Here is a 114,361-nt window from a genome sequence, read left to right as displayed (position 1 = left end):
CGCTTGCTGCTGTTGAGCAGCAAGCCTTCGTCGATCACGTCCAACACCACGATCTGCTGAAGGTGACAGTTGAATGCCTTGAGCTGCTTGGCGACCACCGGTGCGCCTTCGAGCCGCCCGAGCTTGCCGTCGGTATACAAGCCGATGATCAGTTCGAGTTCGGCGTCCCTGAGTACACCCTCGGCATGGGCCTTGAAGGCGTCCACCAGCAGGTTTGAGCGGTATTGCGCCTTGAGCAAGGCTTTGCAGCTCTGCATGTCTTTGAGCTCTTTGGCCTCAAGCACTGCTTCAAGATGGCTCTGGTACTGTCCCCCCAAGTCCAGGTCACGGCAGAACGTGGCGAATGCCGGCACCGAGGGTGTCGTGAGCGCGGCCCCCGGCCCATCGACCAGCGTGTTACGCGCATGCTGCCCGCCCTCGGCAGCCTGAGCCTTGCTGAAATTGGACATTGCTGCGCTGAGCAACGACACGTCGAAGTAGTCGCTCGCCGGCGTCGGGTAATGGCTGGTGTAGTAACTGTGCTCGGGGCTCGTGTAGGTGTACCACTGGCGCAGGAAGTGCTGCTTTGCATCCAGACCGGCGTTGAATTTCTCTTGCAGCGCGGTGTTCAGGCGCGTGATGCAGAAGCTGTCGAGGCTTTCAATCTTGCTCCAACACTTGGCCAATTGCCGACGACTCTGCAGGCCGTTGACCAACGCCTCCCGCAGGAGCGTGAAATCAGAAACCCGAACCTTGCCCATCCAATCAGGCAGGCGCTTGGCAATCAGTTGATCCTGGAACTGCTGCGCAATGGCCATCATGTCCATGGCCGTCGATTGCGCGTTGTCACTGACGTTTCCCATACCGCGAATTCCCTCACCGATAAACGAAGCGGTGAGGCTAGAGAGGACGGTACAGGTACACGCGTTAAATAGTTACGTCTGGTGTGTCAACGACTAAAGGCTCACGCCCAACGCCTGCCGCAATCGATCGGCACGTGCATCATCGGCCGCGCCAACCAGGGCAAAATTGTAGGCGCCATGAGACCAGTAGCGCGCTTCGAGCTGCCCCTCAGTCCGTTGCCCGCTGGGCATACGTGCAAAGCGCTCGCTGGGCGAGCGCAGGAACAAGCTGATCCGCTCACCCTTGTTGTCCTGAAACACCAGCAGCGCCGCCGGGCCTTGTTCGTTGCTCAGCAGCCGGGCGCCCACCGGCTGGAACCCGTAGGCGCCAAGGTCCGGCAACTGCCCGACGCGGTCGAAATGGCGCTCGAGCCAGGCCTGCAAGAGCTGTGGGTCGCCGGCCTGGACATCCAGCTTGGTTCCACCTGCGAACAGGCGATGGGCCTGTACGGCGTCGGCCATCGGCAAGATATCGGCCACCAGCGTCGCCTCGCGGGCCTGCCACCCTCCGAAACCTCCCACGCCCAGCGCCAGAAGCAGCAACGCAGCCGATGCCCACTGCCGCTGGCGACGCTGACGCAAGCGCCGCTTTAACTGCCCAAGATCCAGGTCGGTCGTGGTGGTGGCCTGCCCGAATCCGGCCAGGGCCGCGCGCAGGCGCCGGGCGTCGTTGCGCCAGGCCTCCACCTGCGCCGCCTCCTGCGGATTGGCTGCCAGCCAGGCGTGCACCTGGGCTCTGCGCACCGGGTCGAGCCGGTCATCGATGTAGGCATGCAGCTCATGTTCGGTGGGGATCAACGGGGTCATTTCAGTCTCCGCAAGGCTGGGGGCGTCGGGTCGCCCTCGGTCAGGTCGCGCAGGGCGGCTCGGGCGCGTGACAGGCGCGACATGACCGTACCGATGGGGATGCCCAGGGCTTGGGCGGCCTCTTTGTAGCTCAACCCTTCGACGCTCACCAGCAACAGTAAGGCGCGCTGTTCCGTGGACAGCCGGGCGAAGGCCGCAAGGTCGGCATGGGCCATGACGATGCGCTCGGTTTCGCCGCCCAGCGCTTCTTCCTGGCCACGGCCGAACCAGGCCAGCCAGCGGGCATGCAGGCGCTCGCGGCGCTTGCCGTCGAGAAACAGGCGATAAAGGATGGTGAACAGCCAGGCGCGCAGGCTGTCGGCGTCACGCTGCTGCCCGCTGCGGCGCAAGGCGCGCTCGATGGTAGCCTGGACCAGATCGTCGGCGCTGCCAGACTCACGGCACAGCCACAACGCGAAGCGGCGCAGCCGCTGCAGCAGTTCGCGCCATTGTTGTTCATCCAGGTCGTGCATGGTCAGGTCCCGGGCCCTTTGATGGTCAGTCTAAGGGGGCAGACGCACTGGCACGACATTTATTCCCATAGCGGGAATAAATCTCTGGCCGGCCCGTCGTACCGGCTCATTCACTGCGTGGAACCTGACCATGACCACTTCTCTGCACGGCCCGGCCAAGGCCTTGCGCCTGGCGGCCATCGGCGCGGCCCTGCTGGCCGTGGGCGCCGGCTTTGCCTATGCCGCCGGCTGGATCGGTGCCCCGGCGCTGACGCCCCAACGCATCATCGACACCTTCGAAGCCCAGGCCGGCCATTACCCCGGCTATCGCAAGAACCACGCCAAAGGCCTGTGCGTGAGCGGCTACTTCCAGAGCAGCGGACTGGCCGAGCCGTTGTCCAGTGCGCGGGTGTTCAGCCAGCCCCGCGTGCCAGTCGTTGGCCGCTTCGCCATCGGTGGCGCCAACCCGTTCGCCCCGGACACCAGCATTCCGGTACGCAGCCTGGCGCTGCAATTCAGCACCGATGACGGGCAGATCTGGCGGACCGGCATGAACAATCCGCCTGTGCTGGCAATCGGCACGCCGCAAGCGTTCTACGAGCAAGTCCTGGCCATGGCGCCAACCCCTGCCACCGGCAAGCCCGACCCTGCAAAGATGCAGGCCTTCTTCGCGGCCCACCCCGAAAGCGCGGCCTTCCGTCAATGGGCCGCCACCTACAAACCCAGCGACAGCTTCGCCAGCACCCAATACCACAGCATCAATGCCTTCCTGCTCAAGGATCGCGGCGGCATCAGCCATCCGGTGCGCTGGCAGCTGGAACCGCAAACCCCGTTCGTAGCGCTGCCGACGCAAATCGATGACAAGCAGTTCCTGCAGCACGACCTGCAGCGACGCCTGGCGCAAGGCCCGCTGCGCTGGACGCTGCGCCTGGTGCTTGCCGAACCCGGCGACCCAGTGGATGACGCCTCTCGCCCCTGGCCGGCCGAGCGGCGCAGCATCGAGGCCGGCACCCTGGTCGTCGAACAGGTCGATGCGCCCGAACAAGGCGCGTGCCGTGACATCAACTTCGACCCGCTGATCCTGCCCAAGGGCATCGAGCCCTCCGCCGACCCGATCCTGGCCGCTCGTTCGGCCGCGTACTCGGAGTCTTTCAACCGCCGCAGCCGCGAGTCTCTCGCTACCGGAGCACGCCCATGACCGTCACCGTCTTCCATCCCCTCGCCCGACTCGTGCATTGGCTGATGGCCGTGCTGATCCTGGCGATGCTGTTCATCGGCGTGAGCATGGTCGGCGACCTGTCGCCACGCCATCCGCTGCTGGTCGAGTTGCACAAGGCCACGGGGCTGACCTTGCTGGTGTTGGTGGTGCTGCGCATCGCCCTGCGCCTGACCCTACCTCACCCACCGCTGCCCAGGGACATTCCGCCCGTTCAGCGCCTGGCCGCCGGTGCTTCCCACCTGCTGCTGTATGGCCTGATGCTAGCCATGCCGCTGCTTGGCTGGGCCATGCTCTCGGCCGGCGACTACCCGCGCCCACTGCAACTGCCGGCCATCGCCCCCCATGACCTGCAGCTGTACGCGGTGTTGCGCCAGGCTCACGGCTGGGCTGGCTACCTGTTATTCGCCACCATCCTGGTGCACCTGGGCGCTGCGTTGATGCACGCTTGGGTGCGTCGGGACGGCGTATTGCGTAGCATGTGGCCTGGCCCAGTGCGCCGCAGCGAATGAGCGCTGTGGGCCAGTTTGGCCCCTGACCTCCAACCGACTGGACTGCCCATGACCGCTGCAAAGGACCCTGCTGCCCTGATTCCCCCTGCGACCTTGGATCTGCGCCCGCTGCTGCTGATCAGCGGCGCGTGCACCCTGTCGATGATGGCGTTCGTGGCACTGATCGGCCCGATCGCCCGCCAGCTGGGCATGGCTACCTGGCAGGCAGGTGCAGCGGTGACCGTGGCAGGGGTGGTCTGGGTACTGCTGGCCCGGCCTTGGGGGCGCGCCGCCGACCGCTATGGCCGCAGACGCATCCTGTTGCTGGGCAGCGCGGGGTTCACGCTTTCGTATTGGTCGCTGTGCCTGTTCATCGACGGTGCACTGCGCTGGATGCCTGGGGCGACCCTGGCCTTCACCGGCCTGATGCTCACTCGCGGTCTGATCGGTGCGTTCTATGCAGCACTACCGGTAGGGGCCAACGCCCTGATCGCCGACCATGTCGAACCCCAACGCCGGGCGCGGGCCATGGCTTCGCTGGGCGCAGCCAACGCCGTCGGCCTGGTCCTGGGGCCGGCCTTGGCCGCCTTGCTGGCTCGCCACAGCCTGAGCATGCCGTTCTATGTCATGTCGCTGTTGCCGGCGAGCGCTTTCTTCGTGCTGCTGTTCAAACTCAAACCACAACCCTTGGCACATGGCCATGCGCCTAGCCCGGTGCGGCTGCGCGATCCGCGCCTGCGTCGCCCGTTGCTGGTGGCCTTCAGCGCCATGTTCAGCGTGACGGTCTCGCAGATCACCGTGGGCTTCTTTGCCCTCGACCGCCTGCACCTGGCCGCGGTCGAGGCTGCCCAGGCCGCGGGCATCGCCCTCACCTGCGTAGGTGTCGCGCTGATACTGGCCCAGGTACTGCTGCGCAAGCTCGAGTGGCCGCCGCTGAAGATGATCCGCGTGGGCGCCACAGTCTCGGCATTGGGGTTTGCCAGCGCCGCCCTGGCGAACACCGCGCCTTGGCTGTGGGGGGCATTCTTCGTGGCAGCCGCTGGCATGGGGTTTGTCTTCCCGGCGTTTTCGGCACTGGCGGCCAACGCCATGCATGCCACCGAACAAGGCGCCACCGCAGGTTCCATCGGCGCGGCCCAGGGCATGGGCGCAGTGCTCGGTCCGCTGGCCGGCACGCTGGTCTATGCGGTCGATCCAGCCCTGCCCTTCGCGGCGGTCGCTGTGCTGTTGCTGCTGGTCGGGCTATGGCCGACACCCGCCGATAAACGTCACTGACAAGCACAGCGCGTTGCTGTCCAGAGTGTGCTTTAATGCGTCGCCCATTATTTTTGACACCTCTCTATCTAACAAGGCGGCTATGGACACGGGGACACGACTCAAACTGGTGCGTGAACGCAACAACCTCTCCCAGCGGGAGCTGGCCCGCCGTAGCGGCCTGACCAACTCGACGATCTCGCAGATCGAGCAGAATCGCGTCAGCCCGTCGGTCAGCTCCCTTAAAAAGCTGCTCGAAGGCATCCCCATGTCCCTGGCGGAATTCTTCAGCTTCGATGAGCCGGTGCGCGAAGAGCGCTATGTGTTCCGCGGCGGCGAGCAACCCGACCTGGGCCGCAATGGCCTGCGCATGCTGTTGGTCGGCGCCAGCGTCCCCGGCCGGCAAATGCGCATGCTGCGCGAGCTCTACGCACCGGGCGCCGATTCGGGCGAACCGATCGTGCACTCCGAAGGCGAAGAATGTGGCCTGGTCACCCGTGGCACCATCGAGCTGTGGGTCGATGGCCAGGTAAGTGTCCTCAATGCAGGCGATGGCTACTACATCCCCACCACCCTGCCGCACAGTTTCAAGAACATCGGCCCGGACGAGGCCGAGATCATCAGCGCCAACACCCCGGCCAACTTCTGATCCGCCGTGCTGCCGCCCAACAGCCGAGAAGCCTGCCAACGCCTGCGTGACGCCGCTTTGGGTATCCATGCGCTGCAGGTGTTGGCCCGCACACCCGAGGGGCAGGTCGATGTACGCATCGACGGCTGGCAGCTGCGCTTGCTGCTGGACGCCGATGGCCTGGTCCAGTGCAGCCATTGCCGCACACCCGACGGCCATGAAGCCGGCCTGCAAGATTGGCACCGCTATGGCACCAACCCCACCGATCTGCTGAGTATCTGGGAGCGTGGCCGCATCGAGCAGCTCCTGGCCACGGGAATCTCTGAATGAAGCGCATCAGCCTGTTGCTCGGCCTGGCGCTCGCCTTGCCGGCCCTGGCCGAAAACACTTGCCCGCCTGGGCAGTACCAGGTGTGCCTGATGGGCTGTTTCTGCGCACCGATCGACCCAGGCCAGGCCGGCCAGGTACTCAAGGACGTCGAACTCATGGCCTCCGGTAGCCTGGCCTTCGCTCTGCGCCAAGCTCGCGACGAAGCCACCGCCAACGGCACCGAGCCGATTCCCCTGCACATCCGCGCCCAACTCGAGCCCTGGTATGACTTTGCCGTGCTCGATGCAGCGCGTTATCGGGTGGGAGACGAGCAGCAGGTCAGCGCGGCCAATGCCCTGCTGCAAAACCCGGACGTGAACGCGGTGACCCTGATCGACACGATCATCTTCCGCCACGCCCAAGACGCCGAGGACAACGTGGCGCTCTGGGCTCATGAACTCAAGCATGTGCAGCAGTACCAGGACCTGGGGGTGGAGGAATTTGCCCGGCGGTACACCCGCAACTACGAGGACCTGGAAGGGCCGGCCTACAAGATCGAGGCCGAGGTTGCCAAGGCACTGCGACAAAAACAGTCAGGGCAGGCGCGTTGAACATACCTGCCGTCTCAGCAGGTCACTTCATCTGCCAAGAGTGTTCCACGCCGTTAAGCACTTTTTTGTCGAATGCGAGCATTGTCCCACTGGTGCAGCCACCTACCTTGGGCCTCCCCATACCACCATCGGCTTTTTCAAGTTAACTATCCGTAATTTCTTACAGATCAAACGCATAACGCCTTGTATTTTTCGCGCCCTGAAAATACTAAGGGACATTCGATATGCTCGTACTTCTCAATCATTCAAGCGCCTTCAGATAAGTAGAACTCCGCTGCTTTGCTGAAAAGGCCGCTTACTTCATTTCTGTTGCCAACTTCAACTTACCGCCCCCTTTGTGCGGGGTAACCAGGTATTTAGGCACGCCTGAATGAAATATGGGTTCCACGGCCTTTTCGTAGCGAAGTTACGTAACTCTTGCCCACGTGACTTTCATGAAAAACCAACCTATTTATTCCGGTACCTCTTTGGGCATCCGCTGGATGGCCTGGCTCAACATCGGCGTCCAGGCGGTCCTTCCGTTGACCCTGGCATTGGCCACGCCTTCAGCCAGTGCCGCCCCCACCACTGAACCGGCCAAGCGATCACCCGCGCCTTCCCGTCTTCACACCTTCGCCATGGGTGATACCCTGGCCTCGATCGCCACCCAATATGCCACCACCATCGCCACCCTGCGCAGCCTCAACCCCGGCCGCGACCTCGATACCCTCAAGCCCGGCGATCGCTTGGTCGTACCCTCGACCGCCGCGCACCCGCTGCCGAAGCTGAACTCGCCCGACCCGCAGGCCTCCACCGACGCCCAGGACGAACAGGCCCGCGAGCTCGCCGCCATGGCCAGCGGCACCGGCAACTTCCTCAGCAACAACCCTGACAGCGACGCCGCTGCCGCCATGGCGCGCGGTCTGGCCACCCGCGAGGCCAGCAGCCAGGCTCAGCAGTGGCTCAGCCGCTTCGGCACCGCCCGGGTGCAGATCGATGTGGACGACAAGTTCTCGCTGAAAAACTCCCAGGTCGAACTGCTCGCCCCGCTGCACGACACCCCCGAGCAGTTGCTGTTCACCCAGGGCAGCGTCCACCGCAAGGACGACCGTCAGCAGACCACCCTGGGCCTGGGCGTGCGCCGTTTCAACGACGGCTACATGCTCGGCGCCAATAGCTTTTTGGACTACGACCTGTCCCGCCAACACGCCCGTCTGGGCCTGGGGGTCGAGTACTGGCGCGACTTTCTCAAAGTCAACGCCAACAGCTACACCCGTCTGACCGGCTGGAAGGATTCGCCCGACGTCGAGGACTACCAGGAACGCCCGGCCAACGGCTGGGACCTGCGCACCGAGGCCTGGCTGCCGTCGATGCCGCAGCTCGGCGGCAAGCTCAGCTACGAGCAGTATTACGGCGATGAAGTCGGCCTGTTCGGCAAGGACAACCGCAAGAAAGACCCCAGCGCCGTCACCGTCGGTCTCACCTACACGCCCATCCCTTTGCTGACCCTCAGCGCCGACCAGCGCAAGGGCAACGGCGGCAACGAGACCACCGTCGGTGCCGAGTTCAGCTACCAGATCGGCGAGCCCTGGGCCAAGCAGGTCGACCCCGCCGGCGTCGGCGCCCTGCGCACCCTGGCTGGCAGCCGTTACGACCTGGTCGAACGCAACAACCACATCGTCCTCGAGTACCGCAAGAAGCAGGTCATCCAAATGGCCGCCGCCGCCCACGTCAGCGGCCAGGGCGGCGAGACCAAATCCCTGAGCGTGTGGGTCAACAGCAAGTACCCGCTGTCGCACATCGACTGGACAGCCCCGGCGCTGCTGCAGGCCGGCGGCCGGCTCGTGCACGACGGCGGCCCCCACTACAGCGTGCTGCTGCCCGACTACCAAACCCAGCAAACCAACGTCTACACCCTCCACGGCGTGGCCGTGGACAGCAAAGGCAACCGCTCCGGGCGCAGCGAGACCCGCGTGACCGTCAACGCCCCCGCGGTCAGCGCGCGCCACTCGACCTTCACCCCTGCCCATACCGTGCTGCCGGCCGATGGCAAGACTCAGCAAACCCTGACCCTCGCCATCCGCGACGAGCAGCAGCAGCCGGTGGACATCGCCTTGGCGGATATCAAGATCACCAGCGACCACGTACGCGCAGGCAAGCACGGGGACGACATCAAGGTCTCGGATCCAACACGCACCTCGCCTGGCGTATACGAGATCCGGGTCACTGCCAGCAAGACCGAGCAGACAGTCACCCTGACACCGACGGTTCAGGGCACGGCACTGGCGCAAGCCTTGGTTTCCACAACGAGCGTGCTACCGAACCCAGGCAGCTCTCGATTCTCGGCAAGTCGGCGCACCATTGCAGCTGATAACAAGGCCACCACCACCTTGGCCTTTGACGCCAGGGATGCGAATGGCCTGCCACTCGAGGGCATCGGCAAACACTTGGCGTTCGTGGTGAATGGCGCCAGTGGCAATGTCTCGCCACCGGATGTCACCGTTGAAGCCATCGTGGAAAGCGCAGGCACTTATACCGCGAAGCTGCGCGGCCTCCTGGCAGGCCATTACACCGTTTCGCCTCATTTTGACGGTAAGCCCGTCGGTACCCTGAAAGCCAGCGTGGAATTACAGGCACTGCCGCCCGCGGAGCTCAACTCAGCGTTCAAGGTTATGCCACCGTCCATCGACGCAGATGGCTTCGACTCAACAACCTTGACGTTCATAGCAAGGAATGCCGACAACAAGCCCGTGAGCGGCCTGGCCAACCTACTCGTTTTCAACGTGACCGATGACAGCGGCAAACAGCCTGAACCCGGCAAGATCACCGTGACGGCTATTCAAGAAAAAGGCACGACAGGGGAATACAGCGCCACGCTGCGTGGTACTCAAGCTGGGGACTTTACGCTCACACCTGAAGTCGACGGTGACGTCATGGACTCACTGGCAAAATCAGTGGAGCTGAAGGTCTTACCGCCTGCGGCAGGAAGCTCCCGGCTCGTGCTAAGCAAGACCGATATCCTGGCAGATGGCGTGGACGAGGCGAAAGCATCGTTCATTGTCAAGAACTCGCTTGGGCAGCCAATCAGTGGCATTGTCGACCAAGTGTCATTTACCGTGACCGACTCAAAGGGCAATCCTGCGTCGGATGTTGAATTGAGCCGTATCGTCGAAGTTGGAAACACAGGGGTGTACGAGGCTACATTGAGCGGCTCGCAACCCGATCTTTACACCATGACGCCCAAGATCGATAACGAACCTTTGGGAGCGGATGCGCGCCTGTCCCTGATGAGTACTCACATCACCGAACTCCACAGTTACTCGTATCCTGGTAAATATTCACACGCTGTCGATAGCGGGTTCCCCACGACGGCTTACGATCGCGTAGGGTTTTCCGCAACACTTGCAAACGGCGCCCATTCCAAAGATTACAACTGGTCATCCAGTGTCAGCTGGTTGACCCATCGCTCCTCCGGCCTTTTTATATTTTCCACTCCGCCTGATGATGCTTCAGGCGAAATCACCATTACGGGAACCCGCAAGGGCAGCCACGTCTCACACAGCTACACCTTCAGGATAAAAAAATGGTTTTATATCGATAACTCATTATCAAGGAATTGGGCTGCCGCGATGAACAGGTGTTCCGCTCTTGGACTTCAGCCAGTGTCCAAGGCCGACGCCACAAAAGGAGAAGGCGTAATAGGAGTCGGTACCCCAGCTTCAGAGTACGGCTTCGTGGGCTATTCTTTTCTGGCCAACTCTACGTGGCTGTCCGACCCCGCTGGCGCAGGCCACTATCTGCGCCTGCTTCTCATGGACGGGGCAACCGAGGTGGCACCTGAAGGCTCAGTCGATGGCAAAGCAATTTGCTACAGAACCTTAAAGTAACAAACGACCGAGCCCGGTTACATTTCGTACAAAACCTAAACAGCACTACGGCCAACGACTGGTACGTCCGCGAAACACAACCCCAAGAACCGCCGCGCCGCCCTCGACGGCGCGGCGGCATGGGGCATCAGTATCGAGAAATGCCGCGCTAATGGCTGCGGTGCAATGCCCAGCCGGTACAAGGCGTTGTCTTCATGGCGAATGGACATCGCCGACACGAAGCCAATGCCCATCCCCGCCCGTACCGCTTCCTTGACCCCCTCCACTCCGGCAATTTCTAACGCCACGCGCATCGGCACACCCTCCCGGGCAAAGGCGCGCTCCACCAACTGCCGTACCCCCGAGCCACTTTCGCGCAGCACCAACGGATACGCCCCCAGCGCTTGAAGCGTCTGCACCTGAACGCCGTCGGCCAGCGGATGGCCGCTCGGAACGATGGCGACGATCTCGTCCTCGCGCCAGGCGGTGACGCTGGTGCCAAGCGGTAGTTCCTGGCCTGGCGGGCCTTCGATCAAGGCGATGTCCAGCTCACCCAGAGCCGCGACGATTTCCGCCGTGTTGCCATGGGTCGTGGTGATCGCGATATCCGGGTAGCGGGCGTGGAAGTCCGCGATCAGGTAGGGCAACAGGTAACTGGCTGGGGTGGTACTGGCGCCGATGCGCAAGGTGCCGCGCTCCATCCCACGCATGGCGTCGCGCAGGGCCTGGGCCTGGAGAAAGGTCTCGCGCAGGCGTTGGGCGTGGCCTAGCAGTTGCTCGCCGGCGGCCGTCAGGCGCACCCCGCGTCCGGCACGTTGATACAGCGGCTCACCGAACGCTTCCTGCAGCAACTTCAGCTGACCCGACACGGCCGGCTGCGACAAGTGCAGCGCGGCGGCGGCGTGACTGATGTTGCCGTGCTCGGCGACGGTGGCGAAAGTTATCAGTTGTTCAGGGGTCATACGTTCAAAATATCAGCTAAGCGGATACTTGCCATCCTAAATCACGATTTTTTATAAGCTTATAACTGAATTAACGTAGACCTCATCAATACACATCGGAGGTCTTACCATGGCCACGGCCCACCCTACTCCCGCCCTTGCGCCTTCCCACGCGACCCGTGGGCGGCTCAACGGTATTCTGTTCGTCGCCCTGTTCGCCCTCGCCGTCACTCAGGTGGCGGCCCTGCCGGCCATCGCCGGGCTGGGGATCAGCCCGCTGATCGTCGGCATCGTCGCCGGTGCCCTGTATGGCAATGCTCTGCGCTATGGGCTGCCGGAAAGCTGGGCGGCGGGGGTCAACTTCTCGGCGCGCAACCTGCTGCGCCTGGCCGTGGCGTTCTTTGGCCTGCGGGTGAGCTTGCAAGAGATCGCCCAGGTGGGCTGGTCGGGTCTGACAGTCTCGCTGCTGGTGGTGGTCAGCACCCTGCTGGTGGGCCTGTTGGTGGGCATGAAGGTGATGAAGCTTGACCGCGACACGGCGCTGCTGACCGCTGCGGGCAGCGCGATCTGTGGCGCAGCTGCGGTGCTGGCATTCGAATCGGCGCTGCGCTCGCAGCCACACAAGGCGGCCATGGCGGTGGGCAGCGTGGTGCTGTTCGGCACGTTGTCGATGTTCCTTTACCCACTGGCGGTCAGCGCCGGCTGGGTGCAACTCGACAATCTCGGCGTAGGCCTGTTCTTCGGTGGCACCCTGCACGAAGTGGCGCAGGTAGTGGGTGCGGCCAGCAACGTGAGCCCCGAGGCCACCCACATCGCCACCATCGTGAAGATGACCCGTGTGTTGCTGTTGGTGCCGGTGCTGCTGGTGGTGGGCCTGTGGGTCAGCCGCTCGCGCAAGCAAGGCCAGGCCCAGGGCGGCGGGCGTATCGCCGTGCCATGGTTCGCCTTTGGCTTCCTGCTGCTGGTACTGGTCAATTCGTTGCAAGTCCTGCCGGCGGCGGTGGTGAACACCATCAATAGCCTCGACACCTTCGCCCTGACCATGGCCATGACCGCGCTGGGCATGGAAACCCGCGTGAGCCAGATCCGCCAGGCTGGCCCGCGCGCGCTGATCACCGGGGCGATCCTCAACCTGTGGCTGATCGGTGGCGGTCTGGCCATCACCCTGGGAGTACAACGGCTTTTCGGATGAATGGCAGCGGCTGATCCCGGAGCGCCGTGCGCCATCGCAGGCTATGCCGCCGCCCACGATCGTGCAGGGCTGGGGTAACCGCTTGGCAAGCGGCAACGAGGCTTTTTCTGCGCCCCCCTCGTTGCCGTGCGTTTTTGTCGGTATGGTGGTGTCCAAGTAGGAAGTTTCATTGCACAGGAAAGACTTAGATGCCCCAACGCCATGTCATCAACGCATCCGTCAGCCCCAAAGGCAGCCTGGAGACGCTGTCGCAACGTGAAGTCCAGCAACTGAGTGAAGTCGGTACCGGCAGCCTTTACACCCTGTTCCGCCAGTGCGCCCTGGCCATCCTCAACACCGGCGCCCATGTCGACAATGCCAAGACCATCCTCGAGGCCTACAAGGACTTCGAGGTGCGTATCCATCAGCAAGACCGCGGCGTACGCCTGGAGCTGCTCAACGCCCCGGCCGACGCGTTCGTCGATGGCGAGATGATCGCCAGCACCCGCGAAATGCTGTTCAGCGCCCTGCGCGATATCGTCTACACCGAAAGCGAGCTGGCCAGCCAGCGCATCGACCTGGAAAGCTCCCAGGGCATCACCGACTACGTCTTCCACCTGCTGCGCAACGCCCGCACGCTGCGCCCGGGCGTGGAACCGAAGATGGTGGTGTGCTGGGGCGGCCACTCGATCAGCAGCGAGGAATACCAGTACACCAAGAAGGTCGGCCACGAGCTGGGCCTGCGCAAGCTGGACGTATGCACAGGCTGCGGCCCGGGCGTGATGAAAGGCCCGATGAAAGGCGCGACCATCGCCCATGCCAAGCAGCGCATGCACGGCAGCCGTTACCTGGGCCTGACCGAGCCGGGCATCATCGCCGCCGAAGCGCCCAACCCGATCGTCAACGAGCTGGTGATCCTGCCGGACATCGAAAAGCGCCTGGAGGCGTTCGTGCGGGTCGGCCATGGCATCATCATCTTTCCCGGTGGCGCAGGCACGGCCGAAGAGTTCCTGTACCTGCTGGGCATCCTCATGCACCCGGACAACGAAGGCTTGCCCTTCCCCGTCGTGCTCACTGGCCCGCGCAGCGCCGAGGCGTACCTGCAGCAGTTGCATGCCTTCGTCGGCGCGACCCTGGGCGAGACGGCCCAGCAGCATTACCAGATCATCATCGACGACCCGGCCGAAGTGGCCCGGCACATGGTCGAGGGGCTCAAGGCGGTCAAGCAGTTCCGCCGCGAGCGCAACGATGCCTTCCACTTCAACTGGCTGCTGAAGATCGAGGAAGGTTTCCAGCGCCCGTTCGACCCCACCCATGAAAACATGGCCAACCTCGAGCTGCGCCGGGACCTGCCGCCCCATGAGCTGGCCGCCAACCTGCGCCGGGCCTTCTCCGGGGTGGTGGCGGGCAACGTCAAGGACAAGGGCATTCGCCTGATCGAAGAGCACGGGCCGTACCAGATCCGTGGCGACAGCGCGGTGCTCGACCCGCTTGGGCGCTTGCTGCAGGCCTTCGTTGATCAGCACCGGATGAAGTTGCCCGGTGGGGCAGCGTATGTGCCTTGCTATCAGGTAGTGACCTAACCCGTCGCGACCGCTGAGCGGCAGAACTCGCTCCCAACAGGTCCGCACGGCCCTTGTGGGAGCGGGTTTACCCGCAAAGCGGACACTACATAGCTCGCGCCAGCGCCACAGCCCCTTGACCTTCTACTCGCAACATCCTGCAGACATTTCCTACAACAAGCAGTGAACCTGCTTCGATAAAAACGGTCTTTCGCTGACGGTCAACTCACCGACCGGTTCATCGGCCCAGTCATCGGGCCTTCTTTTGTCCAGCTCCAGCGAAGATCACCATGCCTGATTCCCGACCAGCCTCCTTTGCCCTTGCCCCCCTGCTCGCAGCCTCCTTGCTTGCCTTGGCTATCCCCGCGCATGCCGAAGAACCGGCCAACGACGCACGCTGGGTCAGCGACAGCCTGAGCACCTATGTGCGCAGCGGCCCCACCAACGGCCACCGTATAGTGGGTTCGGTCAAGGCCGGGCAGAAGGTCACGCTGGTGGGCACCCAAGGAGAATACAGCCAGGTCCGCGGGCAAAACGGCGATCTGGTATGGATCCTGAGCAGCGACCTGCAATCGGTCCCGGGCCAGGCCGAACGCCTGCCGGCACTCGACGCGCAGGTGACGCAGTTGTCCGAACAGCTCAAGACCATCGACGACAGCTGGAAGAATCGCGTCCAGGGCATGCAGGAAACCCTCGACTCGCGCAAGGCGCTGATCGACGAACTGGAAACGCGCAACAAGTCGCTCAACGAACAACTCGACCAGGTGCAGTCGTCGCTGCGTGACACCCAGGCGCGTCTGGGTGACGAGAACAAGCAAGTGATGATGCGCTACATGGTCTACGGCGGCAGCATCGCCGGGGCCGGTCTGCTCGCGGGGTTGATCCTGCCGGCATTGACCCGCGGTCGTAAACGCAACGACCGCTGGTTCTGACAATAGCCCTCAGGCGCCGTGCAGACGCGGCGCCCAGTCTTCGACCTGGCGTTGCTCCAGGCGCCGTTGCAGGGTCTTGCGCCAGGATGGCACCAGCGGCAATGCCAGGCATTCGCGTAACAGCTCAGGCTCTAGGTGTTTATCGAACAGCACCGTCGACAGGCGCGCCACCGACCATTCGCCGTGCGGGCGCTCGACCAGCTCCAAGCGCTCGCCCGCCTGCACCACGCCCTCCTCCAGCACCCGGTAATACCAACCGGTGCGCCCACTTTGCTGAACGCGCAAGGCCATCTGCGCCACGTCGAAGCGGTCGTTGAGCTTCCAGCAGGGCATGCGCCCCTGGGACACCTCCAGCAGCGCCGACCCCACACGAATCCGGTCGCCCAGGCAGACATCCGACTCGCGCCAACCGGTGGTGCTGAAGTTCTCGCCGAATGCGCCGGGCTCGGCCAGCAATGGATGCTCGCCAAGCTCTGCCGCCCAGGCTGCATAGTGCTCGCGGGGATAGTGGTGGATGGCCTTTTCCACACCACCGTGGACCCGCAGATCCCCCTGTTCATCGCCTTCGAGCCCGAGCCGTCCTACGGCCAGCGGCCCTTGGCGGGGGTGCTTGGCAATGGCACTGCGCGAGCCAGGGCGGGTGAAAGGTTGGGCCAAGCCTGTGAGCAGGTTGTCCAGGATGAGGCTGTTCAGAATCATGCCAGGGTCTCGTTGGGTTGCCGGCGCAAAGCTTACCCCAGAGACACGAACGCCACGATCACATTCGCCTACCCAGGCCCATCGCACCGGTGGCGACCAGGCCCGGGTGGTCGGCGCGCTACTTGCCGCGGGCCTTGTTGTAGATGGTTTTGGCGCGGTCGGCTGAAGCCTGGCATTCAGCCATGTTGCCTGCGGCCTGAGCCTCCTTGGCCTGGTTGAGCAGGTTCTGATAGTCCTTGGCCATGCCGCCATGCAGGGCCTGGCCATCGGTCCGGTGGATATCCTCAAGTTCCTTGATCTTGGCGGCGCAGTTGGTTTCCGGGCTGGTTTCGGCGTGAACGGTGAAGCTCAATGCAGAAGCGATCAGCAGCAGTGTCAGGGATTTCATGGTGTGTTCTCCGTGAGAAAAGCCGGACTTCTGACAGGCACGTCGGCGGGCCCGACGCAGCCAAAAGCATAGCCTTGCTCAAAGATTCAGCCACAGTTCATTGACGCAAGCGCTCCAGCGCCTGCAGCACGTACCCGGTTGCCCGCTCCACCTGCCCCTCCCGGCAGGCGATCCCCAGCTGACGCCAAAGGCCAGGGCGCAAGGGCCGACGGGCAATCCGCGGGTTCAGCCGCTCCGCTTCGCCTTCTTGGGGCAGCAGTGTCGCGCCATAGCCTGCCGCCACCAGGCTCTTGATCGCATCGTTGTAGTTCAGCTCGATGCGCGCCTCGGGGTACAGCCCCGCTGCGGCGAACCATTCCGCCGTCACCCGCGACAGTTGGGTGGTGTTGTCGTTGAGTATCAGCGCTCGCTCGGCCAGCCAGGCCGGCGTGACCTTAGCGGGCGGCTGCCAGTCGGCCGGCAGGTAGGCCATGATCGGATCGCGTCGCCAGGGGGTGAGCTTCACCCCTCTGCCCGCTACCTGGGGCAGCGCCACCAGGCCGATGTCCAGCGTGCCCTCACGCAGGCGCGCCAGGGAAGCCTGGGAGGTCAGCACCTGCACCTGCACGTCGATGCCCGGATGCGCCTCACGCAGATGCGCCAAGGCTTTGGGCAGCAGATGGGCGATGGCCCCGGTGGAGGCCCCCAGGCGCACACGCCCGGTCAGCCCCTGCACCTGTCGACGCACCTCGTCCAGGGCCAGGTCGGCATCGGCCAGCAGGCGACGGGCGCGGCTCAGCAGCGTCTCGCCCACGGTGGTGGGGCGCACCTGGCCTCGGGTGCGGGTGAGCAGCGGCGCCCCCACACGCGCTTCCAGCTCGGCCACGTGCAGGCTGATGGTGGGCGCAGCCAGGTTGAGCTGACGAGCGGCCTCGGCGAAGGAACCGAGGTCGGCGATGACCACCAGCGTGCGCAGGCGGTCGAGGCTGATTTCGCGCATGGGGGTCCTCTGGGGGCTGGCCTGTTCGCGGGTAAACCCGCTCCCACAGGTACGGCGTGGATCCTGGTTCAGCGGTCGGCCTGGGAGCGGATCTACCCGCAAAAAGACTGACACGGTCATTCATTTTTTCTGAATCCAAGCATCATGATATTCAAATTTTCTTTCGTCCAGCCGCAGGCGAGCATAGGCCATCTCTCTCGCACACGGATCCCGACCATGCACACCCCTCTCGTCTTCATCGACGGCGACCAAGGCACCACCGGCCTGCAGATCCATGCCCGCCTGCAAGGCCGCCAGGACGTGCGCCTGCTGACCCTGCCGCACGCCGAGCGCAAAGACCCGCAACGCCGCGCCGAGGCCATCAACGACGCCGACATCGCCCTGCTCTGTCTGCCTGACGACGCAGCCCGTGAAGCGGTGGCGGCCATCCACAACCCGGCAGTACGTGTGATCGACGCCAGTTCCGCCCACCGCACCACGCCCGGCTGGGTCTACGGGCTTCCTGAGCTGGACGCCGAACAAGCCGAGCGCATCGCCCGGGCCAAGCGGGTGAGCAACCCCGGTTGCTACCCGACCGGCGCCATCGCCCTGCTGCGCCCGCTGATCCAGGCTGGGCTGCTGCCGGCGGACTATCCGCTGAGCATCCATGCAATCTCGGGGTATTCCGGGGGTGGCCGGGCGGCGGTGGAACTTCATGAGCAAACTAGCGCCGTCAAGGTGCCTGCCCTTCAACTCTATGGCCTGGAACTGGCCCACAAGCATGTACCGGAGATCGAGCGACACGCCGGGCTCGCTGCACGCCCGGTGTTCCTGCCGGGTTATGGCGACTACCGCCAGGGCATCGCGCTGAGCATCCCCCTGCAACTGCGCCTGCTGGCCGGCGGCATCACCGCTGAACACTTGCAAACCTGCCTTGAGCAGCACTACCACGGTGCACGCCATGTACAGGTGATGCCACTGCATCAGCAGGGTCCGGCCAGCAAACTGGACCCCGAGGCGCTCAACGACACCAACGACCTGCGCCTGGCCCTGTTCGCCAACCCGGCCTACGGCCAAGTGGTGCTCACGGCCGTGTTCGACAACCTCGGCAAAGGCGCCTCGGGCGCCGCCGTGCAGAACCTCGACCTGATGCTCGCCGCCCTGGGTTAGACTGTGCCTCCCGCGCCGCTCGGCGCGGGACGGTTCGACCCTGCTGGAGCTTGCCCGATGTTCATTCTCAGCCACCTCGACGGTGTGCCTCCCGAATCCTTCCAGAATCAGATCCGTCAGTTGGTCATCGACCATGTCGGTGAACTGAGCAGCGTGGCCATCACCCCGGACAACCCGCTGTACCCGCTGTACCAGTACGGCGTCGGCCTGGAGGTGCATCAGTATTTGCAGGCCATGGACGGCACCCGAGGTCTGGCCGTGGAACTGACCCTGGCCTTGGATGCCGAAGCACCGGACCGACTGCTCGGCTTCGCCCTTGCCCTGCCGGCCCAGGATGACGATCAGGCCTGCGTGCTGGCGTTTCTGGCCGTGCACCCAGACCACCGCCGCCAAGGCATCGCCCGAGCGCTGCTGGCCGATGCCCAGTCACGCTATGCCTGTGTCGAGCTCAATGTCTTTGCAGGGCAAGTGCCATGGTTCGAGGCGATGGGTTTGCAGGTGGCCGCCGCCGCCGGGCCGCAGGTGCTGATGAGCAGCACCGGGCACGCCAGTGGCGCACTGGTCGGCCGTCTGGACATCGCCCCGATCTATCGCACCACTGAAGTGCGGCAGATTCACGCCTACCTGCTCAAGCAGCATGGCGACGAGGCCATGCTGGCGGCGGAAAAACAGCGCGACGAACGCCTTGATGCCCTGGCCTTGCAGGCACAGGCCTGTGTGAAGCAGCGCAAGACCGTGCATTGAACGGGACCGCTGGGCGGTCCCGGCGATTTCAGGCGTGTACCCACCGCCGATGCAGCCCACGGGCCAGTGCATCGAGCATGAACCCCAGCGCACCGATCAGCAGCACCATGGCCATCAGCTCCGAATAGGCCAGCCGGTCACGCGTATCGAGGATGAAATAGCCTAGCCCTGCGCTGACCCCAAGCATCTCGCACGGCACCAGCACGATCCACAGGATGCCGATCGCCAGACGCACACCGGTCAGCACATGGCCGATCACCCCAGGGATGATCACCTTGCACAAGGTTTCCCAGCGCGTGGCGCTCAGGCTACGGGACAACTGCAACCAGCGCGGATCGAGCTGGCGCACACCTGCGGCGGTGTTGAGCAGGATCGGCCACAGCGCGGCGAAAGCCAGCAGGAAATAGATCGGCTGGTCGCCCACCCCCATCAACATCACCACCACCGGCATCCACGACAGCGGCGAGATCATTCGCAGGAACTGGAACGCCGGTGTGGTCGCAGCCTCCAGGTGGCGGTAACTGCCCACCAGCAAGCCCAAGGGCACGCCAACCGATAGCGCCAGCAACAGCCCCACCAGGATGCGCTTGAGACTGACCCAGACATGCCCATAGACCTCGCCCTCGCCCAGCAATTGCACCAGGCTGGCCAGCGTGGCCTGGGGCGAAAAACGCGCCGAAAGGCCGTCGGCCTCGCCAAACACCTGCACCCCCGCCCACCACAGCAGCAACAGCCCCAACAGCCCCGCCAGGCCCAGGAGGCCATGCATGACAGACTTGCCCATCAGACGGCGAACTCCTCATGGCGCTCGAAACTGTCGGGCTGGCCGAACGCCGCCAAACCACCGGCCGCCTCGATGGCTGTACGCACGAAGCGATCATCGACCAGGTCGCGCGCCACCTGGGCCGGGTCCAGCCCGGCCAGGAAGCCACTGTCGCCCTCGATCAGCGTGCCTTTGAGGTGCTTGACCAGCGCTTCGGTGTAGCTGGGGAATGGATACGGCTGGAAGTCGATGCGTTTCTCATCCCATTGCTGATGCGCGATCGCACCGCTGGCGATGTAACCGGCGTGGTCCTCGGCGGCCGGTGCCAACACCTTGGCGAGCACCTGCGGGGTATGTGGTGTGTACTTGTTGGGGCCGGCCTTCGACAGCAGCGCGGCTGCCTCGGCCCGATGGTCGCGGGTCCACAGCTGGGCCTTGACGATGGCATTGACCACCTTCTGCGACCACTCGGGGCGGTTGTTCAGGTCGTGCTCGTGCATGAACACCACGCAGCAGGCATGGTTACGCCACACATCGCCGGTAAAGCGCTGCACGCGTCCGACCTTCAGGTCCTCGGCCAGGGCATTGAAGGGCTCGGCGACGATGTAGCCGGCGATACGCTTGCTGGCCAGGGCCGGCGGCATGTCCGACGGCGGCAGCACCAAAAGATTGACCTCGTTGGCCGCCAGCGACGCGTTGGCCGGCTTGGAAACCGGTGTAAGGCCATTGGCTTGCAGCAGTTGCTGCACCACCACGTTATGGATCGAATACCAGAACGGGATCGCCACGGTCTTGCCACCCAGTTGCTTGATGTCGGTGATGTCCGGCGCCACGGTCAGGCCCGAGCCGCCCACGTGGTTCCAGGCCACCACCTTGGCCGGCACTCGGCTGGCGTAGCGAGCCCAGATGGTCATCGGCGAAAGCAGGTGGATCACGTTGACCTGGCCCGAGATAAACGCTTCGATCACCTGGGCCCAGCTACGCAGCAGCACCGGACGCTCGGCCTTGATGCCCTCGGCTTCGAACAGGCCATTGTTGTGCGCCACCAGCAACGGCGTGGCGTCGGTGATCGGCAGATAGCCAATGCGCACCGGGGCGTCCGGTTCGCTGGCGGCACGCGCCTGCAAGCTCGAGAGCAGCGGCAAGGCGCCTGCCGCGGTGAGCATGGCGCTGAGCTTGATGAAGTCGCGACGGGAAGTAGTAGAACAGCAATCATCCATGCACATGGCGAGCCTCCGACGGCAGCGGCAAGGGAGAAGGAACAGGGTCTGGGCAGCGGCTCGCCCGCCGTAGGGTCTTGAGGATCTCGATACGCAACGTGCCCAGCTCCTCGACCCGCTGCGCCCGTGGCTGCGGCAGGTCGACAGCCCATTGCCCGAGGATGTGCGCCGGGTGGTCGCCCAGTAGCAACACGCGATCGGACAACAGCAGGGCTTCGTCGATATCGTGGGTGATCAGCACCGCCGCCGTGCGATGGGTGGCGATCAGCTGCAGCAGCAGTTGCTGCATGTCGGCGCGGGTCACCTCGTCCAACGCGCCGAAGGGCTCATCGAGCAACAGCACCTGGGGCTGACGCGCCAGGCAGCGGGCCAGCGCAGTGCGCTGGGCCATGCCACCGGAGAGCTGCGCGGGGTACTGGTTGCGCGCGTGGTCCAGCCCCACCGCCTCGATGGCATGGTCGATACGGGCGCGTCGCTCGGCTGCATTGAGTTTGGGCTGGCGGGCGAAGTCCAGGCCGAAAGCGACGTTCTTCTCCAGGCTCAGCCAGGGCAGCAGGCTCGGGTCCTGGAACGCCACGGCCAGACGCGGGTGCGGCCCGTGCAACGGCTCGCCGTGCAGGGTCACGCTGCCGCCGCAAGGTTGCTGCAACCCGGCCATCACGCGCAGCAGGCTGGACTTGCCCACTCCGCTGGGCCCCAGGATGCTGACCACTTCTCCCGGCGCCAGGGCCAGGTCGAAGCGCTCCAGTACAGTCTGCCAGCCGCCATCGCGAGGGTAGCCCAGGCTGATGTCGCGGGCTTGGAGTAACGCCTGGGTCATGCTGCAGCCGCCTGACGCTGCAGCTCGGCACGCAATTGCACCAGGCTCGGGGTGACGATGGGCACGAACGCCGACTCGCGCCAGCGCCGGGCGAAACCTTCGCCATACGCGGTGAGGTAAGCCTTGCCGCCGCTGGCCTGCAGTTCCAACTGCACGGCATCGGCTGCGCTTTCAGCTAGGAGGATGCGCAGTTTGAACAACGCCGCCGGCTGCTGAGTGAAGCGCCCTTCCAGCAAGCCCTGCTTGAGCTCGTCCACGGTATTTTCCAAGCGCTCGGCCAGTACCTGCCGGGCCTCGTCGAGGAACGATCCGCGCCCCTGCAGGTGCCCGCTCACTTCCTCCAGTGCACGCCGCGCAAGGCCGATGGCCATGCCGCACTGCAGTGCCAGAAACGCCGGACGCACTTTAGGCAGGAACTCACGGGCATTGTCATGCAGCAGCCACTCGCGCCCCAGTGCTACCTGATGGAATGCCAGCGCGGCGGTGTTGCTCGACTGCAAGCCCATCAACGCCAGGTCGTCGGAGCGCTCAAGGCCCGCCAGGTTCGAAGGCACTGCCACCACGAACGGAGGGCCGCCGGTGGCGTCTTCGATCGCCGCAGCCACGGCAAAGCCGCTTTTGCGCAGGTTAGTCACCCAATGCAGACGGCCGTCGAGGGCCCAGCCGTTTGTCGCGGGCTGGGCGCAGACTTGCAAGGCCTCGATGCCCGACAGGTACTTCATGGCGTTGGATAGGCCGGTGGCACCGGCCAGCTCACCGGCGAGCAGGCTAGGCAGCAGCCGCTCGCGCAGGCCCTGGTTGGGGCTCTGCAGCAGGTACTCGATGAACGAGCGTTGGCCCCAGCAGACAAAGGCCGCGGCCAGGGACCGGCTGGCAATGGCGGCGATGGCTTCGACGGCGTCGGTGACCCGCCCGCCCGAGCCGCCCAGGGCGGGCTCGATACCGACCCGCAGCAGCTGCGATTCGGCGATGTGCGCCAGTACCAGGTGCGGATCGCACTGGCCCTGGTCGATGGCTTCGGCATTGGCATCCAGCCATTGTCGAAATGCGCAATCAAGCATGTCCCTACTCCTTTGTTCGAAACGCCGGCCAGGCCGGCACCAGGCGGATCAGGCCGAAGGCTGCCAGCGGTATTGGCCCAGCTCGTCATTGAGCGGCGTCTGGGCGAACACATTAGCAAAGTTGCACAGGGTCGCGAGGCTCACGCCGAGAATCGCTTCCAGGGCGTTGCCTTCGCTGTAGCCGGCCTCGCGCAGAGCGCCGTAGGTAGCCTCACTGACGTTGCCACGGGTGGCGATCACTTCGCGGGTGAACGCGGCCAGGGCTTCGTACCGGGCATTGGGCAGCTCGCCGCGGGCACGCAGGGCGTCGACCACTTCCTGAGGCAGCTTGGCCTTGTTCAGCGCCACAGCGGTGTGACCGGCGACGCAGAAGTCGCAGCCATGCTCGGTCGCGGCGATCAACTGCACCACTTCGCGCTCAGCCAGGGTCAGCTCGGCCTTGCCATTGAGTGCCGAGACGGTCACGTAGGTTTCCAAGGCCGCCGGCGCATTGGCCAGCACGCCCAGCAAATTGGGGATGAAGCCTGAGTTCTTCAGGGCGTTTTCCAGGAAAGGCCGTGCCGCTTCCGGGGCGCTTTGCAGAGTGTGTAGAGTAATGCGCGATGTCATGGAGTGGTCTCCTTGGGTAGGTGTGCTTATAGTCTGTTGGTTATAAGAATTCCCCTCCATATTCATCAGTCGCCTTTCCTTGCTCCTGAGTCTTTGCATTAGATGATTTCATCCAGCCATCTTGTCGATTGGTTATTAGAGCGCCTGGAGCTCGATGCCAGCCTGTTCCATGTGGGCCGCTACTGTGGCGGCTGGCATGCCAGCACCCAGGGGATGGGCCGAGCCAGTTTCCACCTGGTGGTGCAGGGGCATTGCTGGCTGCATGTCGACGGCCATCCCGAGGCCGTTCGCCTGGAACGTGGCGATGCGGTGTTCCTGCTGCGCGACCTGGGCTACCGGCTTTCTAGCGATGCCGACCCGGCCAGCGCCTGCACTCAGCCGCGACAGCCCATGCAGCCTCTGGACAGCCAGGCCGAGGAAGGCGTCGGGTTGGTGTGTGGGTTCTTTCACTTTCAATCGGGGCTGTCGACGCTGATCGTCGACGGCCTGGCCGACTGGATCCTGCTGCGCGCCGATGACCCGGCCGGGCATGCCGCGCGGGCGTTGTTCGAGTTGATCCTGGCAGAGTGCCGCCGCCCACCCGCGCCCTCGCAGACGTTGCTCGAGCGCCTGACTCATCTGTTGTTCCTGTACGTGTTGCGCCAGCAGGTGCATGCCGGGGAGGCCTTGCACGGGCTGGTCGCCCTCGCCCGCCAGCCAGCCTTCGCCACGCTGCTGGAGCAACTGATCGCCAGCCCAGGCCAGGCATGGACGCTGGAAAGCATGGCCGCCTGCACGGGCCTTTCGCGCTCGGCATTCTTCAAACGCTTCAACGATCTGGCCGGCCAATCGCCAGGCCAGGTGCTGCTGGCGCTGCGCATGCGCCATGCCTGTCAATTGCTCAAGGCCGGCAATACCGTGGAGCAAGTCGGGGCCCAGGTGGGGTATCAATCGGTGGCGGCCTTCACCCGGGCGTTCGCCAAGGCCGTGGGCGTGCAACCCGGCGCCTATCGCCGCCAGCACGAAGACCCGCCAGACCACTGACGCCGCGCAGGGCCTGGGCTTGCGCAGGGGGCTATGCTTGAACTGAGCTCAGCCAGAAATACGCCCCACACCCATGATCCCACCCCGCCTGTTTCCACGCCTTGCCCTGCCCCTGGCCATTGTGGCCCTGGTGGCGGCCTCCGCCCTGCTCGCCTCTCCGTGGATGGGCCAAGGCTTCGAGCTGGCCGACCTTGCCACCGACAGCCAGCACCGCCTGACCCGCAAGCTCGAAGACGGCAGCCTGCTGACCCTCGACGCCAGCTCTTCGGTGGATGTGGAATTCGATGCCCTCCAGCGGCACCTGCAATTGCTCAAGGGCCAGCTATTGATCGAGATCGCCACAGACGATGCGCGCCCCTTTCGGATCAGCACCCCCCAGGGCACCTTGCGCCCCTTGGCGGGGCAATTGATCGTCGAGTGCCTGGGCGATGTCAGCGAGGTCAGTGTGCTGCGAGGCCAGGCCGACCTCGAGGGCGACAGCGGCCATTTGTCATTGCACGAAGGCCAGCACTTGCGCTTGGAGGCCAGCGGCCCCGGCACCCTGGGGAGCGTGGACAGCGGCACCTTGCAGGCGGCCTGGCATCTGCAGCGCCTGCCCGCAGACGGCCAGCCCCTGAGCGAGACCCTGGAGCGCCTGGCCCGTCACCGTCAGGGATTGCTGTGGTTCGACGCCGAGGCGTTACAAGGCCTGCGGGTCTGGCGCGACCTGCCCTTGGACGACAGCGACCAGGCCCTGGCCGAGCTGCGCGCCGAGCTGCCCATCAAAGTAGACACCTACACCCGCTGGCTGACCGTGGTGAGCCGGTCGGACGCGCAAAAATGAAAACGGCCGGGTCCCCGAGGGGAGCCGGCCGCGTCATGCAGCAAGAACGCCTTAGTGGCGGTTGCCGGTACGGATCTGGTGCACCACGCCCATGGCCACCACGATGGCCGCAGCGATACCGGTGGAGATCACCAGGATCTGGTAGTCAGGCATGAACGCCATGGTCACCAGGGCCGCCACGATGAAGGCGATCACCAGGTAGGTCAGCCACGGGAACAGCCACATCTTCAGGCGGATCTCCTTGCCTTCGGCCTGAAGCTTGCGACGCATGCGCAGCTGCGAGAAGGCGATCACCAGGTACACCAGCAGGGCAATCATGCCGGTGGTGTTCATCAGGGTTTCCAGCACGTCCTTCGGACGCAGGGTCTCGCTGAAGTTGATCAGCGCGCAGAAGATCGCCACCACGCACGAGCCCATGATCGCGTACACCGGCACGCCGGTACCGGCGCGGGTGATCTTGAACATCGACGGTGCATCGCCACGCTGGCCCAGGGAGAACAGCATGCGCGAGGCGGTGTAGTGGCCGGAGATCAGGCAGCTGCTCACCGAGGTCAGCACCACGAAGTTCATCAACAGCTCGGCGTACGGCACACCCAGCAGCTCCAGGGTACGACGGTAGGCGCCGTAGCCGGACTCACCCAGGTGCGGGTCGTTCCACGGCACCAGACAGACGATCAGGAAGATCGAACCCACATAGAACAGGCACACACGCCAGACCACCGAGTTGGTCGCCTTGACGATCTGGGTGGACGGATCCTTGGCTTCGGACGCCGCGATGGTCACGATCTCCGCGCCCAGGAAGGCGAACATCACCCCCAGCAGCGCTCCGATCACCGTGGTGATGCCATTGGGCATGAAGCCTTCGGCGGTCAGGTGGCTCATGCCACGCACTTCACCGAACTGCCAGATGTTGAACACCGCCGCGGTGCACACGGTCAGGAAGCAGACGATCGCCACCACCTTGATCAGCGCGAACCAGAACTCGAACTCGCCGTAGTGCTTGACGTTGAAGAAGTTGACCGTGATCAGCACCAAGGTCGTGGCCAGCACGAACACGTTGACACTGACGCCAGGGAACCAGCCATGCAGGATCTTGCCCGCCACGTAGGCTTCCCAGGCCATCAGGATGACCCAGTACCACCAGTACAGCCAGCCGATGGTGAAACCGGCCCAGCGGCCGATGGCGCGATCGGCGTAAGTGGAGAACGAGCCAGTGTCCGGCGAGGAAGTCGCCATCTCGCCGAGCATGCGCATGATCAGCACCACCAGGATGCCGCCGGCCAGGTAGGCCAGGACCGCAGCCGGTCCGGCGCTGTGGATCACGCTGCCGGAACCGACGAACAAGGCGCCGCCGATAACCCCGGCGATCGACATCATCGTCAGGTGGCGCGACTTGAGCGAGGCACTGAGTTTGCTCTCGTGCGCTCCCCTCGCGGTGGTGGATGTGGATGTTGCGTCCATCAGTTGTGTACCCCGTGCTTCTTTTTATCCAAGGAAAAACTGTGAAACCCCGATGGCTATCGGTCTCACCTAACATCAGTACTTATGCGGGCAGGAAGGTGTGCTCTGGGGCACACGCAGGCCTTCCATGGCGGCCTGCTTACGCGTCCGAAGGCTGGCCCCCGGACGAACTGAAACCTGTGCTGGCCGAGCGGCAACGGCTCGGTGCGACGAAATGAAGGTGCGAGGCAAACCTCGACGGCAAAGCAGCGAATTTGTGATTGTGCATGACGCTGACATGTACGCTGGTGGCGATAACTGACACGTAATGTAAAAATGTCTGCCACCCAGAGCCATGCACAGTGGCACGAAATACGCACTGCACTGTACAGGCCGCCAATGCAATACACCCGCAACACCCTGCAGGCGCTTGGCGATACGCACCCCTGAAGGCACCCGAATGCTGCAACTACACCCCGACTCTTCCACGCCGCTGGTCAACCAGATCATCGATGGATTGCGCGAGCTGATCGACAAGCAGACCCTCAAGCCTGGCGCCAAGGTGCCGTCGATCCGCGCCTTCGCCGCCACCTACTCGGTGAGCACGTTCACCGTGGTCGAAGCCTATGACCGCTTGGTGGCCCAAGGCCTGCTGGTCAGTCGCGGCAACGCGGGGTTCTTCGTCAACCGTGCAGCGAGCGAGTTGCTCGACACCCAGCATCAGGAGGCCGACACCACCCGGCCGACGTTCAACTCCGAGTGGTATCTGCAACAGATCTTCGAAACCCGCCAGTTGCCTTACAAACCCGGCTGCGGCTGGCTACCCAACGACTGGATGTACGAAGACGGCCTGCGTCGTGGCCTGCGCCAGGTGGCCGGCAGCCCCCTGGAACTGTCCGGCTATGGCGACCCCATGGGCCTGCCCGAGCTGCGTGTGCTGACCGCGCAGAACCTGCAACAAGAGCTGTCGATCGTCGCCAATCCTGCACAGTTGATGCTCACCCACGGCGCCAGCCAAGCCTTGGACCTGGCCGTGCGCACCCTGGTACGTCCAGGCGATGTGGTGCTGGTGGACGACCCCGGCTACCCCAACCTGATGAGTATCCTGCGCACCCAGGGCGCAACCCTGCTGGGCGTGCCGCGCACCCCGGCCGGCTACGACCTGGACCACCTGGAGCGCCTGCTCGCCCATCACCGACCCACGGCGTTCTTCACCCAGCCGCACCTGCACAGCCCCACCTGTTCGCGTACACCTCTGCCCCAGTTGCATCGCCTGCTGCAACTGGCCACCCGCCATGGCTTGCGTCTGGTGGAGAACAACCTGTACGCCGACATGATCGCCGAGCCGCAACCTTGCCTTGCCAGCCTCGATCACCTGCAACAGGTGGTGTACGTGGGCAGCTACTCCAAGAGCATCTCGCCTAATGTGCGGGTCGGCTACCTGCTGGCCAACCCTGAACTCATGCAACAGCTGCTGCACCTGAAGATGCGCTCTGGGCTCACTACCTCCCAGGTGATGGAGCGCGTGGTGTATGCAGCCATCATCGACGGCCGCTGGCGCAAGCACCTCAAGCGCCTGCGCCAACGCCTGGCCGAAGCCCACCAGGAAGTTGGCCGGCACCTGCATCGGCTGGGCTTCGAGCTGTTCACCGAGTCCGACGAAGGCATGTACATCTGGACCCGCCATCCCGCCATCCCGGACAGCGCCGCGCTGCTGGACGATGCCTTGGAGCAAGGCATCATGCTCGGGCCCGGCCAGTTGTTCATGGTCGACGCCAAGGCCACCGGCTGGATGCGCTTCAACGTGGCCTTCAGCACCGAGCCGGCCATGTGGGAATTGCTGGAGAAGGTGCTGGTCAAGCATGTGCGCCGGGGCGGGCTGTAGCCCCCGGCCCTGCCACGCGCCGCTAAACTCAAGTCTCCCCCGTTGATCATCGAACCCCACCATGCCCAACCGCCCCTTCAACGACCGCCTCGACTGGAACCTGCTGCGCACCTTCCGGGTGATCGGCCAGGAGCTCTCCATCAGCCGCGCCGCAGCGCGCCTGCACCTGACCCAACCGGCGGTGAGCCAGGCGCTCAAGCGCCTGGAAGAGCAGCTCGGTCGCCCGCTGATCGCCCGCCGCGGACCACGCTTCGTGCTCACCGAGGTGGGCGAGCGCTTGTTCGAGCTGTCGGGCGAAGTGTATGGGCAGGTCGCGCAGATCAGCGGGCTGCTGGAGCAGCCGAGCGCGGAGGTGGTCGGCAAGGTACGCCTGCTGATGATCAGCCGCTTGTGCTGTCAGCGCTTCGATGACTTCCTGGCGCGCTTTCACCAGCAGTACCCGCGGGTGGAGATGGAGATCGAGGTGATGCGCAGCACCGACATCGTCGCCGCGCTGCAGGAAAAGACCGCCACCGCCGGCCTGAGCCTGAGCCGTCACCGCCATGCCCGCCTCGAGCAGCGTCTGCTCCAGCGCCAGCGCTATGCATTTTTCTGCGGCAAGCACCATCGCTTGTTCGGGCAGTTGGAGGGCAACCTCAAGCAGGAGAATTTCGTCAGTTTCAGCAGCGACCAGATCGGCGGCATGCTCTCGCCGTTGACGATCTTCCGTGACCAGCAAGGCTTCATCGGCCGCATCGTCGCCTCCTCGCCCAGCTTCGAGGAAGTGCGCCGGTTGGTGATCGCCGGGTTCGGCATCGGCTGCCTGCCCGAACATGGTGTGCAGGAGGACGTGGCCGCCGGACTGCTGTGGAAACTGCCGCCGCTCGACGGCATCGCCGACGTGGATGTGCACCTGCTATGGAACCGCGACCAGCGCATGAGCAGGGCCGAGCAAGCCTTCATCGAGGGGCTGTGCGAAAGCCTGGCGTAAGCACAAGGACGGCGTAGCCTCCCCTAGAAATTGGCGGACGCCTTCGATGGGCCGCACAACGGCCCCAAACCCTCAGCCCATATCGCCCCCGTCGCCCCCGCCGCCATCGCCACAAGTTGGATCCGATCTGCCAGCTTGTGTATGCTTCCCGGCATAGCCAATCGCCACTACCTGAGCGATCAGCCTACTGCCCGACAAGGATGCCGCGTTGCCCAGCCATACCACCCGCCACACCGTCGCTCGCCAATGGCAGCTGCTCAACCTGCTGCCCCATCGTCACCCCGGCATGAGCGCCACCCAATTACAAGCGGCACTGGCCAGGATCGGCCACAAGACCACCAAGCGCACGGTCGAACGCGACCTCAACGAACTGGCGACCCTGTTCCCATTGCAATGCAATGCCAAAGGCATGCCCTATGGCTGGCACTGGAAGCCGGGCCTGACCCTGGGCGAGGTTCGCCCTCTGCAACCGAACGAGCTGGCCAGCGCACCATCGGTGCAATTGCAGGCCTGGGTCGACGATGCCCTGGCCCTGCGCCTGCAACGACAGCCTTTGGCCGCGGACATGCGCCTGAACGCGCTGCCCGATGGCGGCGCCCAACTCACCGCCACAGTGCAGGACAACGCCACGCTGATGGGCTGGCTGCTGTCCCAGGCTGGCGCGATCCGCGTTCAGGCGCCCGAGGCGCTGCGCAGTGCCATGCTCGAGCTGCTGCGCCAGAGCCTGGACCTGCACGAGGAAAACACCTGAAGCGAAGATCCGGGATTCGATGGAATCTTTGCGTTCACGCAACAGTCGGACTTAACAAGAGGCCAACATTGCCGGGCCCCTTCCCATCCACTGACGCAAGGATTCAACCATGGTCACGATCCTCATCATCATCCTGATCCTGCTGTTGATTGGTGGTTTGCCTGTGTTCCCCCACTCTCGCGCCTGGGGCTACGGCCCTTCCGGCATCATCGGCGTGGTGCTGGTCGTGCTGTTGGTGTTGTTGTTGATCGGCTACATATGAGTGTGTGCCGGTAGCGGCCGATTCGCGGGTAACCCCGCTCCCACACGGCTTGCGCTGGTGCCAGTGGGAGTGGGCTCACCCAAGAAGCGGGCTCGGAACAGCCCTTGTGGAAGCGGGTTTACCCGCGAAGCAGGCGCCGCGAATCAGACAGCCTTGCGAAGACGCGCCAGCTTGCGCCGCTGCCTCAGGCACACAGCACACAACCCCAGCACAGCCACCGCCAGCCCCGCCACCAGCACACTGACCTCGCGGCTATAGCGCCCGACCCAGGCCGGGAACCCCACCAGTTCCCGGTACACCTGCACATCCGCCGCCCCGCCGGCATGGCGAATGCTGATCCCGCCCTGGCGAATCAGTGAGTAGTCGGAGTCGAAGTACACCCACACCTTGCACGCCCCTTCCCGCCCGATCGCGTCGATATCGATCGTGCTGGTCGGCGCCTGGAGGATGTTGTCGTTGCCGGCGTCGTCGCGAATCTGTACCAGCCCCTTGGCTGGCAGACGGATGTGCACGTTCTTGAGCGGCGTCTGGCCCTTGTTGCGCAGCTCGATGAGCAGGCCGGTGCGATGGTCCACCAACCCCGCCTCGAAGGGTTTGGCGAACAGTTGCAGGTAAGGCGCCTGGGCCAGGTCGACCAGCTTGTCGACCTGCTGATGGTTCAACGCGCCTTTGCCGATGGCGCTCACCTGGGCGTGCAGGCGCTCGTACTTGAGCAGATCGTTGGTGGTGCTGATGCGTTCGCTGAATTGGCTCGGATAGGTCAGGTAGGCGTAGGTCAGACGCGCCTCAAGACCGCTGTCGTCCTTGAGCGCCACAGACAGCGCAGCAACCGAGGTCGCGACGACCAGCACGCCCACGAGGGCTTTCCCGACTTTTTCCCAGCTCACCTTGGCGGTTCCTTTTGTTGCTGTATTGGCGATACGCAATGGCCGGCAAAGGGTGCCAAGGTTCGGGGACGGGGGCAAGGGCGAGAAACGTGGGGCTGCGGGTGTCCCATCGCTGGCTTCGCCTAATCCCACTGCGGCCTAAGTCGCATTTTGTAGGAGCTGGGGAGGCCTGCGATGGGCTGCAGCGCGGCCCCCAGCCGGATCATGTCGCGAGGCGACGAAGTTCGTTGCCTAAATGACACACATTTATTATTTTGTGCCATTATTCCGACACAAAATAATAAATACGTGACATAGAGAGGACGCACGCCATGCACCACCCTGCTCCGCAAGCCTTCGATCAGCTCGGATTCGTGGTCCAGGACCTGGACCAGAGCATCGACCATTGGCTGCAACTGGGCGTCGGACCTTGGACGGTGTTTCGCGATGTCCAGCTTGAGGGCAGCTATCAAGGCCAGGCCGTGGAGGTTCGCATGAACGTGGGCCTGGCCTATCAGGGCGGCCTGCAGATCGAGCTGATCCACACCACCAGCGACGGCCCCTCCCCTTACCGCGACGCCCGGGGCCTGCACCACATGGCCTGGCTGGTGGACGAGCTGGACAGCGCCGTCGCCAACCTGCGCGAGCGTGGGCTGCAACCGGTATTCGAAGCCGGCAACGCCACCACCCGCGTCTGCTACCTGCAAAACCCCAATGAGCCAGGCGTGCTGTTCGAAGTCATCGAAGGCGCAGGCCTGCGCCAGATGATCGACCACGGCATCGCTCAAGCCCGCGAGTGGAATGGCGAGCAGCCAGTGCGGGTGTTCGCCGGCTGAGCATTCCCCTGCTCCGGTGCGAGCACCGGGGCCCTTTGATAACAACAAAAGGAGCTACACGATGAGTCGATTGGCAGGCAAAGTCGCCCTGATCACCGGTGCCGCACGCGGCCAGGGCGCAGCAGAAGCTCGGCGTTTCGTCGCCGAGGGCGCGAAAGTTGTGATCGCCGATGTACTGGAAGCCGAAGGCCGGGCCTTGGCCGCCGAATTGGGTGATGCCGTGCGCTTCCAACCGCTGGACGTCACCCAGCCCGAGCAGTGGCAGGCGGCGGTCGAGGTGACCCAGGCGCAGTTCGGCAAACTCGATGTGCTGGTCAACAACGCCGCCATCCTGCGCATGGCGCCGCTGGAGCACTGCTCGCTGGAGGACTACCGGCGGGTGATCGAGGTCAACCAGGTTGGCTGCTGGCTAGGCATGAAATCGGTGCTGGCAGCCATGCGCCAGGCCGGCGGCGGCTCGATCGTCAACGTGTCCTCCACCGCCGGCATGGAAGGCGTGGCCTATGGCACGGCCTACTCCTCGAGCAAGTTCGCCGTGCGCGGCATGACCAAGGCAGCCGCCCTGGAGCTGGGCGCCTCGGGGATCCGGGTCAACTCGGTGCACCCGGGCGGCATCGACACAGTCATGTCACGTCCACCGGAAATGGCCGATTTCGACCCGGCGCAGGTCTACAAAGGCCTGCCGATTCCGCGTATCGGCCAGCCCGAGGAAGTGGCCAACCTGGTGCTGTTCCTGGCCAGTGACGAGTCCAGCTATTGCACCGGCTCCGAGTTCATCATCGACGGCGGGATGCTCGCTGGTACTTCCTTTGGCTGAGAGTCCAACCCCTGGGTGCGCGCTGCGCGCCCAGGCACTTACAGTTACCCCGCCCTATGCTGAGTAAGGCAACTTCACCCGCCTATTTCAGCCCCTTCACCGCCACCTATAGCGTTGCCCTACACCTCCACTTCCAAAAGTTATCAAATTCAACAAAAGTGGATCATTCCCACAGTTCCAGCCGGTTCGTCCCGTACTCTTCGAATACTCCAACGCCTAACGTGTCTGCGGTCTTTCGACTAACAGACCTGTAACTCACAAGACACTTCAAGTTCGACGCCGCATCGCTGGATAGCTTGTTTTTTGTGGGTTCCAGATATTTGCCTGCATCGCCATGGCGAATAACAACGCTGGCTCATCAACCCGATAGAAAGTCAGGGGCGAAGTTTCCCCTGCAACTTTCCTTGCCGTTTGTAATTCACGGCGGGTGATGCAGGCGTTCGCCTGTACTCGGCGTTTGGAGAACTTTCGGAACCTCTAATGATTAAACGTGTCCCCTCGCAACTGTCATCTACCACTCGAACATTGACCTGGATGAACATCGCCATCCAGGCCACCTTGCCGTTGACCGTTGCTCTTACCTCCACCCACGCCGGTGCCGACAGTGACCGTCTGGAAGCACTCAGCACACAGCGCATGCCCTTGCCGGAGCTCAATTCCAACGGCGTGACCCGCGAGACGCTGGACAACCAGGACGAAGAACAGGCCCGCAAGGCCGCCAGCCTGGCCAGCGGCACCGCCAACTTCCTCACCTCGGACGTCAACAAGGGTGACGCAGCCGCGTCCATGGCCCGTGGCATGGCGGCCAGCGAAGTCAGCACCCAGACCCAGGAATGGCTGAGCCGCTTCGGCACCGCCCGCGTGCAGATCGACGTCGACGACAAGCTCTCCCTGGCCAGCTCCTCCCTCGACTTGCTGCTGCCGGTCCGGGACGAAGATAAACACCTGCTCTTCACCCAAGGCAGCATCCATCGCACCGACGACCGCAACCAGGCCAACCTGGGTGTGGGCGTGCGTCGTTTCAACGATGGCTACATGCTCGGCGCCAACACCTTCTTCGATCACGACCTCTCGCGCAGCCACTCGCGCCTGGGCGTGGGCGTTGAGTACTGGCGCGACTACCTCAAGCTCAGCGCCAACGGCTACCACCGCCTGAGCAGCTGGCGCACCTCGCCGGACCTGGACGACTACCAAGAGCGTCCAGCCAACGGCTGGGACGTGCGCGCCGAAGGCTGGCTGCCCTCCATGCCGCAGTTGGGCGGCAAGCTGACCTATGAGAAATACTACGGCAGCGAAGTCGGCCTGTTCGGCAAGGACAACCGCAAGAAAAACCCGCACGCCATCACCACCGGCGTCACCTACACCCCGATCCCCCTGCTCACCTTCAGCGCCGAGCAACGTCGGGGCAACGCCGGTGCCAGCGATACCCAGTTCGGCATGCAGTTCAACTGGAGCCTGGGCCAGAGCTGGAGCAAGCAGACCGACCCAAGCAAAGTCGCCGCCATGCGCACCCTGGCCGGCAGCCGCTACGACCTGGTCGAGCGCAACAACAACATCGTGCTCGAATACCGCAAGAAAGAAGTCATTCGTCTGAACGTTGCCCGCCAGCTGGCCGGGGCCAGTGGCGAACGCAAGTCCTTGCAAGTGACGGTGCAGAGCAAGTACGGCCTGGAGCGCATCGACTGGAGCGCCGCCACCTTGCTGCAGGCCGGTGGCAAGATCGAGCATCTGGGCGGCAGCGACTATCAACTGACCCTGCCCCAATACCGCACCGGTGCCCAGGCCGTGAACACCTACACCCTGCATGGCGTGGCCGTGGACAAACAAGGCAACCGCTCCAACCGCAGCGAAACACAAGTCACGGTCAACGCGCCGGTGTTCGATGCCGCGCGCAGCACCTTCCTGCCCACCGACAGCGTCGTGCCGACCAAAGGTGGCGTCCAGGTGGTGACCTTGACCGTGCGCGACGCCCAGGACGGCCTGATCGACGTGCCGCTGAGCGACCTGAGCCTGGCCGTGACCCGTGGCACCGCGAGCACCGGCGCCAAGGTCTCGGACTTCAGCCGTAAATCGGTCGGGGTGTACGAAGTGACCGTCACCGCCGGCACCCTGCCGGAGGCCCTGACCCTCACGCCGTCGGTCCAGAACACCGCCTTGGCTCAAGCCAACATCGCGATCATGGACCGGGTACCCGACGCCGGCACCTCCACTTTCAAGATCGCTCCCGACGAGATCGACACCAGCGGCACCACCGTGGCCACCCTCACCCTGACGGCCAACGATGCCGACGGCAATCCGGTCCCGGACATCGCCGATCAACTGACTTTCGCCATCAAGGATGCCGCAGGCACCTCGCCAGGCACCGGCATCACCCTCGGTCAAGTCACCGAAACCACCGCTGGCAGCTATAGCGCACGCCTCTCCGGCACCAAGGCCGGTGTGTGGACCGTCACCCCGCAGTTCAAAGGCAACGCCCTCGGTACCCTCAAAGGCACCGTGACGCTGACTGCCGGCCCCATCGCGGCAGCACGCTCGACCCTCACCGCCGCGCCAAACAAAATCATCGCCGGCGGCGGCGCCATCTCGGTCCTGACGCTGACCGCCAAGGACGCCGAAGACAACCCGATCTCCGACATCGCCAGCAAACTGTCTTTCAGCGTGAAGAACGACAGCGGCGCGGATGCAGGCTCCGACGTCACCGTCACCGCCTTGACCGAATCCGCGCCAGGCGTCTACCAGGCGAACCTGAGCGGGACCAAAGCCGACACCTGGACAGTAACGCCGCTCTTTGAAAGTGCCGCCCTGGACCTCGAAGAGAAGGTAATCGTGGAGCCGGGCGCAGTGGACGTCGGCAAATCGGTTTTCACTGCCAACCCACTCTCCGTCGTGGTAGGGACTGGCGAATCCGACCTTAAACTGGAGGCCAAAGATGCCCAGGGCAATCCTGTTTCCGGCATCGCGGCAAACCTGAGCTTCGATGTGCGCGACAGCTTCGGCACACCGGCGGGTTCCGAAGTGACCATCACCCGTCTGCAGGAAACCACCCCAGGCATTTACACCGCCAAGCTCAGCGGCACCAAGGCCGAAGTCTGGACCGTGACCCCACAGCTCGAAGGCAGCGCCTTGAGCGGCTTGGCCACCGACGTGACCTTGGTTGCCGGTACCTTGGACACTTCCCTGTCCAAATTCACCGCCGCACCAAACCCTATCGTTGCCAACGGCGGCGACAGCTCGCAGCTCACTCTCAGCGCCAAGGACGCCAAGAACAACCCGATCTCTGGCCTGGCAACCAAGCTCACCTTCACCGTGAAGAACGACCATGGCCAGGAGGCCGGCACAGCCGTCACCATCGAGAACCTGAGCGAGTCCGCGCCAGGCACCTATACCGCGACCCTCAAAGGCAGCAAGGCCGACACTTGGACCGTGGCGCTCATCCTCGACGGCGCCGCCACCGGCATGAGCGAGAAAGTGATGCTGATCGCTGGCGTGGTGGACGCAGGCACCTCGACGATCGCCGCCGCCCCGGACACCATCACAGCGAATGGTTCCACCCCGTCCGAACTGACCTTCACTGCCAAGGACGCCAAAGGCAACCCGGTCACCGGTATCGTTGGCGACCTTGCCTTCAACGTAACTGACAGCGCTGGCGGTGCGGCGGGTAGCGACGTGACCGTGGAACCCCTCAAGGAAACCACCCCGGGTACGTACACCGCGACGCTCAAAGGGAGCAAGGCCGATGTCTGGACCGTCACCCCACAGCTCAAGGGCAGCGCCATCGGTAGCCTCGCAGCCAAGGTGACCCTGACGCCCGATGCACCGGACGCCAGCCGGTCGAGCTTTGCCGCCGCACCGACCCCCATCGAAGCCAGCGGCAGCGCTTACTCGGTTCTGACATTCACCGCCATGGACGCCAAGGACAACCCGGTCACCAAGAGTGCCGACAAAGTGACCTTCAGCGTGAAGGACAGCAGCGGCGGCGATGCTGGCTCTGATATCACTGTCACCGAGGTGAAAGAAACCTCACCGGGCGTGTACGAAGCGAAGCTGAGCGGGACCAAGGTCGATACCTGGACCGTAAGGCCAGTGTTCGAGGGTGCCGCTGTCGGCAGCCTGAGCGAAACCGTGACTCTGATAGCCGGCCCGGTCGCACCGGGTACGTCGAGCTTCACCGCCAATCCACCCCGCGTCCTCGCTGGCAGCGGAAACACCAGCAAACTGACGTTCACTGCCCAGGACGCGCACAACAACCCGGTCACCGGCCTCGCGAGCAAGCTGAAGTTCATTGTCGAAGGCACTGCCGGCACACCAGCGCCAGGAGATGTCGATGTCAGCGCGATCACGGAAATCGGCACCACCGGTGTGTACGAGGCATCGTTGGGTGGCACGCTGGTAGACACCTTTACCGTGACGCCACAGGCTGATTCGGTGGACCTGACTGCTCTGGCGCAGCCTGTCGAATTGTACTCGGCTGCACCGCCAGCAGAGGCTCACTCTGATATCAAGGTAAGCAAGGACAAAATCCTTTCGGATGGTGTCGATCAGAGCAAGATCACCTTCACCGTGGCGGACGATGCCGACCGCCCTGTCAGTGGTATTGCGGATAAAATCACCCTTGTGGCAGTAGATAACGGCGGCACCCCAGAAACCAATATCCAATTCGGTGACATTACTGAAGAAGGAACTTCAGGTGTCTATACCTCTTGGGTGTCGGGTGATGTGGCTGGCAAATTCAAGGGGCAATACAGGGTCGTTCCACGTATCGAGGGTAAACAGTGGCGTATAGCTGCGCCGTTCGAATTGCTCGGTATCGAGTTTGCCAGCGCGACCAATGCCAATGGCACGATTCTTCCGTTCCCGAAAAACATCGGCTTCCCAAGCTCATCTTTCTTAAACGCAGAATTCACTTTGACGCTCTCGGAGAATGTCGACCCTAATGACTACGAATGGACATCTAGTGTGGATTGGCTGGCCCCTCAAGGAGCAGGCCGCTTCAAGTTCATTTCCGAAGCGCCCAAAGGTAGGACGAGTGTGACACTCAAGGCCAAGCGAAAGGGCAGCAACTTCGAGCCAACATATACCTTCGACAAGAAATATTGGTTCTATATAGGCGAAAACAATGTACCAATTACACCTGACGAGGTTCAGTCTCAGTGCGCCGCGAAAGGAATGATATACGTACCAATACTGTTGTATGCAATAGGTGATAGTGCCCTGTCAAGGCAAAACGGCTTGCTCCCAGAATGGGATGAAGTGCGACCCGATGATTACTTCATATTAAAGGACCCCCTATATGATACCTGGAGCCGTGTACCAGGAACAAAATACAACGCCTCGCCTGACGATCCCAAAGATCTGACCAAACCGAGCCGCCTCCTTTGTGTTTACTAAATTGATCCTATAGAACAAGCCCCGGTTTTTACCGGGGCTTTTTATTTGATCAGCAAAAGACCAGGAGTATCCCCGCTATTTAACGCACGATCTTTCTACCCCTCTCCCCTGCTCAATCGGCACCCGCCGAGCCAGATGATCGGCCGCGATGAAACCAAACGTCATCGCCGGCCCGATGGTCGACCCTGGCCCTGGGTAGGTCTTGCCCATCAACGCCGCGCTGGTATTGCCGATGGCATATAACCCTTCGATCACCGCCCCGTCCGCGCGCAACACGCGGGCGTCGGCGTCGGTGCGCAGGCCGCCTTTGGTGCCCAGCTCGCCGGCATCGATGCGCAGGGCATAGAACGGCCCCCGTTCCACCGGTCCCAGGCACGGGTTGGGCCGGCAGTTGCTGTCGCCGTAATAGCGGTCGAACAGGCTGTCGCCCTTGCCGAACTGGGTGTCCACGCCCTGGGCCGCCATCTGGTTGAAACGCTGCACGCTCTGCTCCAGCCCCGCCGCGCTCACGCCGATCTTGCCCGCCAACGCCGCCAGGCTGTCGGCGCGGTAGATGACGTTGTCCAGCCAGCCCTCGGGGATCTTGCTGTCCGGCTGCACCGAGCCAGGCAGCAACACGCCACAGGGGTAGCGCTTGCGGTATTCGGCATCGAAAATCAGCCAGGCCGGCACGTTGGCGCCGGTGCGCGCCTGGTCGGCGTACATGGCGTAGATGATGTCCGGGTACGGCGCGGCCTCGTTGACGAAGCGCTCGCCCCGGCCATTGACCAAGATGCACCGCGGAAACGCCCGCTCGACGAACAGCGCCCGCTGCTTCTCCTCGCCCGGCACCCGCACGGTGGGTGCGCCCCACACGTGGTCCATCAGCGCCACGTCCGCCCCCTGCGCGAGGCCTGCGCGGATGCCGTCGCCCGTGTTGATCGGCGGCGCGGCTGTCCATTCGGCGCGGGTCGGGCTGGGCAGGTACTGCTCGCGCATTGGTTGGTCGGCTTCGAAGCCGCCGCACCCGAGGATCACTCCAAACGCCGCGCGCACGTTCAACGGCTGGCCCTGACGCTCGACCACCAACCCCGTCACCTTGCCCCCGTGGCTCAACAGCCTGCGCATCGGTGCTTGCAGCCACAACTCGATCTGCCGCGCCTGCATCGCCACGCGCAGGCTGGCGACCAGGGCGTTGCCCAGGGTCAAGCGCCGATCACGCCGCGTGCGCCGGCGCCAGGCAAAGTCGGCCATGTATTTGAGGCCCAGGCGCGCGGTGAGCCACAGCCAGCCGGGCTCCTTGGCCAGAATGGTGTGGGCCTCGACCTGAGTCATGGCGATGCGCCCGGCGATCAAGGTCCCAGGCGACGGCGCGCGCAGACGCTGGAATTCATCCCCCAGGCGCGCCGCATCGAAGCTCGCCGGCTCCATGGTGCGGTAGCCGGGCTTGCCGCCCTCGCGTTCGGGGTAGTAGTCCGGGTAGCGCTTCACGGCGCGAAAGTACGTCTGCGCCTGGGCGGCCAGGTAGCCGACCATGCGCGGGCCATGCTCCAGATAAGCCTCGATGCGCGCTGGATCGTAGTCCTCGCCGACCGTGGCACGCAGGTAGGCCCGGGCCTCTTCGCGCGAATCATTGCCACCGAGCCCTTCGATCTGGTCGTTACAGGGGATCCAGATCCCGCCCCCGGAGATGGCGGTGGTGCCGCCGTACTCGGCGGCCTTCTCAACCATCAATACCGACAGCCCCTGGTCGTGGGCCCGTAGCGCCGCAGTCATGGCCCCAGCGCCTGAACCGACCACGACCACGTCGTAGACGGCGTCCCAGTGCACAGCCTGCTGATTGTCATTGTTCATCGATGCACCTCCCCGCTGGCGGCCGCTGGCCGCGATTCCATGGAGATCGCACTATGTCACATATTTTTATTTGTGAGCCATTGCGATGACACAAAAACTTGCAGCCGTGCCATTAAGTGCGACAATCGCCGCCACTTCCAATAATCACAGAAGGTTCCGCCATGACCCGACAACTGCGCTGGGGCGATGCCAGCCGTATGGACAGTGCCGAGCAAGGGCGCCAGCAGATCCTCGAATGCGCCCTGGCGGCGATGAGCGAGATGGGCCCGGAGGGGTTTGCCATCGACGACGTGGCGCGCCGGGCGAATATTTCCCGACGCACGCTCTACCGCTACTTCGCCACCAAGCAGGCACTGGTACAGGCGGTGATCAGCAGCGAGAACGCCGGATTCTTCAGTGCCATGCAGGAGCAGTTGGTCAGCTTCGAGGACGACTTCGAGCGCTACCTGGAGGAATGCCTGTGCTTTGCCGTGCGCTACCGCGACCAGCACCGGGGTGGGTTTCACCAGGGCTACCTGGCCAAGGCGGCCAGCCCCGAGGTGTTCGCCTACATCCTTGAGGACATCGCGCCGTTGTGGCAGCAAGTGCTGGCAGGCCCCTTCGAGCGGCACGTGCAGCGCCACGGCGCCAGCGTCAGCCTGGACGACAGCATCGCCCTGATCAGCCGGCTATGCCTGGCCTACTGCCTGGTGCCCGAGGCGCCCGAGCAGATCCGCAAGCAATTGCGCCTGCTGCACCACATCGGTACCTGAGCCCGTCAGGGCAACAGGCGCATGGAACTGGGCACCGGCATGTAGCACGGCTGGTAATTGGGCTGGCAGTAGTAGGCCATGCTCAGCGGCATGGGCAAGGGGCGTGTGACCGCGGCCACATAGGCGGCGGCGAAGGCACACACGATCAGGGTCAGGCAAAATCTTGTTGTTGTTTTCATGGCCATGCCTCTATGCGCGAGGGAGACGTTGTGAAGCCAGACTAGAAGCGACGTTCTCGGCCCGCCTCGTCCAAACGGACGAGGCGGATCAATTTCACGACAGCGCCCGACGGATGTCCGCCGCAGCCCCCTGCAACGCTCGGGCGGCCGCCTCGACGAACGGCGCCAGGCTGACGAAGCCATGCACCATGCCGTCGCAGCGCTGCAAACGCACCGCCACCCCGGCCGCCTGCAGGCGCTCGGCGAAGGCCTCGCCCTCATCGCGCAGCGGGTCGTACTCGGCGGTCAGCAGCGTGGTGGCCGGCAGGCCCTGCAAATCGTCATCGCGCAGCGGCGAGGCCAAGGGGTCGGCGCCCTGCTCCGGGCGCTCCAGGTACTGCGCCCAGAACCATCCCATCATTGCCCGCGACAACAGGTAGCCCTCGGCGAAGTCGCGATAGGACGCGCTGTCGCACGCCGCGTCCGTCACCGGGTAGAACAGGCATTGGTGACGGATCGCCGGGCCCTGGCGCTCCCGGGCCAGCCGGCTCACGGCAATGGCCAGGTTGCCGCCGGCGCTGTCCCCGGCCACCGCCAGGCGGCGGGCGTCCACCCCCAGCGCATCGGCCTGCTCGACCAACCAGCACGTGGCGGCGTAGCAGTCCTCGGGCGCCGCCGGGAAGCGCGCCTCCGGCGCCAGGCGATAGCCCACCGACACCACCACCGCGCGGGTCTCAAGGGCCAGGGCGCGGCACAGGTTGTCGTGAGTGTCGAGGGTGCCGATGACAAAGCCGCCGCCATGGAAGAACACCAGCAGCGGCAAGTCCTCCCGGGCCACCGGGCGGTACAGGCGCGCCGGCAGCAGGCCCGCCGCCCCGGCCACTTGGAGGTCGCGCACTTCGGCCATGTCCGCCCCCGGCAGCGGCGGCATCAGGTTGTCGGCGTGCAGGCGGTATTGCACGGCATCGAGGGTGGCGTAGTCCGGTTCGCCCTGGGCGGTGAAACCCTGGAGCACGGCGGCCAGCTGGTTATCGAGGGGCATGGCGCTCTCCTTGAACGTTGCGAGGTAGGCATGCACGCCAGTAGATCGGCACCGTCGATAGCGGCCATCGTCCGTTCAGACGATGACCGATGCGTCACGCGCGGCAGAATCACTCGGGTGCATCAGTACCGCCAACCGAGCTGCCAGTGACCAAGGTGGCGTGGTACGGCCGGCGGCCCCAACAAAGACCGGAGAACAACAACATGAGCACGCTGCACCGTATCGAAGCCAAACTGCTGGAGGACCGCTACGCGCGCGGCTGGCATTGCCTGGGCCTGGCGGCGCAATACCGTGATGGCAAGGCGCACCGCCTGGATGTCTTCGGCACCCGCCTGGTGGCCTTCCAGGGCGAGGACGGCCAGCTCAACATCCTCGACGGCTATTGCCCACACATGGGCGCTGACCTGAGCACCGGCTGCATCGAAGGCAACGCCATCCGCTGCCCCTTCCACAGCTGGCGCTGGAACGCCGACGGCGTGTGCGACGACATCCCCTACGCCAAGCGCATTCCTCCACGGGCGAAGATCAAGCGCTGGCCGATCATGGAGCAGAACCATCTGCTGTTCGTGTGGAACGATCCCGAAGGCAACCCGCCGATCGCCGAGCAGGCTATCCCACGCATCGACGCCTGTTTCGACGACGCCTGGGCCCACTGGGAAATCGCCGACTTGAAGATCGACACCAACTGCCGCGAACTGATCGACAACGTCGCCGACATGGCGCACTTCGGCAGCGTGCATGGCGCACCGGTCGATGAATTCAGCAACGTTTTCGAGGGCCACACCGCCGCCCAGATCATGCGGGCGCGCAGCGAGCGGTTGTCCGGTGACAGCGAGCTGACCACCGTGGCCACCTACTATGGCCCGGCCTACCAGATCACGGAAATGACCGGTGCCATGGGCGGGCAGCCGATCCACTCGATCCTGCTCAATTGCCACGTACCGATCGACCTGAACAGTTTCACCCTGCGCTATGGCGTGCTGGTCAAGAAAATCCCAGGACTGTCCGAGGAGGAAAACCAGGCCATCGCCAAGGCCTACGTCAAGCAGGCCCAGGAAGCCTTCTACGAGGATGTGGCCATCTGGCACACCAAGACCCGCGTCGACAACCCGCTGCTGTGCGACGGCGACGGCCCGGTGTATCAGTTGCGTCGCTGGTACGAGCAGTTTTACACCGACGTCGCCTTGCTGGCCGATGAGACCCGCGACTGCAAGCAATTCGTCGTGCGCAGCCGCGAGCGCGCTTGACCGTTACACCGCCTGGCACAACCTGGCAACCGCCCGAACGGGCGGCTGTCGGGCCCCCGCAACAGGACATTGCGCGCGGACAAGGGCTGCCTATATGCTCGCGGCGCCAATGCTAATAATAAGAAGCGGTAACCACCGATGCAGACTCTCAGTTTCGAAGACTTCAGCGAGCTGGTCGGCCAGCTCTACGAGGGCCCGCTGGAATCCATCCCCTGGGTCACCTTTCTCAATCAGCTCAACAGCCTGCTGCACAGCAAGTACGTCACTTTCATCCTGCGCCCGCCCAGCACCCAGGTCGACGGCTTGATGGTCAGCACCACCGGCACCTCCAGCGACGCCACCGCGTCCTACAACAAACACTTCTTCGCCTTGGACCCGTTCGTCGGGCTGCCCAACCGGGAAGTGGTGGCCCTGGCCGACTTCATGCCCGAGGCCGAGCTCAAGCAGTCGGAGTTCTTCCTCAATTTCCTGGAGCCGGTGGATGTGTTTCACATCCTGGGGGTGGACATCAACACCAACGACGGCGCCCAGTGCCGCCTGCGTATCAGCCGCGGGCGTGACGATGCGCCCTTCGTCGAATCGGAAAAACACCTGCTGGCGCGGTTCATCCCGCACCTGGAACGTTCGATCAAGCTGCACATGCAGCTCAACCGCATCGAGACTGAACGCAACCTGTATGCCGGCGCCGTGGACCAGATGGCCGTGGGCACGATCATCCTCGACGACACCGGCAAGGTGCTGCAGACCAACCAGGTGGCCGAGCGCCTGCTGCAGGAAAAGGACGGCATCAAGCAGGTCAATGATGGGTTGCAGGTCGGCAGCGCCCGGGATACCCAGGAGTTTCGTCGCCTGGTGCGCCAGGCCATGCTCTCGCAGAAGGGCAACCTGGCGTCGGTGGTCGAGGCCATGCGCGTCAAGCGCCCCTCCGGGCGTGCCGACCTGGGCATCATCGTGCGTTCAGTACCGCTGTCGGCCTGGAGCGAGGGCAAACAATGCCCGACCGTGGTCATTTTCATCAGCGACCCGGAGCAGCAATCCTCGGCGCCCCAGGAGATCGTCCGCGCCCTGTTCGACTTCACCCCGGCCGAAACCCAGTTGGCGATGCTGCTGGCCAACGGCCTGACCCTCGACGAAGCCTCCGAGGAACTGGGCATCAGCCGCAATACCTCGCGTGCGCACCTGCGCTCGACCTTCTCCAAGACCGGCGTCACACGCCAGACCATGCTCGTGCGGTTGATCCTGCGCAGCGTCGCCACCTTGGGCTGAAGCCCCGCCCTACCCCCCTGCCTGGCCATCGTCCGCTCGGACGATGGCAGGTGCCGGCTGGCAGCGCACAGTAGCCCTGTCGCTTTCCGTCGCCAGAGGCCCCGCCATGCGCCAGAGCCCAACCATCCTCAAGACCGAGCTGCTGGCCCAGAGCAGCCACTTCCAGATCGAAGCCCTGCACCTGCGCTTTAGCAATGGCCAGCATCGCGTCTACGAGCGCCTGCGTGGTACCGGCTACCGCTCGGTGCTGCTGGTGGCCATGCCGGATCCGCAGCATGTGCTGATGGTGCGCGAGTATGCGGTGGGGGTCGAAGGCACCATCCTCGGCTTGCCCAAGGGCGGTGCCGATACCGGTGAGGGCTATTTGGAGGCGGCGCAGCGTGAGTTGGGTGAGGAAGTCGGCCTGCGGGCCGGTCGGCTGACCGAGCTGGGTGAGCTGACCTTGGCGCCGGGGCATCTGTGTCACCGTTGTCGGGTGGTGCTGGCTGAGCAGCTGAGTCCTTGCAGCAATGACGGTGGGGATGAGCCGGAGCCTTTGGAGTGTTTGGCGGTGGCTTTGGCGGACGTTCCTAAGCTGGTGGCCACGGGTGAGCTGCATGAGGCTCGGGCTATTGCAGCGTTGTTCATGGCGATGGGGGTGATTGCGCAGCGGGGGTGAGTTGGGCTTTCAGGTTGTGTGGATATCCGGTTTTAGCGGTGGCGCCACCGGCGCTTTTCGCCTTTACGGCGACCTACTTTTGCTCTTGGGCAAAAGTAGGCAAAAACCGCTGGCTCACACATCCGGCCCGGCGCTTCGCACCGGGTCCCCTCGCTGCGGTGTCTTACGGGGCTTCGCGGCCTCCGGCTGGCTACGCCAGCCTCCATCTCGCGACTTCGGCTACGCCGAAGGGCGCTGCGCGCCTGCCCCTCCAGACACCTCCTCTCGGCCTTCTGAGGTCGCGATCGGTGGTGGCTGAACCGTCGCGCATCAAAAGCAACGGCAAGGGCAAGAGCAAGGGCAACGGCAACGGCAACGGCAACGGCAACGGCAACGGCAACGGCAAACAAGCTGATTATTTGTTCTGGTCTGCGCTGGAGACTGTGGGAGCGGTGGTTCGGCGCTCAGGCGCCGACCTGACGGTCGGCGCAAATGCTTGGGGGTGCTGGCGCAGTTGCGCTGGGCTGCAAAGCAGCCCTTTGGGGTTTCAGGTTGGCAGGAGGTTGCGGGCGCGGGAGAGGGTCAGGGCGAGGTCTTCGATCATGTCTTCTTGTCCTCCCACGGTGCCGCGGCGGCCTAGCTCTACCAGCAGGTCGCGGGCGGGGATGCCGTACTTGAGCTCGGCGCGCTTGGCAAACAGTAGGAAGGAGCTGTACACACCGGCGTAACCGAGTGTCAGGGCGTCGCGGTCCAGGCGGATGGGCTGGTCCATCATCGGCACCACGAGGTCTTCGGCCACGTCCATGATGCGGTACAGGTCCACGCCGCTGTTCACGCCCATACGCTCGAGTACGGCGACGAACACTTCCAGCGGGGTGTTGCCGGCACCGGCACCCAGGCCGGCCACGGAGCCGTCGATACGCACCGCGCCGGCTTCGATCGCGGCCAGGGAGTTGGCAATCGCCATGCCCAGGTTGTGGTGGCCGTGGAAGCCCACCTCGGTTTTCGCCTCCAGCCCTTGGCGCAATACGCCGATCTTCTCGCTGACTTCATCGGGCAGCATGTAGCCGGCCGAGTCGGTGCAGTAGATGCAGTTGGCGCCGTAGCTTTGCATCAGGCGCGCTTGCTCCAGCAGCTTCTCGGCGCTGACCATGTGCGCCATCATCAAGAAGCCCACGGTGTCCAGGCCCATCTTCGCCGCCATGCCGATGTGCTGCCCGGAGACGTCCGCCTCGGTGCAGTGGGTGGCCACGCGGATGGTCGAGACGCCGTGCTCGTGGGCCATCTTCAGATGATCCAGAGTGCCGATGCCTGGCAGCAGCAAGGCCGAGACCTTGGCCTGCTTGAGCTTGGGGATCACCGCGCTGAAGTACTCCTCATCGCTGTGCGCCGGGAAGCCATAGTTCAACGAGGCCCCACCCAGGCCATCGCCGTGGGTGATTTCGATCAGCGGCACGCCGGCGGCGTCCAGGCCGGTGGCCACATCGACCATCTGCTTGAGGCTGATCTGGTGGCGCTTGGCATGCATGCCGTCACGCAGGCTCATGTCGTGCAACAGCACGTTCTTACCTTGAAGGTTCATCACCACCTCTCCTCAGCGGGCTGGCAATTGCAGGGTGCCCTTGTGGGCTTCTTCGGCGAACATCTCGGCGGTGCGCAGGCCGGCGGCGGTCATGATGTCCAGGTTGCCGGCCGACTTGGGCAGAAAGTCCCCCAAGCCTTGCACCTCGATGAAGATCGATACCTTGTTGCCGTCGAACACCGGGCCGTTGACTAGCTTGTAGCCGGGCACGTAACGCTGGACCTCTTCGACCATGCTCAGCACCGACGCGCGGATGGCGTCCTGGTCGGGGGTGTCGTCGGTCAGGCAATGGATGGTGTCGCGCATCATCAGCGGCGGCTCGGCCGGGTTGATGACGATGATCGCCTTGCCGCGACGGGCGCCACCGATACTTTCCACCGCGCCTGCGGTGGTGCGGGTGAACTCGTCGATGTTCTGGCGGGTACCGGGGCCCACGGAGCTGGACGACACGGTGGCGACGATCTCGCCATAGGCCACTGGCTGCACCCGCGACACTGCCGCCACCATCGGGATGGTCGCCTGGCCGCCGCAGGTGACCATGTTGACGTTCATCGCGAGCTTGGCCGCGTGCTCCTTGAGGTTGACCGGCGGTACGCAGAACGGGCCGATGGCCGCCGGGGTCAGGTCGACCATGATCACACCCAGCTCGTTGAGCTTGCTGCTGTTGTGCGCATGCACGTAGGCCGAGGTGGCGTCGAAGGCGATGCGGATGTCATCGTCCAGCACATGGGGCAGCAGGCCGTCGAGGCCGTCGGCGGTGGTCTTCACCCCCATCGCCCGGGCACGCTTGAGGCCTTCGGACTCCGGGTCCACGCCCACCATCCACACCGGCTCGATCCACTGCGAGCGGCACATTTTCATCAGCAGGTCGGTGCCGATGTTTCCCGGGCCGATAATGGCCGCTTTTAGTTTCTGGCTCATGGGCCTTGCTCCTCGATCAGGCTCGGAAGGACACCTGGGCACTGCCCAGGCCGTCGATGGTCAGGGAAAAGCGGTCGCCTGCCCGCACCGGCTCCAGCGGCACCAGCGAGCCGGAGAGGATCACTTCGCCCGCCTTGAAGGGGATGCCGAAGGCGCCGAGGGTGTTGGCCAGCCAGGCGACCGCGGTCAACGGGTTGCCCTGCACCGCCGAGCCCAGGCCCTCGCTCAGCAGCTCGCCGTTCTTGAACACGCGCATGTGCAGCGCCGGCAGGTCGAGTTCGCGCGGGTCGACGCGTTCCTGGCCGAGCACGAACACGCCGCACGAGGCGTTGTCGGCCACGGTGTCCTGAATGCGGATGCGCCAGTCATGGATGCGTGAGTCGACGATCTCGAAGCACGGCGTAACGTAATCGGTGGCCGCCAGCACATCGGCCTCGGTCACTCCCGGGCCGATCAGGTCGTGCTTGAGCACGAAGGCGATCTCGCCCTCGGCGCGCGGCTGGATCAGGCGGTTCCCGGCGAGCGAGATGTCGGCGCCATTGTCGAAGGCCATACCCCGGGTGATGAAGCCGAAGTCCGGCTGGTGCACATCGAGCATGCGCTGCACGGCAGCCGAGGTGACGCCGATCTTCTTGCCGACGATGCGATCGCCCGCCGCCACCCGGCGTTCGATGCAGTGCAGGGAAATGTGGTAGGCGTCTTCGATGCTGATCTGGGGCCAGCGCTCGGTCAGCGGGGCCAGGGTCTGGCCGTCGCACAGGGCCTGGTAGAGTTCGTCGCCGTGCTGGCGGCGCAGTTCGAGGCTCATGCTCGGCCCTCCGCGAGGAACGCCAGGCATTCGCGGTTGAACAGCTCACGGTGCTCGACCATCACCCAATGGCCACACTCGCTCAGCAGCACGAAGCGGATGCGCTGGCAGGCCAGCATCAGGGTGTTGGCCCCGGACACCGGACAGAACTTGTCGTTCATGCCCCAGAAGCCGAGGATTGGGCAAGCTAGCTGCGACAGCTGTTCGGCCATGTTCGGCACCTCCATGGTCGAGAGCACGCACGGGGGCTGCTCAGCGACCACCGCGACGCGCTCGGCGACGGTGTCATCGTCGATCAGCGAGGGGTCGAACAGTTGCAGGCCCAGCAGGCGCCTCATGCCGGCAGCGTCGCGCAGCTCGCCACTGGCAAAGGCCGCGGCCATGCGCTGGATGCCTTCCATCTGTAGGTAGTACTGGGCCTTGTCCATCAACCCGCCGGGGGCCATCAGCACCAGGCGCGCCACCCGCTGCGGCTGGCGCAGGGCGATGGCAATGGCGATGGCGCCGCCCAGGGAGTTGCCGACCAGGGTGCAGCGCTGGATGTCCAGCGCGTCGAGCAGCCCCAGCAACGCCTCGACGAAGAAGTCCAGGGTGTAGGCGGTCTGCGGTTTGTCCGAGGCGCCGTAGCCCGGCAGGTCCGGCACGATGGCGCGGTAGCCGGCGGCGGCGAATTGCGGGTAGTTGCGCTTGAAGTTGCTGTGGCCGCTGGCGCCCGGACCGCTGCCATGGATGAACACCACCGCCTCGCCCGTGCCGACGTCCTGATAGTGCAGTTGCAGGCCATCCGCCAACCTGACCTTGTGCCCTTGCGCTGCTGCGCCCATGGGGAAACCTCCCGGCTTGTTGTTGTACCGGGATTATTCAGAGCGGCCAGGGCATACGGCATCGTCCAACAAGACTACAAGCGGCGCCCCTAGTCCCTTTGGACGTTGGCCGCACGGCAATGGCTGCCTAGCATCGAGGCAACCTTCCGACAGACAAGACAAGGCATTTCCATGCATGACCCATTGGATTTTCGCGGCAAAGTGGTTCTGGTCACAGGTGGTGCCAAGGGCGTGGGCCGCGGTATCACCCGCCGCTTCCTGGAGTGCGGTGCGAACGTGGTGATCTGCGGCCGCCAGGCACCGGAGCGGCTGCCCAGCGGCAGCGGCAAGCAGGCGGTGTTCATGCAGTGCGACGTGCGTGACCTGGAGCAGCTTGAGCAATTGATCGGCAACGTGCTCAAGTTCTTCGGCCGCCTCGATGTGCTGGTCAACAACGCCGGCGGCGCGCCGTTCGCCGAAGCGGCCACGGCCTCGCCACGGTTTTCCGAGTCCATCGTGCGGCTCAACCTGCTGGCCCCGCTGAACCTGTGCCAGTTGGCCAACCGGGTGATGCAGGAGCAGGCCGAGGGCGGCGCCATCGTCAACATCTGCAGCGTCAGCGCCACCCGCCCCTCGCCCGGCACCGCCGCCTACGGCGCCGCCAAGGCCGGCTTGCTCAACCTGACCCGCTCGCTGGCGGTGGAGTGGGCGCCCAAGGTGCGGGTCAATGCGGTCACTGCCGGGTTGATCCTGACCGAACAGGCCGAACTGCATTATGGTGACGCCCAGCAACAGGCCCAGGTGGCCGCGACCGTGCCCTTGGGCCGCTTGGCCGAGCCGGACGACATCGGCGACACCTGCCTGTACCTGGCCTCGCCGCTCGCCCGCTATGTCAGCGGCGCCGACCTGATGGTGCACGGCGGCGGCGAACGCCCGGCTTTCCTCGATGCGGCGAAAAGCCAGTGACCTGGGCACAGCCAATGGCGCCGAGGACTTCCCGGTGTTCGCGGGTAAATCCGCTCTCGTAGACGCAGGCAAAGCCTGCGATGGGCTGCAAAGCAGCCCCATTTGCACCGACTCCACAGACCAGAACGCAGCGTAGCACCTGTGGGAGCGGCGGTTCGGCGCTCCGATTCACCCGCGAACACCGGCGTAGCCGGTGCCATCGCTCTCAACGCGGCTGCAGGTTCACTTCGCTCCAGAAGGCCTTCATGCTGCGGATCAGGCCGTGCTCATCGAACTCCATCACATCGATCACCTGCAGCGAGCATTCGCGCCCGTCCCAGGTGAGGTCCACCCGAAACGGCACGGCGCCGCAGCCGTTGTGGGTAGCGCGCACAGGTCCGGTGAGGGCTGCGGACACATTCATCTGCCCCAACCCTTGCCGATAGAACGCACTGATCGCGTCCATCCCACGCAACGGCGGCTGGCCCACCGGGTCTTCGACGGTGGCATCCTCGGCGTACAACGCCAGGATGCCGTCGATGTCCCCGGCGTCCACCAGCTCGACGTAACGCTGCATGCTCGCCTGCACCTGCTCTGGCGTCGGCAGGCCCATCTCAAGCCACCTCGAACAGCGCAGCAGCGCCCATGCCACCGCCGATGCACATACTCACCACCACATAGCGCACACCCCGGCGTTTACCCTCGATCAACCCATGCCCGACCATCCGCGCCCCCGACATGCCAAACGGGTGGCCAATGGCAATTGCGCCGCCGTTGACATTGAGGCGGTCGTTGTCGATGCCCAGTGTGTCGCGGCAGTACAGCACCTGGCAGGCGAACGCTTCGTTGAGCTCCCACAGGCCGATGTCATCGACCTTCAGGCCATGGCGCTTGAGCAGCTTGGGGATCGCGTACACCGGCCCGATGCCCATCTCGTCGGCCTCGCAACCGGCCACCGCCAGCCCGCGATAGATACCCAGCGGTTGCAACCCGCGCTGCTCGGCCAAGCGCGCGCTCATCAGCACCGAGGCCGAGGCGCCGTCCGAGAGCTGGGAGGCGTTGCCAGCGGTGATGAAACGCCCGGCTTCGGTCCACTGCCCGCCCCCCCACACCGGCTCCAGGGCCGCCAGGCTGGCGGCGGTGGTGTCGGGGCGGTTGCACTCGTCCTGCAACAGGGTCACCGCTTCATGACGGCTCTCGCCGCTGGCCTTGTCGACGATCAGCTTCTGGGTGGTCAACGGCGCCAGTTCAAGGTCGAAGCGCCCGCCCTGTTGCGCGCTGGCGGTGCGCAGTTGGCTCTGTAGGCTGTAGGCATCTTGTTCTTCACGGGTGATGCCGTAGCGCTGGGCGACGATTTCGCCGGTCTCGAGCATCGGGATGTAGGCCCGCGGGTCGCGTTCACGCACCAGGGTGGACTGCCAGCGGTAGAGGTTCTTGTGCTTGTTCTGCACCAGGGAGATCGACTCCAGGCCACCGGCCACGGCAATGTCGAGCTCGTTGCAGAGGATGCCCTTGGCAGCGATGGCGATGCTCATCAGGCCCGAGGCGCACTGGCGCTCCACCGCCATGCCGGACACCTGCACCGGCAGCCCGGCGGCCGTGGCGCACAGGCGCCCAAGGTTGTAGGCCTGGGTGCCCTGCTGGGCGGCGGCGCCGATGATCACATCGTCCACTTCGTCCGGCGCGATGCCTGCGCGGCGTACCGCTTCGGCTACCACGTGGCCACCCAGGGTCGGGGCCTCGGTGTCGTTGAAGGCGCCGCGAAAGGCCTTGCCGATGGGCGTACGCGCCGTGGAAACGATCACTGCTTCGTTCATGCTGGACTCCTTGGATGACTCATGCCGGGTAGTACCGGCTGATGGTGTCGACCACGCAGCCAGGACGCTCCTGGCCTTCGATCTCGACGCTGACGCGGATCACCGCCTGCACCCCGCTGCCGACCGCCTCGGTCGAGACCAGCAAGGCACTGCCGCGCACCCGCGACCCCACACGCACCACCGACGGAAAACGCACACGTTCACAACCATAGTTGACGCCCATGGCGATGCCCTGGACCTCGATGATCTGCGGCAAGAACAGGTTGACCAGCGACAGGCTCAGGTAGCCGTGGGCGATGCAGGCGCCGAACGGCCCCTGGGCCGCACGCTCGGGATCGACGTGGATCCATTGGTGGTCGCCACTGGCCTCGGCGAACAGGTCGATGCGCGCCTGATCGATGCGCAACCAGTCGCTTTTGCCAAGCTCCTGGCCCACCGCTTCGTGCAACGCCTCGGGTGTGCGGAAGATACGCGCCATGTTCAGGCCCTCTGGCTGGAGACCGACAGCACTTCGCCGGTCATGTACGAGCTGTAGTCGCTGGCCAGGAACATCATCACGTTGGCCACTTCCCACACCTCGGCGGCGCGGCCAAAGGCCTCGTTGGCCGCCAGCTGGTCGAGCACCGCCTGGGGCGCGGAGCGGGCGAGAAAATCGTGCATGGCGATGCTCGGGCTCACCGCGTTGATGCGGATGCCATGCTCGGCAGCTTCCACCGCCGCGCAGCGCGTCAGGGCCATGACCCCGGCCTTGGCCGCGGCGTAGTGAGCCTGTTGCTTCTGCGCGCGCCAGCCGAGCACCGAGGCGTTGTTGACGATGACGCCGGCGCGACGCGCCATCATGTACGGCAGCATGGCGCGGGTCATGCGCATGGTGCCGGTGAGGGTCACATCGAGCACCCGGTTCCATTCTTCGTCGGGCATCTCCACCAGTGCCCGCGACCCACCCAGGCCGGCGTTGTTGATCAGCACATCGACGCCGCCCAAGGTACCCTCGGCGGCCTCGACCAGGGCTCGCACCTGATCTTCGTCGGTGACATTGCACAGGCGCCCATGCACCTGGGCAAGGCCGGTGGCCTCGCGGATGCGCGTGACCGCTTCATTGAGCCGGCCTTCGTGGATGTCACTGATCATCAGGGCCCGGCAGCCCTCCTCGGCCGCACGCAAGGCGGCAGAAAAACCGATGCCGGAACCGGCGGCAGCGGTGATCAGCACCGACTTGCCGCGCAGCAGGCCATGGCCGGGAACATAGTGTGGAACGGACATGCGAAGACTCCTCGATCAGGGACGCGGGCGCGGCTCCCGGGGCATGCCCAGGGCGCGTTCGGCGATGATGTTGCGCTGGATCTCGTTGCTGCCGCCGTACAGGGTGTCGGCGCGGCTGAACAGATACAGCGATTGCAGGCGGTTGAGCTGATACGGCGCAGCCTCGAGCAACTCGGCCTGGGGGCCGAGCACGTCCATGGCCAGCTTGCCGAGGCTGGCGTGCCAGCTCGACCAGCCCAGCTTGTAGATGGTCGCCTCGCGGCGCAGCGTGCCGTCCTGAGGCCCGGAGAGCATGCGCAGCGAGTTGTAGCGCAGGATGCGCAGGCCACACCACGCCTCGGCCAGGCGCTGGCGCAGGTGCGGGTCACGGTCGGCGCCGTTGGTACGGGCGATGGCGATGATCTCGTCGAGCTCGTTCTGGAACTGCATCTGCTGGCCCAGGGTGGACACGCCGCGCTCGAAGCCCAGCAACGCCATGGCGATCTTCCAGCCCTCGCCCGGCTGGCCGACGATGTTCGACGCCTCGGTGCGGGCGTCGTCGAAGAACACCTCGTTGAACTCCGAGGTGCCGGTCATCTGCTCGATCGGCCGCACGCTGATGCCCGGCTGGTCCATCGGCACCAGCAAGAACGACAAGCCCTGGTGGCCGACGCTGCCCGGCTCGGTGCGGGCCAGCACGAAACACCAGTCCGATTCGTGGGCCAGCGATGTCCAGACCTTCTGCCCGTTGATCAGCCAGTCGCCGTTGGCATCCTGTGCGGCGCGGGTCTTCACCGCCGCCAGGTCCGAACCTGCCCCCGGCTCCGAATACCCCTGGCACCAGAACGTGGTGCCTTGGACGATGCCCGGCAAGAAACGCCGCTTCTGTTCGTCGCTGCCAAACGCCGCGATGGTCGGCCCGGCCAGGCCCTCGCCGATGTGCCCCATACGACCGGGCCCTCCGGCGCGGGCGTATTCTTCGTGGAAGATCACCTGCTGGCTGATCGACAGCCCTCGCCCGCCATGCTCCGGCGCCCAGCCCACGCAGGTCCAGCCGCCCTCGGCGAGCTTGCGCTCCCAGGCTTTGCGCGCCTCGGGGAACATGTGCTCATCCCCCGGGCCGCCGCGAAAACGCAGGGCTTCGAACTCGCCCTGCAAGTGGGCGGCCATCCATTGGGCGACCTCCTGGCGAAAGCGCTCGTCCTGCTCACTGAAACGGATCTTCATGGCTGCTCCCCGATAATCACGCTGGCGATTTGTTGCAGATGCCAGGCCGGTGCGCCGAGGTAGCTCTCGCTGGCCCGGGCACGCTTGAAATACAGATGCGGGTCGTATTCCCAGGTAAAGCCCACGCCGCCATGCAACTGGATCGACTCGGCAGCGCAGTGGAAGTACGCCTGGGAGCACTGGGACTTGGCCAGGGAAGCGGCCAGTGGCAACTCTGCGGCCACCTGGGCGTCACCGGCGGGGTCCAGCGCCTCCTGGGCGACGCAGGCGGCGTAATAGCTCGCCGAGCGCGCGCATTCGACTTGCAGCATCATGTCGGCGGCGCGGTGCTTGAGGGCTTGGAAGCTGGCCAAGGGGCGGCCGAACTGCTGGCGCTCCTGCAGGTAGGCCACGCTCAGGTCCAACGCCTGTTGGGCGCCGCCGACCTGTTCGGCGGCCAGGCCCACGCAGGCCAGGCGCAGCATGTCCTGCAGTTTTGGCCAGGCCGTACCGGCCTCGCCGAGCACCGCGTCCGGGCCCACGTACAGACGCGTGAGGCGCACGCGGCCCAAACGCCGGGTCTGGTCCATGGTCGGCTGCCACTGACGCGCCAGACCCGTCTGCCCGGCCTCGACCAGGAACAGGCTCACGCCCGCCTCGCCCGTGCTGCCGGCCAGACGCGCGGCGACCACCAGCAGGTCGGCGCTGTGGCCGTCGATCACCTGGGCGTATTCGCCGTCCAGCACGTAGCCTTCGCCTTCGGGCGTTGCCGTCACGCCAATACCTTCGGCGGACCAACCACCCCCATCGCCCCAGGCTGCGGTGCCGCGCACACGGCCTTCGGCGATGGCCGGCAGCCAGCGCTGTTTTTGCGCCTCGGTGCCGGCCAGCAGCAGCGCTGGCGTGGCCAGGCAGGTAGTGGCGAAGAACGGCGAGCACAACAGGCGCCGGCCCATCTGTTCCAGGAGGATGGCCAGTTCGACGAAGCCCAGGCCCAAACCGCCGTAGGCTTCGGGAATGTGAATCGCAGGCCAGTACATTTCGTTGCACAGGCGCTGCCAGAGGTCGGTGTCATAACCGGTTTCGCTGACCATGGCCGCGCGCACGGCGGCACAGTCGGACACATCGGCAAGGAAGCCCTCGGCCGATGCGCGGATCATTTCCTGTTCGTCGCTCAATGCAAAGTCCATCGCGGCGTCTTCTACTCGTCTGGCCCAGGTGCCTGCGAGTGTGGCCAGATGCGCTGGCGGTCGAATCGGCCAAGTGGACTAGGCGCGGTGGTGTCTGCTTCGCGGGTAAATCGGCTCCGCCGGTTATCACAAGACAACCCCGCACCAGCGAAAGGACTACGCATAGATTGTGTGTAGGCAAAAAAAAACCGCACCACCCTGGCATGTGGTGCGGCCCCGCCCTAATGGCGAAAAAACCTCTAATCAGCTGCCGTAGACTTTCTGTGCCGGCACGGCACGCTCCAGCAGCTCACCGACCGCCGCGCCCACCTGGGCCACGGCCCAACGGCCTTGGTTGTCGACCAGCGGGCCGCGCCGCCAGCCGTCGGCGATGGACAATTTGCCGCCTTCGACCTCGAACATCTGCCCGGTGACGCCAGCGGATTCGCGCGAGCCCAACCACACCACCACTGGCGCGACGTTCTCCGGAGCGAAGTAATCAAAGCCTGCTTCGGGCTTTTTCATCACCTCGCCAAACACCCCTTCGGTCATGCCGGTACGGGCCGCCGGGGCCAGGGCGTTGACGGTGATGCCATAACGCGCCAGCTCCGCCGCCTGAACCAGCGTCAAGGACGCGATACCGCCTTTGGCTGCGGCGTAGTTGGACTGCCCGATCGAGCCCTGCAGGCCCGCGCCGGAGCTGGTGTTGATGATGCGCGCATCGACCTTGACGCCATTTTTGGCCTGCTCGCGCCAGTGGCGTACGGCATGGCTGGACAGGCAGAAGTGCCCCTTCAGGTGCACCGCCACCACCGCGTCCCAGTCCGCCTCGGTGAGGCTGGCGAACATGCGGTCGCGGCAGATGCCGGCGTTGTTCACCACCACATCGAGGCCGCCGAAGGCCTCCAGCGCGGCGGCGACGATGCGTCCTGCGTCTTCGTAATGCGTGATGTCGTTGCTGTTGGCGATGGCCTGGCCATCCTGCTCGCGGATCTGCGCGACCACCGCTTCGGCTGCGTAGCGGTTGATGTCGTTGACCACCACCTTGGCGCCTTCGGCCGCGAAGGCCAGGGCATAGGCGCGGCCCAGGCCGCCGCCTGCGCCAGTGATGACCACGACTCGGTTGTTGCAACTGCTCATGGGACTCTCCTGCGCTTACAGGCGCTCGATGATGGTGACGTTGGCCTGGCCGCCGCCTTCGCACATGGTCTGCAGGCCATAACGCCCGCCGCTGCGCTCAAGCTCGTGGAGCAGGCTGCACATCATCCGGGTGCCGGTGGCGCCCAGTGGATGGCCCAGCGCGATGGCGCCGCCGTTGACGTTGGTCTGGGCGTGGGGGTAGCCGGTCTCGTTGATCCAGGCCATGGCCACCGCGGCGAAGGCTTCGTTGATCTCCACCCGGTCGATCTGCTCCAGGCGCATGCCGGCGCGCTTGAGCGCATAGGCGGTGGCCGGGATGGGCGCGGTGAGCATCCACACCGGGTCGGCGGCACGCACGCTCATGTGATGGATGCGCGCCCGGGGTGTGAGGTTGTAGCGCTTGAGCGCCGCCTCCGAAACCACCAGCAGCGCGCTGGCCGCGTCGCAGGTCTGGCTGGAGACGCCCGCGGTGACGCGGTCGCAGCCAAACAGGATGTCGAGCTCGGCCATCTTGTCCAGGCTGGTGTGACGTGGGGTTTCGTCATGCTCGACCCCGGCCAGGGGCACGATCTCACGGGTGAAATAGCCCTGCTCGATGGCCCGCAGCGCACGGCGATGGGACTCCAGCGAATAGGCCTCCAGCGCCTGGCGGCTGAGCTGCCAGTGCTCGGCGATCATCTGCGCGGAGCGGAACTGGGTCGGCGGGGTCGAGCCGTAGCGGCGCACCCAGCCTTCGGAACCGGTGAACGGGTTGGTGAAGCCCAACGGCTCGGCGGCGGTCATGGCCGAGGAAATCGGGATCTGCGTCATGGTCTGCACGCCGCCTGCGACCACCACGTCCTGGGTGCCGCTCATCACCGCCTGGGCGGCGAAGTGCAGCGCCTGCTGCGAAGAGCCGCACTGGCGGTCGACGGTGGTGCCGGGCACCGCGTCGCTGAGGCCGGCCGCCAGCCACGCGGTGCGGGCAATGTCGCCGGCCAACGGGCCGATGGTGTCGACGCAGCCGAAGATCACGTCGTCATAGTCTTCATCGGGGATCGAATTGCGCTCGACCAGGGCGCGCAGCACGTGGCCGCCCAGATCGGCCGCGTGGATATGGGCCAAGCCACCTTTGCGTCGCCCGGTGGGCGTGCGCAGGGCATCGACGATATAAGCTTCAGGCATCTTCTACCTCTGCCGACATGAACGTGGTGCCGGCCCCTATGGCCCGGCGTGAGTCGAACAGCGCCTGGCGGATCCGCGCCTTGTGCAGGGCATGGTCGCCCCAGGCCTTGTCCAGAGCCCAGGCGCGCTTCATGAACAGCTGCAGGTCGACCTCCCAGGTGTACCCCATGGCGCCATGGGTCTGGATGGCGTTGCGGGCGGCCAACAGCGCCGCCTCCGAGGCCGCCAGGCGCGCGTGGGACACCGCCAGCGCCTGCCCGGCCTCACCGTGGGCCACCGCGTGGGCGGCGCGGTACAGCGGGCCTTTGGCGAACTCGATGCGCACCGCAACATTGGCCATCAAGTGCTTGACCGCCTGGAACGAGCCGATCGGCTTGCCGAACTGCTTACGCTCGAAGCTGTAGTCCACGGCCAGGTCCACCATGCGCTTGGCCAGGCCCAGCAATTGCGCCGCGCAGCCCAGCGCGCCGCGCTCGAAGGCGCGCGCCAGCAACCGCGCAGCCTCCTCGCCACGGGCTACGCAGGTGGCCGCGCCGGGGGTCCACAGCACCTGGTACAGCTGGCGGCTCGGGTCCACAGACAGGTTGCGCACCAGCTCGACATCTTCGCGCGGCACGGCGTGCAGCTCATCGGCGTGGCTGAGCAGCAGCAGGTCGGCCACGTGGGCGTCGCTGACCAGCGGATTGCCCGGCTCGCTCACCGCCAGGCGCGCCTGGCCCTCGGCCACGCGCCCCAGCCAGTCCGCCTTCAGGCCCTCGTGCGCCGCGCCCAGTTCGGCCAGCAGCGGCACCGCCACCAGCATGGTCTCCACCAGCGGCTCCGGCAGGCCCGCATAGCCGCATTCCTGGGCCAGCAAGACGAAGTCCAAGGCGCCCAGGCCCATGCCGCCGTACTGCTCCGGCACGGTCAAGGCAGTCAGGCCCAGCTCCACCAGTTGCCCCCAGAGCCGGTCGCAACGGCCGCTGTCGCTCTGCCACAGCTCGCGGATACGCTCGGGCGTCACTTCGTTGATAAAGAAACTGCGTACGTTGTCCTGGAAGAGCAACTGGTCGCTGTTGAAACTAAAGTCCATGGTCTGCTCCTCAGGCACGCGGCATGCCGAGCATGCGTTCGGCAATGATGTTGCGCTGGATCTCGTTGGTGCCGGCGTAGATGGGCCCGGCCTGGGCGAACAGGAAGCCGTCCAGCCATTGACCGACGTCCCCAGCAGCCGGCGCCTCGGGCAGCAGCTCGCCGCGCAGGCCCAGGATGCTCATGGCCGTTTCGTGCATGCGCAGGTCAAGCTCGGACCAGAAGATCTTGTTGGTCGAGGACTCCGGCCCGATGCGCCCGCCTTTGACCAGCTGCGAGGCGGTCATGTAGGTGGACTGGGTGTAGGCCTCGGCATCCAGCCAGGCGCGCATCACCGCCTCGCCGATGGCCGGGTCCCGGTCGGCGCGTTCGCGGTTGGCCTGGTACAGCTGCACCAAGCGCCGGGCGGTTTCCTGGAAGCGCGCCGGCGAGCGCAGCATCAAGCCACGCTCGAAGCCCGCCGTGGACATTGCCACGTGCCAGCCCATGCCCTCCCCGCCGAGTACGTTCTCCACCGGCACGCGCACATCGTCGAAGAAGATCTCGGCAAAGCCTGGCAAGCCGTTGAGCTGCGCAATCGGCCGCACGGTGATGCCGGGGCTGTTGAGCGGCACCAGAATGAACGTCAGGCCGTGGTGACGCTGGGAACCCGGGTCGGTGCGGAAGATGCCGAACACCCAATCGGCCCATACCGCCCGAGTCGACCAGGTCTTCTGGCCATTGATCACATAGTGGTCGCCGTCACGCTCGGCGCGCGAGCGGATCGCTGCCATGTCCGAGCCTGCGCCCGGCTCCGACCAACCCTGGGCCCAGATGTCCTGGCCGGTGGCCATGCGTGGCAGGAAGCGCGCCTTCTGCGCCTCGGTGCCGTACTCCATCAGGGTCGGGCCGAGCAGGAAGATGCCGTTCTGGTTGACCCGCGCCGGTGCACCGGCCCGGTAGTACTCTTCTTCGAAGATCAGCCATTCGATCAGGTCGCAGCCGCGCCCGCCCAGGCGCGTGGGCCAGGTGACCATGCCCCAGCGGCCTTCGTTCAGGCGCGCTTCCCAGGCGCGGTGGGCGGCAAAGCCTTCCTCGGTGTCGAACGAAGGCAGCGGTTGGCTCGGCACATTGGCCTGGAGCCAGGCCCGCACTTCGGCGCGAAAGGCCTGCTGGGCAGGGGTGTAGGTAAGGTCCATGGTCTGCCCTCAGCCGTTGAAGTTCGCGTGGCGCTTCTCGACGAACGAGTCGCGGGCTTCCTGGGAGTCCTGGGTGCGGTAGGCCTCGAGGGTGAAGCCCTGCTCCCAGCGGTACTTGTCTTCCAGGTTGCCGTCCTCGATGCCGGTGAGCGCTTCCTTGGCCAGGCGGATCATCGCCGGGCTCTTGGCCGCGATGGATGCGGCGATGCCCAACGCGGTCTCGCGCAACTGCTCGCGCGGCACCACCCGCTCCAGCGCGCCCAGGCGGTAGGCCTCGGCGGCGTCGATCATCTCGCCGGTGAAGTACATGTGGCGCACCTTCTGCACTGGGAACAGCCGCTGCAGGTGGGCACCGCCGCCCATGGCGCCACGGTCCACCTCGGGCACGCCAAAGCGCGCGCAGTCGGACGCGACGACGATGTCAGCGGCACCGCAGATGCCAATGCCACCGCCCAGGACGAAACCGTGCACGGCGACGATCACCGGCACCTTGTTGCGATGCACGGCCTTGAAGGTGTCGTAGTTGCCCTTGTTGACCGCGACGATCAGGTTGCCGTCAGCAGCCAGCTCCTTGATATCGACCCCGGCGCAGAAGCCACGGCCTTCGGCGCGGATGACGATGGCCCTGACCTGCGCGTCCTCGCCCAGCGCCTGCAGGGTGCTGGCGATGTCGGCCCAGCCCTGGCTGTTGAAGGCATTGACCGGGGGATGGTTGAAGACCATCTCGGCAACGCCGTTATCGATGCTCACGTTGAATGGTTGCACTGGGAGTCCCCCTCACGAAATTCGGCGACACAGCGCGCCCAGGCGCTGCTCGGCGTCCCGGACGATCTGCTCTATCAATTCGGCGCAGCCCGGCAGGCTGTCGATGCCTGCGGCCACCTGCCCGGCCGGCAACACGCCTTCGGCGGGCAGACCTTCGACCATGGCTTTCTGGATGACCATCGGCGCGTTGGCCGCCATCAGGCTCTGGGCGGCGCTCAGGCCGCCGTCGCGGCGCATCTTCAGGGCGCTGCCCAGCAACTGCCCCAGGCCCAGGCCCGTGTGACGGCGGTAGGCCAGGCCACTGCGCACGGCCAGCAGCCAGCGACGCAGGCCGCTGCTGGTTTCCAGCTCATCGAGCAGCTCGTTGCGGATCATGCGTTGCGGCAAGCCATCGATGGCCCGGCTGACGATCACCGCCGCCGGGTCCTTGACCGCCAGGTAGCGCGCCAGGGTGGCCTGGGGCACCGGGCTGTCGGCGGTCATCAGAAAACGCGTGCCCATGGCAATACCATCGGCGCCCTGGGCCAGGGCCGACACCAACCCGCGGCCATCCTTGAAACCACCTGCGGCCACCACCGGCACCTGCACCGCGTCGAGCACCTGGCCCAGCAGCATGGCCGTGGGCACCGCACCGGTGTGGCCACCGCCCTCGCCGCCCTGCACGGTCACCACGTCGGCGCCCATCTCCACGGCCTTCTGCGCGTGCTTCAGCGCGCCCACCGTGGGCATGCAGACCACCCCGGCGTCCTTGAGCCGGGCGATCATCTGCTTGCCTGGCGAGCGGCTGTAGCTGACCGCGCGCACCTGGTGGCGCACCACCAGCTCGACGATCTCTTCGGCGTTGGCCTGGTACATGTGGAAGTTGACCCCGAACGGACGGTCGGTCAGGCGTTTGGTCTCGAGGATCGCTGCCTCCATCTGCCGAGGTTCGATGGTCGCCCCGGCCAGAAAGCCAAAGCCCCCGGCGTTGCAGGTGGCGGCCACCAGGCGCGGGTCGGCGACCCAGCCCATGGCGGTCTGGATGATCGGGTAGCGGCAGCCGAGCAAGGCGGTCAGGCGGGTATCGAGCGACACGGCCATGCTCACGCCCTCCCCGGTTCGCGCTGGGAGCTGGCCATGGCCTTGGCGTCGTAGCCACCCAGGCGATCGCCGGACACCAACTCGTTGTGAGCATGGGCGAAGTGGTGCAGGCCGAACACCATGTCCATGGTCGAGCGCTTGCCCATCAGGTCTTCGGCGTTGTTCACCGCCTGTTTGCTCAGTTGCAGGCCCAGGCGCGGCATCTGGGCGATCTGCCCGGCCATGGCCAAGGTTTCCTGTTCCAGCTGCTCGCGGGGCACCACGCGGTTGAGCATGCCCATCTGGTAGGCACGCGCCGCCGGCATCGGCGCGCCGAGGAAGAGAAACTCCTTGGCGATACGCGGATTGAGCTCATGCACGTGGGCGAAGTACTCCACCCCCGGAATCCCCATGCGCACCACCGGATCGCGGAAGTACGCATCGTCACTGGCCACGATCAAATCGCACACCCAGGCCAGCATCAGGCCGCCGGCGATGCAGGCGCCCTGGACCATGGCGATGGTCGGCTTGGGCATCTCGCGCCAGCGCCGGCACATGCCCAGGTACACCTCCTGCTCACGGGCGTAGAGGAACTCGCCGCCAGGCTTGTCGACATGGTCGTACCACAGGCTCACGCGCTCGAAGCTCTGGTTGACGTCACGCCCTGGGGTGCCGATGTCGTGCCCGGCGGAGAAGTGCTTGCCGGCCCCGCGCAGGACGATGACCTTGACCTGGTCATCGGCGCACGCACGGGCGAAGGCCGCATCCAGGGCATAGGTCATCCGCGAGTTCTGGGCGTTGTGGTACTCGGGGCGGTTCATGGTGACCAGGGCTACCGCGTCCCGCACTTCGTACAGCACCACCTCATCGGCCTCTTTATTGTTTTGCTCGCTCATTACTGCACTCCGGCAAGGCGGTTGGCTGGAACGGGCTGTCAGCGCGCGGAGCGCTGGCCCGGTGGGTTGTCCTTGAGCTGGCTGGCGCGCAGGTTATGCGGGTCCAGTCGCTGGATCAGCTGCAACTGCGCCTCGGTGGGCGCGGTGGTCACCGGGCAGTGCTCAGGCACATGCAGGGCAAAGCCTGTGTTGTCACGCACCTCGTCCAGGCTCACGCCAGGATGCAGAGAGCGCACGCGCACCTGGTGCTCAGGCCCGAGGAAGTCGAGCACGCACAGGTCGGTGACGATCAGGCGGATGTCGATGTCTTCCAGCGACCAGCCACGGGCCAGGCGCGCGGGGTTGTAGCCCACCGAGGCGACCACGTCGCACTCGCCTTCGACGAACACCCGGCGGTTGTGGCTGGGCACATAGAACGAGTTGGCATGGCTGATGGAGTTGCCCGGCAGGCCCCGCACGCCCAGCATCTGCGCCTTGGGCTTGTGGTAGTCGCCGCCGATGCAGGAGATGTTGGCCTGGCCGAAGCGGTCGACCTGGATCGGGCCGATCATGGCGTGGCGCTTGCCGCTCCAGACGTTGTCGAAGATGCGCGAGAAGCCCATCCAGCTGTCGCGCTTGGGCACGTAGCCATTGCGCGCACCGACCGGCACGGGCTCGGCGACCATATAGGCCTCCGAGTCGGTCATCATCAGTCGTGGGTTGTTGTCGAGCATGCTCAGGGACGCCGCCAGGCGTGGGATCACGCCGATGCCGGTGGCCAGGACTTCGCCGTCGTCGCGCCAGGCTTGGGCGGCGGCGCAGATCATCAGTTCGGCGAGGCTGTAGGTGCTTGCGGTGGTCATGACGTTCCTCGCTTAGAAAACCGGCAGGGGCAATCGACGGATGGCCTCAAGGCCCCCGCAACGCTCCAGGTACTGGGAGTGGGAACAGGCCACGTACTGATCGACATAGGCCTGCCAGCCCTCTTCGCTCTGCGCCGAGGCGGCGTAGGCCTTGAAGTGCGGCACGTCGAAGCCATACAGCGGCGCGCAGGACGAGGGGTGCGCGCCACCGGGCACGTGGGCCACGGCGGTGGTCAGGTTGCGCTCCCAGAACACCTGGTGCGCACGCGCAGGCTCCGCGTGGAACCACGCGCTGTCGACCCACTCGTCGCAAGTGACATAGGTGCGCGCCGCAGCCCGCACGAACAGATCGTCCATGTAGTGGTCGGGGCCGGCGATCTGGCACACGCCGCGCGCATCGGCGCGGTCCACGTGCACCAGGGCGGCGTCGAGCTTGAGCGCTGGCATCGCGACCCAGTCACGGCCATCGGCGTAGGGCGAGGCGATCAGCTTGATCTCGGGGTTGTGGCGCAACACGTCGGTGCCCAGGCCCACCGCGGTGGGGATGAACGGCACGTTCATGGCGGCGGCACGCAGGCCCAGCAGCAGCATGCCTTCGTCGATCTCCATCACTTCCAGGGCGCCTTCCTGGCGCGCCTTGCGAAAGTACGGCTCGAGTGGGATGAAGTCGAGGGACACAAAGGCGAACACCAGTTTCTTCACCTTGCCGGCAGCGCACAGCAGGCCGACGTCAACACCGCCGTAGGCGACGATGGTCAGGTCCTTGAGGTCCGAGCGCAGGATCTCGCGCACCAACGCCATGGGCTTGCGGCGCGGGCCCCAGCCGCCGATGCCGAGGGTCATGCCGTCGCGCAACTGGGCGACCATCTCGGCCGTGGTCATCTGTTTATCCATGGGTGTTGTCCTCATTGGCGGCCGACGCTGAAGTCGTGGCCCCACTGGCTGACCACCGTGCTTTCGAACGGGGTGTGCCGGCTCCAGTCGACCACCAGGCCGTCGCAGCCGTACTCCAGGTCGAAACCGGACGGGGTCTTCATGTAGAAGGAGATCATCTGGTCGTTGGTGTGCTGGCCCAGGGTCGCGGAGAGCTTCACGCCGTTGGCGTGCATGCGGTCCAGGGCGCGGCCCACGTCTTCCAGGCCCGCGACCTCGACCATCATGTGCACGCAACCGCTAGGCACCGGGCATTCGAAGATCGCCAGCGAGTGGTGACGGCCGTTGTTGCAGTGCATGAAGTGAATGCGTTTTTCCGGCTCGGCAGGGTCCGGGGTGAAGCGCACTTTCATCAGGTCCGACAGGCCAAAGCCCATTACCTGCTCGTAGAAATCGCGGCAGCGGTCGAAGGTCGGTGCCGGCAGGACCACATGGCCCATGCCCAGCCCGTCGCTGACGAAACCGCGCACGCCCACCGGGGAGACGAAGCGGGCGAAATCCTGGCGCGGGCCCCAGTACAGCTCGTGGCGGTTGCCATCAGGGTCGGCGAACAGCGCCAGCGCCTGGACCTGGCGCAGCGCAGCTTGCTCAGCGCTGCCCTGCTCCACCACCACGCCGGCAGCGTGCAGCTCGGCCACGGCCTGGTCGAAGGCGGCCTGGCCGGCTACTTCCCAGCCACAGGCGCCGAAACCATCCTGGGCGCTGTGCTGCACCAGGATGCGGTACGGGCGCTCGTCCATCTTCAGGAACAGACGCTCGCCGCGCTCGTCCTCGACCACCATCATGCCCAGCACTTGGGATGCGTAGTGACGCCACTGCGCCAGGTCGCTGGAACGTACGGTGACGTAACCCAGGCCACGGATATCCATGCACGATCTCCTCGTTTTTGTACTTGGCGTATTCAAGCCAGTCAGGGGGTTGGCGGCATCGTCCAATAGGACTACCGGCCCGCAGGCCGCGTGATACCGGCAGAGCAACGGCCTTGCTCGGCGGCGAATGCTTCGCGGGCAAGCCCGCTCCCACTGGTTTGGCGCCATGCGCACCAACAGCACAGAACCTGAGGGAGCGAGTTCACCCGAGAACACCGGCAAGGCCGGTGCCATACCCCGCGCTTGCGCAAATGGGGCTGCGTTGCAGCCCCCCGATGGGCTTACTGCTTGTTGCGAAAATGCGGGATGACCTTCTCGCCGATGTTGCGCAAGGTCTCCAGCTGAGCCCACTGCGGCACGGTGCCCATCTGGCAGATGAACAGGATCTCGTCGGCGCCGGCATCGATCAGACGCTGCACATAGCCAATGCAGTCCTCGACGGTGCCGTAGGCATGGTTGGGGTTCATCATCGCCATGGTCGGGTCGGAGAAGTCCACGCTCACTTCCTCGGAGGCAAAGCGCGACTTGATCACCGCCTGGCCATTGCCATCGACGTAGGTGTCGTCTTTCCACTTCTGCGGATCCGGACGCTCGCCGCCGCCGTACCAGTAGCCCAGCGACTCCATGAAGTAACGCTGGCCGCGAATACCGATGCGGCGCGCGGTTTCGTTGTCATCCAGCACGATGGCCGGGCACAGCGCAGCGATGTGGCGGTTCGGGCGGAAGCCCACCTGATTGCGCGCCTCACGGTTGTCGAAGGCCTGGTGGTAGACCTCGACCTTCTTGGCGATTTCCTCGGGCCCACCGAAACCCAGCACCAGCGCGCCCATGCCACGGCCGCCGGCGTTTTTCAGCGAGTCGGTGTTGGTGCAGGCCAGGTACATCGGCGGGTGCGGATCCTGGTAAGGCTTGGGGTGGATCGGGCGCTTGGGGATCTTGACGAAGTCGCCGTGGTGCTCGATCTCATCCTGCACGAACATTTTCGGGATCAGGTACATGGCCTCGTCGATCTGCGGCTGCAGGGTCGCCAGGTCATAGCCGAAGGTGCCGGCCTCCTGCTGGGTGCCGCCCTTGCCCACGCCAAAATGCACACGGCCTTTGGACAGCAGGTCCAGGGTGGCGATGCGCTCGGCCACCTTGACCGGGTGGTTCATCGCCGGCGGCAGGCACACCACGCCGTGGCCGATGCCGATGCGCTCGGTCTTGCCGGCCACGAAGGCGAGCATGGTTTCCGGCGCGGACATGTGCGAGTAGTTGGTCAGCGCGGTGTGCTCCACGCACCAGAAGGTGTCGAAGCCCAGCTTGTCGGCCAGCACCGCCTGCTCGACGGTGTCATCGAAGATCTTGCGGTCACCCTCGCGGCTGGCATCGATCGTCTGGGCTTCGTATATCAGCGAGAATTTCATGTGCGTTCCTTGTTGTTCTGTTGACGTTGGCCGGCAGCGCCGGCCTTGGTCACATCCTCTGGCATCGCGGGTGGGCTCGAATCCCTAAAACGGACTAGCCGGTTTCGGTGAGCGCCCGGCGGTTCAGAGGAAGAAGTCGGTAGTGTCCTGGCCCATGCTCACGCCGCCGAGGTTCCAGGCGTACTTGGCCGGGCTGTTGGCGACGTGGGCGCGCCCTGTGTGGATGTCGCGGAACGCACGGTTGATCGGGTGGCCACGGAAAATGGTCGATGCACCGCTGTTGAACATCAGCTGTGCCGCCGCCTTGGCGCAGCGGTCGGCCACCAGGGCCGAGTCGTAGCGCATCTTCACCCGCGCCTGCATCCCAAGCGCGGTGCCGGCGCGGGCATGGTCGAGCATCACCTCGAAGTTGCGCAGCAGCACGGTGCGGCACTCATCGACGCAGACCATGGCGTCGGCCAGGGCGCTCTGGGCGGCCGGGTCCTGGAGCATCTTGCGGCCATCGTTGACCGCCACCCGCGCCTTGTTGTGGGCGATGAAGTGATCGACCGCGCCCTGCAACGCACCGATCGCCGAGGACGACACCGCGCGCACGAAGATCTGCCCGAACGGCAGGCGGTACAGCGGCGAGGTGTTGACCGCATTGCCCGGGCTGTCTTGCATGAAGCCATCGACGGCGCGGTGGGTGCGGTACTCGGGCACGAAGGCGTCCTCGACCAGCACGTCATGGGAGCCGGTGGCCTCCAGGCCCATCACGTTCCAGTTGTCGAGGATCTGGTAATCGCTGCGCGGCACCAGGAAGGTGCGGTAGTCCGGCGCGCCGCCCGGCTCAGCCGGCGGCACCATGGCCCCAAGGAACGCCCACTGACAATGCTTGCTGCCGGAAGAGAACCCCCAACGCCCACTCAGACGGAAGCCCCCTTCGACCCGCTGGACCTTGCCCACCGGCATGTAGGACGAGGAGATCAGCACGGAGGTGTCCTGCCCCCAGACATCCTGCGCGGCGCGGTCATCGAACAGCGCCAGCTGCCAGTTGTGGATGGCCACCACGCCCAGCACCCAGGCTGACGACATGCACCCCTCGGCCAGGGTCATCTGCACCTCGAAGAAGTCCTTGGGTTCGAGCTCCAGGCCCTGCCAGCGGGCCGGTTGGAGAATGCGGAAGAAGCCTGCCTCGTGGAAGTCAGCGAGGGTCTGTTCCGGCAGGCGGCCCATCTGCGCGGCCTGCTCGGCACGTTCACGCAGCACCGGCACCAGTTCACGGGCGCGCTGGCGCAACTGTTGGCGTACGAGGTCTTGATTCATCTTGTTGTTCTCCTCTGATCGCCCCGATCCCCGGAGCGTGCGAGAGAGGCGTTGGGCCTCCACCGTGGCCATTGCAACAAGGTCAATCGCGCGCGACATCCCTCAAACGGACCATGTGGGGTGCGCATTGACTAGTCCCCTCGGACGATGTTGCCCCTTGCAGTCGTTGGAAGAATTCATCCCACTGAGACAGCCAACCCGAGGGCGTGCGATGAACGACAACAACAATTTGAAAGCCGACATGCTCCAGGCCATGCGCCGCCTGGCCAAGTCCGTGACCATCATCAGCACCAGCGACGGCAGCCAGCGCTTCGCCATGGCCGCCACTGCGGTGGATTCGCTGAGCACCGAGCCGCCATCGCTGCTGATCTGCGTCAACCAGAGCGCCTCACCTCACGCCGCGCTGGCCGCCGGTGCCAGCTTCTGCGTGAACATCCTGGGCCTGGAGCAGCAGCACCTGGCACACCTGTGCAGCGGCAGCATCAAGGGCGAGGCGCGCTTCGGCCAAGGTGAGTGGCTGACCAGCGACGAAGGCATCCCGTACCTGGCCGACGCCCAGTCATCGATCCTCTGCCGCCAGGATGGCCAGTTCGCCTACGGCACCCACACGGTCTTCATCGGTCGCATCCTGCGCATCCACACCACCCCGACCATCACCCCGCTGGTGTACCTGGACGGCCACTACACCACCACTGCCAAGCCTGCGCCCCTCGCGGCCAGTGTCGGCTGAGGCGCGGCCATGGCGAAGCACGCGGTGACAGCACCGCTGCGCGTCGACAACGCCGAGCAACTGCACTGGCAGCAGCGCGCCGACCTGGTGGTGGTCGGCTTCGGCGGCGCCGGTGCCAGTGCCGCCATCGAGGCCGCCAGTCGCGGCCTTTCGGTGTTGGTACTGGAGCGCTTCGCCGGCGGCGGCGCCACGGCCCTGAGCGGTGGCGTGGTCTATGCCGGCGGCGGTACGCCCCAGCAATTGCAAGCGGGCTACCCGGACAGCAGCGAGGCGATGTTCAACTACTTGCGCAAGGAGGTAGGCGATGCGGTCAGCGAACAGACCCTGCGCACTTTTTGCGAAGGCAGCCGGGAGCAACTGGCCTGGCTGGAGCGCCAGGGCGCGGTGTTCGAGGGCAGCATGGCCCCACACAAGACTTCCTATCCCAGCGACCGCTACTACCTCTATTACTCGGGCAACGAGGCGGTGCCAGCCTATGCCGTTGATGCCGCCGCCGCGCCCCGCGGGCACCGCACCAAAGGCACAGGCATGTCCGGTTCGGCGCTGTTCCGTGCCCTGGCCGACAGCGCCCGGCGCCGTGGCGTGCAGGTGCGCACCCAGTGCCAGGTGCGGCGTTTGGTGATCGACCGTGACAACCAGGTGATCGGCGTTGAAGCCTGGCAATTGCCCGCCGGCAGCCGCGCGGCACGCAGCCATGCGCGACTGGCGCGCTGGGCCGCCGCCGTGCACATGTACGTGCCGGCGTTGTCCGCCAGGCTGCGGGCGCGCATGCAGCGCCTCGAGCAACGCTATGCCCGGCCGGTGCGGGTCCGCGCCGATCATGGTGTAGTGCTGGCCAGCGGCGGTTTCGTGTTCAACCGCCAGCTGTTGGGCGAGTATGCGCCGCGCTACCTCGATGGCCTGCCCCTGGGCAGCAGCGGCTGTGACGGCAGCGGCATCGACTTGGGGCGTAGCGTGGGCGCCAGCCTTGGGCGCATGAACAAAGTCAGCGCCTGGCGCTTCATCAATCCACCGCTGGCTTGGGCGCGCGGATTGATCGTCAACGCCCGGGGCGAGCGCTACTGCAACGAAGAACTCTACGGCGCCACCCTGGGCCATGCCATGGTCGAGGAACACGACGGCCGTGCACTTTTGATCCTCGACCGCACCTTGCGCAACCAGGCCCTGGCGCAGGTCGGGCCAGGCAAGGTGTGGTCGTTCCAGCGTTTGCCGGTGCTGCTCAACCTGCTGTTCAACTGCCGCCGAGGCAACACGCTGGAGCAGTTGGCCGACCGCTGCCGGTTGCCCGCCGACACCCTGCGCCGCAGCGTGGAGACCTACAACCTGGCGGCCCGTGGCGAGACCACCGACCCGCTGGGCAAGTCCGCCCCGATGCTGCATGACTTGGGCCAGGGCCCCTGGTATTGCCTGGATCTGTCCTACGACAGCCGCCTTTACCCCTGCCCGACCCTGACCTTGGGCGGACTGCGGGTGTGCGAGCAAAGCGGCCGGGTGCTCGACCAGCAAGGCGCCCCCATCGCCGGGCTGTACGGCGCCGGCCGCTGCGCCGTGGGCGTTGCGTCGAACCTGTATGTCTCGGGCCTGTCCCTGGCCGATTGTGTCTTTTCTGGCCGGCGCGCCGCGGCCCATGTGGCCGAGCTTGCCGCAAGCCAACGTGCCTCTGAAGGAGAACACCCATGCAACGCGCAACTGACCCGTGGCCGCTGACATGAACATCCAGGCCACCCCAGACCAGACCCAGGCCAGCCCGGCGCCTGCCAGCACGCTGCGCCTGCAGGTGAGCGCGGTGATCGACGAGACCGCCGATGCCCGCTCGCTGGTGTTCGACGTCCCGCAGGCACTGCGCGAACGCTTTGCCTACAAACCCGGGCAGTTCCTGAGCTTTCGGGTGACCGTGGACGGCAAGCGCCTGACCCGTTGCTACTCGATGTCCAGCTCGCCGTGGACCGATGCACAGCCCCAGGTGACCATCAAGCGCGTCGAAGGCGGGCGAGTGTCGAACTGGATGAACCAGCACGTGCAGGCCGGCGACTGGCTCGACGTGCTGCCGCCGGCCGGGCACTTCTGTCTCGACCAGCGCCAGGCGGCCGACGCCAGCCGGCCTTTGGTGCTGTTTGGCGGCGGCTCCGGCATCACCCCGGTGTTCTCCTTGCTCAAGGCGGTGCTGCACAGCGGCCAGCGCCCGGTGCTGCTGGTGTATGCCAACCGTGACGAGGCGTCGGTGATCTTCCGCGATCAATTGCGCCTGCTCACCCGGGCCCACCCGGAGCAATTGCAGGTGGTGCACGTGCTGGACTCGGTGCAAGGCTTTCTCGATGCCGCCCAGGTACGCCAGCTGGTGCGCCATTGGCGTGGCGCGGACTACTTCATCTGCGGGCCAGGGCCGTTCATGGACACCGTGGAAACCACCCTGCTGGCCTTGGGCGAAGCACGCGACAGCATCCATGTGGAGCGTTTCGTCTCGCCGCCCGACCCGGACAGCCAAGGCGCCGCACAGGCCCCGGTGCCACTTGACGGCACCAGCTGCGAGCTGCTGCTGGTGGAGCTGGACGGTGTGACCCACCAGATCGTGCCGCGCCCGGGCGAAACCCTGCTGCAGAGCTGTCGTTCGGCGGGGCTGGATGTGCCGTACTCGTGCGAGGAAGGGTTCTGCGGGGCCTGCATGTGCACCGTCGAGGAAGGCCAGTCGCAGCTGACCCGCAACGATGTGCTCAGCCAGGCGGAGCTTGCGGCCGGGTGGACCTTGGCGTGCCAGGGGCATCCGCAGGGCGCGCGGGTGCGATTGAAGTTTCCTGCCTAAGGCTTTCGAGGTCGCCCTGGCCAATTCGCGGGTTTACCCGCGAAAAAGCCAGTCCCCCCTAGTCTCTACAGACGATCCCACCCGCCCCCGCAACAGGTAGACTCGCCACAGCAGCAGCTTCACAACAATAAAAGACAGAGGTTCGAATATGGCTCGTTTGCAAAACAAGGTCGCGGTGGTCACCGGGGGCGCGTCGGGCATTGGCCTGGCCTGCGTGCGTCGCTTCAGCGCCGAGGGCGCCCAGGTGGTCGGGCTGGATGTCGGCCAGGCGCCAGCGGACTTCCCGGGCCTGTTCATGACTCTGGATGTCCGCGACGAAACCCAGGTGCAGCAGGTGATGGCCGAGGTCGTCCAGCGTTTCGGCCATATCGATGTGTTGGTCAACGCCGCCGGCGTCGCCAGCCAAGGCAGCGTCACCAGCGCCAGCACCGCCGACTGGCAGCGGGTCCTGGACATCAACCTGACCGGCAGCATGCTCACCAGCAAGCATGTGCTGGGGCAGATGCAGGCCCAGCGCAGCGGCTCGATCATCAACATCGGTTCGATCTTCGGCCTGCAGGGCTGCGACGGCAACGTCGCCTACAACGTCTCCAAGGGCGGCATCAACCAGCTGACCCGCAGCATGGCCATCGACTATGGCTACGCCAATATCCGCGTCAACGGCCTGTGCCCAGGCCTGATCGAAACGCCGATGACCAGCATGGTCCGCGAGAACCAGGCGTTCCATGATTTCTTCGCCTCGCAGCACATGCTCAGCCGCCCCGGGCAGCCGGAAGAAGTGGCCAATGTCGCGCTGTTTTTGGCCAGCGACGAGGCGTCCTTCGTCAGCGGGCAGATGATCGCCGTGGACGGTGGTTTCTCCGCCGGCCGCCGCTTCGCCCCGCCCAGCGCCTGACCGACCCGGCCGGGCCTGGCGCCCGGCCTTTCCCTTCGTCTATCGATCCTCTGCCTGAGGAGGCCACATGCCGTCCGTGGAAAACGCCCAGACCTTCCCGCAACTGTTCGCCCTGGCCGCCGAGGCCTACGGCGAGCGCCCGGCCATCGAAGACGCCGGCGATCCCATCAGCTACCAGCGCCTGGACCAGTTGCGCCGCCAGGCCGCGCGTGCCTTGCTGGCCCTGGACGTGCCGGTGGCGGCGCGGGTGGCAGTGTGGGCTCCGAACCTTTGGGAGTGGATCGTCGCGGCCGCCGCCCTGCACAGCGTCGGCGCCACCCTGGTGCCGCTGAACACCCGCATGAAAGGCGCCGAGGCCGCGCAGGTGCTGCACGACAGCGGCACCTGTGTGCTGTTCTGCATCAGCCGTTTTCTCGACACCGACTACCCTGCCCTGTTGGCCGACCAGACCTTGCCCGCGCTGCGCCAGGTGATCCACCTGCGCCCTGAGGGCGATGTCGGCCAAGGCCTGGCCTGGGAGGACTTTCTCGCCCTCGCCGAGCAGGTGCCCGACGCCTGTTTGAGCGAACGCGAACGACAGGTCACGGCCGACACCTTGTCGGACCTGCTGTTCACTTCCGGCACCTCGGGCAAGCCCAAGGGCGTGATGAGCTGCCATGGCCAGAACCTGCGCGTGGTGCGTGACTGGAGCGCAATCGTCGGTCTGCAGGCGGGCGATCGCTACCTGATCGTCAACCCGTTCTTCCATTCCTTTGGCTACAAGGCCGGCTGGGTCGCAGCGCTGATGCGCGGCTGCACCCTGCTGCCGCAGCAGGTGTTCGACACCCAGGCGCTGCTTGAATGTATCCAGCGCGAGCGCATCAACGTGCTGCCCGGGCCGCCCACGTTGTACCAGTCATTGCTGGCCCACCCCGAGCGCCAGGCGTATGACCTGGGCAGCCTGCGCATTGCCGTGACGGGCGCGGCGTCGATCCCGGTGCAGATGATCCGGCGCATGGCCAGCGAGCTGGGCTTTGCCACCATCGTCACCGCCTACGGCCTGACCGAGGCCTGTGGCTTCGTCACTATCTGCCGGGCCGGCGACAGCGCCGAGCGGGTCGCCACCACCTGTGGCCGGGCGATGCCTGATGTCGAGGTGCGCTGCGTCGATCCCCAAGGCCAGCCGGTGCCGGCCAATCAGCCGGGCGAGGTGCTGGTGCGCGGCTACAACCTGATGCGCGGCTACCTGGACGATCCGAGGGCCACCGACGAGACGATCGACGCCCAGGGCTGGCTGCATACCGGCGATGTGGGGGTGCTCGATGACGAGGGCTATCTGCGCATTACCGATCGCTTGAAGGACATGTTCATCACCGGTGGTTTCAACGTGTACCCGGCGGAGATCGAACAGACTCTGGTGCGTTATCCCGGTGTGGCCCAGGCGGCGGTGATCGGCATTGCCGACGAGCGTCTGGGCGAGGTCGCCATGGCCTTCCTGCTGCCGGTGCCGGGGCAGCGGATCGACGAAGCAGCGTTCTTGGCCTGGTGCCGGGTTCAGATGGCCAATTACAAGGTGCCACGGCGGGTCCAGGTGCTGGACAACATGCCGCTCAATGCCACCGGCAAGGTGGCCAAGCAGGTGTTGCGCGCTTGGGTCGCGGAGCCTGTTTGAGAACCACGGGGGCGCGTTGCGCCCCATCGCTCCGCTGACGCCCACAGCTACCGTGCTGCTCAGCAGGGCGAGATTCGGTTGCGCTGGCGGAGCCTGCGATGGGCCGCAACGCGGCCCCGGGATTCAGATGACCCGCGCGGGATGCTGCTGGCGGGGCTCGCCCAACATGGCGCGGTGCGACGGAGGCTGGCGGCCGTCAGCTTCGGTGATGCCGTAGCGTGGGGCGACCTCGGCGCTGATGAGGGTTTGGCCGCTGTAGTCGGCCAATTGCGGGTCATTGAGCAAGGCATGGATCAGGCGCCCGTTGAACTGCGGCGTCTCGGCGTTCTCCAGGAACGCACGGTACTGCTCACCATGCTGCTCCCCGGCAATGCGCGTGCGTTCGGTCAGCTGCGGCCCGAGCCACAGCGAGACCGCCGCCACGCCACGGCCTTCGAAGTCGATGGCCATGTCCGCCGCGAACTTGTCGCAACCGGCCTTCTGCGCGCCATACGCCGGCCCGTGCATGTAGCAACCGGCCCCGAAGGACGAGGTGAAGCACACCAACGCACGCCCGCTGCGCAGTAGCAAAGGGGCCGCGTGATAGCTGGCGACATAGGCCGAGCGCAAGCCGACGTCGAGGATGCGCACCAGCGACAGCGGTTTTTCCCAGAACGGGCCCGGCTCGATCAGCTGGTCATGGATATGGGCAACGTTGTTGACCAGCAGATCCAGCTGGCCGCATTCGCGCTCGATGCGTTCGAACAGCGCCCGCACCTGCTCATCGTCGCCATGGTCACAGGCCACGGCGATACCCCGTCCGCCCGCCGCGTCGATGGCATCGGCCGTGCCCTGCAGGTCACCCTCCAGGGCCTGGCCATAGAGCGTCGAGCCGCCCTGCCCGGCCATCCGCCCTGTGACGTACACGGTCATGCCCGCCTCACCCAGTGCCTGGGCAATACCGCGCCCGACACCGCGGCTGGCGCCTGTGACCAACGCTACCTGTGGCCTTTCGTTGTGCATGCTTACCTCCCAGTGGTGGCCAGGGTCGGTTGACCCTGGTTGTGTTCGCTATGGGCATGGATATGGTTGGCCGCCAGGTAACCGAAGGTCATGGCCGGGCCAAGGGTGGCACCGGCGCCGGGATAGGTGCGGCCCATCATCGAAGCGGCGCTGTTGCCGATGGCGTACAGCCCCAGGATCGGCCCGCCATCCTGGTGCAGCACCTGGGCGTGCGTATTGGTGAGCAAACCGCCCTTGGTGCCGATGTCGCCGGCATCCACCCGCACGGCGTAGAACGGCCCCTTGGTCAGCGGTGCAAGGCATGGGTTGGGCTGCACGCCGGGGTCGCCGTAGTAGCGGTCGAACAGCGACTCGCCCTTGCCGAAATCGTCGTCGCGGCCCTGGGCGGCCATGGCGTTGAAGCGCTGTACAGTGCGGCCCAGGCCGGTGGCATCGACGCCGATCTGCGCCGCCAGCGTGCCCAGGTCATCGGCCTTGTGCGGCACCTGGCGCAGATGCGCCGGCAATCGCCAGTCCGGCTGGGCATAGCCGGGCAGCAACGGGCCACAGGGGTACTTGCGCCGGAACTGGGCGTCGAAGACCATCCAGCACGGCACGCTGGTGGCGCCTTCGCGGTTGTTCGCGTACATGGCGTAGACAATGTCGCTGTAGGGCGCACCTTCGTTGACGAAGCGCTCACCGGCCGAGTTGACCAGGATGCAGCCAGGCAGGTTGCGCTCGACGAACAGCGCGCGCTGCTTCTCCTCGCCCGCCACCTGCACGGTCGGCGCCCACCAGCTGTGTTCCATCAGGGCCGTGCGTGCGCCAACGGCCAAGGCCGCGCGAATGCCATCACCGGTGTTGTGCGGCGGTGTGGCGCTCCAACCGGCATTGGACGGTTGCGGGTGATACTGCTCGCGCATCGCCTGGTTCCGCTCGAAACCGCCGGCGGCGATGATCACCCCTTGCCGGGCCTTGATGTTCAGCCATTGCCCGTCGCGCAGCACTCGGGCGCCGCCGATGCGCTCGCCGACGATCAACAACTGATCGAGCCGGCAATCGAGCCACAGTGGCACGCCTCGGTCGAGCAACGAGCAGCGCAAGGCGCCCACCAAGGCGTTGCCCAGGGTCAGGTAGCGGTCGCGGCGCGACAGCCTGCGGCCCTTGCGGTCGCGCCAGTAGCGCCACAGCACCTTGGCGGTCAGGCCCATCCAGCCTTTGCCTCGGCACAGCAAGACCCGCGCTTCCTTCATGGTCATGGCCATGCGCCCCATCATCAACGTACCGGGGGATGGTGCGCGCATCCGCAGGAATTCATCACCCAGCTGCGCGGCGTCGAACGGCAACGGGTCCATGGAACGGTAGCCGGGCTTGCCGCCCGGCACTTCGGGGTAGTAGTCGGTGTAGTGGGCCTGGGCTTCGAAGCGCACGCGGGTGTCGCGCTCCAGATACTGGACCATGGACCGGGCATGCTCGACGTAAGCCTCGATGCGCCCGTCGTCGACCTCGCCTTGCGTCACGGCCTTGAGGTACGCCACCGCCTCGGCGGCCGAGTCCGCCCCACCCAGCGCGGCCACGCGGTGGTTGTCGGGGATCCAGATCCCCCCGCCGGACACCGCCGAGGTGCCGCCGTACTGCTCGCTCTTCTCGATCACCAGGGTATCGAGCCCCAGGTCATGGGCTCGCAACGCGGCGGTCAGGCCGCCCGCACCCGAACCGATCACCAGTACATCGCAACATTCGTCCCACCTGATCATGCACGCACCTCCTCGGGGCAGACGCCTCCAAAGCCCGCGCCGGAAAAGGAAGAACGCGGCCTGGGCCAAGGGCTCGCTCGATTGTCTGGCGCGGTGCATGACCGGACATCGTCCGATGGGACTAGCGGGTCACCACCGATTGCGCGTAGTCCACTTGGACGATGTTGGTCCAAGGGTCCGGTCCCATAGTCGGCCCTGCTTCACCTCCCAAAACCGGAACGTCGGTCGGGCAGGCATGCCCGCGCATGAGGACGACAATGATAAAAACAACAATCGCCCCCCAACCCCTTAACACGTACGTGCGTCTGTCCCTGTTGCTGCTGGCCGGGGGCCTCGGCCAGCAGGCCAGTGCCTTGACCTTCCAGCCCAGCGATGACCTGAGCATTGATTGGGACACGACGTTGTCCTACAGCCTTGCCTGGCGTACCGAGAAGCGTGACCACAAGCTGGTGAACAACGCCGACGGCAACGACGGCGACAACGCCTTCGACCGCGGTAGCCTGATCACCGACCGGGTGGGTTTCCTCACCGAAGCCAACCTGCGCTGGCAGGAAAACTACGGCCTGTTCATGCGCGCCTCGGGCTTCTACGACAAGGCCTACGACCAGAGCAACGACAACGACACCGGTACCTCCAACTGCTTCGCCAGCGGTGTGTGCAGCAAACCGAACCAGTTCCCCAAGGACACCGTCGACCAGCACCGCGACGACCTGCGCCTGCTCGATGCCTATGCCTACGGCACCTGGGACATGGCCGGGCACAACCTCAACCTGCGCGTGGGCGACCAAGTGGTGAGCTGGGGTGAAAGCCTGTTCTACCCAGGCGTCTCGGGCGCCCAGAGCCCGGTGGATGCCACCAAGGCGACCACCCCCGGCGTCGAGGTGAAGGAAGTGCTGCTGCCGGTCGGCCAGGTGTTCGGCCAGTTCAGCCTGACCGACGACCTGGATGTGGAAGCCTACTACCAGTACAAGTGGGAAAAGACACAGTTGTTCGGCGTCGGCAGCTACTTCTCCACCACCGACTTCATCGACCGTGGCGGCTACAGCGACGCCAGCGGCTTCGTCAAGCGCCTGCCCGACGACGAGCCCAGCGACAGCGGCCAGTACGGCCTGGCCCTGCGCTACAGCGCAGCGTCGCTGAACAACACCGAGTTCGGCCTGTACTACGTGCGCTACCACGACAAGACCCCGACGCTGGACTTCCAGAGTGACCTGGGCTTCTACCGTGCGCGCTACTTCGACAACATCGACCTGTACGGCGCAAGCTTCGCCACCGTGCTCGGCGATACCAGCCTGGCCGGCGAAGTCAGCTACCGCGACGGCCAACCGGTGATGGTCGACAACGGTTTCTCCAGCGCGGTACGCGCCGAGACCTTGCAGGCCCAGGTGTCGGCCATCCACGTGTTCGGCCCCAATGCCTTCTCCGATAACACCACCCTGACCGGTGAGCTGGTCTACAACACCGTGCTCAACAACGACAAGTCCGACCCGCTGACCCTGGCCCCTGGCTTCTCGCTGCCGGGCACCGACTCGCTGGTCGGCGATCGCGATGCCTGGGGTTACACGGTGCAAGTCAACTTCGACTACAACGACGTGTTCAGTGGCTGGGACATGTCGGTGCCGATCAACTTCAGCACCGCCGCCCAGCACGACAGCGCCCTGACCGGCTCGATCAACTACGGCCAAGGCGACGACCGCGCCAGCATCGGTACCACCTGGCGCTACCTCGGCAACTTCACTGTCGAGGCCCTCTACAGCGCCTACCTGGGCAATGCCAACAACTCGCCCTGGGCCGACCGCGACAACGTTGCCCTCAACTTCAAATACCGGTTCTGAAGCCCCCGACGGAGGATCATCGACATGTCCAATCTCAAGCATCCCTGGATACGCACCACCCTCGCCGTCGCCCTGCTCGGCAGCAGCCTGGCCCTGCAGGCCAACGTCAGCGGCACCAGTGCCGCATCCCTGGGCAAGGACCTGACGCCCATGGGCGCCGAGCGCGCCGGCAACGCCGACGGCAGCATCCCGGCCTGGACCGGCAAATGGCGCGGCGCACCGCCCCAGGTGAAATTCGCCGGCCCCGGCACCCCCTACCCGGATCCCTATGCCGACGAAAAGCCGCTGTTCGTCATCACCGCGCAGAACGTGGACCAGTACGCGGCCAACCTCTCTGACGGCCAGAAAGCGTTGTTCAAGCGTTATCCCGACACTTTCAAGATGCCGGTCTACCCCAGCCACCGGGATTTTCGCGTCGATCCGGACACCGAGGCGGCCATCAGCCGCAACGCCGCCAGCGCCAAGCTCAGCAGCGACGGCAACGACGCCCTGGACGCCTTCGGTGCCTCGCCGTTCCCGGTGCCGAAGAACGGCAACGAGCTGATTCTCAACCACACCATGCAGGCCCGTGCGATCACCGAGGAGGCCAACTACAACCAGGTGGTGGTCTACGCCGATAACAACCGCGTGCTGGAGAAGGTCAACTACAAGATCTACTCGCTGTGGTCCGACCCCAAGCAGAATGCGCAAAGCACCAACGGTGTGTTCACCGACTTCCTGCTCACCACCCTGGAGCCTGTGCGCAAGAAAGGTGAGATCGTCGTCGGTCACGAGTTCATCAACGCCGCCGCCCAGCCGCGCCAGGCCTGGCAGTACACCCCTGGCCAGCGCCGCGTGCGCCGTGCGCCGACCGTGGGCTATGACTCCCCGACCGGTGCCGGTGGTTTCCGCGTGTACGACGAGGACCGCCTGTTCAACGGTGCCACCGACCGTTACGACTGGAAGATCGTCGGCAAGAAAGAGATCTACATCCCGTACAACAACTACAAGATCGACAGCCCGCAAGTCAGCCAGGCCGATATCATCAACGCCGCCGGTCACATCAACCCTGACCTGATGCGCTACGAGAAGCATCGCGTCTGGGTCTTGCAGGCCACCCTCAAACCGAGCGCGCGTCACATCTATGCCAAGCGTACCTTCTACATCGACGAGGACAGCTGGGCTGCCATCCTGGCCGACAACTACGATGCCCGTGGCCAGCTGTGGCGCACCAACATGCAGACCTCGGTGTATGCCTATGACATCCAGCGCTTCCATGCCCGTCTGGGCCTGTACCACGACCTGATCGCCGGGTCCTACATGGTCGACCGCCTGCTCGACGGCCAGACCCCGGCCAAGCTCAACGCCAGCAACTTCGGCGCTGACGAATTCACGCCAGGCAACCTGCGCAAGCTCGGCACCCGCTAAGCAGCGACCACCTCAAAGCCCCGTGTCGAAAGACCCGGGGCTTTTTGTTTTGCCTTGTGCTTTTGGGGTGGGAGGGATCAGCCGGGGTAGCAGGCGGCCAGGCGCTGGGCGAGTGCTGGCAGTTGTGCGGGGCTCAGGCGATTGATGCCCGCGGCACGCACCCGGCCGCCCCCGCTGGGGAACTGCCGGCAAAAGGCATCGGCGGACCAAAGCGCACCGTCCGGCACGCGCAGGCTGAACATCCAGTCGCCATCAGGCTTGGCGCTGAGCAGCCCCACGGCACGTCCAGGCGCGGCAGCGGCCAGGTCGTTGGCCAGCACACCGCTGACTCGCCGCGCCCAGGCCTGTTCCGGCAAGCGGAACAGGCGCATGCCCGGCCCTTCGCACCACGGCGAAAGCCCCGCGGCGGCGGCCATGTCCGCGGCGTAACCGGCCCGCAGCACGGCAAAGCTTGCGCTGTGCTGCACGAAATCCAGCGGGTCGGCATAGGGCAACAGCTCGGCGGCCAGGGCCAGCGGATCGAAGTGCAAATCAGCCACGCTGTCGCCATAAGCGTTGTAATTGAGCAATTCGCCCAACTGCGCCAGGGCCGTCAGCTCAGGTGCGCCCAGACCATGGCGTTGCGCCAGGGCCCGTGCCGGCCCGGCCATGCCATCGCCAAAGGCCGCCACCACCGCCCAGCGGTGGGCCTTGCCTTGCAGCCAGGTGTCGACCAGCAGGCTGGTACACACGTGCGCCGCCGTGTCGATGTGCGCATCGAAGGCCGGATGCTGGGGCAGTTCCCCGGCAAAGTGATGGTCGAAGTAGCGCACCTGGGCGCCGTCGGCCAGCAAACGCTGGACGTCTTCGCGGTTCTGCTCGTGACCGATGTCCAGCACCGTCACCCGCTCGCCGGGGCGGGCCTTGACCCGGCCCAACAATGCAATGTCGCGCTTGACCCCGCTGACCAGTTGCACGTTTGGGTCGAGTTCGCCCGCCAGGCGCAACTGCTGCAGGGCACACAGGCCATCGGCGTCGCCGTTGAAAGCGCAATGATCGATCATGACCGCCCCCTTCAATACATCACTTCGCCGCCATTGGCGTCGAGCTGCGCGCCGTTGATTGCGCTGGAATAGTCCGAGGCCAGAAACAGCGCCGCCCGGGCGCATTCATCATCGGTGCGCATACGCCCGCCGGGGATGCCCGCGCTGAACTCGGCCTTGACCTGCGCCTCGCTGATCCCGCGGGCCTCGGCACTCTGACGGACCACCGCCTGCACCGGCGCCCCCCACATCCAGCCGCAGGCCAGGGCATTGACGCGGATGCCATACTCGGCCTGCTCGCAGGCCAGGTACCGCACGCTGGCGGCCAGGGCCGCCTTGGACGCCGAGTAAGCCGCGCCGCCCGGGTAAGGCTTGCGCACACCGAGCGTGTTGATCATCACGATCGACCCTGCGCCCTGCTCGCGCATCGCCGGCAGCACGGCCCGGGACATGTTCAGCGAGCCCAGCAGGTTGACCTCCAGCGCCTCGCGCAGCGGCGCGTTGTCGGCCTCTTCCACGGCCTGGAAACCGCCGTGGGAGAACGCGCTGTTGACCAAGGCATCGATGCGCCCGAAGGCCTGCAGGGTGGCTTCGGCAAACCGGGTGCAGGCCTCGGGCTGGGTGATGTCGGTGGGCACGCACAGCACGTCGCAAGCGTGGCCCAGGGCGAGAATGCGGGCGCGGGCGTCGGCCAGCCGCTCGGCGCTGCGAGCCCCGATGGCCAGGGCGCGCGCACCTTCGCGCGCGGCCTCCAGGGCCAGCTTGATACCCAGGCCCGGGCCGATGCCGGAGATCATCACGACTTTGTCGTTCAACAGCATGGAGTGTTCCTTCTTCTGGTTGTGAGGGTGTCAGGCACGGGCGCGCAGGTGGCGGCTGCGGTATTGGGCATAGTCGCGCTGCAAGATGGCCTCGGTAAGGCCGAAGCGCTCGGGGGTGTAGTGGTGGCTGGCGCGCTTCTCGCGGCCGTTGTCGGCCAGCCAACGCACGATGGCTTCGCGCACCGCGTCGCTCAGGTCCAGGCCGGCGAACGCGTAGATACGCTCGACCACCGCCAATGGCTGGCCAAGGGTGTCTTCGAAATGCACATCCAGCACACGCCCTGCGGGCAGCAGCTCGCGCACGGCCATGGCATGACGAAGGGCACGGGCCATGCGGCGGTTCCACTGCTCGCCGACGGCCTCGGCATCGGCCTGGTCGCTGTACAGCTGCCACAGGGTATGGATGAAGCTCGCCAGCGACGGGATGGTGCTGGCAGGCTCGCGGTGGGTGAGGATCACCTGTGCGCCTGGGAAGACCTTGATCAACAGCTCCAGGGTATGCAGGTGCTGGGGGCTCTTGAGCAGCCAGCGACGGCCCGGTGCGATACCGCGCAAGCCCTGCTGCCATTGCAGGAACTGCAAGCAACGCTTGAGGTAGTGGTAGACCTCGGTCTGGTCCTGGCGATCGAGCCAGGCGGTGTAGCTGGGCACATTGACATAGGAGTCCATGGCGCAGAGGAAGCTGTGCTCCATCAACATGAACTCTTCATCGGCCTGCTCGGCATCGAGGGGGTGGATGGCCAGCAACTGCGGCAGGTGCTCGACCATTGCCGCGACCTCTGCGCGGGCGCGCTGGATGCGCGCCTCGGGCTGGGCCGGGTCTTCGCCGGGCAGGGGCGCCGGATAGCGGGTTTCCCACCAATGGGCCTTGCTGAACTGCGGATCGACCGCCAGGGTGCGCTGCAACAAGGTGGTGCCGGTGCGCGGCAGGCCGACGATCACCAGTGGGTCGTCGACAGGTTGCGCCAGGATTTCGGGGAAGCGCTTGCAGTGCTCCTCCACCACCAAGCGGTTGGCCAGTTGCGCCACCAACTTTTCGCGCAGCATGCCGCGCCCGGCGGACGACAACCGGGCCTCCAGCTCCAGCGCCTGGGCCAGTACTGCCAGGGCCTCTCGGTAGTTACCGGGGCCGAAATCCTGCAGGCCGCCGGTCCGGGCGCTGGCCTCGGCCAGCAGGCGGTCTGGGGCGAATTCACTGTTGATCATCAGACGAGCTCCTCAAGGGCATGCAACTTCACGACGCGGGTGCTGGGGTGAACAGGGGATTTCGCGCCGACCCAGCGCAGGCACAGGGTGCCGTGGGGGTGACCGGCGGTGTGCAGCCAGTTGGCCAAGCCCGGGTCACGGGCGCTGAGCACCATGCGCAGGCCACCGTTGTCATCCAACTGGGCCGAGTGTTTGTTCAGGCAGATGCGGTGGTAGCGGTAGTCCAGGGATTCCATCCAGTAGTTGTTGATCTGCAAGTTCCAGAAATCGCACGCCGGTACGTGGTCGACCTCGATCAGCAACGCCTCGTCGTCAGCCAGCGCCCAGTACGAGTGGTAGTAGAAGATGTTCGGGTCGCCCCCCACCGACTGGCACAGCGCCTGGTCGGCCGGCGGCAGCTCATTGGTGTGGGCCTGGTAGCCCTGGGCCCAGTCGGCGAACAGCCGTGCGGTGTTCTCCACGAACGAGGCGGCGCGCTGCAGGCCTTGCTGCAGGAAGGCAGGGTCCAGCGGCGCGGGCACCTGGTCGGCGTCCAGGCGCTCGATGTGCAGCCGTGCAGGCTGCTCGGTGGCGCGGTCGAGGAAGGTCTGGCGCACGATCAGCGCGTTACTCTCCGGCTCCAGGCGCAACCAGTTGCCGCTGGCCTGCGGGTACTGGCTGAGGATGATTTCGAAGTTGCCGTGGGCATCGAGCTCAAGCTGGCTGGCGTCGATGAAGCCGGTCTGGATCATCTTGCCGTCGGTCTCGTAACCGCCTTTTTGTGTGCCGAAGCTCAAGTAGGCGACACTGCCGCGCTGGCCGCTGACGCGGTAGCGCTGGGCGCCATTGAGGCGGGCGTAGCGGTACAGGTTGTCGGGGTTGTCGGCGCCGATCTTGGCGGTTTCATGGGAGGGTGTGATGAAGCCTGGGAAGTCCGGGTCGGCGAACTCCAGGTGCATCTCCAGGGCGATGCGCAGCAGGCGCGTGAGGTAGCGAAAGCCTTCGGCGCGGGTCTGCGCATCGGCCGGCGCCTCGGCGCGCAGGATCTGCTCGCCGCTGCGCCTTAGCTGTTCGCAGAACCGGTTCCAGGTTTCACCGCTGCACACCTGCTGCTCGGTTGGGTCGTTAACCATGAGGGTCTCCTTGGGGGGCGGAATGCCGCGGGTTGGGAGACCATAGGAATTGCGACCCTCGGAGTACTACGTCCGAGCGGACTAACAGCACGTGCGCTTCCGGTGACACAATGCAGTTGCGTTGGCTGATGAATGTGGAAAACGCAGATGTCCTTAACGTAGTGGGATCGTTGCTGTTTTGACAACGGACCGCCCCTCGTAATGCCTAACTTTGGCTTTTAATTGGTCCGCTTTGAAGAAGCCGCCCGGCTTTGTTTGAAGCGATTCAATTGTGGGCGAAAGCAGAAGGCTCTGATACTTAATCCTCCACTCACCTTCCTCGTATTTCATAAAAGCAGTAGCCGTCACGTTCTCGACCACCTTTCCGTCTGCAGTGACGTGGAAACCATAATCTGTAAATTCCATGGCTCCCAGCATTCCTATACCATGCTCAGCCTCATCCAAATCATTATATTGTGCGTCTTCTTTGCTGCCCTCTACATGTCGAACACGTAAGGTCTCTTCGCTCATTTTGTCCACAACAAGCGAACATCCACTGAAACCGGGTGTAAACAGGAGCTCAGGTTCACCCTGTCGAGGATGAGCGGCAATATCGACATATCCGCCTTGCGGCGCCCAATAGGCATAGTGCATTTCTGGGCTTCTCTGGGATGTCATTGTCTTCGTGTGGACTATTTGCAAGGCGTTAACGCTTTTATCTTCAGCGAGCGGCAAATGAAGTGCGTTGAACGCGAGGATCCCTCCTCCGTTTTGGTTCGTTACGATTTCCGCCGTTGCACTGTCAGAACGCACTTTGTTCGGGACGAAAAGATCCGTCAGCAAGGGGACACTTCTCAGCACCGCGTCGTCTATAACCTTATCCGTGCTCACAGGCTCCGCTGTTATATGGACCGTGGCAGGCTGGCTTCTAGTAAACCCCAACACAGAGCCTGGTACTTTCCGTTGCTCCCCTGTTTTTAATCTTGCCGCTTTGCGAGCACTGTCCAAGTGACGTGTTTCGCCGTTGAGCCCCTTTTCATCCACAAGCGTCACCGGGTTGTTCCTGACCATAAGATAGAGGTTCAGTCCATCCACCGTCCCCGCCGGATCAGCGCTGAGCCAGCGGCCCACCCACGGCTGGTAGTAGCGATACCCGTAGTAATACAGCCCCGTCGCGTCGCGTTCCTTGCCCGAATAGCGCACGGTTTTGTAACGCGCCTCCACCGCATTGCGAGCGGCCCAGAGGGCGGTGCCGCCATAGGGGTAATACTCTTCGTGGCTGATCAGTTCCCCTGTGCCATCGACTTCGAGTGCACTGCTGCCCGTCTGGTCGTCGTAGCTATAGCGCAACTGATCGTTGGCGATGTCGGTGGGTTTACCGGCTACCCAGTGCAACACCCGCACCTGCGCGCGGCCCGCTTCGCCCACGGCGATGACCTGCACGTCTTCCGTGACCTTGCCGCTGCTCAGCGTGCGCCTCAGCTCCAGGCCGGGCTGGTAGAGGATGTTCTTGGTCTGTGTGGTGCGGGCCGCCTGCTGGGTGCTGGTTTTCAGCACACGCTGGCTGGCGTTGTCGTAGCGGTAGCGTTCGTGGTCATCCGCGCCGCTGTCGCGCTTGACGGGGGTGACCTGTGCGAGCTCTCCACGCGGTGTCCAGGCCAGGGACTGGCCCGGCAGCAACAGCCGCTGCTGCCCCCCGGCGTTAAACAGCGTCTCCACGTCGGTCGGATCCTTGGCCAGCGAGCTCAGCACCGCCCGGTTGCTGCGTTTGCTCACGGTGATGTCGGTGGTGTAGCTGTTGCCGCTGGCCGGCGCGCTGTGGCGGATCTGGGCCAGGTTGCCTGCCCTGTCGTAGGTGTAGGTACGGGTGTAGCGGGTGTAGGTGGCGTCATCGCATGCGATGAGCGCGGGATGGTCGCGGTCCTGCCCTTTCCGCCGCGCATCGGCCATCTCGCGCCCCGTTGCGCTGACCAGTTGATAGAGGCTGTCGTACGCGTAGGTGTTTTCCGGGACCACCTTCTGGTTGCGCCAGAAGCGCGTGGCTTCGGCGTCGTTACGCACGCTCAACACGTTGCCCACCGGGTCGTAGGCGTAGCGCAGATCCTGCAGCACTTTCGCCCCACTGCCCTGACGCTCGGTCTTGATGGAGGCCAGGCGCTGGGTCTTGGGCTCGTAGGTATAGGTCGTCACCACCCCGTTGCCATGTTCCTCGCGCAGCTTCTGGCCGGCAGCAGAGTAATGGAGGGATTTGACGATCACCTGTTCGGTGCCGCCCTTGAGCGTGAGCCAGCTGCCAGCCAATTGGCCGGCCACGTCATAGCACAGACGTTGCTTATGGCCTGCGGCATCCTGGGTGCTCAGCACTGCCCCAGTGGCATCGGTGGTGGTCTGGGTGGTGTACGCGTCGGGCTCGAGCCCCGCGTCGTCCTCGCCCTGCCAGTCGACGAGGGTGTCAGGGCTGTCGGCATTCTTGAGCAGTTGTCGGGTGACCGACTGAGACACGCCGGTCAGGGCAATGCGCTCGGTCCTCACCAGCCCGGCGGTGTCGTAGTGCCGAATGCACTGGCCGGCGAGGTTATGTGCCTGGGCCTCTGGTGTCGGATCGGCCCAAAGAAGGCGTTCGATGACGCGCGCCGGCGCACCGGCCACCTGCTCCGTCACGTACAGTGGGCGGCCCGGCAGCGAGGCGTCCTCGTACTGCCAGGTGCGGGTCACGGGCGGGTCGTCCTTGTCGGCGCTGATGTTGTGCAGCGTCAGGCACGGCCTACCGGCGACATCGCTCAGGGCCAGTGATGTTCCGGCATCGACGCTTTGCGTGCGCAAGACCTCGCCGGCCAGGCTCGTCAGGTAGGTGAAGTTGGCCAGCCCGGCCTCGTGCAGGCGCGGATCGGTGCTCTGGGTCAGAAAGCCGCGGGCATCGCGGCGATGGTAGGTGATACGCGTATCCGTCACCTGTGGGGTATCGGGGTGGCGATGATAGGCGATGCTGCGTACAGGTAAGCCGCGATTGTCCGACACCGTGACGGTGGGTGTGTTGCTGAATAGGGAAATGTTCAAGACTTGCTCCTTCAGTCATTACGAGATAACCCGCCCCTTTTCAGCATCCTAAGCACCCCCACACGCGGTGAAAGCTCAGCGATCTAACAGCCTTGTGGCTTGCCCCCTTCTCTCCGGGCGCCTGTTCCCTACAGCGGATTCCACCGAGCCTCCGGTGCGCGTGTCGTGTCGCCAGGCTTGGAGATGTTCGCGCCGATAACATACCCATTGGCAGCGACACTGACGGCAACCCGCACCAATCTTCCCCCGTACTGGATCTGGTAGACCGGACGGTTCTGCCCTTGCGTAGCGACGTGCCTGCCCGTTGTCACTGCGCTGATCACCAATTCTCTGATTTGCGCATTGCTGTAGGCCCCGACTTTATGGAAGTCGTCTAGGTGCTTGCCCACAACGTGATACATCCCGCCCTTCATCCCGGTATTCTGGATGTACACGTACAGCCCGGTCTCCTTGTCGCGCCCTACAGCCTCGATTTCATGGATGCTCTTGGCGCCTTGCGCGCGCAACACCCGCTTGAGTTTTTCACCTGGCTCACCGTTGATGATGAGGCCGGCGCCATGGTCGAAACGCTCCTTCCTGGCCTGCCAAGCTGCGGCCGTTCTTGCTTTTTCCACCTCCTTAGCCGTCGCCATGCCAGAAAAATCCTGAGACGGCAATCTTGGCGAAGTTGCCGCTCTTGGCCTTGGTTCCTCAGGCGTGTGTGCTTGCGCAGTGGGAGGCGACGAGAACAATGATCGCCCGTGCGCCCTGCCCCAGGCTGAAGGTGGATTACCGTTGGATGGCATGTGCATCACTCCTTGTTCAGTAGCGTGGGATTGTTCCTAACTTTCGATCAGAGTTCTGCACGCGCACTGCTTCACAGCAGGCGGATTTTGCCGCCACTCATACGGAACAATGCCTAGCTCCAAGTAGGATTACCTCACTCTGCCTCCTCGTCCAAACGGACGAGGAGCTCCCCGTCGCAACGGGCGACGATCCCCCGTTGGGCCATCTGGCTCTCCCGCGCCCAGCCGGGCTTGGGCCATCCAACGAGGACACCTTGATGACAACAGAAAAAAACCTGGTTCGCTCCGTCACCGTGGATATCGCCGCCCCTGCAGAGCTGGTCTGGTCGATCCTAATCGATCTGCCCCGCTATCCCCAGTGGAACCCGTACACGATCAAGGTCGAGTCCACCTTGCGCCTGGGCGAGCCGGTCAATCTGTACCTGCCTGATCCCACGCAGCCCGGTGAGCTGATCCACGTGACCGAGCAGTTGGCCGACTTCGAACCGTACCGCCTGCTGGCCTGGGAGATGCACGCCAGCGCCAGCAACCCCGACGCCGCCCGCCGCGAGCAGGTGATCGAACGTACCGGCCCGGACAGCTGCCGCTACCACACCACCGACCAGTTCCTGGGGCTCACCGCCGACACGGTCATGGCCAACCATGGTCCCTGGGTCAAGCAGGGCTTCGATGCCGTGGCCCTGGCGGTGAAGGCCCGCGCCGAGTCGCTGCGCGCTGCTGCTGGGTGATCTCCATGCCCCCGGCGCACTTCGTCCGAGCAGACGAAGAGGCGCCGGGGGCGCATTGCCTACCTTGGCGTCAACCGGGCTCAAGCCCGGACGATCACGAGGAGGTATCCGATGTTGACTCATCTGCAATGGCTGGAAGCCGAGAGCATCCAGATCATCCGCGAAGTGGTGGCCGAGTGTGAAAACCCGGTGATGCTTTACTCCATCGGCAAGGACAGCGCGGTGATGCTGCACCTGGCGATGAAGGCCTTCGCTCCGGGCAGACCGCCCTTCCCGCTGCTGCACGTGGACACCACCTGGAAGTTTCGCGAAATGATCGCCTTCCGCGACCAGACCGCCAAGCGCCTGGGCCTGGAACTGCTGGTGCACATCAACCCCGAGGGCGTGGAAAAGGCCATTGACCCTTTCACCCACGGCTCGGCGCTGCACACCGATGTGTGGAAGACCCAGGGCCTCAAGCAGGCGCTGGACAAGCACGGTTTCGACGCAGCCTTTGGCGGCGCGCGGCGCGACGAGGAAAAGTCCCGGGCCAAGGAGCGGGTGTTCTCGCTGCGCTCCGAGCAGCACCGCTGGGACCCCAAGCAGCAGCGCCCGGAGCTTTGGCGTCTGTACAACACGCGCAAACGCAAGGGCGAGAGCCTGCGGGTGTTCCCGCTGTCGAACTGGACCGAGCTGGATATCTGGCAATACATCTATCTCGAGCAGATCCCCATCGTGCCGCTGTACTTCGCCAAGGAGCGCCCGGTGGTGGAGCGCGATGGCACCCTGATCATGGTCGACGACCACCGCCTGCCGCTGCGTGACGGCGAGACCCCGCAGATGCGCAAGGTGCGCTTTCGCACCCTGGGGTGCTACCCGCTTACCGGTGCCATCGACAGCGACGCCGACGACCTGCCGGCGATCATCAGCGAGATGCTGGTCAGCCGCACCTCGGAACGCCAAGGCCGCCTGATCGACAGCGATTCGGCCGGCTCCATGGAGAAGAAAAAACAAGAGGGGTACTTCTGATGAACGCCATCACCCAGCACGACGAACTCACCCCGTACCTGCAGGTGCAACAGCATAAGCAACTGCTGCGCTTCATCACCTGTGGCAGTGTCGACGACGGCAAAAGCACCCTGATCGGGCGCCTGCTGTACGAGTCCAAGGTGTTGTTCGAAGACCAGCTCGGCCAGCTCGAAGCCGACTCGAAAAAGCTCGGCACCCAAGGCGAGGAGCTGGACTTCGCCCTGCTGGTGGACGGCCTGGCCGCCGAGCGTGAGCAAGGCATCACCATCGATGTGGCGTACCGCTTCTTCGCTACCGACAAACGCAAGTTCATCGTCGCCGACACCCCCGGCCATGAGCAGTACACCCGCAACATGGTTACCGGCGCGTCCACCGCGGACCTGGCGGTGATCCTGGTGGATGCCCGCCAAGGCTTGCTGACCCAGACCCGCCGCCACAGCTACCTGGTGTCGCTGCTGGGTATCGGCAAAGTGGTGCTGGCGATCAACAAACTCGACCTGATGGATTACGCCCAGGCGGTGTTCGAGCGCATCGAGGCCGAGTACCGCGCCTTCGCCGCGCAGATCGGCCTGCATGATATCCAGTGCATCCCGCTGTCGGCGCTGCGCGGCGACAACATGCTCAGCCCCAGCCCGAATACCCCGTGGTACACAGGCCCGAGCCTGCTGGCGTATCTGGAAGAGGTGCCCCTGGAGCAGGCCCGCGCCAGCGAAGCGGCGTTTCGCCTGCCAGTGCAATGGGTCAACCGGCCGAACCTTGATTTTCGCGGCTACTGCGGCAACGTCGCCGCTGGCAGCGTGAGCGTCGGCGAGCGCATCCGCGTACTGCCTTCAGGCCAGCAGAGCGAGGTCACGCAAATCCTCGGCCCCAACGGCCCGCAACAACAGGCCGAATGCGGCCAAGCTGTGACCTTGGTGCTCAAGGACGAGATCGACATCAGCCGCGGCGACCTGATCGCCCTGGCCGACGCCCCGCCTGCGGTGGCCGACCAGTTCGAGGCCACCCTGGTGTGGATGGACGAAGACGCCCTGCTGCCCGGGCGCCCCTACCTGATGAAGATCGGCTGCCGCACCGTAGGCATGAGCTGCGCCAATCTCAAGCACCGGGTCGATGTGAACAGCCTTGAGCAACTCGCGGCCAAGACCCTGGAGCTCAACGGCATCGGCGTGTGCAACCTGCACTTGGACCGGCCGATCCCGTTCGATGCCTATGCCGACAACCGCGACACCGGCGGCTTCATCGTCATCGACCGCCTGAGCAACCGCACGGTGGGCGCCGGCATGTTGCACTTTGCCCTGCGCCGCGCGCAGAACGTGCATTGGCAAGCCATCGACGTCAACCGCGAGGCCCACGCCGCGCTCAAGGGCCAGAGCCCGCGGGTGCTGTGGTTCACCGGGTTGTCGGGGGCAGGTAAATCGACCATCGCCAACCTGGTGGAACGCAAGCTGCACGCCCTGGGCCGGCACACCTACCTGCTCGACGGCGACAACGTACGCCACGGTCTGAACCGCGACCTGGGCTTCACCGAGGCGGACCGGGTGGAGAACATCCGCCGCGTGGCCGAGGTGGCCAAGCTGATGCTCGATGCCGGGTTGATCACCCTGGTCTCGTTCATCTCGCCGTTTCGCGCCGAGCGCGACATGGCCCGCAGCCTTGCCGGGGATGGCAACTTCCTGGAGATCTACATCGACGCCCCACTGGCCCTGGCCGAACAGCGCGACCCCAAGGGGCTGTACCAGAAAGCCCGGCGGGGCGAGCTGAAGAACTTCACCGGCATCGACTCGCCCTACGAGCCACCGGTGACCCCGGAGCTGCACATCGACACCCAACGCGAATCGGCCGAAGCCGCCGCCGAGCGCATCGTCGAAGCCTTGCTCAGGCTATGAGCGCAGCGGGCGCGGTGCCACGCCGCCGTGCCCGCACCTGACCGCTCAGCGGGTACCGAACTCGAACGAGGGCACGAAACCCGAGCCGAGCAGGTAGGGGCAGTTGGAGTCGACGAAGTCGTCGCTGAGCAGATCCTCGGCACTGTTGTAGCCGTCCGTGTAAACGCCGGTGAGCCCCAGCAGCGTATGCGGCAGGGAGGCAATGCTCACCCGTTGGTCTTGGCGTTGCTTGAGTTTTTCGAGCTTCGCGCTCTGGTGGCGCGACACGTTGTCAGTGGCCCAGACGAACGCCGAGACCGACAAGTCGTATTCATTGCCGATGCCATGCCCCAACAAGCCGCGATCATCATCCATGAGGTTCTGGCCATGATCGGAGCTGTAGACCAGCACTGACGGTTTGTTACTGGCCTCCAGTTGATTCATGAGGGTGTGCAACAGCCAATCGGTGTAGAGCACGGTGTTGTCGTAATGGGCGACGAGTCTGTCCTTGGCGCTGTCGGTGGCGGGCTGGAACTGCCCGAAGCTGTCCGGATACCGGCGCTCGTAATCGAAATGGCTGCCTTTGATGTGGATGAAGATCGCCTGCTTGGCAGCGGCCGAATGCAGGATTTGCTCATGTACAGGCAGCAGCGCGGCGTCATAGCTGCGCTCGAAGTACTGCCGGCTGTGTGCCTCGGCGGCAATCTGCGGAATGATCCCACCAAAGCTGTCGACCTCCTGGACAGACAACCAATGGGTCTTGTAGCCCGCTGCACGGTAGATGCCCACCAGGGATTTGGTCGAGGCGATCTGGTCCCAGTCGGAGATCGGCGACAGGCTCAGCATCGACGGCACGGCAAACGCGGTGTAGGGCGCGGTGGTGCACATGCGGTTGAACTTGAACAGCCCCAGGCGCTTGTCCAGGTTCGGTGTGGTTGGCTTGTGGTAGCCGTAGAGCGACCAGTTGTGTGGCCGTGAGGATTCGCCGATCACGAAAACGAGGGTTTGGATGTTCGAATCGTTCGAGACACGAGTGATGTTGACCTCGGTGTCCTGGCGCTGCTTGATGTATTCGAGGGTTTCGCCGTGCAGGTAGGCGGTCAGGGCGATTTGCGACAGGTAACCCACCGGCGTGCTCTGGTCCTTGGCGACCAGGTCGAGCACGGCGCCCTTGCCCAGCGAATTGACCGTCACGGTCTTGTAGAAGTACGCGCCATACCCCAGCAGCAAGGCGCACAGGCTCAAGGCGAACAGCGACCGGCTCTTGGGCAGCCGACGCCGGTACAGGCCGGCCAGACCGATCCCGTAACAAGCCGCGAATACCGCCAGCACGAACGTAATGGACTTCCAGTAAGTCAGCAGGAAGTCGGTCGTTTCCTTGTAGTTGGTCAGCCCGATGAACAGGTAGGCCGCCGTCAACCGGGAGTTGAAGTTGAGCGTCAGGAACAGGTCGATGGTGGCCAACAAATAGAACGGCAACAACCCAACATGAAGCTTGAATTGATCGGTGGAGGCAAAACGGATCGCCGCCAGCCACAGCAACGAGATGGCGACGGTGTAGAGCGCCAGCAGGTCGATCTTCGCGTACGGGTTGGCGAGGGTGCGGATAATGATGGGCGATAGTAAAAACGCCCAGAGCACCAGGTTCGGCCATTCCTGCTTCAACGTGGGAAGTTTCATTTTCTAATGCTCGTCGGGCGCCCATGGGAGAGGTGCGTCCCTGCGCGATACCCCGTTGCTGGCATACGAACGAGCATAGATCATCGGGCTTCGCCTTGGACGCCGGCGCTGACGGTTGCGGCAGGATCATCCCCGAGCATAGCCAGTTAGTCCAAACAGACGATTTACCCGGCAAGTCCCCCATCAATACTGCCCTTCCCCATACCCCGCGAGGCGCAGCATGACCGCTCATCATCCGGCTCCCATCGCTACCGACGCGCTCAGCGCCTTGCTCGCCTTGGTCTATCAAGGCCCTCTCGAATCCACGCCTTGGGGCAGCTTTCTCGAACAGTTGCGCCAGCGCCTTGACGCCAGCTTCATCACCCTGGTGCTGCGCAACCCCGAGCACGAACGCCCCGGCCTGATCGTCAACGCCTCCAGCCACGGTCCGCTGCTGCCCGGCGAGCCGTCCTACAGCGAGTACTACTATTCCATCTGCCCGTTTCTCGACTGGCCAGCCAATCAAGTGGCTACGGCCGACCAGGTGATGGGCAGCGCGCTGTGGCTGGCCCACGACTTCTACCGCAACTACCTTCAACCGCTGGACCTGCGCCACGTACTGGTGGCCAACATGGTGACCAACGCCGGGATGCACTGCGCCTTGTTCGCCAGCCGCGGGCACACCGGTGCGGACTTCGATGCCGGGGAGGTCGCCCTGGTGCGCCTGCTGCAGCCACACGTGCAGCAGGCGGTGGACCTGCACTCGGCCGTGGACCAGCTGGACTCCGAGCGCCAGCTGTATGCTGCGACCATCGACCGCTTGATGGTCGGTACGGTGATCCTCGATGAGAACGGCCGCAAGCTGCGTTGCAACCGCGCAGCCCAGCGGCTGTTCGACGAAGGCGATGGCCTGGTGTGCCGGCAAGAGAAGCTGTGCGCCTACCTCAACCACGAGAACCGCGCCTTGCAGCAAGCGGTCCAGGCCGTGCTGCGCCAGCGCCAGCGCGGGCTGGATGAGCTGGAGGTGCTCACCCTCTCCCGCCCCAGCGGCCAGATGCCACTCAACCTGCTGCTGCGGCCGATCCCGCTGAACTACCAGGCCGGCAAAGCCACCCGCAGACCGGCGGTGGCCCTGTTCATTCGCGACCCGGCCGACTCGCCCCAGGCCTCGCGCCACCTGCTGCGCAGCCTGTTCCAGCTCACACCCATGGAAACCGAGGTGGCAATGCTGGTGATGGACGGGCAGACCCTGGACGAAACGGCGGACCTGCTGCATGTGTCGCGCAATACCGTGCGCGCGCACCTGCGCGGGGTGTTCGCCAAGACCGGCGCCACGCGCCAGGCGCAGTTGGTGAAGACCTTGCTCAACAGCGTGGCGTCGTTGGGGTAATCTGGCTTGTACAGCAGCCCCAGGAGGCCACATGCCCTACCCCATCGAGCAGAAACTTGTCGTCGGCGTCGCCTCCAGCGCGCTGTTCGACCTGACCGTGTCCGATGACATTTACAAGACCGAGGGGGTCGAGGCGTACCGCCAGCATCAGGAGCAGAACCTCGACGAGCCCTTCCCCAAGGGCGTCGCCTTCCCATTCATCCGGCGCTTTCTGAGCATCAACAAGGCCTTCCCGGCGCAACTGCCGGTAGAAGTGGTGCTGCTCTCACGCAATTCGCCCGAGACCGGCCTGCGGGTGTTCCGCTCGATCGACCACTACGGCCTGGACATCACCCGGGCGGCATTCATGTCCGGCCGCTCGCCCTACGAGTACATCCCGGCCTTCAATGCCTCGCTGTTCTTGAGCGCCCACGAAGAAGACGTCCAGCGCGCCATCGACGCCGACTACCCCGCCGGCCTCGTGCTGCCCACGCGCATCTACGACGATGAAATCGACACCGAGCTGAGGGTGGCTTTCGACTTCGACGGTGTGATCGCCGATGACGAGGCCGAGAGCGTGTACAAGCAGCATCACGACCTCGGCGAGTTCCTGGCCCACGAGCGCGACCGCAAGGCCATCCCCCACCAGCCAGGCCCGCTGGCGGACCTCTACCGCAAGCTCTCGCACATCCGCACCCTGGAGGACCAGAAACTGGCCCAGTGCCCGGACTACCAGCGCATCCTGCGCATCGCCATCGTCACCGCGCGCAATGCGCCGTCCCATGAGCGGGTGGTGACCACCTTGAAGAACTGGGGCGTGTCGCCGGACGAGTCGTTCTTCCTGGGCGGCATGGAAAAAGACCGCGTGCTGTCGATCCTCAAGCCGCACATGTTTTTCGACGACCAACGCAGCCACCTGACGTCCGTGGCTGGGGATCTGCCGATGGTGCATGTGCCGTTTGGGGTGGCGAACAAGCGTCGGGAAGCGGGCAATGCGCTGGCCGAACCTGCAAAGGCGGAAAGCGAATAAGTTATCCGCCAGCGCCGGGATGCCTCATCCGGGCGAGTGCTGATCGAGGCTCACGGACCAACGGTGGGTATCCAAGCACATCAACTTTTCGAGCACATCACTCGCCTTCCATCACCTTGACCACCCTCCCCCCAGCCTCCATGCTCAAACGCTTCCACCACGACTCAAGGATCGATACATGAAGCTGGAAACCCTGGCCATCCACGCGGGCTTCAGCCCCGACCCGACCACCAAGGCTGTGGCCGTCCCGATCTACCAGACCACCTCGTTCGCCTTCGACGACACCCAGCACGGCGCCGACCTGTTCGATCTGAAGGTAGCCGGCAACATCTACTCGCGCATCATGAACCCCACCAACGACGTCCTCGAGCAGCGCATGGCGGCGTTGGAAGGCGGTGTCGGCGCCCTGGCCGTGGCCTCGGGCATGGCCGCCATCACCTATGCCATCCAGACCGTCGCCGAGGCCGGCGACAATATCGTCTCGGTGGCCAAGCTCTACGGCGGCACCTACAACCTGCTGGCCCACACCCTGCCACGCATGGGCATCCAGACCCGCTTCGCGCCGCATGACGATATCGCCGCCCTTGAAGCGCTGATCGACGACCGTACCAAGGCGGTGTTCTGCGAATCCATCGGCAACCCCGCCGGTAACATCGTCGACCTCCAGGCCCTGGCCGACGCCGCGCACCGCCACGGCGTGCCGCTGATCGTCGACAACACTGTCGCCACCCCGATCCTGTGTCGCCCCTTCGAGCACGGTGCCGACATCGTCGTGCACTCGCTGACCAAGTACATCGGCGGCCACGGCACCAGCATCGGCGGCATCGTCATCGATTCCGGCAAATTCCCCTGGGCCGATAACAAAGCACGCTTCGCCCTGCTCAACACCCCCGATCCGTCCTACCACGGCGTGACCTACACCGAAGCCTTCGGCCCTGCCGCCTTCATCGGCCGCTGCCGCGTGGTGCCGCTGCGCAACACGGGCGCGGCGTTGTCGCCGTTCAATGCGTTCTTGATCCTGCAGGGGCTTGAGACCCTGGCCCTGCGCATGGAGCGACACACCGAAAACGCCCTCAAGGTCGCCCACTACCTGCAAGGGCACCAACAGGTCGCCTGGGTGAAGTACGCCGGCTTGCCGGACCATCCGGAGCACGCGCTAGCGCGCCGCTACACCGGCGGCAAACCGGCGTCGATTCTTTCGTTCGGGATCAAAGGCGGGCAAGAAGCCGGCGCACGCTTTATCGATGCGCTGCAGTTGGTGGTGCGCTTGGTGAACATCGGCGATGCCAAGTCACTGGCCTGCCATCCCGCGTCCACCACCCATCGCCAACTCAATGATGAAGAGCTGGAAAAAGCTGGGGTACCAAGGGACATGGTGCGGCTGTCGATCGGGATCGAGCACTGCGATGACATCATCGCGGACCTGGCGCAGGCGCTGGAGGCGAGCCGCGGGTGACGGGTTGCAATCGTTGACAGGCCCTGGCCTATTCGCGGGTAAATGGGAGTGGCGCTCCGGCGCTCCAATTTACCCGCGCAGGCGTCCACAAGGACGACGCCGTCATCAGAAACCTAACGCCTACGCATTCGTTTGAGCTGTCGGATCAGGCGTCGCTGGCGGGTGCGGCGCCTGCGCATGACGCAGAGGCGTTTCCAGAGGCCTCGAAAGCGGCGGGTGTTCAGTAGCCATAAGGCAATCAATGAGGGAAGCAAGACCATCAGAGTTAAGACGGGCTTTGGTGATGTCTTGTAGATGAAGGATGCACATAAGAAACACACCACGAGTAAAACAATTAGGCTTTTCAGTGCGCGAGGATGAGCCCTCGATACAAAAAAGACTAGACAAACAGTAAAAAACGCCAAGCCTAAGCCCACAAAATACATTAAACCAACTTTATCGCGGCTCAATGGAATTACCTGAGTGATGCTAAACAACGCAGCCTCACCTGCCATCAGTGTAAAAAAGTAAATAGCCAAGAAGATCGTAAGACGCCGCCTTATCGCCCAAGGCAACGGTTCGTAATATATCATTCTGGATCAAACTCCATGACGTTTACGGCGATCGCTCGAACACCCTTCCGAAAAAATCGCCTTGTATTGGTGCACTGGCTATTCGTGGCTAAACCCGCTAATACGGCCTTCGATAAGGCGTAGCTATCGGCAGGATCAGAAACTAACGCCTGTCGGTTCGCTTCAGTTGCCTGATCAGGCGCCGCTGGCGGGTGCGGCGCCTGCGCATGACACATAGGCGTTTCCAAAGCCCCCGGTAGCGACGGGTGTTCAGTAGCCATAATGCTGTCAAAGGCAAAATAGCGAACATGACGACGATCTTAGGATTTGGCGTCGCCTTGTAACCTGCCAGAATGCTCACGAGACACATCACCAGTATCACCACGAGCGTTTTGACCGCTCGTGGATGAGCTCTGAGCACTAAGAACGACTGCACCCAGATAAACAGACTCAATACGCTCGTCGCAACAAACATTTCCAGCTCTTTTGGAAATCCAAAAGTCATCCACTTCGTGACAATGACCACTGAAGCCCCACCGGAAAGTACAGTGAGCACCATGCTAATCAAGAAGACCCAGATATAGGGCCTGATCCAAACTAGAGGCTTTCTGAGTCGCATCATTCTGAATCAAACTCGATGAGAGTGCCTTTAATGGACTGAACCCGAGTTCGGTCCACTTCTAAAACCACCTTATTTTTCTGTACTAGCTTATTCGGCGCTCCGACTCACCCACGAATACGTCCGCAAAAACGACGTCGTTATCAAAAGGATCAAAATTTTAACGTCTGTGCGTTCGTTTGAGCTGCCTGATCAGGCGCCGCTGGCGTGTTCGGCGTCTGCGCATGACGCATAGGCGTTTCCAGAGGACTCGGAAGCGGCGGGTGTTCAGCAGCCATAAGGCAATCAATGAGGGAAGCCAAGCCATAAGAGCGAGCATAGGCTTAACTGACATATTGTAGGTCAAAAAAGCGCATCCAAAAAACACTAAAAGTAAAATGATGAGTATTCTTAGCGCCTGAGGATGAGCTCGCAATACAAAAAAACTTTGAATAGATATGTAGAATGCCAAGCCTATCCCGACAACATATTCCACACCTACCGTATCGAGACGAAGCGGAAGTGCGTGAGCGATTCCCGACAACGCAGCAGCACCTGCCATCAATGTAAAAACATAGATAATCGCGAATATCGGAAGATACTGTCTAACCCCCCAAGGCAATGCTTCACCGGGCATCATCTTTTTTCAAACTCCATGACACTTATGGCGATCGCCTGAACACGCGAGCTTCCGACCACAGTTAGTATACTCGTAAAAAATTCCTTTATGAGCACAGAGGTGGCTCGATTCACCTCTGCCGGCACCAAGCGCTTCTCCACTTCACCCGCACGCTGCGCGAGTTTCAACTGTTTTTTTGTGAGACTCGGATGCTTGAGCCGCATCAACTCATAAGTAAGTGCTTTACGTTGCTGTCGACTCAATGGCTGCAGAAGCCGTAACCAACTAAGTCCGGTTTTAGCTTTACGGATTTGCAGAAATCTAATTGTATTGACAGACCATCCCGTCACACCCAGCAGCGATATTGCATCCAATAACTGGGAAACGATCCTATACCACTCTTGACTATCTAGAGCATCCACTCGATCACGATCGTTGTACTCATGGTAACTCCGGATACCACCTATGAGGCACTGTCCGGCAGCCGCCACCGTTCCAGCTGCGCCCAGATAGAAGAGCGGCAACGCGAGGCCGGCTGAAACTGCCGAGAAACCGCCACCACCTATCATGATAACTCCACTCAGAATAGCGCCAACACACGCGAGGCCTGCGTTTGCCACCTCCGCAAACAGCCGAGACTCGCGCGAACCTCGCTGAACCTGCTCCACATACTGCTGCGGCGTAACATGCCGCCTCAGCTCTTGAATCACCACCCGCTTCGGCACCACACTGCACACCGCCTGAAACCTACGCAGGTTGACGATGTTGTACTGCGCATCGATATAAACCACCCCCGCCCCGATCAGCGCCGGGTCGGCATCGATCACCGCAAACAACCGAGGCAGATCGATCAGTTGCTCGATGCGCATCCGCGCCAGGTAGGTCGAGGGGCGTGCTCCGAGTTCGTCCAAGCGTGTAAGTCTCATCAAGCATCCTGTCTGAAGAACCGAGATGGCGGAAAACCAGTCGCCGCGTGCAAAACCCGTAGCGTACGGAGCCCCTGATGGCCTGTATGTCGGTGCCTTCCGAAGAACCTCGTCATCTCCCTGCCCGCCCCTTCGAGGCCTTTTCGCCGGCCCCGAATAGCCGCCTCAGCAACGGCGCGCACAAGGGTTGACCATCAACACTGGAGCACCGCATGCTCGGTCACACCCGCCTGTGCTCAAGGACCGATTGCATGAAGCCGGAAGACCGCGCCATCCCCAGGCCCTCTGCCCCCCCGGCACAATCGACGCGGACGAGCCGCCGGCAATGACGCTCTTCTACCTCAAACTCATCGTCACCCCGCTTCTGATGTGGGCCGTCTCCCTCGCTTCGCGGCGCTGGGGTGGCCTGCTGGGTGGATTGTTGTCCGGCTTGCCCATCACCTCCGCGCTGGTGATGACCTTCCTATGCCTGGAACAAGGCACCGCCTTCACCCTGAACGCAGTACCCGGTGCGCTCGGCGGCCTTGCAGCGGTGCAGGCGACCTACGTCTGCTATCTGTATGCGACCCGCCGTACCGGCACAGGCTGGGCCGTTCTGCTGGCCTTGGCGCTCTACGCCGTGGCCGCCTACGCCTTTACCCACGGCGGCAGCCTGTACCTGTCGATTGCCGTCTCCGTGGCGCTGATCGCCTGGCTGATCCGCGCGACCGACCGCGAACCCAAGCCAGAGCTGTTGGCCAAACCCCGTCATCGCTACTGGGAAATCCCCCTGCGCATGGTGGCCGCCACCACCTTGCTGATGGTCACCACCGGCTTTGCCAGCTGGCTGGGGCCGGCAGCGAGCGGGATGCTGGCGCCGATTCCGGTGATTGCCTGGCCATTGGTGGTGTTCGCCCATGTGCAGGGCGGGCGCGCGGGGATGGCGGCGATGGTGCGGGGCAATGCCATCGGGGCGGTGGGGGTTATCGCGTTTTATCTGGTGGTCGCAGGGTTGCTGGAGCAGTTGGGGATCGCGGCGACCTTTGCCTTGGCCGTGGTGCTGGCGGTGGTGTTGACCGTGGCGCTGGCAGCGGTGTTGCGCCGTAGACGCTGATGCAGCATTAGAAACGCCCTGCAAATCATTAAAGATCTGCAAACCCAGGGCGATCTAACAGGTTGGACCTTCTTTTCGCGACTTCGGACAGATAAGTGCAGTCGAGTATCCAACCGCTCTTCCAGACCCTGCAGCAGCAATACCTTTCCAGGCTCGACAACTGGAATGAGCTGATACAAACCCCTTTCCTGGAGATGCTCGTCGTCTGGGGCATCGTGACGTTTTTCGCCTCCATCATCCCGTTGAAACTGAGCACCGCCCGCGGATTGATGCTGGGTTTTGTCATCGCCATCTGTGGGGCGGTGATCATCACAGCAGATATCGCAGCTGACAGCCTCAGTGCCAAGAAACGCTTGATCGATGTAGAGCAGCAATTATCCGGGCTCGAAACGCCGGCCCCTGGGAGTGGGAGGCTCACGCCTGACAAGACCACCAACCCTGCACCCAATGCCGCCTCATTGAAAAACGAGCGCGAGCGATTGCTCGGCAAGATCGAGCTGGCTGGCGTGCTGACCACCTTCACCGCCATGACACTCGGGGGGCTGGCCGGTGGGTTGCTGACGGCCGCAGTGAGTATGCCGAGAAACCGGCAGGAAGAAGAACGCCAGGAGAAACCAGTACTCGAATGCATTCTGAACGGGTATTTCTACCTGTTCGCCTTCATCCTGACGTCCTCGCTGATCCTCCTGGCCGGCGAGTACTTCTTCCTTGCTCGCAGGCTGACCGACACAGGAAGCGCCCACCCGCTCCTGCTCATCCCAATTATCGGGTTCCTGTTGAGCATCGTGTTCAGCGGCATTGCCTTCGACAGAACACGCAGCCACTTGAAAAAAGACAAGCCGCAGTTGTTCCAGCAATCATTATTTGGGCTGTTTGCGCTGTTCTTCTATCTCAATACGGTTGCCCACGTCTGGTACGACATCGGGGCGATCTCCATGACCTTGCACATCCCCGTGATCCTGGCCTTGTCCCTCCATGCCCTGCATCAATATCGCCAACTCGAGCGCAGATGACACTGTCAACACGCCAGCTTGAGACCCGCCAAGAGAGCGCCATGACCGAATTCACCGTTGTCGATATTTCCTGGTCCGATCGGATCAAGATCCACTATGACCCCAACGAACAGGTGCACGGGCTGCCGGAGGCAGACGGTTTTCAGCGCACCGGTTTTTACTGCCTCTACGGGCGTCATCCGGTCTATGGACCGGATGTGCTTCTGTATATTGGCGAGACGAAAATGTCCGCCACTGGCCGGTCTTTTCGGGCGCGGCTGGGGGAGCATCTGAAGGGCCGGTTCTGGTATCACGCCAATCTCTCGGTCTCCCTGGGCACCCTTGAAGAGGGGCAACAGCTCACCGCGCAAGCAATCCGCGCCGTGGAGTCGGTGTTGATTGCAGCGCACAAACCGGCGCTCAACCGCCGCCATATTGACTGCGCGCTGCCGGGTGCGGAGCAGTACTTGATTCGCAACTGGGAGTTCCCGGGGGCGCTTCAACATGAGTGCTCGGGGTATTACTGGCGCTAGCCCCCAGCACTCCCCTGATGAATCGCAAACACCTGCATCTCCACCAGGTAACCGTCGCCCAGGTCAGCGCCGACGCAGGCACGCACTGGCTTTGGGCAGCCCTCAAGCCAGGCGTCGTACACCTCGTTGACCCGGTCGAAATGGCTGTAGTCCGCTAGCCATAACTGAACCCGGGTCAACTGGTCCTTACCGATGCTTGCCTCGGCCATCAGGCCATCGATGATCGCAAGCACTTGCCGGAGTTGCCCCTGCACATCCTGTTGCAGGTCGTGGGCGGCGATACCCGCCGTTTCGAACAGGCCTCGGTAGCTGACGGCCAGCGACATCCGGTCGCCTGAGGCATGACGTGTGATCATCGATGTGTACTCCCTTGTGCATTAACTCAGTTGATTGATGCAGACCACCTTGGGCTGGGTCATGTCTTCATAGGCGAAGCGCACACCCTCGCGCCCGAGGCTGCCGTACTTGGAACCGCCGAACGGCATGGCGTCGAAGCGGTAGTCCGAGGAGTCGTTGATCATCACGCCACCGGCCTCGATGCGCTTGGCCAGTGCAAGCGCGGCGGACAGATCCTGGGTGAACACGCCGGCATGCAGGCTGTACTCCGGCGCATTGGCCAGGGCGATGGCCTGCTCGCGATCATCGAACGGCGCCAGCATGACCACCGGTGCGAACGCTTCTTCGCGCCACAATTGGCTGGCGTGGGAGACCTGCTCGAGCACGGTAGGTGCATAGGCGGCGCCCTCGCGCTGGTGGCCGCACAGCAGCGTTGCCCCCTCCTCCAGCGCCTGGTCCACCAGGGCCTCGACCCGTCGTGCCGCGGCCTCGGTGATCATCGGCCCCATGTCGGTTTCGCGCCGGGCGGGATCGCCCAACACCATCGAGCGTGTCAGGGCGACGAAGCGCTCGCGGAACGCCTCATAGATCGAGGCGTGCACGAGAATGCGCTGGGTACCGATGCAGTTCTGCCCGGCCGCCCAGAATGCACCCGAGACGCAGGCCTCGACCGTGGCGGCAAGGTCGCAGTCTTCCAGCACCAGCACCGGGGCATTGCCGCCCAGGTCCATGGCTAGCTTCTTCAGGCCCGCGTTACGCGCAATCTGCTCGCCGGTAGCGAAGCCGCCGGTGAAGGAAATCATACGGACTTCACGCACCGCGACCAGGGCCTTGCCCAGCTCGGCGCCGCCGGTGGCGACAGTGACCACGGTGTCGGGCAAACCCGCCAGGCCCAGGTATTGCACCAGCTTGATGGCCGACAGCGGGGTCAATTCCGAAGGCTTGAGAATGACCGCGTTGCCCCCGGCGATGGCCGGGCCAAGCTTGTGGGCCACAAGGTTCAGCGGGTCGTTGTAAGGGGTGATCGCCAGGATCAACCCCAGGGGTTCGCGGGTGAACCAGCCTTGGCGCGATTCCGAGCCTTCATAGGCATCGAAAGGCACCACTTCCCCGGCGTTGCGCCGCGCTTCCTCGGCGGAGAGCCTGAGGGTGTTGATGCAACGCTTCACTTCTTTTTCGGCCTGGCGCAGGGTCTTGCCCGCCTCGTCGACGATCAGGCCGGCGAAGTCCGCCGCATCCCGCTCGATGAGCCGCGCGGTATTTTCCAGGATGCTGGCTCGGCGATGCCGAGGCAGTGCGGCGCTGTCGCTGACGCCCTGGCGAGCGCGGGCCAACAGGCCCGGCACGTCCTGGACACCGAGGTTTTCGACGCTGCCGACGAGGCTGCCATCGAAGGGGCTGTACACGTCGATCAAGGCGGGCTCCTGCAAGGAAACCCGTGGCAGGTAGGACAGATTCATGGGGTTGCTCCTCAGGCCGAGTGCTTGGTGGCGTGGATGGCGACGATGTCCGACAGCAAGGCAAATGCGGTTTCGATCCGCCCGGCGCCAGGGCCCGACACAGTCACGGCGCCCAGCAGTTTGGTATCGAATGCGACCGCGTTGGTGGCGCCGCTGATGCCTGCCAGGGGGTGGTTGCCGGGTAGCGGGCGGGCTTGCACGCTGGCCTGGACCGAGCCGTCCTGGTTACGGCTGGCAGCACCGATCAGCTTCCAGCGCTGGCCCGAGGCCAGGGCCTGCTGGATATCGTCGCAGGTGATCGCGCTGATGCCGCTGCACGCCACATCGCTGACCTGCAGGCAGGCGCCCAGCAGTTCGTTGGCCAGAATGACCACCTTCAGGCGCACGTCGTAACCTTCGACGTCGGCACTCGGGTCCGCTTCGGCGTAGCCCAATTCCTGGGCCTTGGCGACCGCCTCTGCAAAGCCAAGGCCTTCTTCCATGCGCGTCAGCACATAGTTGGAGGTGCCGTTCAGAATGCCCTCGAAACCGACCAGCCCTGCTCCGGGCAATGTCTGGCGTGCCATGCGCAGGACCGGGGTGCCGCTCATCACGGCGCCTTCGTACTCGAACGACACCCCCTTGGCCTTGGCCAGCGCCTTGAGCGACTGGGCATGCAGGGCAACCGGCCCTTTGTTGGTGGTGACCACATGCTTGCCCGCCTCCAGCGCCCAGCGGCAGAAGGTGGCAGCAGGTTCGCCATCCTTGGGATTGGTGAATGTGGCCTCAGCGATGATGTCGGCGCCGGACTGCTTGATCACCGCCTCATTGAAGGCCTCCGCCGAGCCTTGTGCCAACTGCGCCAGCGCCCCCTTGCTGGCCGGTAGCGCGACCAGGGTGGCGGCATCCAGGCCATCGCGGTCGATGGCCGACCCCAGGAACAGGTCGGTGACGCCGACGATCTTCAGGCTGAAACCCAACTCCTGCTGCCAGCGCGCATTGCGCTCGGCGATCAGCTGGGCCAGGGCGCGGTTCACTCCGCCAAAGCCAACGAGTGCGATCTTGTATTCAGTCATGCTGCGTGGTCCTTCTCAGGCGATTGGTCGATGGGGTTAGCCTAAGAGCCGGGCCATGCCAGTTGAATATGGCAATCCGCTGTATTTATTGGCCAATCTGACCAGTGCCTGGCGCCTGCTTTTATGCCGGCCACACGAAAAACGCCGCCCGGGTCGAGCCCGGGCGGCGTGGTTCGGCAGCAGGTGTGCGCAATACGGTGATGGGCTCAGATCACGCTGGACAGCACGAACGAGGTGACGGTGTTCTCGACGCCCGACATGGCGGCGATTTCCTTCCAGACGTGGTGCACCCGCTCGGGGCTGGCGGCCTCCACGCGCAGCAGCAGATCGAACTCGCCGCTGAGCACTTCGCACTGGACCACCTCGGGGATCATCCGCAGCGCATCCAGTACCGCCTCCCCCCGCATGCGGTCGTAGCGGTAGACGAAGATCACCGCGTTGATCAGCGAGGTGGGCCGCCGCCCCTCGCCGATGCGCAAGGTATAGCCCTGGATGGCCCCATCGCGCTCCAGCCGTTCGATACGCTGGCGCACCGCATTGCGCGAGAGATTCACCTTCTGCCCCAGCTCGGCGTGGGCAATGCGTGCGTTGGCGGTGAGCTCGGCGAGAATGCGCTCGTCCAACGGGTCGAGAATGCGCTTCATCGCGCGGCCTGCAACTGGATCAGTGCCTCGTGCAGCCCCGCCAAGTCATCCCTGCCCAGGCGCGGCGCGGCCGTGGTGCCGGTCGGCTGGGCCGGCACCGCACCGTGCCAGGCGCCCAGCTCGGCCAGCAGCGTGGCGGATTTTTCAGGCGCGAACTGGCCCAGCGTGACGATGGGCGCGCCAATGTTGCGCCGGTGCAGGCGCCCGGCGAAGGCGCCGGTCGCGGTGTGAGGGTCCACGGCGCTGCCGGTCTCGTGGAACAGCGTGACGATCTCTTCGCGGATCAGCGCATCGTCCACGGCGTAGGAGTCGAACAGCATGCGCGCCTGCAACCACTGGCGGTTGCCGATGCTCAGTTCGCCGCAGTCTTCGAAGTGCTCCATCAGCGCCCGGGTCGCACCACCATCGCGGTCGTACAGCTCCCAGACAAACCGCTCCAGGTTGGAGAACAGCGAGAAATCCATGGCCGGCGACAAGGTTTGCCGGGTGGCCGAGCGGCTGTAGCGGTTGCTGTGGATGAACCGGTGCAAGGCGTCGTTGCGGTTGGTGGAGACGATGATCTGGTTGATCGGCAGCCCCATCTTCTGCGCGATGAACCCGGCGTAGATCTCGGCGAAACTGGCCGTGGGAATGCTGAACCCCACTGGCCGGATGCCGCCGCCCAACTGCAGCGCCGCATGGAAATAGAACACGATCTGCGCCAGCACACCGACCCAGTTGCTGGAGTTGAAACTGATCGGCATCAGCGCCGGGCACGGCCAGGCCCGCAGCAGGCGTGAGGCCAGGGACTGGCAGTCATCGAAACTGCCATCGACCGCCATGCAACTGACGCTGTCGGAGTCGGCGCTGTTCATGATCGCAGCGCGGTCCGGCGGGGTGCCGGCGGACGGATACAACGCCAGCAGACGCGCCGTCGGGCAATGACGCAAGGCATCGATGGCGGCCACGGCGGTGTCGCCATTGCTAGCGCCGACCCACATCACCCGCTCGCACGCCTGGCCCAGGAAGTGGCGGATCAGCCGCGCCTGCAACTGCGCGGCGAAGTCCTTGGACGAACGTGTCGGCCCGTGGAACAGCTCCAGGATCCACTCGTTGTGGCCGATCTGCTGCAACGGGGCGATGGCCCGGTGCTGGAACCCGCGGTAACTGTCGCTGACCAGCGCGCGCAAGGTCGGCTCATCGAGGGTATCGCCCACGAAGGGCGCGATGACACGCCAGGCCAGCTCATCGAACGGCAGCCACGACCATTTGGCGATTTCCTGTGGGCTGAACACCGGGAGGGACGCCGGCACATACAGCCCGCCGTCCTCGGCCAGCCCGGACAGCAGCGCCGTGCGGAAATCAACTCGTGTCTGGGTACCGCGCGTGGATGTGTACTGCATCGTTGCTCCAGGTGAATACTCGTGATTAGCGGTGCGCCATGGCCACCAGCCAATGGCTGAAAGCCTGGGCATCCGGGGTCAGGGCCTCGCCCAGGCCCCGGACCAGATAAAACGACTCGCTGGCCTCGATCCGCTGGCTGAACGGCGCCACCAGACGCCCCTCGCGCAGCAGGTCTTCGGCCAACGAGGAACGCGCCAGGGCCACCCCCAGCCCGGCCTCGGCCATGCGCAAGGTGGACACCAAGGTGTCGAACTGCATGCCGCTGGAATAGTCGACCCCCTCGGCCCCGACTCGCTCCAGCCAGTACCCCCACCCCTCCTCGTAGCCCAATACATGCAGCAGCGGCAGACGGGCCAGGTCGCGGGGCTCGCGTAGCGGGCAACGGGCGAGCAGCGCCGGCGAGCACACCGGCACCAGCACGTCATGGGTCAGCCGCTGCGCCTCAACCCCCGACCACTGACCGTTGCCCCAGCGAATCTCCAGGTCATCCTCGGCATCGAGCTCCTTGACCCACAGGTTGCTGATGTAGCGCAGATCCACCTGCGGGTAGGCATGGCGAAAGTCAGCCAACCGCGGCGCCAACCAGAAGTGCAGGAACGACAGGCTGCCGCGCACCTTCAACGGCCGGCGCTTGCGTTGGCCAAAAATCTCGTTGGTGCCCACCGCCAGGCGGCTGATGGCGTCCTGCACCACCGGCAGGTACGACTGCCCTTCTTCGGTCAACCCCAGCCCCCGGGGCAGGCGCTTGAACAGCGCCACCCCGAGTTGGCTTTCCAGGTGGCGAATCTGCTGGCTCACGGCGCCCTGGGTGAGGTGCAGCTCCTCTGCCGCGTGGGTGAAGTTCAGGTAGCGGGCCGAGACTTCAAAGGCACGAAGCCAGTTCAAGGGGGGCAAGGTTTTCTGGCTCAAGGGCGGCTCCTGATGACAACGTTCGGCGATGGCCTAGTATCGCTGTGCTCAGGCGGCCTCGGTACCGGGCGCGGCAATTTCCGGCGCCTGGCTGCGCGCCTTGAACTTGCAGGTCAGCCAGTACACGAAGTAGCACCAGGCAATGAACGGCAAACCAAAGTACAGGGCCACGCGCTGGGCCGGGTCGAAAGCGATACCGACGCAGGCCAGCAGACAGCAGAAGATCGCCGCCAGCGGCACGAACGGGTAGCCCCGCACGCGGAACTTGAGGTCTTCGAGCTTGCCGCCGTGGGCCAGGTAATGCCGGCGGAAAGCGATCTGGCTCACGGCGATGCTGATCCACACCACCACCACCGCCAGCCCGGAAATCGACACCAACGCCAGGTAGATGGTGTCAGGGGCGAACACGCTGCTCAGCAAGGACGCCATGCCGCCTGCCATGCTCAGCACGATGGCGTTGACCGGCGTGCCACGACGCGACAGCGAGGCATACCGGCGCGGCATGCTGCCCTGATCGCTCAAGGTCCAGAGCATCCGCGCGGCGGCGTACAGCCCGGAGTTGGCGGCCGACAGCAGCGCGGTGATGATCACGAAGTTCATGATGTCCGCGGCATAGGGGATGCCGATCATCTCGAAGACCATCACGAACGGGCTCTCCACCAGCCCGGCCTGTTCCCGAGGCAACAGCGTGGCCAGCACGAAGATGGTGCCGATGAAGAACAGCGCCAGGCGCAGCACCGTAGTGCGGATGGCCTTGGGTACGTTCTTTTCAGGGTCACGGGTTTCGCCGGCGGCGATACCGATCAGCTCGGTGCCGGAGAAGGCGAACGCCACCGCCAGCAAGGTCATGGCAATCGACCAGAAGCCGGTTGGGAACAGCCCTTCGCGGGTGAAGTTGCCCAGCCCGACGCTGTGCGCCTGCTCGATCTCGAAACCACCGAGAATCGCCCCGCCGCCCACCACCAGGAACGCGACAACGGCAAGCACCTTGATCAACGACAGCCAGAACTCAGTCTCGGCGAACGAACGCACCGAGATGATATTGCTGATGAACACCGCGGCCCCGAACAACGCACTCCAGATCCACACCGGCGTGTCCGGGAACCAGCGCACCATCAAGATACCGGCAGCGGTGAACTCCGAGCCGATGGCCACCGTCCAGGTCAACCAGTACATCCAGGCGACCATGTAGCCGGTGCCCGGGCCGATGTAGCGCGTGGCGTAGCTGCTGAACGAGCCGACTTCCGGCATGTGCACGGCCAGCTCACCGAGGCACATCATCACCAGGTACACCATGATCGCCCCCAGCACGTAGGCGATCACCGCGCCCAATGGGCCGGCCTGGTTGACGGTGTAGCCGGACGTCAGGAACAGGCCGGTGCCGATGACACCGCCCAACGCCAGCATGACGATATGGCGGGTTTGCATGTCCTGTTTGAAGGAGTGCACCGAAGCATTTTTACTTGTCGTTGTTTGCACGGACATTGTGGGTTTCTCATGAATGTTGGCGGGCAAGGGCGTAGCAACGACCTCGTCTTGGCAGAGCGAATCGAATGGCCTTGCATCGTTGTTGTTGTTCTACTTCATGAAGGGGCACCCGCCCTCCCGAGCGAGTGCCGCGCGACAGCTCAGGCGGGCAGCTCAATCGTGCTGCACGCCACATCACCGTGCAGTTCCTTGGCCTCGGCCAGCTCCTGACGGACGGCCGTGCAGGCTTGCGCCAGGTCGGCCAGCAGGTCGTCGGTTTCTTCGATGCCGACCGAAATGCGCACCAGGCCTTCGCAGATGCCCAGCGCCAGGCGCTCCTCCAGCGTGTTCTCCACGTGGCTAGTGGTGCGCGCCGGGCCATAGATCGTCTCCACCGCCCCCAGGTTGCCCGCCCGGTGGGCGTACTTAAGACGCGGCAGCAAGCGCGCCACCGTCGGCATGCCGCCCTTGAGCACGAAGCTCACGATGGCGCCGAAGCCGCGCATCTGCGCCTTGGCAATGGCATGGCCCGGATGCTCGGGCAAGCCTGGGTAGTTCACCGCCTCCACCAGCGGCTCGTGGCTCAGGTACTGGGCCAGGGCCAGGGCGCTGGCCTGTTGCTGGCGCATGCGCAGGGCCAAGGTCTTGATGCCCCGGATGATCAGGTAGGCCGAGAACGGGTCCAGGGCCGCGCCGTTGATCTCCCGGTAGTGACGCACCTGGGCCATCAACGCCTCGGCGCCGCACACCACCCCGCCCAGCACATCACCGTGGCCGGACAGGAACTTGGTGGCGCTGTGCACCACCACGTCCACGCCCAGGGCCAGAGGGTTCTGGTTGAGCGGCGTGGCAAAAGTGTTGTCCGCCACCACGATGGCCCCCACCCGCCGCGCGGCGGCGCTCAGGCGGCGGATGTCCAGCACCTTCAGCGTGGGGTTGGTGGGGGTTTCGAGGTACAGCACGTCGCAGCCGGCTTCGATCTCACGCTCCAGCGCCTCGGTATCGAGCGTGTCGCACAGGCACACCTGCACGCCCATGCGCGGCAGGAACTCTTCGAAGATCTTGTTGGTGCCACCGTAGCTGTCGCGGGTCGACACCACGCGCTTGCCGGTGCAGAGGAAGGTGTGCAGCACCGCGCTGATCGCCGCCATGCCGCTGCTGAACGCCACTGCCGATTCGGCCTGCTCCAGCTGGGCCACTTTCGCCTCCAGCGTGGCAACCGTGGGGTTGCTCATGCGGCTGTAGATATAGCCCGGCAGTTTGCCCAGGGCCACGTCGTACCAGGCGTCGATGTCGTTGTAGCCGTAGGCGGCGCTGACCACGATCGGGGTCTGGGTGGCGTTGTAGGGATGCTGCACTTGCTCGCCGCTCCACACCACCTGTGTGCCGATACCGGCCACGCTGTTGTGCTCGAGGTTTTCGTTCTTGTTCATATCCGCTTCCCGCAGGCTGAGAGTCTTGCACCGATTCAAGATCGGGCCTTGGGGGGACTATAGGGATATGGCCAAAAGCTGAAAAACGATGGAATCCGGGGGTGAGGGGCGTTTTTTTTAATGGCTGTGTTGAGCGGTTTTACAGCACGAAAGCCCTGGAGCTTTCGTGCTGTAACGGTATTGCGGCCGAGTGCCGATCAGAACACCGACCATCCGATCCGTGAGCTGAGCAATTCGAGCGCCGCCATCCCGGCCAGCGAGTTGCCCGCGGCGTTCAACTCCGGCGACCACACGCAGACCGTGAACTGCCCCGGTACGATCGCGACGATCCCGCCGCCCACGCCACTTTTGCCGGGCAAGCCCACGCGGTAGGCGAAATTCCCGGCTTCGTCATACAGCCCGCTGGTGGCCATGATCGAGTTCACCTGCTGAGTCTGGCGCTGGGTCAGAATCTGGTTGCCGCTGTGCTTGCAGAACCCATCGTTGGCCAGGAAACAGAACGCCTTGGCCAAGTCCAGGCAGTTCATTTGCAGCGCGCAATAACTGAAATAACTGCGCAGCACCGTCTCGACCTCGTTATGGAAGTTGCCGAATGACTGCATCAGATAAGCCATGGCCGCGTTGCGCGCGCGGAACTGATACTCCGAGTCAGCGACCCGGGTATCGATCGCAATGTGCGGATTGCCCGACAACCGCCGCACGAAATCGCGCATCGACAACGTGGGCGCGGCGAAACGCGACTGGTTGATATCGCAGATCACCAGCGCCCCGGCATTGATGAATGGGTTACGCGGACGCCCGCGCTCGAACTCCAGCTGCACCAGGGAATTGAACGGCTGGCCCGAAGGCTCATGACCCAGCCGCTCCCAGATCGCCTCACCCGAGTGCTCGATCGCCTGGACCAGGCTGAACACCTTGGAAATACTTTGCACCGAAAACGGCACCAGCGCGTCGCCTGCGCAGTAATAACTGCCATCGTTGCCATAGACCGCGATGCCCAGCTGGTTCGCGGGCACATCGGCCAGCGCAGGAATGTAATCAGCCACTTTGCCCTTGCCGATCAAGGGACGCACTTCGTCGAGAATTTCGTTCAACAGCGTTTGCATGGAAGGCCCAGTCATCAGTCCCCCAGACGACAGCGAGGGGTGGCATTCTTGACGACAATCGAGTGGGAGAAATCACATGTTCGCGAAGAAATGGATGACGGGGCGTTCAGGCGTGTCCGTACTGTCGTAGTCTTGATGCCCATAACCTATGCTGTGCTCGGTTTGACGATGAACAGAAACTGCACCTTGCCAACTCCGGAAGCCGTGAACCAAGGAATGGGAGATTGAACATGCCAGCTTGCCCTTTGCCCGTTGACGAAGCGCTTCGCCAGCGCGCCCTCGATGACATGAACCTGGTCGATACCCCAGCCGAGCACTACCTCGATACCTTGGTACGGCTCACCCAGGATCTGGCCCACGTGGACACGGTGCTTATCAGCCTCATCGACCAGGACAGGCAGTGGTTCAAAGCCCGAATCGGGCTCGAGGTAAGCGAGACGACACGGAGTATTTCCTTCTGCGGCTACGCCATTCTCGGTGAAGATACCTTGATGGTCCCCGACGCCAGGTACGATGAGCGCTTCGTTGACAATCCGCTGGTGCTCAACGCGCCCCATATCCGCTTCTATGCCGGCCACCCGCTACGCGCTGGCAACGGCAAGGCCATCGGCACCCTGTGCATGTTCGACCCCCGCCCCCGCGTGCTCAGCGACGCCCAAAAAGCGAACTTCAAGGACCTGGCCACCCTCGCGGAGGGCTATCTGCAAATGCGCGCCTTGGCCCAGGCCAACCGCGACCTGCGCCTTGAAATGGATCGAGAGCACCGTAAAGCGCTGCTCGACCCTTTGACACAACTGTGGAACCGCGGCGCGTTGACCGCGTTTGAAGAGCACCAACGGCGCATGTCCGCAGCCAGTGGCTTACGACTGGCAGCGATTTACGCAGACCTCGATCATTTCAAATCCATCAACGACACGTACGGCCATGCAAGCGGAGACAAAGTGCTCTGTGAATGCGCCCGCCGCCTGCGAGCCGCCCTTCGCCCCGACGACCTGCTCGTGCGCCACGGCGGAGAAGAATTTGTCGCTATTTTGCAGGTCAACGACAACGAAGAACTGAAGCGGATTGCCGAGCGCATTCGTGAACAGGTCGGCAGCAGCCCGATGCAACTGCCCAGCACTCAGTTGAAGGTTAGCGTGAGCATCGGCTGCACCCTCTTCGCCCCGGGTGAAAAAATCGATGACGCACTGGAGCGCGCCGACAAAGGGCTCTATGCCGCCAAGCAGAATGGGCGTGACCAGGTTGTGTATGTCAGGCCGCCGGTGTGAGGGCGGCAGGCTGACTGAATCGCCTCTGGTTTCGTAGACACCTCCAAGCCTCATAATGAGGCCCAAATAGGAGGTGCCATGAGTCGTCAGCGTTACCCTGAAGAATTCAAGATCGAAGCGGTCAAACAAGTGACCGAGAAAGGCAAG

General features: G+C 64.5%; 103 protein-coding genes (2 of these 103 only partly in view). 44 read left to right on the top strand and 59 right to left on the bottom strand.

The features are described from left to right. From AB1N67_RS10095 to AB1N67_RS10085, 3 genes are all read right to left on the bottom strand, one after another. On the bottom strand, positions 1–842 hold the beginning of the coding sequence (locus tag AB1N67_RS10095; RefSeq protein WP_367863770.1) for an NEL-type E3 ubiquitin ligase domain-containing protein. Its footprint begins 3,655 nt before the window's first position; only the first 842 of its 4,497 coding nucleotides appear in the window; the start codon lies at positions 840–842; its stop codon lies off the left edge, out of view. 93 nt (positions 843–935) lie between these two features. Continuing rightward, entirely contained in the window at positions 936–1,688 is a 753-nt protein-coding gene (locus AB1N67_RS10090) for an anti-sigma factor (RefSeq protein WP_043214757.1), read from the bottom strand. Then, a complete protein-coding gene (locus tag AB1N67_RS10085; protein WP_043214755.1) occupies positions 1,685–2,200 on the bottom strand; it encodes a sigma-70 family RNA polymerase sigma factor in 516 nt (171 codons plus the stop codon). Before AB1N67_RS10085 ends, AB1N67_RS10090 begins: the two co-directional genes overlap by 4 nt. A gap of 124 nt (positions 2,201–2,324) precedes the next feature. On the opposite strand from AB1N67_RS10085, the gene AB1N67_RS10080 reads away from it, so the two are divergent. The 7 genes from AB1N67_RS10080 (at position 2,325) to AB1N67_RS10050 (ending at position 10,554) form a co-directional block, all read left to right on the top strand. Beyond that, positions 2,325–3,377, top strand: a complete 1,053-nt coding sequence (locus AB1N67_RS10080; protein WP_090342137.1) for a catalase family peroxidase — start codon at positions 2,325–2,327, stop codon at positions 3,375–3,377. Then, entirely contained in the window at positions 3,374–3,907 is a 534-nt protein-coding gene (locus AB1N67_RS10075) for a cytochrome b (protein WP_043214752.1), read from the top strand. The genes AB1N67_RS10080 and AB1N67_RS10075 overlap by 4 nt, the downstream gene beginning before the upstream one ends. A gap of 48 nt (positions 3,908–3,955) precedes the next feature. Then, positions 3,956–5,161 carry an MFS transporter gene (locus tag AB1N67_RS10070; RefSeq protein ID WP_182818753.1) on the top strand — a complete coding sequence of 402 codons (1,206 nt, stop codon included), beginning with the start codon at positions 3,956–3,958 and terminating at the stop codon, positions 5,159–5,161. Between the two features lie 82 nt (positions 5,162–5,243). Then, on the top strand, positions 5,244–5,789 hold the full coding sequence (locus AB1N67_RS10065; protein ID WP_043214747.1) for a cupin domain-containing protein: 546 nt from the start codon (positions 5,244–5,246) through the stop codon (positions 5,787–5,789). Positions 5,790–5,795: 6 nt separating this feature from the next. Further along, positions 5,796–6,098, top strand: a complete 303-nt coding sequence (locus AB1N67_RS10060) for a hypothetical protein (protein ID WP_324724601.1) — start codon at positions 5,796–5,798, stop codon at positions 6,096–6,098. Beyond that, positions 6,095–6,688, top strand: a complete 594-nt coding sequence (locus tag AB1N67_RS10055; protein ID WP_090342131.1) for a DUF4157 domain-containing protein — start codon at positions 6,095–6,097, stop codon at positions 6,686–6,688. The genes AB1N67_RS10060 and AB1N67_RS10055 overlap by 4 nt, the downstream gene beginning before the upstream one ends. 434 nt (positions 6,689–7,122) lie before the next feature. After that, positions 7,123–10,554, top strand: a complete 3,432-nt coding sequence (locus AB1N67_RS10050; protein ID WP_367863769.1) for an inverse autotransporter beta domain-containing protein — start codon at positions 7,123–7,125, stop codon at positions 10,552–10,554. 35 nt (positions 10,555–10,589) lie between these two features. Here AB1N67_RS10050 and AB1N67_RS10045 read toward each other — a convergent pair whose 3' ends face one another. Then, positions 10,590–11,495 (bottom strand): LysR family transcriptional regulator, encoded by a 906-nt coding sequence (locus tag AB1N67_RS10045; protein WP_043215366.1) that lies wholly within the window; start codon positions 11,493–11,495, stop codon positions 10,590–10,592. Between the two features lie 109 nt (positions 11,496–11,604). Here AB1N67_RS10045 and AB1N67_RS10040 point away from each other — a divergent pair, with 109 nt between their 5' ends. From AB1N67_RS10040 to AB1N67_RS10030, 3 genes are all read left to right on the top strand, one after another. Further along, a complete protein-coding gene (locus tag AB1N67_RS10040) occupies positions 11,605–12,666 on the top strand; it encodes a YeiH family protein (protein ID WP_090345774.1) in 1,062 nt (353 codons plus the stop codon). Between the two features lie 188 nt (positions 12,667–12,854). Then, positions 12,855–14,228, top strand: coding sequence for a nucleotide 5'-monophosphate nucleosidase PpnN (ppnN, locus tag AB1N67_RS10035; RefSeq protein WP_043215370.1), 1,374 nt, complete (start codon positions 12,855–12,857; stop codon positions 14,226–14,228). Between the two features lie 269 nt (positions 14,229–14,497). Beyond that, complete coding sequence (locus tag AB1N67_RS10030; RefSeq protein WP_090345772.1) at positions 14,498–15,139, top strand: TIGR04211 family SH3 domain-containing protein; 642 nt, start codon at positions 14,498–14,500, stop codon at positions 15,137–15,139. Between the two features lie 9 nt (positions 15,140–15,148). Here AB1N67_RS10030 and AB1N67_RS10025 read toward each other — a convergent pair whose 3' ends face one another. The 3 genes from AB1N67_RS10025 to AB1N67_RS10015 form a co-directional block, all read right to left on the bottom strand. Then, positions 15,149–15,838 (bottom strand): MOSC domain-containing protein, encoded by a 690-nt coding sequence (locus AB1N67_RS10025; protein ID WP_367863768.1) that lies wholly within the window; start codon positions 15,836–15,838, stop codon positions 15,149–15,151. 118 nt (positions 15,839–15,956) lie between these two features. Beyond that, positions 15,957–16,226: a hypothetical protein gene (locus tag AB1N67_RS10020; RefSeq protein WP_090345767.1), complete on the bottom strand. Its 270-nt coding sequence runs from the start codon at positions 16,224–16,226 to the stop codon at positions 15,957–15,959. A gap of 97 nt (positions 16,227–16,323) precedes the next feature. Next, positions 16,324–17,205: a LysR family transcriptional regulator gene (locus AB1N67_RS10015; RefSeq protein ID WP_102082492.1), complete on the bottom strand. Its 882-nt coding sequence runs from the start codon at positions 17,203–17,205 to the stop codon at positions 16,324–16,326. A 216-nt stretch (positions 17,206–17,421) separates the two neighbouring features. On the opposite strand from AB1N67_RS10015, the gene argC reads away from it, so the two are divergent. Continuing rightward, positions 17,422–18,354 (top strand): N-acetyl-gamma-glutamyl-phosphate reductase, encoded by a 933-nt coding sequence (gene argC, locus AB1N67_RS10010; RefSeq protein ID WP_043215383.1) that lies wholly within the window; start codon positions 17,422–17,424, stop codon positions 18,352–18,354. 57 nt (positions 18,355–18,411) lie between these two features. Then, complete coding sequence (locus AB1N67_RS10005) at positions 18,412–19,098, top strand: GNAT family N-acetyltransferase (protein WP_043215385.1); 687 nt, start codon at positions 18,412–18,414, stop codon at positions 19,096–19,098. Positions 19,099–19,126: 28 nt separating this feature from the next. On the opposite strand, the gene AB1N67_RS10000 is transcribed toward AB1N67_RS10005, so the two are convergent. Genes AB1N67_RS10000 through AB1N67_RS09980 form a run of 5 tightly spaced genes read right to left on the bottom strand, consistent with a single transcriptional unit; the run spans position 19,127 to position 23,571 of the window. Next, the gene (locus tag AB1N67_RS10000; RefSeq protein ID WP_043215387.1) at positions 19,127–19,882 is read right to left on the bottom strand and encodes an ABC transporter permease; all 756 of its coding nucleotides are present in this window, start codon (positions 19,880–19,882) and stop codon (positions 19,127–19,129) included. Then, positions 19,882–21,087, bottom strand: coding sequence for an ABC transporter substrate-binding protein (locus AB1N67_RS09995; RefSeq protein WP_043215390.1), 1,206 nt, complete (start codon positions 21,085–21,087; stop codon positions 19,882–19,884). The genes AB1N67_RS10000 and AB1N67_RS09995 overlap by 1 nt, the downstream gene beginning before the upstream one ends. Further along, positions 21,074–21,901 carry an ABC transporter ATP-binding protein gene (locus AB1N67_RS09990; protein WP_182941048.1) on the bottom strand — a complete coding sequence of 276 codons (828 nt, stop codon included), beginning with the start codon at positions 21,899–21,901 and terminating at the stop codon, positions 21,074–21,076. The genes AB1N67_RS09995 and AB1N67_RS09990 overlap by 14 nt, the downstream gene beginning before the upstream one ends. Beyond that, the gene (locus AB1N67_RS09985; protein ID WP_043215394.1) at positions 21,898–22,962 is read right to left on the bottom strand and encodes an acyl-CoA dehydrogenase family protein; all 1,065 of its coding nucleotides are present in this window, start codon (positions 22,960–22,962) and stop codon (positions 21,898–21,900) included. Before AB1N67_RS09985 ends, AB1N67_RS09990 begins: the two co-directional genes overlap by 4 nt. 48 nt (positions 22,963–23,010) lie before the next feature. Beyond that, complete coding sequence (locus AB1N67_RS09980; protein ID WP_043215397.1) at positions 23,011–23,571, bottom strand: carboxymuconolactone decarboxylase family protein; 561 nt, start codon at positions 23,569–23,571, stop codon at positions 23,011–23,013. A 102-nt stretch (positions 23,572–23,673) separates the two neighbouring features. On the opposite strand from AB1N67_RS09980, the gene AB1N67_RS09975 reads away from it, so the two are divergent. Then, positions 23,674–24,594 carry an AraC family transcriptional regulator gene (locus AB1N67_RS09975; RefSeq protein WP_148921493.1) on the top strand — a complete coding sequence of 307 codons (921 nt, stop codon included), beginning with the start codon at positions 23,674–23,676 and terminating at the stop codon, positions 24,592–24,594. A gap of 73 nt (positions 24,595–24,667) precedes the next feature. Then, positions 24,668–25,417 (top strand): FecR domain-containing protein, encoded by a 750-nt coding sequence (locus AB1N67_RS09970; protein WP_090345748.1) that lies wholly within the window; start codon positions 24,668–24,670, stop codon positions 25,415–25,417. A 51-nt stretch (positions 25,418–25,468) separates the two neighbouring features. Here AB1N67_RS09970 and AB1N67_RS09965 read toward each other — a convergent pair whose 3' ends face one another. After that, positions 25,469–26,878 carry an amino acid permease gene (locus AB1N67_RS09965; RefSeq protein ID WP_367863767.1) on the bottom strand — a complete coding sequence of 470 codons (1,410 nt, stop codon included), beginning with the start codon at positions 26,876–26,878 and terminating at the stop codon, positions 25,469–25,471. 439 nt (positions 26,879–27,317) lie between these two features. Between AB1N67_RS09965 and AB1N67_RS09960 the strand changes: the two genes are divergently transcribed. The 4 genes from AB1N67_RS09960 (at position 27,318) to AB1N67_RS09945 (ending at position 30,725) form a co-directional block, all read left to right on the top strand. After that, on the top strand, positions 27,318–28,742 hold the full coding sequence (locus tag AB1N67_RS09960; protein WP_043215409.1) for a PLP-dependent aminotransferase family protein: 1,425 nt from the start codon (positions 27,318–27,320) through the stop codon (positions 28,740–28,742). Between the two features lie 61 nt (positions 28,743–28,803). Continuing rightward, on the top strand, positions 28,804–29,712 hold the full coding sequence (locus AB1N67_RS09955; RefSeq protein WP_367863766.1) for a LysR family transcriptional regulator: 909 nt from the start codon (positions 28,804–28,806) through the stop codon (positions 29,710–29,712). 208 nt (positions 29,713–29,920) lie between these two features. Further along, complete coding sequence (locus tag AB1N67_RS09950; protein WP_043215413.1) at positions 29,921–30,463, top strand: WYL domain-containing protein; 543 nt, start codon at positions 29,921–29,923, stop codon at positions 30,461–30,463. A gap of 109 nt (positions 30,464–30,572) precedes the next feature. After that, the gene (locus AB1N67_RS09945; protein ID WP_043215415.1) at positions 30,573–30,725 is read left to right on the top strand and encodes a DUF3309 family protein; all 153 of its coding nucleotides are present in this window, start codon (positions 30,573–30,575) and stop codon (positions 30,723–30,725) included. Positions 30,726–30,868: 143 nt separating this feature from the next. On the opposite strand, the gene AB1N67_RS09940 is transcribed toward AB1N67_RS09945, so the two are convergent. After that, positions 30,869–31,612, bottom strand: coding sequence for a hypothetical protein (locus AB1N67_RS09940; protein WP_043215418.1), 744 nt, complete (start codon positions 31,610–31,612; stop codon positions 30,869–30,871). 311 nt (positions 31,613–31,923) lie between these two features. Here AB1N67_RS09940 and AB1N67_RS09935 point away from each other — a divergent pair, with 311 nt between their 5' ends. The 3 genes from AB1N67_RS09935 (at position 31,924) to AB1N67_RS09925 (ending at position 38,632) form a co-directional block, all read left to right on the top strand. Then, positions 31,924–32,427, top strand: a complete 504-nt coding sequence (locus tag AB1N67_RS09935) for a VOC family protein (protein ID WP_090345743.1) — start codon at positions 31,924–31,926, stop codon at positions 32,425–32,427. 61 nt (positions 32,428–32,488) lie between these two features. Then, the gene (locus AB1N67_RS09930) at positions 32,489–33,244 is read left to right on the top strand and encodes a glucose 1-dehydrogenase (protein ID WP_043215421.1); all 756 of its coding nucleotides are present in this window, start codon (positions 32,489–32,491) and stop codon (positions 33,242–33,244) included. 534 nt (positions 33,245–33,778) lie between these two features. Continuing rightward, entirely contained in the window at positions 33,779–38,632 is a 4,854-nt protein-coding gene (locus AB1N67_RS09925; protein ID WP_367863765.1) for an inverse autotransporter beta domain-containing protein, read from the top strand. Between the two features lie 75 nt (positions 38,633–38,707). Here AB1N67_RS09925 and AB1N67_RS09920 read toward each other — a convergent pair whose 3' ends face one another. Further along, entirely contained in the window at positions 38,708–40,465 is a 1,758-nt protein-coding gene (locus AB1N67_RS09920) for an FAD-binding protein (protein ID WP_367863764.1), read from the bottom strand. A 161-nt stretch (positions 40,466–40,626) separates the two neighbouring features. Between AB1N67_RS09920 and AB1N67_RS09915 the strand changes: the two genes are divergently transcribed. Further along, a complete protein-coding gene (locus AB1N67_RS09915; protein ID WP_052352527.1) occupies positions 40,627–41,217 on the top strand; it encodes a TetR/AcrR family transcriptional regulator in 591 nt (196 codons plus the stop codon). A 5-nt stretch (positions 41,218–41,222) separates the two neighbouring features. Here AB1N67_RS09915 and AB1N67_RS09910 read toward each other — a convergent pair whose 3' ends face one another. Both AB1N67_RS09910 and AB1N67_RS09905 read right to left on the bottom strand, forming a co-directional pair. Next, positions 41,223–41,396, bottom strand: coding sequence for a hypothetical protein (locus AB1N67_RS09910; protein WP_167358108.1), 174 nt, complete (start codon positions 41,394–41,396; stop codon positions 41,223–41,225). Between the two features lie 94 nt (positions 41,397–41,490). After that, positions 41,491–42,417, bottom strand: coding sequence for an alpha/beta hydrolase (locus tag AB1N67_RS09905; protein ID WP_197853678.1), 927 nt, complete (start codon positions 42,415–42,417; stop codon positions 41,491–41,493). A 203-nt stretch (positions 42,418–42,620) separates the two neighbouring features. Between AB1N67_RS09905 and AB1N67_RS09900 the strand changes: the two genes are divergently transcribed. The 3 genes from AB1N67_RS09900 to nudE all read left to right on the top strand — a co-directional run bounded on the left by AB1N67_RS09900 (position 42,621) and on the right by nudE (position 45,588). Continuing rightward, positions 42,621–43,664, top strand: coding sequence for a Rieske 2Fe-2S domain-containing protein (locus AB1N67_RS09900; protein ID WP_043215875.1), 1,044 nt, complete (start codon positions 42,621–42,623; stop codon positions 43,662–43,664). A gap of 138 nt (positions 43,665–43,802) precedes the next feature. Beyond that, a complete protein-coding gene (locus AB1N67_RS09895; RefSeq protein ID WP_367863763.1) occupies positions 43,803–44,930 on the top strand; it encodes a helix-turn-helix transcriptional regulator in 1,128 nt (375 codons plus the stop codon). Between the two features lie 106 nt (positions 44,931–45,036). After that, positions 45,037–45,588 carry an ADP compounds hydrolase NudE gene (nudE, locus tag AB1N67_RS09890; protein WP_336202186.1) on the top strand — a complete coding sequence of 184 codons (552 nt, stop codon included), beginning with the start codon at positions 45,037–45,039 and terminating at the stop codon, positions 45,586–45,588. 526 nt (positions 45,589–46,114) lie between these two features. Here the strand turns inward: nudE and dmpG are convergent. From dmpG to AB1N67_RS09870, 4 genes are read right to left on the bottom strand one after another with little or no spacing between them, the layout of a single operon-like run. After that, positions 46,115–47,149 (bottom strand): 4-hydroxy-2-oxovalerate aldolase, encoded by a 1,035-nt coding sequence (gene dmpG, locus AB1N67_RS09885; RefSeq protein ID WP_043214688.1) that lies wholly within the window; start codon positions 47,147–47,149, stop codon positions 46,115–46,117. A 12-nt stretch (positions 47,150–47,161) separates the two neighbouring features. Beyond that, on the bottom strand, positions 47,162–48,070 hold the full coding sequence (locus AB1N67_RS09880; protein ID WP_367863762.1) for an acetaldehyde dehydrogenase (acetylating): 909 nt from the start codon (positions 48,068–48,070) through the stop codon (positions 47,162–47,164). Positions 48,071–48,086: 16 nt separating this feature from the next. Beyond that, a complete protein-coding gene (locus AB1N67_RS09875; RefSeq protein ID WP_043214685.1) occupies positions 48,087–48,878 on the bottom strand; it encodes a fumarylacetoacetate hydrolase family protein in 792 nt (263 codons plus the stop codon). After that, the gene (locus tag AB1N67_RS09870) at positions 48,875–49,702 is read right to left on the bottom strand and encodes an alpha/beta fold hydrolase (RefSeq protein ID WP_367863761.1); all 828 of its coding nucleotides are present in this window, start codon (positions 49,700–49,702) and stop codon (positions 48,875–48,877) included. Before AB1N67_RS09870 ends, AB1N67_RS09875 begins: the two co-directional genes overlap by 4 nt. Positions 49,703–49,873: 171 nt before the next feature. Here AB1N67_RS09870 and AB1N67_RS09865 point away from each other — a divergent pair, with 171 nt between their 5' ends. Then, positions 49,874–50,647 carry an SDR family oxidoreductase gene (locus tag AB1N67_RS09865; protein ID WP_367863760.1) on the top strand — a complete coding sequence of 258 codons (774 nt, stop codon included), beginning with the start codon at positions 49,874–49,876 and terminating at the stop codon, positions 50,645–50,647. A gap of 205 nt (positions 50,648–50,852) precedes the next feature. On the opposite strand, the gene AB1N67_RS09860 is transcribed toward AB1N67_RS09865, so the two are convergent. The 18 genes from AB1N67_RS09860 to AB1N67_RS09775 form a co-directional block, all read right to left on the bottom strand. Beyond that, positions 50,853–51,233, bottom strand: a complete 381-nt coding sequence (locus tag AB1N67_RS09860; protein WP_182943327.1) for a steroid Delta-isomerase — start codon at positions 51,231–51,233, stop codon at positions 50,853–50,855. A gap of 7 nt (positions 51,234–51,240) precedes the next feature. Further along, positions 51,241–52,443: an acetyl-CoA C-acyltransferase gene (locus AB1N67_RS09855; protein ID WP_043214677.1), complete on the bottom strand. Its 1,203-nt coding sequence runs from the start codon at positions 52,441–52,443 to the stop codon at positions 51,241–51,243. 19 nt (positions 52,444–52,462) lie between these two features. Further along, on the bottom strand, positions 52,463–52,921 hold the full coding sequence (locus AB1N67_RS09850; protein WP_043214675.1) for a MaoC family dehydratase: 459 nt from the start codon (positions 52,919–52,921) through the stop codon (positions 52,463–52,465). A gap of 2 nt (positions 52,922–52,923) precedes the next feature. Then, positions 52,924–53,706, bottom strand: coding sequence for an SDR family oxidoreductase (locus AB1N67_RS09845; protein WP_367863759.1), 783 nt, complete (start codon positions 53,704–53,706; stop codon positions 52,924–52,926). A gap of 15 nt (positions 53,707–53,721) precedes the next feature. Beyond that, a complete protein-coding gene (locus tag AB1N67_RS09840; protein ID WP_090345724.1) occupies positions 53,722–54,912 on the bottom strand; it encodes an acyl-CoA dehydrogenase family protein in 1,191 nt (396 codons plus the stop codon). Continuing rightward, positions 54,909–56,081: an acyl-CoA dehydrogenase family protein gene (locus tag AB1N67_RS09835; protein ID WP_367863758.1), complete on the bottom strand. Its 1,173-nt coding sequence runs from the start codon at positions 56,079–56,081 to the stop codon at positions 54,909–54,911. Before AB1N67_RS09835 ends, AB1N67_RS09840 begins: the two co-directional genes overlap by 4 nt. A 243-nt stretch (positions 56,082–56,324) precedes the next feature. Beyond that, the gene (locus AB1N67_RS09830; protein WP_367863757.1) at positions 56,325–57,200 is read right to left on the bottom strand and encodes an SDR family oxidoreductase; all 876 of its coding nucleotides are present in this window, start codon (positions 57,198–57,200) and stop codon (positions 56,325–56,327) included. A gap of 15 nt (positions 57,201–57,215) precedes the next feature. Then, complete coding sequence (locus tag AB1N67_RS09825) at positions 57,216–58,364, bottom strand: acetyl-CoA C-acetyltransferase (protein WP_090345716.1); 1,149 nt, start codon at positions 58,362–58,364, stop codon at positions 57,216–57,218. Continuing rightward, positions 58,357–59,436, bottom strand: a complete 1,080-nt coding sequence (locus AB1N67_RS09820) for an acyl-CoA dehydrogenase family protein (RefSeq protein WP_090345713.1) — start codon at positions 59,434–59,436, stop codon at positions 58,357–58,359. The genes AB1N67_RS09825 and AB1N67_RS09820 overlap by 8 nt, the downstream gene beginning before the upstream one ends. Before the next feature lie 10 nt (positions 59,437–59,446). Next, positions 59,447–60,613, bottom strand: coding sequence for an acyl-CoA dehydrogenase family protein (locus tag AB1N67_RS09815; protein ID WP_043214659.1), 1,167 nt, complete (start codon positions 60,611–60,613; stop codon positions 59,447–59,449). 9 nt (positions 60,614–60,622) lie between these two features. After that, positions 60,623–61,378, bottom strand: a complete 756-nt coding sequence (locus tag AB1N67_RS09810) for an enoyl-CoA hydratase family protein (protein ID WP_043214657.1) — start codon at positions 61,376–61,378, stop codon at positions 60,623–60,625. Positions 61,379–61,390: 12 nt separating this feature from the next. Next, positions 61,391–62,458, bottom strand: coding sequence for a nitronate monooxygenase family protein (locus tag AB1N67_RS09805; protein ID WP_043214655.1), 1,068 nt, complete (start codon positions 62,456–62,458; stop codon positions 61,391–61,393). 2 nt (positions 62,459–62,460) lie between these two features. Beyond that, complete coding sequence (locus AB1N67_RS09800) at positions 62,461–63,333, bottom strand: enoyl-CoA hydratase (protein WP_182818645.1); 873 nt, start codon at positions 63,331–63,333, stop codon at positions 62,461–62,463. 38 nt (positions 63,334–63,371) lie between these two features. After that, on the bottom strand, positions 63,372–64,175 hold the full coding sequence (locus AB1N67_RS09795; RefSeq protein WP_090345702.1) for a CoA-transferase subunit beta: 804 nt from the start codon (positions 64,173–64,175) through the stop codon (positions 63,372–63,374). Positions 64,176–64,187: 12 nt separating this feature from the next. After that, a complete protein-coding gene (locus AB1N67_RS09790) occupies positions 64,188–65,069 on the bottom strand; it encodes a CoA transferase subunit A (RefSeq protein WP_367863756.1) in 882 nt (293 codons plus the stop codon). A gap of 11 nt (positions 65,070–65,080) precedes the next feature. Then, positions 65,081–65,977, bottom strand: a complete 897-nt coding sequence (locus AB1N67_RS09785) for a VOC family protein (protein WP_197853665.1) — start codon at positions 65,975–65,977, stop codon at positions 65,081–65,083. A gap of 281 nt (positions 65,978–66,258) precedes the next feature. Continuing rightward, on the bottom strand, positions 66,259–67,383 hold the full coding sequence (locus AB1N67_RS09780; RefSeq protein ID WP_043214646.1) for an LLM class flavin-dependent oxidoreductase: 1,125 nt from the start codon (positions 67,381–67,383) through the stop codon (positions 66,259–66,261). A gap of 123 nt (positions 67,384–67,506) precedes the next feature. After that, positions 67,507–68,688 carry an acyl-CoA dehydrogenase family protein gene (locus AB1N67_RS09775; protein WP_043214643.1) on the bottom strand — a complete coding sequence of 394 codons (1,182 nt, stop codon included), beginning with the start codon at positions 68,686–68,688 and terminating at the stop codon, positions 67,507–67,509. 211 nt (positions 68,689–68,899) lie between these two features. Between AB1N67_RS09775 and AB1N67_RS09770 the strand changes: the two genes are divergently transcribed. The 5 genes from AB1N67_RS09770 to AB1N67_RS09750 all read left to right on the top strand — a co-directional run bounded on the left by AB1N67_RS09770 (position 68,900) and on the right by AB1N67_RS09750 (position 74,764). After that, positions 68,900–69,418 (top strand): flavin reductase family protein, encoded by a 519-nt coding sequence (locus AB1N67_RS09770; protein WP_043214641.1) that lies wholly within the window; start codon positions 68,900–68,902, stop codon positions 69,416–69,418. A gap of 9 nt (positions 69,419–69,427) precedes the next feature. After that, the gene (locus AB1N67_RS09765) at positions 69,428–71,125 is read left to right on the top strand and encodes an FAD-binding protein (RefSeq protein WP_367863755.1); all 1,698 of its coding nucleotides are present in this window, start codon (positions 69,428–69,430) and stop codon (positions 71,123–71,125) included. Between the two features lies 1 nt (position 71,126). Further along, on the top strand, positions 71,127–72,218 hold the full coding sequence (locus AB1N67_RS09760; protein WP_090345806.1) for a ferredoxin--NADP reductase: 1,092 nt from the start codon (positions 71,127–71,129) through the stop codon (positions 72,216–72,218). 148 nt (positions 72,219–72,366) lie between these two features. Further along, entirely contained in the window at positions 72,367–73,113 is a 747-nt protein-coding gene (locus tag AB1N67_RS09755; RefSeq protein ID WP_043215143.1) for an SDR family NAD(P)-dependent oxidoreductase, read from the top strand. Positions 73,114–73,180: 67 nt separating this feature from the next. Next, positions 73,181–74,764 carry a FadD3 family acyl-CoA ligase gene (locus tag AB1N67_RS09750; protein WP_182818638.1) on the top strand — a complete coding sequence of 528 codons (1,584 nt, stop codon included), beginning with the start codon at positions 73,181–73,183 and terminating at the stop codon, positions 74,762–74,764. A 123-nt stretch (positions 74,765–74,887) separates the two neighbouring features. Here the strand turns inward: AB1N67_RS09750 and AB1N67_RS09745 are convergent, their stop codons facing one another. Further along, entirely contained in the window at positions 74,888–75,766 is an 879-nt protein-coding gene (locus tag AB1N67_RS09745; protein WP_090345687.1) for an SDR family NAD(P)-dependent oxidoreductase, read from the bottom strand. A 2-nt stretch (positions 75,767–75,768) separates the two neighbouring features. Beyond that, positions 75,769–77,502, bottom strand: coding sequence for an FAD-dependent oxidoreductase (locus AB1N67_RS09740; protein WP_367863754.1), 1,734 nt, complete (start codon positions 77,500–77,502; stop codon positions 75,769–75,771). 257 nt (positions 77,503–77,759) lie between these two features. Here AB1N67_RS09740 and AB1N67_RS09735 point away from each other — a divergent pair, with 257 nt between their 5' ends. After that, complete coding sequence (locus tag AB1N67_RS09735; protein WP_102082467.1) at positions 77,760–79,337, top strand: DUF1302 domain-containing protein; 1,578 nt, start codon at positions 77,760–77,762, stop codon at positions 79,335–79,337. A gap of 24 nt (positions 79,338–79,361) precedes the next feature. Beyond that, positions 79,362–80,744, top strand: a complete 1,383-nt coding sequence (locus AB1N67_RS09730; RefSeq protein ID WP_367863753.1) for a DUF1329 domain-containing protein — start codon at positions 79,362–79,364, stop codon at positions 80,742–80,744. Between the two features lie 77 nt (positions 80,745–80,821). On the opposite strand, the gene AB1N67_RS09725 is transcribed toward AB1N67_RS09730, so the two are convergent. The 6 genes from AB1N67_RS09725 to AB1N67_RS09700 form a co-directional block, all read right to left on the bottom strand. After that, on the bottom strand, positions 80,822–81,787 hold the full coding sequence (locus AB1N67_RS09725) for a hypothetical protein (protein WP_043215155.1): 966 nt from the start codon (positions 81,785–81,787) through the stop codon (positions 80,822–80,824). 11 nt (positions 81,788–81,798) lie between these two features. Continuing rightward, positions 81,799–82,587: an SDR family oxidoreductase gene (locus AB1N67_RS09720; RefSeq protein WP_367863752.1), complete on the bottom strand. Its 789-nt coding sequence runs from the start codon at positions 82,585–82,587 to the stop codon at positions 81,799–81,801. 30 nt (positions 82,588–82,617) lie between these two features. After that, positions 82,618–83,793 (bottom strand): sulfotransferase, encoded by a 1,176-nt coding sequence (locus AB1N67_RS09715; protein ID WP_367863751.1) that lies wholly within the window; start codon positions 83,791–83,793, stop codon positions 82,618–82,620. Then, on the bottom strand, positions 83,793–84,905 hold the full coding sequence (locus AB1N67_RS09710; protein ID WP_367863750.1) for a DUF1214 domain-containing protein: 1,113 nt from the start codon (positions 84,903–84,905) through the stop codon (positions 83,793–83,795). Before AB1N67_RS09710 ends, AB1N67_RS09715 begins: the two co-directional genes overlap by 1 nt. Before the next feature lie 153 nt (positions 84,906–85,058). Next, the gene (locus AB1N67_RS09705) at positions 85,059–87,941 is read right to left on the bottom strand and encodes an RHS repeat-associated core domain-containing protein (protein WP_367863749.1); all 2,883 of its coding nucleotides are present in this window, start codon (positions 87,939–87,941) and stop codon (positions 85,059–85,061) included. Positions 87,942–88,069: 128 nt separating this feature from the next. Continuing rightward, positions 88,070–88,573: a hypothetical protein gene (locus AB1N67_RS09700; RefSeq protein WP_367863748.1), complete on the bottom strand. Its 504-nt coding sequence runs from the start codon at positions 88,571–88,573 to the stop codon at positions 88,070–88,072. A 410-nt stretch (positions 88,574–88,983) separates the two neighbouring features. Here AB1N67_RS09700 and AB1N67_RS09695 point away from each other — a divergent pair, with 410 nt between their 5' ends. From AB1N67_RS09695 to cysN, 3 genes are all read left to right on the top strand, one after another. Next, complete coding sequence (locus AB1N67_RS09695; protein WP_367863747.1) at positions 88,984–89,454, top strand: SRPBCC domain-containing protein; 471 nt, start codon at positions 88,984–88,986, stop codon at positions 89,452–89,454. Between the two features lie 93 nt (positions 89,455–89,547). Beyond that, on the top strand, positions 89,548–90,462 hold the full coding sequence (gene cysD / locus AB1N67_RS09690; protein ID WP_256664336.1) for a sulfate adenylyltransferase subunit CysD: 915 nt from the start codon (positions 89,548–89,550) through the stop codon (positions 90,460–90,462). Continuing rightward, the gene (gene cysN, locus AB1N67_RS09685; protein WP_367863746.1) at positions 90,462–92,348 is read left to right on the top strand and encodes a sulfate adenylyltransferase subunit CysN; all 1,887 of its coding nucleotides are present in this window, start codon (positions 90,462–90,464) and stop codon (positions 92,346–92,348) included. Before cysD ends, cysN begins: the two co-directional genes overlap by 1 nt. Before the next feature lie 45 nt (positions 92,349–92,393). On the opposite strand, the gene AB1N67_RS09680 is transcribed toward cysN, so the two are convergent. Beyond that, a complete protein-coding gene (locus AB1N67_RS09680) occupies positions 92,394–94,007 on the bottom strand; it encodes a phosphoethanolamine transferase (RefSeq protein ID WP_102082459.1) in 1,614 nt (537 codons plus the stop codon). Between the two features lie 220 nt (positions 94,008–94,227). Between AB1N67_RS09680 and AB1N67_RS09675 the strand changes: the two genes are divergently transcribed. The 3 genes from AB1N67_RS09675 (at position 94,228) to AB1N67_RS09665 (ending at position 97,841) form a co-directional block, all read left to right on the top strand. Further along, the gene (locus AB1N67_RS09675; RefSeq protein WP_043213635.1) at positions 94,228–95,376 is read left to right on the top strand and encodes a helix-turn-helix transcriptional regulator; all 1,149 of its coding nucleotides are present in this window, start codon (positions 94,228–94,230) and stop codon (positions 95,374–95,376) included. Between the two features lie 31 nt (positions 95,377–95,407). After that, entirely contained in the window at positions 95,408–96,385 is a 978-nt protein-coding gene (locus tag AB1N67_RS09670) for a 5'-nucleotidase (protein ID WP_102082457.1), read from the top strand. Between the two features lie 178 nt (positions 96,386–96,563). Further along, positions 96,564–97,841: a bifunctional O-acetylhomoserine aminocarboxypropyltransferase/cysteine synthase gene (locus AB1N67_RS09665; protein ID WP_043213632.1), complete on the top strand. Its 1,278-nt coding sequence runs from the start codon at positions 96,564–96,566 to the stop codon at positions 97,839–97,841. A 714-nt stretch (positions 97,842–98,555) separates the two neighbouring features. Here the strand turns inward: AB1N67_RS09665 and AB1N67_RS09660 are convergent. Then, positions 98,556–98,951, bottom strand: coding sequence for a hypothetical protein (locus AB1N67_RS09660; RefSeq protein ID WP_182941121.1), 396 nt, complete (start codon positions 98,949–98,951; stop codon positions 98,556–98,558). A gap of 675 nt (positions 98,952–99,626) precedes the next feature. Beyond that, the gene (locus AB1N67_RS09655) at positions 99,627–100,535 is read right to left on the bottom strand and encodes an NAD synthetase (protein WP_182941127.1); all 909 of its coding nucleotides are present in this window, start codon (positions 100,533–100,535) and stop codon (positions 99,627–99,629) included. Between the two features lie 325 nt (positions 100,536–100,860). Between AB1N67_RS09655 and AB1N67_RS09650 the strand changes: the two genes are divergently transcribed. The 3 genes from AB1N67_RS09650 (at position 100,861) to AB1N67_RS09640 (ending at position 103,153) form a co-directional block, all read left to right on the top strand. Further along, positions 100,861–101,628, top strand: coding sequence for a hypothetical protein (locus tag AB1N67_RS09650; protein ID WP_324725133.1), 768 nt, complete (start codon positions 100,861–100,863; stop codon positions 101,626–101,628). A gap of 95 nt (positions 101,629–101,723) precedes the next feature. Next, entirely contained in the window at positions 101,724–102,641 is a 918-nt protein-coding gene (locus AB1N67_RS09645; protein WP_367863745.1) for a hypothetical protein, read from the top strand. 41 nt (positions 102,642–102,682) lie between these two features. Next, a complete protein-coding gene (locus AB1N67_RS09640) occupies positions 102,683–103,153 on the top strand; it encodes a hypothetical protein (protein WP_139205755.1) in 471 nt (156 codons plus the stop codon). On the opposite strand, the gene AB1N67_RS09635 is transcribed toward AB1N67_RS09640, so the two are convergent. The 9 genes from AB1N67_RS09635 to glsB all read right to left on the bottom strand — a co-directional run bounded on the left by AB1N67_RS09635 (position 103,150) and on the right by glsB (position 112,946). Beyond that, positions 103,150–103,479 carry a RidA family protein gene (locus AB1N67_RS09635; protein ID WP_090345643.1) on the bottom strand — a complete coding sequence of 110 codons (330 nt, stop codon included), beginning with the start codon at positions 103,477–103,479 and terminating at the stop codon, positions 103,150–103,152. The two genes, AB1N67_RS09640 and AB1N67_RS09635, sit on opposite strands and share 4 nt — an antisense overlap. A gap of 51 nt (positions 103,480–103,530) precedes the next feature. Beyond that, positions 103,531–104,949, bottom strand: coding sequence for an aldehyde dehydrogenase family protein (locus tag AB1N67_RS09630; RefSeq protein ID WP_090345641.1), 1,419 nt, complete (start codon positions 104,947–104,949; stop codon positions 103,531–103,533). A gap of 11 nt (positions 104,950–104,960) precedes the next feature. Further along, a complete protein-coding gene (locus tag AB1N67_RS09625) occupies positions 104,961–106,004 on the bottom strand; it encodes a homoserine dehydrogenase (RefSeq protein ID WP_367863744.1) in 1,044 nt (347 codons plus the stop codon). 206 nt (positions 106,005–106,210) lie between these two features. Beyond that, complete coding sequence (locus tag AB1N67_RS09620; protein WP_090345637.1) at positions 106,211–106,648, bottom strand: Lrp/AsnC family transcriptional regulator; 438 nt, start codon at positions 106,646–106,648, stop codon at positions 106,211–106,213. Next, on the bottom strand, positions 106,645–108,030 hold the full coding sequence (locus AB1N67_RS09615; protein WP_090345635.1) for a threonine synthase: 1,386 nt from the start codon (positions 108,028–108,030) through the stop codon (positions 106,645–106,647). Before AB1N67_RS09615 ends, AB1N67_RS09620 begins: the two co-directional genes overlap by 4 nt. A 25-nt stretch (positions 108,031–108,055) precedes the next feature. Then, positions 108,056–108,940, bottom strand: coding sequence for a LysR substrate-binding domain-containing protein (locus AB1N67_RS09610; protein WP_090345633.1), 885 nt, complete (start codon positions 108,938–108,940; stop codon positions 108,056–108,058). A gap of 48 nt (positions 108,941–108,988) precedes the next feature. Continuing rightward, complete coding sequence (locus tag AB1N67_RS09605; protein WP_230387965.1) at positions 108,989–110,368, bottom strand: amino acid permease; 1,380 nt, start codon at positions 110,366–110,368, stop codon at positions 108,989–108,991. A gap of 200 nt (positions 110,369–110,568) precedes the next feature. Then, entirely contained in the window at positions 110,569–111,840 is a 1,272-nt protein-coding gene (locus tag AB1N67_RS09600; RefSeq protein ID WP_090345629.1) for a cystathionine gamma-synthase family protein, read from the bottom strand. Positions 111,841–112,037: 197 nt separating this feature from the next. After that, positions 112,038–112,946, bottom strand: coding sequence for a glutaminase B (glsB, locus tag AB1N67_RS09595; RefSeq protein ID WP_043213650.1), 909 nt, complete (start codon positions 112,944–112,946; stop codon positions 112,038–112,040). A 230-nt stretch (positions 112,947–113,176) separates the two neighbouring features. Here glsB and AB1N67_RS09590 point away from each other — a divergent pair, with 230 nt between their 5' ends. Together AB1N67_RS09590 and AB1N67_RS09585 are read left to right on the top strand one after the other, a co-directional pair. Then, the gene (locus tag AB1N67_RS09590; RefSeq protein ID WP_367863860.1) at positions 113,177–114,214 is read left to right on the top strand and encodes a GGDEF domain-containing protein; all 1,038 of its coding nucleotides are present in this window, start codon (positions 113,177–113,179) and stop codon (positions 114,212–114,214) included. 78 nt (positions 114,215–114,292) lie between these two features. Continuing rightward, positions 114,293–114,361, top strand: a protein-coding gene (locus AB1N67_RS09585; RefSeq protein WP_088136181.1) for an IS3 family transposase; it runs 1,082 nt beyond the window's last position. Within the gene, positions 114,293–114,361 belong to an annotated coding region that runs on past the window's edge; the region does not span the whole gene.

Origin of the sequence: Pseudomonas guariconensis, from assembly GCF_040822035.1 — a bacterium.
Lineage (GTDB): Bacteria > Pseudomonadota > Gammaproteobacteria > Pseudomonadales > Pseudomonadaceae > Aquipseudomonas > Aquipseudomonas guariconensis.
This window is presented reverse-complemented; position numbering and strand designations above follow the sequence as displayed.

Excerpts from the sequence above, each read along its gene's own strand:
- AB1N67_RS09935 (WP_090345743.1), top strand. The coding sequence starts at position 31,924 with ATGCACCACCCTGCTCCGCAAGCCTTCGATCAGCTCGGATTCGTGGTC.
- argC (WP_043215383.1), top strand. The coding sequence starts at position 17,422 with ATGCACACCCCTCTCGTCTTCATCGACGGCGACCAAGGCACCACCGGC.
- AB1N67_RS09945 (WP_043215415.1), top strand. The coding sequence starts at position 30,573 with ATGGTCACGATCCTCATCATCATCCTGATCCTGCTGTTGATTGGTGGT.
- AB1N67_RS09670 (WP_102082457.1), top strand. The coding sequence starts at position 95,408 with ATGCCCTACCCCATCGAGCAGAAACTTGTCGTCGGCGTCGCCTCCAGC.
- AB1N67_RS10030 (WP_090345772.1), top strand. The coding sequence starts at position 14,498 with ATGCCTGATTCCCGACCAGCCTCCTTTGCCCTTGCCCCCCTGCTCGCA.
- AB1N67_RS09870 (WP_367863761.1), bottom strand. The coding sequence starts at position 49,702 with ATGGGCGCAGCAGCGCAAGGGCACAAGGTCAGGTTGGCGGATGGCCTG.
- ppnN (WP_043215370.1), top strand. The coding sequence starts at position 12,855 with ATGCCCCAACGCCATGTCATCAACGCATCCGTCAGCCCCAAAGGCAGC.
- AB1N67_RS09600 (WP_090345629.1), bottom strand. The coding sequence starts at position 111,840 with ATGAACAAGAACGAAAACCTCGAGCACAACAGCGTGGCCGGTATCGGC.
- AB1N67_RS09635 (WP_090345643.1), bottom strand. The coding sequence starts at position 103,479 with ATGTCGCTGGCCGTCAGCTACCGAGGCCTGTTCGAAACGGCGGGTATC.
- AB1N67_RS09765 (WP_367863755.1), top strand. The coding sequence starts at position 69,428 with ATGGCGAAGCACGCGGTGACAGCACCGCTGCGCGTCGACAACGCCGAG.
- AB1N67_RS09855 (WP_043214677.1), bottom strand. The coding sequence starts at position 52,443 with ATGAACGAAGCAGTGATCGTTTCCACGGCGCGTACGCCCATCGGCAAG.
- AB1N67_RS09790 (WP_367863756.1), bottom strand. The coding sequence starts at position 65,069 with ATGGATAAACAGATGACCACGGCCGAGATGGTCGCCCAGTTGCGCGAC.
- AB1N67_RS09820 (WP_090345713.1), bottom strand. The coding sequence starts at position 59,436 with ATGGACTTTAGTTTCAACAGCGACCAGTTGCTCTTCCAGGACAACGTA.
- AB1N67_RS09815 (WP_043214659.1), bottom strand. The coding sequence starts at position 60,613 with ATGGACCTTACCTACACCCCTGCCCAGCAGGCCTTTCGCGCCGAAGTG.
- AB1N67_RS09925 (WP_367863765.1), top strand. The coding sequence starts at position 33,779 with ATGAACATCGCCATCCAGGCCACCTTGCCGTTGACCGTTGCTCTTACC.
- AB1N67_RS09760 (WP_090345806.1), top strand. The coding sequence starts at position 71,127 with ATGAACATCCAGGCCACCCCAGACCAGACCCAGGCCAGCCCGGCGCCT.
- AB1N67_RS09880 (WP_367863762.1), bottom strand. The coding sequence starts at position 48,070 with ATGAGCCAGAAACTAAAAGCGGCCATTATCGGCCCGGGAAACATCGGC.
- AB1N67_RS09800 (WP_182818645.1), bottom strand. The coding sequence starts at position 63,333 with ATGAGCGAGCAAAACAATAAAGAGGCCGATGAGGTGGTGCTGTACGAA.
- AB1N67_RS09650 (WP_324725133.1), top strand. The coding sequence starts at position 100,861 with ATGACGCTCTTCTACCTCAAACTCATCGTCACCCCGCTTCTGATGTGG.
- AB1N67_RS09775 (WP_043214643.1), bottom strand. The coding sequence starts at position 68,688 with ATGAATCAAGACCTCGTACGCCAACAGTTGCGCCAGCGCGCCCGTGAA.
- AB1N67_RS09970 (WP_090345748.1), top strand. The coding sequence starts at position 24,668 with ATGATCCCACCCCGCCTGTTTCCACGCCTTGCCCTGCCCCTGGCCATT.
- AB1N67_RS10045 (WP_043215366.1), bottom strand. The coding sequence starts at position 11,495 with ATGACCCCTGAACAACTGATAACTTTCGCCACCGTCGCCGAGCACGGC.
- AB1N67_RS09915 (WP_052352527.1), top strand. The coding sequence starts at position 40,627 with ATGACCCGACAACTGCGCTGGGGCGATGCCAGCCGTATGGACAGTGCC.
- AB1N67_RS09590 (WP_367863860.1), top strand. The coding sequence starts at position 113,177 with ATGCCAGCTTGCCCTTTGCCCGTTGACGAAGCGCTTCGCCAGCGCGCC.
- AB1N67_RS09895 (WP_367863763.1), top strand. The coding sequence starts at position 43,803 with ATGCAGACTCTCAGTTTCGAAGACTTCAGCGAGCTGGTCGGCCAGCTC.
- AB1N67_RS10085 (WP_043214755.1), bottom strand. The coding sequence starts at position 2,200 with ATGCACGACCTGGATGAACAACAATGGCGCGAACTGCTGCAGCGGCTG.
- AB1N67_RS09675 (WP_043213635.1), top strand. The coding sequence starts at position 94,228 with ATGACCGCTCATCATCCGGCTCCCATCGCTACCGACGCGCTCAGCGCC.
- AB1N67_RS09980 (WP_043215397.1), bottom strand. The coding sequence starts at position 23,571 with ATGACATCGCGCATTACTCTACACACTCTGCAAAGCGCCCCGGAAGCG.
- AB1N67_RS09910 (WP_167358108.1), bottom strand. The coding sequence starts at position 41,396 with ATGAAAACAACAACAAGATTTTGCCTGACCCTGATCGTGTGTGCCTTC.
- AB1N67_RS09620 (WP_090345637.1), bottom strand. The coding sequence starts at position 106,648 with ATGAAGCGCATTCTCGACCCGTTGGACGAGCGCATTCTCGCCGAGCTC.
- AB1N67_RS09960 (WP_043215409.1), top strand. The coding sequence starts at position 27,318 with ATGCTGCAACTACACCCCGACTCTTCCACGCCGCTGGTCAACCAGATC.
- cysN (WP_367863746.1), top strand. The coding sequence starts at position 90,462 with ATGAACGCCATCACCCAGCACGACGAACTCACCCCGTACCTGCAGGTG.
- AB1N67_RS09745 (WP_090345687.1), bottom strand. The coding sequence starts at position 75,766 with ATGCACAACGAAAGGCCACAGGTAGCGTTGGTCACAGGCGCCAGCCGC.
- AB1N67_RS09795 (WP_090345702.1), bottom strand. The coding sequence starts at position 64,175 with ATGACCACCGCAAGCACCTACAGCCTCGCCGAACTGATGATCTGCGCC.
- AB1N67_RS09770 (WP_043214641.1), top strand. The coding sequence starts at position 68,900 with ATGAACGACAACAACAATTTGAAAGCCGACATGCTCCAGGCCATGCGC.
- AB1N67_RS10050 (WP_367863769.1), top strand. The coding sequence starts at position 7,123 with ATGAAAAACCAACCTATTTATTCCGGTACCTCTTTGGGCATCCGCTGG.
- AB1N67_RS10075 (WP_043214752.1), top strand. The coding sequence starts at position 3,374 with ATGACCGTCACCGTCTTCCATCCCCTCGCCCGACTCGTGCATTGGCTG.
- AB1N67_RS09720 (WP_367863752.1), bottom strand. The coding sequence starts at position 82,587 with ATGCTGTTGAACGACAAAGTCGTGATGATCTCCGGCATCGGCCCGGGC.
- AB1N67_RS09845 (WP_367863759.1), bottom strand. The coding sequence starts at position 53,706 with ATGTCCGTTCCACACTATGTTCCCGGCCATGGCCTGCTGCGCGGCAAG.
- AB1N67_RS09740 (WP_367863754.1), bottom strand. The coding sequence starts at position 77,502 with ATGATCAGGTGGGACGAATGTTGCGATGTACTGGTGATCGGTTCGGGT.
- AB1N67_RS09975 (WP_148921493.1), top strand. The coding sequence starts at position 23,674 with ATGATTTCATCCAGCCATCTTGTCGATTGGTTATTAGAGCGCCTGGAG.
- AB1N67_RS09805 (WP_043214655.1), bottom strand. The coding sequence starts at position 62,458 with ATGGCCGTGTCGCTCGATACCCGCCTGACCGCCTTGCTCGGCTGCCGC.
- AB1N67_RS09630 (WP_090345641.1), bottom strand. The coding sequence starts at position 104,949 with ATGAATCTGTCCTACCTGCCACGGGTTTCCTTGCAGGAGCCCGCCTTG.
- AB1N67_RS10040 (WP_090345774.1), top strand. The coding sequence starts at position 11,605 with ATGGCCACGGCCCACCCTACTCCCGCCCTTGCGCCTTCCCACGCGACC.
- AB1N67_RS09735 (WP_102082467.1), top strand. The coding sequence starts at position 77,760 with ATGATAAAAACAACAATCGCCCCCCAACCCCTTAACACGTACGTGCGT.
- AB1N67_RS09995 (WP_043215390.1), bottom strand. The coding sequence starts at position 21,087 with ATGTGCATGGATGATTGCTGTTCTACTACTTCCCGTCGCGACTTCATC.
- AB1N67_RS09730 (WP_367863753.1), top strand. The coding sequence starts at position 79,362 with ATGTCCAATCTCAAGCATCCCTGGATACGCACCACCCTCGCCGTCGCC.
- AB1N67_RS09715 (WP_367863751.1), bottom strand. The coding sequence starts at position 83,793 with ATGATCAACAGTGAATTCGCCCCAGACCGCCTGCTGGCCGAGGCCAGC.
- AB1N67_RS09965 (WP_367863767.1), bottom strand. The coding sequence starts at position 26,878 with ATGGACGCAACATCCACATCCACCACCGCGAGGGGAGCGCACGAGAGC.
- AB1N67_RS10055 (WP_090342131.1), top strand. The coding sequence starts at position 6,095 with ATGAAGCGCATCAGCCTGTTGCTCGGCCTGGCGCTCGCCTTGCCGGCC.
- AB1N67_RS09625 (WP_367863744.1), bottom strand. The coding sequence starts at position 106,004 with ATGACTGAATACAAGATCGCACTCGTTGGCTTTGGCGGAGTGAACCGC.
- nudE (WP_336202186.1), top strand. The coding sequence starts at position 45,037 with ATGCGCCAGAGCCCAACCATCCTCAAGACCGAGCTGCTGGCCCAGAGC.
- AB1N67_RS09825 (WP_090345716.1), bottom strand. The coding sequence starts at position 58,364 with ATGCCTGAAGCTTATATCGTCGATGCCCTGCGCACGCCCACCGGGCGA.
- AB1N67_RS09955 (WP_367863766.1), top strand. The coding sequence starts at position 28,804 with ATGCCCAACCGCCCCTTCAACGACCGCCTCGACTGGAACCTGCTGCGC.
- AB1N67_RS09725 (WP_043215155.1), bottom strand. The coding sequence starts at position 81,787 with ATGATCGATCATTGCGCTTTCAACGGCGACGCCGATGGCCTGTGTGCC.
- AB1N67_RS09665 (WP_043213632.1), top strand. The coding sequence starts at position 96,564 with ATGAAGCTGGAAACCCTGGCCATCCACGCGGGCTTCAGCCCCGACCCG.
- AB1N67_RS10005 (WP_043215385.1), top strand. The coding sequence starts at position 18,412 with ATGTTCATTCTCAGCCACCTCGACGGTGTGCCTCCCGAATCCTTCCAG.
- AB1N67_RS09605 (WP_230387965.1), bottom strand. The coding sequence starts at position 110,368 with ATGCAAACCCGCCATATCGTCATGCTGGCGTTGGGCGGTGTCATCGGC.
- dmpG (WP_043214688.1), bottom strand. The coding sequence starts at position 47,149 with ATGAACCTTCAAGGTAAGAACGTGCTGTTGCACGACATGAGCCTGCGT.
- AB1N67_RS09920 (WP_367863764.1), bottom strand. The coding sequence starts at position 40,465 with ATGAACAATGACAATCAGCAGGCTGTGCACTGGGACGCCGTCTACGAC.
- AB1N67_RS09695 (WP_367863747.1), top strand. The coding sequence starts at position 88,984 with ATGACAACAGAAAAAAACCTGGTTCGCTCCGTCACCGTGGATATCGCC.
- AB1N67_RS10015 (WP_102082492.1), bottom strand. The coding sequence starts at position 17,205 with ATGCGCGAAATCAGCCTCGACCGCCTGCGCACGCTGGTGGTCATCGCC.
- AB1N67_RS10025 (WP_367863768.1), bottom strand. The coding sequence starts at position 15,838 with ATGATTCTGAACAGCCTCATCCTGGACAACCTGCTCACAGGCTTGGCC.
- AB1N67_RS09985 (WP_043215394.1), bottom strand. The coding sequence starts at position 22,962 with ATGCTTGATTGCGCATTTCGACAATGGCTGGATGCCAATGCCGAAGCC.
- AB1N67_RS09840 (WP_090345724.1), bottom strand. The coding sequence starts at position 54,912 with ATGAAGATCCGTTTCAGTGAGCAGGACGAGCGCTTTCGCCAGGAGGTC.
- AB1N67_RS09660 (WP_182941121.1), bottom strand. The coding sequence starts at position 98,951 with ATGGTGCTCACTGTACTTTCCGGTGGGGCTTCAGTGGTCATTGTCACG.
- AB1N67_RS09655 (WP_182941127.1), bottom strand. The coding sequence starts at position 100,535 with ATGAGACTTACACGCTTGGACGAACTCGGAGCACGCCCCTCGACCTAC.
- AB1N67_RS09865 (WP_367863760.1), top strand. The coding sequence starts at position 49,874 with ATGCATGACCCATTGGATTTTCGCGGCAAAGTGGTTCTGGTCACAGGT.
- AB1N67_RS09785 (WP_197853665.1), bottom strand. The coding sequence starts at position 65,977 with ATGGATATCCGTGGCCTGGGTTACGTCACCGTACGTTCCAGCGACCTG.
- AB1N67_RS09930 (WP_043215421.1), top strand. The coding sequence starts at position 32,489 with ATGAGTCGATTGGCAGGCAAAGTCGCCCTGATCACCGGTGCCGCACGC.
- AB1N67_RS09835 (WP_367863758.1), bottom strand. The coding sequence starts at position 56,081 with ATGGACTTTGCATTGAGCGACGAACAGGAAATGATCCGCGCATCGGCC.
- AB1N67_RS09875 (WP_043214685.1), bottom strand. The coding sequence starts at position 48,878 with ATGAGCCTCGAACTGCGCCGCCAGCACGGCGACGAACTCTACCAGGCC.
- AB1N67_RS09900 (WP_043215875.1), top strand. The coding sequence starts at position 42,621 with ATGAGCACGCTGCACCGTATCGAAGCCAAACTGCTGGAGGACCGCTAC.
- AB1N67_RS10000 (WP_043215387.1), bottom strand. The coding sequence starts at position 19,882 with ATGGGCAAGTCTGTCATGCATGGCCTCCTGGGCCTGGCGGGGCTGTTG.
- AB1N67_RS10090 (WP_043214757.1), bottom strand. The coding sequence starts at position 1,688 with ATGACCCCGTTGATCCCCACCGAACATGAGCTGCATGCCTACATCGAT.
- AB1N67_RS10020 (WP_090345767.1), bottom strand. The coding sequence starts at position 16,226 with ATGAAATCCCTGACACTGCTGCTGATCGCTTCTGCATTGAGCTTCACC.
- AB1N67_RS09640 (WP_139205755.1), top strand. The coding sequence starts at position 102,683 with ATGACCGAATTCACCGTTGTCGATATTTCCTGGTCCGATCGGATCAAG.
- AB1N67_RS09710 (WP_367863750.1), bottom strand. The coding sequence starts at position 84,905 with ATGGTTAACGACCCAACCGAGCAGCAGGTGTGCAGCGGTGAAACCTGG.
- AB1N67_RS09750 (WP_182818638.1), top strand. The coding sequence starts at position 73,181 with ATGCCGTCCGTGGAAAACGCCCAGACCTTCCCGCAACTGTTCGCCCTG.
- AB1N67_RS09850 (WP_043214675.1), bottom strand. The coding sequence starts at position 52,921 with ATGGCGCGTATCTTCCGCACACCCGAGGCGTTGCACGAAGCGGTGGGC.
- AB1N67_RS09990 (WP_182941048.1), bottom strand. The coding sequence starts at position 21,901 with ATGACCCAGGCGTTACTCCAAGCCCGCGACATCAGCCTGGGCTACCCT.
- AB1N67_RS09905 (WP_197853678.1), bottom strand. The coding sequence starts at position 42,417 with ATGCCCCTCGATAACCAGCTGGCCGCCGTGCTCCAGGGTTTCACCGCC.
- AB1N67_RS09830 (WP_367863757.1), bottom strand. The coding sequence starts at position 57,200 with ATGAGCAGTTGCAACAACCGAGTCGTGGTCATCACTGGCGCAGGCGGC.
- AB1N67_RS09755 (WP_043215143.1), top strand. The coding sequence starts at position 72,367 with ATGGCTCGTTTGCAAAACAAGGTCGCGGTGGTCACCGGGGGCGCGTCG.
- glsB (WP_043213650.1), bottom strand. The coding sequence starts at position 112,946 with ATGCAAACGCTGTTGAACGAAATTCTCGACGAAGTGCGTCCCTTGATC.
- AB1N67_RS09615 (WP_090345635.1), bottom strand. The coding sequence starts at position 108,030 with ATGCAGTACACATCCACGCGCGGTACCCAGACACGAGTTGATTTCCGC.
- AB1N67_RS09780 (WP_043214646.1), bottom strand. The coding sequence starts at position 67,383 with ATGAAATTCTCGCTGATATACGAAGCCCAGACGATCGATGCCAGCCGC.
- AB1N67_RS10070 (WP_182818753.1), top strand. The coding sequence starts at position 3,956 with ATGACCGCTGCAAAGGACCCTGCTGCCCTGATTCCCCCTGCGACCTTG.
- AB1N67_RS09700 (WP_367863748.1), bottom strand. The coding sequence starts at position 88,573 with ATGGCGACGGCTAAGGAGGTGGAAAAAGCAAGAACGGCCGCAGCTTGG.
- AB1N67_RS10065 (WP_043214747.1), top strand. The coding sequence starts at position 5,244 with ATGGACACGGGGACACGACTCAAACTGGTGCGTGAACGCAACAACCTC.
- AB1N67_RS09680 (WP_102082459.1), bottom strand. The coding sequence starts at position 94,007 with ATGAAACTTCCCACGTTGAAGCAGGAATGGCCGAACCTGGTGCTCTGG.